This window comes from Actinomadura litoris, from assembly GCF_009733595.1.
Lineage (GTDB): Bacteria > Actinomycetota > Actinomycetes > Streptosporangiales > Streptosporangiaceae > Spirillospora > Spirillospora litoris.
In genome coordinates, this window is sequence record NZ_WOFH01000009.1 from 57,672 (window position 1) to 168,483 (window position 110,812).

Annotated in this window: 116 protein-coding genes and 1 pseudogene (2 of these 117 only partly in view); 50 read left to right on the top strand and 67 right to left on the bottom strand. The window is 73.7% G+C overall.

Annotation, left to right across the window (positions count from 1 at the left end; translation table 11 throughout):
• On the top strand, window positions 1-352 hold the 3' portion of the coding sequence (locus tag GNZ18_RS24410; RefSeq protein ID WP_312874700.1) for an ABC1 kinase family protein. Its footprint begins 1,040 nt before the window's first position; 352 of the gene's 1,392 nt are visible here — the last part of the coding sequence; its start codon lies beyond the left edge, outside the window; it ends in the stop codon at window positions 350-352.
• Between the two features lie 249 nt (window positions 353-601).
• On the opposite strand, the gene GNZ18_RS24415 is transcribed toward GNZ18_RS24410, so the two are convergent.
• The 3 genes from GNZ18_RS24415 to GNZ18_RS24425 all read right to left on the bottom strand — a co-directional run bounded on the left by GNZ18_RS24415 (window position 602) and on the right by GNZ18_RS24425 (window position 1,455).
• Window positions 602-799: a hypothetical protein gene (locus tag GNZ18_RS24415; RefSeq protein ID WP_156218893.1), complete on the bottom strand. Its 198-nt coding sequence runs from the start codon at window positions 797-799 to the stop codon at window positions 602-604.
• A 97-nt stretch (window positions 800-896) separates the two neighbouring features.
• Window positions 897-1,175: a WhiB family transcriptional regulator gene (locus GNZ18_RS24420; protein ID WP_156218894.1), complete on the bottom strand. Its 279-nt coding sequence runs from the start codon at window positions 1,173-1,175 to the stop codon at window positions 897-899.
• A 121-nt stretch (window positions 1,176-1,296) separates the two neighbouring features.
• Window positions 1,297-1,455 carry a hypothetical protein gene (locus GNZ18_RS24425; RefSeq protein WP_156218895.1) on the bottom strand — a complete coding sequence of 53 codons (159 nt, stop codon included), beginning with the start codon at window positions 1,453-1,455 and terminating at the stop codon, window positions 1,297-1,299.
• A gap of 28 nt (window positions 1,456-1,483) precedes the next feature.
• Here GNZ18_RS24425 and GNZ18_RS24430 point away from each other — a divergent pair, with 28 nt between their 5' ends.
• A complete protein-coding gene (locus GNZ18_RS24430; protein WP_156218896.1) occupies window positions 1,484-1,834 on the top strand; it encodes a hypothetical protein in 351 nt (116 codons plus the stop codon).
• Window positions 1,835-1,898: 64 nt separating this feature from the next.
• Here the strand turns inward: GNZ18_RS24430 and GNZ18_RS24435 are convergent, their stop codons facing one another.
• Both GNZ18_RS24435 and GNZ18_RS24440 read right to left on the bottom strand, forming a co-directional pair.
• Window positions 1,899-2,762 carry an acyl-CoA thioesterase gene (locus GNZ18_RS24435; protein WP_214616784.1) on the bottom strand — a complete coding sequence of 288 codons (864 nt, stop codon included), beginning with the start codon at window positions 2,760-2,762 and terminating at the stop codon, window positions 1,899-1,901.
• Between the two features lie 55 nt (window positions 2,763-2,817).
• The gene (locus GNZ18_RS24440) at window positions 2,818-4,887 is read right to left on the bottom strand and encodes an ATP-dependent DNA helicase UvrD2 (RefSeq protein ID WP_156218898.1); all 2,070 of its coding nucleotides are present in this window, start codon (window positions 4,885-4,887) and stop codon (window positions 2,818-2,820) included.
• A 147-nt stretch (window positions 4,888-5,034) separates the two neighbouring features.
• Here GNZ18_RS24440 and GNZ18_RS24445 point away from each other — a divergent pair, with 147 nt between their 5' ends.
• Window positions 5,035-5,325, top strand: a complete 291-nt coding sequence (locus GNZ18_RS24445; protein WP_156218899.1) for a mycoredoxin — start codon at window positions 5,035-5,037, stop codon at window positions 5,323-5,325.
• A gap of 53 nt (window positions 5,326-5,378) precedes the next feature.
• On the opposite strand, the gene nudC is transcribed toward GNZ18_RS24445, so the two are convergent.
• The 3 genes from nudC to GNZ18_RS24460 form a co-directional block, all read right to left on the bottom strand.
• A complete protein-coding gene (nudC, locus tag GNZ18_RS24450) occupies window positions 5,379-6,287 on the bottom strand; it encodes an NAD(+) diphosphatase (protein ID WP_214617384.1) in 909 nt (302 codons plus the stop codon).
• Window positions 6,288-6,339: 52 nt separating this feature from the next.
• The gene (locus GNZ18_RS24455; protein ID WP_308165935.1) at window positions 6,340-7,725 is read right to left on the bottom strand and encodes a dipeptidase; all 1,386 of its coding nucleotides are present in this window, start codon (window positions 7,723-7,725) and stop codon (window positions 6,340-6,342) included.
• A 292-nt stretch (window positions 7,726-8,017) separates the two neighbouring features.
• Window positions 8,018-8,626: an HD domain-containing protein gene (locus GNZ18_RS24460; RefSeq protein WP_156218901.1), complete on the bottom strand. Its 609-nt coding sequence runs from the start codon at window positions 8,624-8,626 to the stop codon at window positions 8,018-8,020.
• A gap of 160 nt (window positions 8,627-8,786) precedes the next feature.
• On the opposite strand from GNZ18_RS24460, the gene GNZ18_RS24465 reads away from it, so the two are divergent.
• Genes GNZ18_RS24465 through GNZ18_RS24475 form a run of 4 tightly spaced genes read left to right on the top strand, consistent with a single transcriptional unit; the run spans window position 8,787 to window position 14,159 of the window.
• Window positions 8,787-9,935 carry an ATP-grasp domain-containing protein gene (locus GNZ18_RS24465; RefSeq protein WP_156218902.1) on the top strand — a complete coding sequence of 383 codons (1,149 nt, stop codon included), beginning with the start codon at window positions 8,787-8,789 and terminating at the stop codon, window positions 9,933-9,935.
• The gene (locus GNZ18_RS41480) at window positions 9,932-11,503 is read left to right on the top strand and encodes an IucA/IucC family protein (protein ID WP_312874701.1); all 1,572 of its coding nucleotides are present in this window, start codon (window positions 9,932-9,934) and stop codon (window positions 11,501-11,503) included. The genes GNZ18_RS24465 and GNZ18_RS41480 overlap by 4 nt, the downstream gene beginning before the upstream one ends.
• Window positions 11,494-13,077 carry an IucA/IucC family protein gene (locus GNZ18_RS41485; RefSeq protein ID WP_214616788.1) on the top strand — a complete coding sequence of 528 codons (1,584 nt, stop codon included), beginning with the start codon at window positions 11,494-11,496 and terminating at the stop codon, window positions 13,075-13,077. Before GNZ18_RS41480 ends, GNZ18_RS41485 begins: the two co-directional genes overlap by 10 nt.
• An 11-nt stretch (window positions 13,078-13,088) precedes the next feature.
• Window positions 13,089-14,159 (top strand): type III PLP-dependent enzyme, encoded by a 1,071-nt coding sequence (locus tag GNZ18_RS24475; protein ID WP_312874702.1) that lies wholly within the window; start codon window positions 13,089-13,091, stop codon window positions 14,157-14,159.
• Here GNZ18_RS24475 and GNZ18_RS24480 read toward each other — a convergent pair.
• The gene (locus tag GNZ18_RS24480; RefSeq protein WP_156218903.1) at window positions 14,147-14,773 is read right to left on the bottom strand and encodes a maleylpyruvate isomerase N-terminal domain-containing protein; all 627 of its coding nucleotides are present in this window, start codon (window positions 14,771-14,773) and stop codon (window positions 14,147-14,149) included. The two genes, GNZ18_RS24475 and GNZ18_RS24480, sit on opposite strands and share 13 nt — an antisense overlap.
• 57 nt (window positions 14,774-14,830) lie before the next feature.
• Between GNZ18_RS24480 and GNZ18_RS24485 the strand changes: the two genes are divergently transcribed.
• Entirely contained in the window at window positions 14,831-16,414 is a 1,584-nt protein-coding gene (locus GNZ18_RS24485; protein ID WP_156218904.1) for an AMP-binding protein, read from the top strand.
• Between the two features lie 127 nt (window positions 16,415-16,541).
• Here the strand turns inward: GNZ18_RS24485 and GNZ18_RS24490 are convergent, their stop codons facing one another.
• The 8 genes from GNZ18_RS24490 to GNZ18_RS24525 form a co-directional block, all read right to left on the bottom strand.
• The gene (locus GNZ18_RS24490) at window positions 16,542-16,850 is read right to left on the bottom strand and encodes a hypothetical protein (protein WP_156218905.1); all 309 of its coding nucleotides are present in this window, start codon (window positions 16,848-16,850) and stop codon (window positions 16,542-16,544) included.
• A gap of 158 nt (window positions 16,851-17,008) precedes the next feature.
• The gene (locus tag GNZ18_RS24495; RefSeq protein ID WP_173390880.1) at window positions 17,009-17,443 is read right to left on the bottom strand and encodes an enediyne antibiotic chromoprotein; all 435 of its coding nucleotides are present in this window, start codon (window positions 17,441-17,443) and stop codon (window positions 17,009-17,011) included.
• 149 nt (window positions 17,444-17,592) lie between these two features.
• The gene (locus GNZ18_RS24500; RefSeq protein WP_214616792.1) at window positions 17,593-18,372 is read right to left on the bottom strand and encodes a methyltransferase domain-containing protein; all 780 of its coding nucleotides are present in this window, start codon (window positions 18,370-18,372) and stop codon (window positions 17,593-17,595) included.
• 157 nt (window positions 18,373-18,529) lie between these two features.
• On the bottom strand, window positions 18,530-21,916 hold the full coding sequence (locus tag GNZ18_RS24505; RefSeq protein WP_312874703.1) for an ATP-dependent helicase: 3,387 nt from the start codon (window positions 21,914-21,916) through the stop codon (window positions 18,530-18,532).
• A gap of 66 nt (window positions 21,917-21,982) precedes the next feature.
• The gene (locus GNZ18_RS24510; protein ID WP_312874704.1) at window positions 21,983-25,222 is read right to left on the bottom strand and encodes an ATP-dependent helicase; all 3,240 of its coding nucleotides are present in this window, start codon (window positions 25,220-25,222) and stop codon (window positions 21,983-21,985) included.
• A 152-nt stretch (window positions 25,223-25,374) separates the two neighbouring features.
• The gene (locus tag GNZ18_RS24515; protein ID WP_312874705.1) at window positions 25,375-25,698 is read right to left on the bottom strand and encodes an MGMT family protein; all 324 of its coding nucleotides are present in this window, start codon (window positions 25,696-25,698) and stop codon (window positions 25,375-25,377) included.
• Complete coding sequence (locus tag GNZ18_RS24520; RefSeq protein WP_312874706.1) at window positions 25,682-27,256, bottom strand: S8 family serine peptidase; 1,575 nt, start codon at window positions 27,254-27,256, stop codon at window positions 25,682-25,684. The genes GNZ18_RS24515 and GNZ18_RS24520 overlap by 17 nt, the downstream gene beginning before the upstream one ends.
• Window positions 27,250-28,140: a hypothetical protein gene (locus tag GNZ18_RS24525; protein WP_156218909.1), complete on the bottom strand. Its 891-nt coding sequence runs from the start codon at window positions 28,138-28,140 to the stop codon at window positions 27,250-27,252. The genes GNZ18_RS24520 and GNZ18_RS24525 overlap by 7 nt, the downstream gene beginning before the upstream one ends.
• Window positions 28,141-28,351: 211 nt before the next feature.
• Between GNZ18_RS24525 and moeZ the strand changes: the two genes are divergently transcribed.
• Window positions 28,352-29,533 (top strand): adenylyltransferase/sulfurtransferase MoeZ, encoded by a 1,182-nt coding sequence (gene moeZ / locus GNZ18_RS24530; RefSeq protein WP_312874707.1) that lies wholly within the window; start codon window positions 28,352-28,354, stop codon window positions 29,531-29,533.
• A gap of 130 nt (window positions 29,534-29,663) precedes the next feature.
• On the opposite strand, the gene GNZ18_RS24535 is transcribed toward moeZ, so the two are convergent.
• From GNZ18_RS24535 to GNZ18_RS24545, 3 genes are all read right to left on the bottom strand, one after another.
• A complete protein-coding gene (locus GNZ18_RS24535) occupies window positions 29,664-30,320 on the bottom strand; it encodes a response regulator transcription factor (protein WP_214616796.1) in 657 nt (218 codons plus the stop codon).
• Window positions 30,317-31,537 (bottom strand): sensor histidine kinase, encoded by a 1,221-nt coding sequence (locus GNZ18_RS24540; protein ID WP_156219134.1) that lies wholly within the window; start codon window positions 31,535-31,537, stop codon window positions 30,317-30,319. Before GNZ18_RS24540 ends, GNZ18_RS24535 begins: the two co-directional genes overlap by 4 nt.
• A 185-nt stretch (window positions 31,538-31,722) precedes the next feature.
• The gene (locus tag GNZ18_RS24545) at window positions 31,723-32,448 is read right to left on the bottom strand and encodes a TetR/AcrR family transcriptional regulator (RefSeq protein WP_214616798.1); all 726 of its coding nucleotides are present in this window, start codon (window positions 32,446-32,448) and stop codon (window positions 31,723-31,725) included.
• Window positions 32,449-32,600: 152 nt separating this feature from the next.
• On the opposite strand from GNZ18_RS24545, the gene GNZ18_RS24550 reads away from it, so the two are divergent.
• From GNZ18_RS24550 to GNZ18_RS24560, 3 genes are all read left to right on the top strand, one after another.
• A complete protein-coding gene (locus tag GNZ18_RS24550; RefSeq protein WP_156218912.1) occupies window positions 32,601-34,796 on the top strand; it encodes an MMPL family transporter in 2,196 nt (731 codons plus the stop codon).
• Between the two features lie 155 nt (window positions 34,797-34,951).
• A complete protein-coding gene (locus tag GNZ18_RS24555) occupies window positions 34,952-35,254 on the top strand; it encodes a hypothetical protein (protein WP_156218913.1) in 303 nt (100 codons plus the stop codon).
• Window positions 35,255-35,430: 176 nt separating this feature from the next.
• Window positions 35,431-35,976 (top strand): superoxide dismutase family protein, encoded by a 546-nt coding sequence (locus GNZ18_RS24560; RefSeq protein ID WP_156218914.1) that lies wholly within the window; start codon window positions 35,431-35,433, stop codon window positions 35,974-35,976.
• Between the two features lie 54 nt (window positions 35,977-36,030).
• Here the strand turns inward: GNZ18_RS24560 and ku are convergent, their stop codons facing one another.
• Window positions 36,031-36,918: a non-homologous end joining protein Ku gene (gene ku, locus GNZ18_RS24565; RefSeq protein WP_156218915.1), complete on the bottom strand. Its 888-nt coding sequence runs from the start codon at window positions 36,916-36,918 to the stop codon at window positions 36,031-36,033.
• Between the two features lie 113 nt (window positions 36,919-37,031).
• Between ku and ligD (GNZ18_RS24570) the strand changes: the two genes are divergently transcribed.
• From ligD (GNZ18_RS24570) to GNZ18_RS24605, 8 genes are all read left to right on the top strand, one after another.
• Complete coding sequence (gene ligD, locus GNZ18_RS24570; protein WP_156218916.1) at window positions 37,032-38,006, top strand: non-homologous end-joining DNA ligase; 975 nt, start codon at window positions 37,032-37,034, stop codon at window positions 38,004-38,006.
• Entirely contained in the window at window positions 37,996-38,889 is an 894-nt protein-coding gene (gene ligD / locus GNZ18_RS24575) for a non-homologous end-joining DNA ligase (protein ID WP_156218917.1), read from the top strand. Before ligD (GNZ18_RS24570) ends, ligD (GNZ18_RS24575) begins: the two co-directional genes overlap by 11 nt.
• 48 nt (window positions 38,890-38,937) lie before the next feature.
• Window positions 38,938-40,305, top strand: a complete 1,368-nt coding sequence (locus tag GNZ18_RS24580; protein WP_156218918.1) for a dihydrolipoyl dehydrogenase family protein — start codon at window positions 38,938-38,940, stop codon at window positions 40,303-40,305.
• Between the two features lie 56 nt (window positions 40,306-40,361).
• The gene (locus GNZ18_RS24585) at window positions 40,362-40,562 is read left to right on the top strand and encodes an Rv3202a family protein (protein ID WP_156218919.1); all 201 of its coding nucleotides are present in this window, start codon (window positions 40,362-40,364) and stop codon (window positions 40,560-40,562) included.
• 281 nt (window positions 40,563-40,843) lie between these two features.
• Window positions 40,844-41,464, top strand: a complete 621-nt coding sequence (locus GNZ18_RS24590) for a TetR/AcrR family transcriptional regulator (protein ID WP_214616804.1) — start codon at window positions 40,844-40,846, stop codon at window positions 41,462-41,464.
• Window positions 41,465-41,652: 188 nt separating this feature from the next.
• Window positions 41,653-41,886 (top strand): DUF3107 domain-containing protein, encoded by a 234-nt coding sequence (locus GNZ18_RS43750; protein ID WP_214616805.1) that lies wholly within the window; start codon window positions 41,653-41,655, stop codon window positions 41,884-41,886.
• Window positions 41,887-42,020: 134 nt separating this feature from the next.
• Window positions 42,021-42,326 carry a GlsB/YeaQ/YmgE family stress response membrane protein gene (locus GNZ18_RS24600; protein WP_156218920.1) on the top strand — a complete coding sequence of 102 codons (306 nt, stop codon included), beginning with the start codon at window positions 42,021-42,023 and terminating at the stop codon, window positions 42,324-42,326.
• A gap of 484 nt (window positions 42,327-42,810) precedes the next feature.
• Window positions 42,811-44,355, top strand: coding sequence for a DEAD/DEAH box helicase (locus GNZ18_RS24605; protein WP_308166007.1), 1,545 nt, complete (start codon window positions 42,811-42,813; stop codon window positions 44,353-44,355).
• A gap of 24 nt (window positions 44,356-44,379) precedes the next feature.
• Here GNZ18_RS24605 and GNZ18_RS24610 read toward each other — a convergent pair whose 3' ends face one another.
• The gene (locus GNZ18_RS24610; protein ID WP_214616806.1) at window positions 44,380-45,072 is read right to left on the bottom strand and encodes a glycerophosphodiester phosphodiesterase; all 693 of its coding nucleotides are present in this window, start codon (window positions 45,070-45,072) and stop codon (window positions 44,380-44,382) included.
• A 69-nt stretch (window positions 45,073-45,141) separates the two neighbouring features.
• Between GNZ18_RS24610 and GNZ18_RS24615 the strand changes: the two genes are divergently transcribed.
• The 3 genes from GNZ18_RS24615 (at window position 45,142) to GNZ18_RS24625 (ending at window position 48,286) form a co-directional block, all read left to right on the top strand.
• On the top strand, window positions 45,142-46,026 hold the full coding sequence (locus GNZ18_RS24615) for an alpha/beta fold hydrolase (protein ID WP_214616807.1): 885 nt from the start codon (window positions 45,142-45,144) through the stop codon (window positions 46,024-46,026).
• A gap of 90 nt (window positions 46,027-46,116) precedes the next feature.
• Complete coding sequence (locus tag GNZ18_RS24620; RefSeq protein WP_156218922.1) at window positions 46,117-47,349, top strand: serine hydrolase domain-containing protein; 1,233 nt, start codon at window positions 46,117-46,119, stop codon at window positions 47,347-47,349.
• Window positions 47,350-47,458: 109 nt separating this feature from the next.
• Window positions 47,459-48,286, top strand: a complete 828-nt coding sequence (locus GNZ18_RS24625) for an alpha/beta fold hydrolase (RefSeq protein WP_156218923.1) — start codon at window positions 47,459-47,461, stop codon at window positions 48,284-48,286.
• Between the two features lie 30 nt (window positions 48,287-48,316).
• Here the strand turns inward: GNZ18_RS24625 and GNZ18_RS24630 are convergent, their stop codons facing one another.
• The 6 genes from GNZ18_RS24630 to GNZ18_RS24655 form a co-directional block, all read right to left on the bottom strand.
• Window positions 48,317-49,210: a RecB family exonuclease gene (locus GNZ18_RS24630; protein ID WP_308165941.1), complete on the bottom strand. Its 894-nt coding sequence runs from the start codon at window positions 49,208-49,210 to the stop codon at window positions 48,317-48,319.
• Between the two features lie 71 nt (window positions 49,211-49,281).
• Window positions 49,282-49,989 carry an MBL fold metallo-hydrolase gene (locus GNZ18_RS24635; protein WP_214616809.1) on the bottom strand — a complete coding sequence of 236 codons (708 nt, stop codon included), beginning with the start codon at window positions 49,987-49,989 and terminating at the stop codon, window positions 49,282-49,284.
• Between the two features lie 9 nt (window positions 49,990-49,998).
• Window positions 49,999-50,844, bottom strand: coding sequence for a PHP domain-containing protein (locus tag GNZ18_RS24640; RefSeq protein ID WP_156218924.1), 846 nt, complete (start codon window positions 50,842-50,844; stop codon window positions 49,999-50,001).
• A 37-nt stretch (window positions 50,845-50,881) separates the two neighbouring features.
• On the bottom strand, window positions 50,882-51,529 hold the full coding sequence (locus tag GNZ18_RS24645) for a DUF6758 family protein (protein WP_214616811.1): 648 nt from the start codon (window positions 51,527-51,529) through the stop codon (window positions 50,882-50,884).
• A gap of 119 nt (window positions 51,530-51,648) precedes the next feature.
• The gene (locus GNZ18_RS43755; RefSeq protein WP_156218925.1) at window positions 51,649-52,947 is read right to left on the bottom strand and encodes a CPBP family intramembrane glutamic endopeptidase; all 1,299 of its coding nucleotides are present in this window, start codon (window positions 52,945-52,947) and stop codon (window positions 51,649-51,651) included.
• Between the two features lie 108 nt (window positions 52,948-53,055).
• Window positions 53,056-53,997 (bottom strand): HpcH/HpaI aldolase/citrate lyase family protein, encoded by a 942-nt coding sequence (locus GNZ18_RS24655; RefSeq protein WP_156218926.1) that lies wholly within the window; start codon window positions 53,995-53,997, stop codon window positions 53,056-53,058.
• A gap of 54 nt (window positions 53,998-54,051) precedes the next feature.
• Here GNZ18_RS24655 and GNZ18_RS24660 point away from each other — a divergent pair, with 54 nt between their 5' ends.
• Entirely contained in the window at window positions 54,052-54,543 is a 492-nt protein-coding gene (locus GNZ18_RS24660; protein ID WP_312874708.1) for a hypothetical protein, read from the top strand.
• Between the two features lie 28 nt (window positions 54,544-54,571).
• On the opposite strand, the gene GNZ18_RS24665 is transcribed toward GNZ18_RS24660, so the two are convergent.
• The gene (locus GNZ18_RS24665; protein ID WP_156218928.1) at window positions 54,572-55,525 is read right to left on the bottom strand and encodes an RNA polymerase sigma-70 factor; all 954 of its coding nucleotides are present in this window, start codon (window positions 55,523-55,525) and stop codon (window positions 54,572-54,574) included.
• 209 nt (window positions 55,526-55,734) lie between these two features.
• On the opposite strand from GNZ18_RS24665, the gene GNZ18_RS24670 reads away from it, so the two are divergent.
• Window positions 55,735-57,054 (top strand): magnesium transporter MgtE N-terminal domain-containing protein, encoded by a 1,320-nt coding sequence (locus GNZ18_RS24670; RefSeq protein WP_246250315.1) that lies wholly within the window; start codon window positions 55,735-55,737, stop codon window positions 57,052-57,054.
• 11 nt (window positions 57,055-57,065) lie between these two features.
• Complete coding sequence (locus tag GNZ18_RS24675; RefSeq protein WP_214617392.1) at window positions 57,066-57,533, top strand: DUF1003 domain-containing protein; 468 nt, start codon at window positions 57,066-57,068, stop codon at window positions 57,531-57,533.
• On the opposite strand, the gene GNZ18_RS24680 is transcribed toward GNZ18_RS24675, so the two are convergent.
• A complete protein-coding gene (locus tag GNZ18_RS24680; protein ID WP_312874709.1) occupies window positions 57,511-58,152 on the bottom strand; it encodes a MarR family winged helix-turn-helix transcriptional regulator in 642 nt (213 codons plus the stop codon). The genes GNZ18_RS24675 and GNZ18_RS24680 overlap by 23 nt on opposite strands.
• An 87-nt stretch (window positions 58,153-58,239) precedes the next feature.
• On the opposite strand from GNZ18_RS24680, the gene GNZ18_RS24685 reads away from it, so the two are divergent.
• Complete coding sequence (locus GNZ18_RS24685) at window positions 58,240-59,379, top strand: Mrp/NBP35 family ATP-binding protein (RefSeq protein ID WP_156218931.1); 1,140 nt, start codon at window positions 58,240-58,242, stop codon at window positions 59,377-59,379.
• A 49-nt stretch (window positions 59,380-59,428) separates the two neighbouring features.
• On the opposite strand, the gene GNZ18_RS24690 is transcribed toward GNZ18_RS24685, so the two are convergent.
• The 5 genes and pseudogenes from GNZ18_RS24690 to sigE form a co-directional block, all read right to left on the bottom strand.
• Window positions 59,429-59,785 (bottom strand): sec-independent translocase, encoded by a 357-nt coding sequence (locus GNZ18_RS24690; protein ID WP_156218932.1) that lies wholly within the window; start codon window positions 59,783-59,785, stop codon window positions 59,429-59,431.
• A 144-nt stretch (window positions 59,786-59,929) separates the two neighbouring features.
• Window positions 59,930-61,837 (bottom strand): S1C family serine protease, encoded by a 1,908-nt coding sequence (locus GNZ18_RS24695; RefSeq protein ID WP_156218933.1) that lies wholly within the window; start codon window positions 61,835-61,837, stop codon window positions 59,930-59,932.
• Between the two features lie 110 nt (window positions 61,838-61,947).
• On the bottom strand, window positions 61,948-63,051 hold the full coding sequence (locus GNZ18_RS43760) for a MucB/RseB C-terminal domain-containing protein (protein ID WP_156218934.1): 1,104 nt from the start codon (window positions 63,049-63,051) through the stop codon (window positions 61,948-61,950).
• Window positions 63,048-63,674, bottom strand: coding sequence for an anti-sigma factor family protein (locus GNZ18_RS41490; protein WP_312874710.1), 627 nt, complete (start codon window positions 63,672-63,674; stop codon window positions 63,048-63,050). The genes GNZ18_RS43760 and GNZ18_RS41490 overlap by 4 nt, the downstream gene beginning before the upstream one ends.
• 341 nt (window positions 63,675-64,015) lie before the next feature.
• Window positions 64,016-64,627 (bottom strand): annotated as a pseudogene (gene sigE, locus GNZ18_RS24710) (RNA polymerase sigma factor SigE); the annotation flags it as partial.
• A 251-nt stretch (window positions 64,628-64,878) separates the two neighbouring features.
• Here sigE and GNZ18_RS24715 point away from each other — a divergent pair.
• Both GNZ18_RS24715 and GNZ18_RS24720 read left to right on the top strand, forming a co-directional pair.
• Window positions 64,879-65,481 carry an O-methyltransferase gene (locus tag GNZ18_RS24715; RefSeq protein WP_214616816.1) on the top strand — a complete coding sequence of 201 codons (603 nt, stop codon included), beginning with the start codon at window positions 64,879-64,881 and terminating at the stop codon, window positions 65,479-65,481.
• A 20-nt stretch (window positions 65,482-65,501) separates the two neighbouring features.
• Window positions 65,502-66,068 carry a hypothetical protein gene (locus GNZ18_RS24720; RefSeq protein ID WP_156218936.1) on the top strand — a complete coding sequence of 189 codons (567 nt, stop codon included), beginning with the start codon at window positions 65,502-65,504 and terminating at the stop codon, window positions 66,066-66,068.
• A 4-nt stretch (window positions 66,069-66,072) separates the two neighbouring features.
• Here the strand turns inward: GNZ18_RS24720 and GNZ18_RS24725 are convergent, their stop codons facing one another.
• Both GNZ18_RS24725 and GNZ18_RS24730 read right to left on the bottom strand, forming a co-directional pair.
• Window positions 66,073-67,593, bottom strand: coding sequence for a leucyl aminopeptidase (locus GNZ18_RS24725; protein ID WP_156218937.1), 1,521 nt, complete (start codon window positions 67,591-67,593; stop codon window positions 66,073-66,075).
• 120 nt (window positions 67,594-67,713) lie between these two features.
• A complete protein-coding gene (locus tag GNZ18_RS24730; RefSeq protein ID WP_075022250.1) occupies window positions 67,714-67,881 on the bottom strand; it encodes a DUF3117 domain-containing protein in 168 nt (55 codons plus the stop codon).
• A gap of 207 nt (window positions 67,882-68,088) precedes the next feature.
• Here GNZ18_RS24730 and GNZ18_RS24735 point away from each other — a divergent pair, with 207 nt between their 5' ends.
• The 3 genes from GNZ18_RS24735 (at window position 68,089) to GNZ18_RS24745 (ending at window position 72,376) form a co-directional block, all read left to right on the top strand.
• Window positions 68,089-68,874, top strand: coding sequence for an enoyl-CoA hydratase-related protein (locus GNZ18_RS24735; protein WP_156218938.1), 786 nt, complete (start codon window positions 68,089-68,091; stop codon window positions 68,872-68,874).
• An 86-nt stretch (window positions 68,875-68,960) separates the two neighbouring features.
• The gene (locus GNZ18_RS24740) at window positions 68,961-69,725 is read left to right on the top strand and encodes an ABC transporter ATP-binding protein (RefSeq protein WP_156218939.1); all 765 of its coding nucleotides are present in this window, start codon (window positions 68,961-68,963) and stop codon (window positions 69,723-69,725) included.
• Window positions 69,726-69,730: 5 nt separating this feature from the next.
• Window positions 69,731-72,376, top strand: coding sequence for an FtsX-like permease family protein (locus tag GNZ18_RS24745; RefSeq protein WP_156218940.1), 2,646 nt, complete (start codon window positions 69,731-69,733; stop codon window positions 72,374-72,376).
• 15 nt (window positions 72,377-72,391) lie between these two features.
• On the opposite strand, the gene GNZ18_RS24750 is transcribed toward GNZ18_RS24745, so the two are convergent.
• Genes GNZ18_RS24750 through GNZ18_RS43770 form a run of 3 tightly spaced genes read right to left on the bottom strand, consistent with a single transcriptional unit; the run spans window position 72,392 to window position 73,890 of the window.
• Window positions 72,392-72,967 (bottom strand): DNA-3-methyladenine glycosylase I, encoded by a 576-nt coding sequence (locus GNZ18_RS24750; protein WP_156218941.1) that lies wholly within the window; start codon window positions 72,965-72,967, stop codon window positions 72,392-72,394.
• A 48-nt stretch (window positions 72,968-73,015) separates the two neighbouring features.
• Window positions 73,016-73,444, bottom strand: a complete 429-nt coding sequence (locus GNZ18_RS43765; RefSeq protein WP_312874711.1) for an SRPBCC family protein — start codon at window positions 73,442-73,444, stop codon at window positions 73,016-73,018.
• Window positions 73,441-73,890: a DUF294 nucleotidyltransferase-like/CBS domain-containing protein gene (locus tag GNZ18_RS43770; protein WP_312874712.1), complete on the bottom strand. Its 450-nt coding sequence runs from the start codon at window positions 73,888-73,890 to the stop codon at window positions 73,441-73,443. Before GNZ18_RS43770 ends, GNZ18_RS43765 begins: the two co-directional genes overlap by 4 nt.
• A 46-nt stretch (window positions 73,891-73,936) precedes the next feature.
• Here GNZ18_RS43770 and GNZ18_RS24760 point away from each other — a divergent pair, with 46 nt between their 5' ends.
• Entirely contained in the window at window positions 73,937-74,254 is a 318-nt protein-coding gene (locus GNZ18_RS24760) for a hypothetical protein (protein ID WP_156218942.1), read from the top strand.
• A gap of 54 nt (window positions 74,255-74,308) precedes the next feature.
• Here the strand turns inward: GNZ18_RS24760 and GNZ18_RS24765 are convergent, their stop codons facing one another.
• The 4 genes from GNZ18_RS24765 to GNZ18_RS24780 form a co-directional block, all read right to left on the bottom strand.
• Window positions 74,309-75,625: an alkaline phosphatase PhoX gene (locus GNZ18_RS24765; protein ID WP_156218943.1), complete on the bottom strand. Its 1,317-nt coding sequence runs from the start codon at window positions 75,623-75,625 to the stop codon at window positions 74,309-74,311.
• A gap of 235 nt (window positions 75,626-75,860) precedes the next feature.
• Window positions 75,861-76,451, bottom strand: coding sequence for an LOG family protein (locus GNZ18_RS24770; protein ID WP_156218944.1), 591 nt, complete (start codon window positions 76,449-76,451; stop codon window positions 75,861-75,863).
• The gene (locus tag GNZ18_RS24775) at window positions 76,451-77,257 is read right to left on the bottom strand and encodes an LOG family protein (protein WP_173390881.1); all 807 of its coding nucleotides are present in this window, start codon (window positions 77,255-77,257) and stop codon (window positions 76,451-76,453) included. The genes GNZ18_RS24770 and GNZ18_RS24775 overlap by 1 nt, the downstream gene beginning before the upstream one ends.
• 42 nt (window positions 77,258-77,299) lie before the next feature.
• Complete coding sequence (locus GNZ18_RS24780) at window positions 77,300-78,751, bottom strand: MFS transporter (RefSeq protein ID WP_156218945.1); 1,452 nt, start codon at window positions 78,749-78,751, stop codon at window positions 77,300-77,302.
• Window positions 78,752-78,853: 102 nt separating this feature from the next.
• Here GNZ18_RS24780 and GNZ18_RS24785 point away from each other — a divergent pair, with 102 nt between their 5' ends.
• A complete protein-coding gene (locus GNZ18_RS24785; RefSeq protein ID WP_156218946.1) occupies window positions 78,854-79,414 on the top strand; it encodes a TetR/AcrR family transcriptional regulator in 561 nt (186 codons plus the stop codon).
• A gap of 1 nt (window position 79,415) precedes the next feature.
• Here the strand turns inward: GNZ18_RS24785 and GNZ18_RS24790 are convergent, their stop codons facing one another.
• Window positions 79,416-80,093 carry a 4'-phosphopantetheinyl transferase family protein gene (locus GNZ18_RS24790; protein ID WP_156219145.1) on the bottom strand — a complete coding sequence of 226 codons (678 nt, stop codon included), beginning with the start codon at window positions 80,091-80,093 and terminating at the stop codon, window positions 79,416-79,418.
• Window positions 80,094-80,122: 29 nt separating this feature from the next.
• On the opposite strand from GNZ18_RS24790, the gene dapE reads away from it, so the two are divergent.
• Window positions 80,123-81,181 (top strand): succinyl-diaminopimelate desuccinylase, encoded by a 1,059-nt coding sequence (dapE, locus tag GNZ18_RS24795; protein ID WP_156218947.1) that lies wholly within the window; start codon window positions 80,123-80,125, stop codon window positions 81,179-81,181.
• 8 nt (window positions 81,182-81,189) lie between these two features.
• Here dapE and GNZ18_RS24800 read toward each other — a convergent pair whose 3' ends face one another.
• Window positions 81,190-82,026 carry a 2,3,4,5-tetrahydropyridine-2,6-dicarboxylate N-succinyltransferase gene (locus GNZ18_RS24800; RefSeq protein WP_156218948.1) on the bottom strand — a complete coding sequence of 279 codons (837 nt, stop codon included), beginning with the start codon at window positions 82,024-82,026 and terminating at the stop codon, window positions 81,190-81,192.
• A 44-nt stretch (window positions 82,027-82,070) separates the two neighbouring features.
• Here GNZ18_RS24800 and GNZ18_RS24805 point away from each other — a divergent pair, with 44 nt between their 5' ends.
• A complete protein-coding gene (locus GNZ18_RS24805) occupies window positions 82,071-82,964 on the top strand; it encodes a hypothetical protein (RefSeq protein ID WP_312874713.1) in 894 nt (297 codons plus the stop codon).
• Window positions 82,965-82,988: 24 nt separating this feature from the next.
• Here GNZ18_RS24805 and GNZ18_RS24810 read toward each other — a convergent pair whose 3' ends face one another.
• Entirely contained in the window at window positions 82,989-84,452 is a 1,464-nt protein-coding gene (locus GNZ18_RS24810; RefSeq protein ID WP_156218949.1) for an MFS transporter, read from the bottom strand.
• Window positions 84,453-84,465: 13 nt separating this feature from the next.
• Window positions 84,466-85,074 (bottom strand): hemerythrin domain-containing protein, encoded by a 609-nt coding sequence (locus GNZ18_RS24815; RefSeq protein ID WP_156218950.1) that lies wholly within the window; start codon window positions 85,072-85,074, stop codon window positions 84,466-84,468.
• 164 nt (window positions 85,075-85,238) lie between these two features.
• Between GNZ18_RS24815 and sigJ the strand changes: the two genes are divergently transcribed.
• The gene (sigJ, locus tag GNZ18_RS24820; RefSeq protein ID WP_214616826.1) at window positions 85,239-86,111 is read left to right on the top strand and encodes an RNA polymerase sigma factor SigJ; all 873 of its coding nucleotides are present in this window, start codon (window positions 85,239-85,241) and stop codon (window positions 86,109-86,111) included.
• Here sigJ and GNZ18_RS24825 read toward each other — a convergent pair.
• The 6 genes from GNZ18_RS24825 to GNZ18_RS24850 all read right to left on the bottom strand — a co-directional run bounded on the left by GNZ18_RS24825 (window position 86,091) and on the right by GNZ18_RS24850 (window position 90,257).
• The gene (locus tag GNZ18_RS24825) at window positions 86,091-87,077 is read right to left on the bottom strand and encodes an epimerase (RefSeq protein ID WP_312874714.1); all 987 of its coding nucleotides are present in this window, start codon (window positions 87,075-87,077) and stop codon (window positions 86,091-86,093) included. The genes sigJ and GNZ18_RS24825 overlap by 21 nt on opposite strands.
• A gap of 229 nt (window positions 87,078-87,306) precedes the next feature.
• Window positions 87,307-88,137, bottom strand: coding sequence for a phytanoyl-CoA dioxygenase family protein (locus GNZ18_RS24830; protein ID WP_156218953.1), 831 nt, complete (start codon window positions 88,135-88,137; stop codon window positions 87,307-87,309).
• Between the two features lie 28 nt (window positions 88,138-88,165).
• On the bottom strand, window positions 88,166-88,750 hold the full coding sequence (locus tag GNZ18_RS24835) for a DUF6879 family protein (RefSeq protein WP_156218954.1): 585 nt from the start codon (window positions 88,748-88,750) through the stop codon (window positions 88,166-88,168).
• Between the two features lie 9 nt (window positions 88,751-88,759).
• A complete protein-coding gene (locus GNZ18_RS24840) occupies window positions 88,760-88,954 on the bottom strand; it encodes a hypothetical protein (RefSeq protein WP_156218955.1) in 195 nt (64 codons plus the stop codon).
• Between the two features lie 287 nt (window positions 88,955-89,241).
• Window positions 89,242-89,448, bottom strand: coding sequence for a DUF397 domain-containing protein (locus tag GNZ18_RS24845; protein ID WP_156218956.1), 207 nt, complete (start codon window positions 89,446-89,448; stop codon window positions 89,242-89,244).
• Window positions 89,445-90,257, bottom strand: a complete 813-nt coding sequence (locus GNZ18_RS24850; RefSeq protein WP_156218957.1) for a helix-turn-helix domain-containing protein — start codon at window positions 90,255-90,257, stop codon at window positions 89,445-89,447. Before GNZ18_RS24850 ends, GNZ18_RS24845 begins: the two co-directional genes overlap by 4 nt.
• Before the next feature lie 134 nt (window positions 90,258-90,391).
• Here GNZ18_RS24850 and GNZ18_RS24855 point away from each other — a divergent pair, with 134 nt between their 5' ends.
• From GNZ18_RS24855 to GNZ18_RS24875, 5 genes are all read left to right on the top strand, one after another.
• The gene (locus tag GNZ18_RS24855; protein ID WP_156218958.1) at window positions 90,392-90,607 is read left to right on the top strand and encodes a hypothetical protein; all 216 of its coding nucleotides are present in this window, start codon (window positions 90,392-90,394) and stop codon (window positions 90,605-90,607) included.
• The gene (locus GNZ18_RS24860) at window positions 90,604-90,855 is read left to right on the top strand and encodes a hypothetical protein (protein WP_156218959.1); all 252 of its coding nucleotides are present in this window, start codon (window positions 90,604-90,606) and stop codon (window positions 90,853-90,855) included. The genes GNZ18_RS24855 and GNZ18_RS24860 overlap by 4 nt, the downstream gene beginning before the upstream one ends.
• A 168-nt stretch (window positions 90,856-91,023) precedes the next feature.
• The gene (locus GNZ18_RS24865) at window positions 91,024-91,527 is read left to right on the top strand and encodes a DUF6232 family protein (protein ID WP_173390882.1); all 504 of its coding nucleotides are present in this window, start codon (window positions 91,024-91,026) and stop codon (window positions 91,525-91,527) included.
• Window positions 91,520-91,852, top strand: a complete 333-nt coding sequence (locus GNZ18_RS24870) for a hypothetical protein (RefSeq protein WP_156218961.1) — start codon at window positions 91,520-91,522, stop codon at window positions 91,850-91,852. Before GNZ18_RS24865 ends, GNZ18_RS24870 begins: the two co-directional genes overlap by 8 nt.
• Window positions 91,853-91,932: 80 nt before the next feature.
• Window positions 91,933-92,307, top strand: a complete 375-nt coding sequence (locus GNZ18_RS24875; protein ID WP_312874715.1) for a glyoxalase superfamily protein — start codon at window positions 91,933-91,935, stop codon at window positions 92,305-92,307.
• Between the two features lie 23 nt (window positions 92,308-92,330).
• Here the strand turns inward: GNZ18_RS24875 and GNZ18_RS24880 are convergent, their stop codons facing one another.
• Window positions 92,331-93,473, bottom strand: a complete 1,143-nt coding sequence (locus GNZ18_RS24880; RefSeq protein WP_156218963.1) for an acyl-CoA dehydrogenase family protein — start codon at window positions 93,471-93,473, stop codon at window positions 92,331-92,333.
• A gap of 78 nt (window positions 93,474-93,551) precedes the next feature.
• On the opposite strand from GNZ18_RS24880, the gene GNZ18_RS24885 reads away from it, so the two are divergent.
• Entirely contained in the window at window positions 93,552-94,256 is a 705-nt protein-coding gene (locus tag GNZ18_RS24885) for a MerR family transcriptional regulator (RefSeq protein ID WP_156218964.1), read from the top strand.
• Window position 94,257: 1 nt separating this feature from the next.
• Here the strand turns inward: GNZ18_RS24885 and GNZ18_RS24890 are convergent, their stop codons facing one another.
• The 7 genes from GNZ18_RS24890 to fdxA all read right to left on the bottom strand — a co-directional run bounded on the left by GNZ18_RS24890 (window position 94,258) and on the right by fdxA (window position 99,582).
• A complete protein-coding gene (locus GNZ18_RS24890) occupies window positions 94,258-95,829 on the bottom strand; it encodes a polyamine aminopropyltransferase (protein ID WP_156218965.1) in 1,572 nt (523 codons plus the stop codon).
• The gene (locus GNZ18_RS24895) at window positions 95,826-96,251 is read right to left on the bottom strand and encodes a DUF350 domain-containing protein (protein WP_156218966.1); all 426 of its coding nucleotides are present in this window, start codon (window positions 96,249-96,251) and stop codon (window positions 95,826-95,828) included. The genes GNZ18_RS24890 and GNZ18_RS24895 overlap by 4 nt, the downstream gene beginning before the upstream one ends.
• 28 nt (window positions 96,252-96,279) lie before the next feature.
• Window positions 96,280-96,726, bottom strand: a complete 447-nt coding sequence (locus GNZ18_RS24900; RefSeq protein ID WP_312874717.1) for a DUF4247 domain-containing protein — start codon at window positions 96,724-96,726, stop codon at window positions 96,280-96,282.
• On the bottom strand, window positions 96,723-97,241 hold the full coding sequence (locus GNZ18_RS24905) for a DUF2617 family protein (RefSeq protein ID WP_156218967.1): 519 nt from the start codon (window positions 97,239-97,241) through the stop codon (window positions 96,723-96,725). Before GNZ18_RS24905 ends, GNZ18_RS24900 begins: the two co-directional genes overlap by 4 nt.
• Window positions 97,241-97,852 carry a DUF4178 domain-containing protein gene (locus GNZ18_RS24910; protein WP_242885411.1) on the bottom strand — a complete coding sequence of 204 codons (612 nt, stop codon included), beginning with the start codon at window positions 97,850-97,852 and terminating at the stop codon, window positions 97,241-97,243. The genes GNZ18_RS24905 and GNZ18_RS24910 overlap by 1 nt, the downstream gene beginning before the upstream one ends.
• Window positions 97,853-98,025: 173 nt before the next feature.
• The gene (dapC, locus tag GNZ18_RS24915) at window positions 98,026-99,111 is read right to left on the bottom strand and encodes a succinyldiaminopimelate transaminase (RefSeq protein ID WP_312874718.1); all 1,086 of its coding nucleotides are present in this window, start codon (window positions 99,109-99,111) and stop codon (window positions 98,026-98,028) included.
• 144 nt (window positions 99,112-99,255) lie between these two features.
• The gene (fdxA, locus tag GNZ18_RS24920; protein WP_214616840.1) at window positions 99,256-99,582 is read right to left on the bottom strand and encodes a ferredoxin; all 327 of its coding nucleotides are present in this window, start codon (window positions 99,580-99,582) and stop codon (window positions 99,256-99,258) included.
• A gap of 113 nt (window positions 99,583-99,695) precedes the next feature.
• Between fdxA and GNZ18_RS24925 the strand changes: the two genes are divergently transcribed.
• Window positions 99,696-99,959, top strand: coding sequence for a putative acetyltransferase (locus tag GNZ18_RS24925; RefSeq protein WP_156218969.1), 264 nt, complete (start codon window positions 99,696-99,698; stop codon window positions 99,957-99,959).
• A gap of 228 nt (window positions 99,960-100,187) precedes the next feature.
• On the opposite strand, the gene GNZ18_RS24930 is transcribed toward GNZ18_RS24925, so the two are convergent.
• Both GNZ18_RS24930 and GNZ18_RS24935 read right to left on the bottom strand, forming a co-directional pair.
• Window positions 100,188-101,183 (bottom strand): polysaccharide deacetylase family protein, encoded by a 996-nt coding sequence (locus GNZ18_RS24930; RefSeq protein ID WP_308165953.1) that lies wholly within the window; start codon window positions 101,181-101,183, stop codon window positions 100,188-100,190.
• A 268-nt stretch (window positions 101,184-101,451) separates the two neighbouring features.
• Entirely contained in the window at window positions 101,452-101,793 is a 342-nt protein-coding gene (locus GNZ18_RS24935; RefSeq protein WP_156218970.1) for a hypothetical protein, read from the bottom strand.
• A gap of 46 nt (window positions 101,794-101,839) precedes the next feature.
• Between GNZ18_RS24935 and GNZ18_RS24940 the strand changes: the two genes are divergently transcribed.
• Window positions 101,840-102,691 (top strand): class I SAM-dependent methyltransferase, encoded by an 852-nt coding sequence (locus tag GNZ18_RS24940; RefSeq protein WP_312874719.1) that lies wholly within the window; start codon window positions 101,840-101,842, stop codon window positions 102,689-102,691.
• A 15-nt stretch (window positions 102,692-102,706) separates the two neighbouring features.
• On the top strand, window positions 102,707-103,363 hold the full coding sequence (locus GNZ18_RS24945) for a hypothetical protein (protein WP_156218972.1): 657 nt from the start codon (window positions 102,707-102,709) through the stop codon (window positions 103,361-103,363).
• Window positions 103,364-103,388: 25 nt separating this feature from the next.
• On the opposite strand, the gene GNZ18_RS24950 is transcribed toward GNZ18_RS24945, so the two are convergent.
• A complete protein-coding gene (locus GNZ18_RS24950) occupies window positions 103,389-105,338 on the bottom strand; it encodes a TNT domain-containing protein (protein ID WP_246250319.1) in 1,950 nt (649 codons plus the stop codon).
• A gap of 104 nt (window positions 105,339-105,442) precedes the next feature.
• Here GNZ18_RS24950 and GNZ18_RS43775 point away from each other — a divergent pair, with 104 nt between their 5' ends.
• Window positions 105,443-106,618, top strand: a complete 1,176-nt coding sequence (locus GNZ18_RS43775; protein ID WP_156218973.1) for an alpha/beta hydrolase family protein — start codon at window positions 105,443-105,445, stop codon at window positions 106,616-106,618.
• Here the strand turns inward: GNZ18_RS43775 and GNZ18_RS24960 are convergent.
• Both GNZ18_RS24960 and GNZ18_RS24965 read right to left on the bottom strand, forming a co-directional pair.
• Window positions 106,615-107,493: an LLM class flavin-dependent oxidoreductase gene (locus tag GNZ18_RS24960; RefSeq protein WP_156218974.1), complete on the bottom strand. Its 879-nt coding sequence runs from the start codon at window positions 107,491-107,493 to the stop codon at window positions 106,615-106,617. The genes GNZ18_RS43775 and GNZ18_RS24960 overlap by 4 nt on opposite strands.
• Window positions 107,490-108,437: a zinc-binding dehydrogenase gene (locus GNZ18_RS24965; RefSeq protein WP_156218975.1), complete on the bottom strand. Its 948-nt coding sequence runs from the start codon at window positions 108,435-108,437 to the stop codon at window positions 107,490-107,492. The genes GNZ18_RS24960 and GNZ18_RS24965 overlap by 4 nt, the downstream gene beginning before the upstream one ends.
• A gap of 147 nt (window positions 108,438-108,584) precedes the next feature.
• On the opposite strand from GNZ18_RS24965, the gene GNZ18_RS24970 reads away from it, so the two are divergent.
• The 3 genes in view from GNZ18_RS24970 to GNZ18_RS24980 are tightly spaced (at most 23 nt apart) and all read left to right on the top strand, a layout consistent with a single transcriptional unit that may run on beyond the window.
• Window positions 108,585-109,181, top strand: coding sequence for a hypothetical protein (locus GNZ18_RS24970; protein ID WP_156218976.1), 597 nt, complete (start codon window positions 108,585-108,587; stop codon window positions 109,179-109,181).
• 23 nt (window positions 109,182-109,204) lie between these two features.
• The gene (locus GNZ18_RS24975) at window positions 109,205-109,966 is read left to right on the top strand and encodes a hypothetical protein (RefSeq protein ID WP_156218977.1); all 762 of its coding nucleotides are present in this window, start codon (window positions 109,205-109,207) and stop codon (window positions 109,964-109,966) included.
• Window positions 109,967-110,812, top strand: partial view of a serine/threonine-protein kinase gene (locus GNZ18_RS24980; RefSeq protein WP_156218978.1) — the 5' end (the start) only. It continues 855 nt past the right edge of the window; the window shows 846 of its 1,701 coding nt (coding positions 1-846); its start codon is at window positions 109,967-109,969; its stop codon lies beyond the right edge, outside the window. It begins immediately after the preceding gene.

Sequence of the window (110,812 nt, forward strand, 5' to 3'; positions counted from 1 at the left end):
CGAGTCCCTCCAGGGGTTCCTCGCCCCGATCACCGAGCCGTTCGTCACCGAGACCTTCGCGTTCAACCGCGAGTGGCTGCGCGACATGGCCGCCCGCGTCACCGACCTGCGGCCGACCAACGTCGTCCGGCAGCTGAACCTGCCGCCCGAGTACGTGATCATCCACCGCGTCCTGTCGGCGGGCACCGGCGTGCTGTGCCAGCTCGAATGCGAGATCCCCGCCCGCGCGGAGTCGCTGAGGTGGGTGCCGGGCTTCGCCGAGGCGGAGCCCGCCGCGGACACCGAGGACACCGAGGACACCGAGGACACCGAGGACACCGAGGACGAGGGCACCGAACTCGTCACCGGCTGACCGCGGCGGGCCGCGTTCCGGCGGAAGGCCGACGGGCCCCGCGCGTCCTGATGAGGGACGCGCGGGGCCCGTGAAGGCGCGGCCGGTGAAGTGGGCCACCGGCGCGCCGGGGCGCCCGTCGCGGGAGGCGGTGCCGGGCCCGCCAAACCATCCAAGAAGGACGGGCGGCGGCCTCGACCGGACAGGCCGGGATGGTCTTCAGTTCGGGATGGTCTTCAGTTCGGGGCGGTCTTCAGTTCGGGGTGGTCCTCAGTTTCTGTGGTCGTCGGGCAGGCGCGGGTGGAGGTCACCGCTCGCGGTCGGGGCGAGCAGGACGCGGCGCACGCGGGACGCCCTGGTCCTCGCGTCCCGGCGGGCGCGCCGCAGCGCGACCACCCGGGCGGCGAGCCCGTCCGGGACCGTGCCGGGTATTCGCTCCCGGGACAGGTCCTGGCTGAGCAAGGTCATCTCGTTCTCCCTGGCCGCCCGGAGGCGCGGTCCCCTCGCGGGGGCCGCGCCTCCGGGGTCGACTCGGCCGGATGCGGACATCGTCGGCATCAGGCGCTCACACGGTCACTTCGTCCGGGAGCGGGTGCTTCCGGGGACGGCCGCGCGGCCGCTTGCGCGGAACGATCACGCCGCGGACGAACAGCTCGCCGCCCCAGACGCCCCAGGGCTCCTTGCGCTCAAGCGCTCCGGCGAGGCACTCCTTGCGAAGCGGGCACTCCAGGCACAGGGCCTTGGCGAGCTCGACGTCGGCGGGAGCCTCGGCGAAGAACAGCTCCGGGTCGGTCCGGCACGGAAGCGTGAGGTCCTCTTCGCTCACTGCGAGAGCCCCCTGCATCACAGTCACCCTTGTTCCTCTCGTTGGATCTCAACGGGCGTGTCGGTGGGTTGTCTGGGCAAACAAGAAGGCCGCGGATCCGGTGTCTGGATCCGCGGCCTGGGGGCTTGCCGGTGTGGTGCTAGACCGGTCGCCTCCAGGGGTACGGACCCGACACGCCACCCTTGGTGGTGGCGGCCATGTGGGCCGGAGCCTGGGACTCGTCGTCGAGCAGTTCGAAGACGTCGCGCCCCTGCTCTTCCTGGACTCGCTGCTCGATGCGCAGATCACGCAGTCGCATGCCGAGCACACTGGTGCCGAGGACACCGGTGCCCGAGACGTCGACCCGCGCGCTCGCCGGGGTCGGCTCGCCGAACCGCGCATTCAGTCCGTCAGAGGCCGGCGGGCCACCGGGCTTGGCACCCGGCTCGGACCACACGGGCATGGCGGAATACGCGACGGCGCCACCAGGGCAGGTGGGAGTCCAGTTCGGCGTCGATTTGATCAACATTCTCATCACCGGACGTCACACCACCTTCCTGGCTGATCGGGCCGCGCCCGGCGGATTCAAGATCCACCCGGACCGGCCGGCTGATTGCTCGCAACGAGCGTACGGGGACTTCGGTAAATCAATCAAGGTATTTTTGACCTGCGAGTTTGTGGGTCACTTCACTCGCTGATCAAGGAACCGGGCCCACCCCGGACGCGTCTCGCGCCCCCGGCGGCCCGGCCGGAACGATCATCTCACGCGTCCGAGACGCGGATGAGCCCTTCCTGCATCACCGACACGACGAGTTCGCCCGCCCGGGTGAACACCTGGCCGCGCGCGAGGCCCCGCGCGCCGCCCGCGAACGGCGTGTCCTGCGCGTACAGCAGCCAGTCGTCGGCGCGGAACGGCCGGTGGAACCACATGGCGTGGTCGAGGCTGGCGCCCATCGTCCGCTTGTCGCCCCAGGCGAGGCCGTGGTTGAGCAGGACGGTGTCGAGCAGCGTCATGTCGGACGCGTAGGTCATCAGGCAGACGTGCAGCAGCGGGTCGTCGGGCAGTTCGCCGTCCACTTTCAGCCAGACCCTTGACTCGGGGGTGGCGAGCGAGGTGTCCTTCGCGGCCTCCCACGTGAGAGGCGTCGCGTGCCGCAGATCGAACGGGCGGCCCTCGGTGAACTCGCGGGCGCGGTCCTCCCCGAACAGGGGGGTGAGGCGCTCGCGGCCGGTCGGCAGCGTCTCGGGGTCGGGGGCGTCCGGCATCGGCGCGTGGTGCTCGGGGCCGCCCTCGACGATCTGGAACGACGCCGACAGCGTGAAGATGGCCTTGCCGTGCTGGATCGCGGTGACCCTGCGGGTGGTGAAGGACCGGCCGTCGCGGACGCGGTCGACCGTGTAGACGAGCGGGACCAGCGGGTCGCCCGGCCGGATGAAGTAGGCGTGCAGCGAGTGGACGGGGCGGTTCACCGGGACGGTGCGCCCGGCGGCGACCAGCGCCTGCCCGGCGACCTGGCCGCCGAAGACCCGCTGCTGGCGGTCCTCGGGGCTGCGCCCCCGGAAGATGTCGTTCTCGATCTGTTCGAGGTCGAGCAGGTCCAGCAGTGCCTTCAGTGACTCCTTCACACGGGCCAGTGTTCCGCATCGCCGCATGTGATCGGGGTCTCACCCCCCGGAAGGGTCACGCGCCGCACAGGGACAGGACGGTCTCCCCGTAGCGGTCGAGCTTGACCCTGCCGACGCCGGGGATGCGGGCCAGCTCCTCCATCGACTCGGGCGCGTGCTCGGCGATCGCCTGGAGCGTCGCGTCGGTGAACACGACGTAGGCGGGGATCTTCTGGTCGGCGGCGACCCCGGCGCGCCACTCCCGGAGCGCGAGCAGCAGCTCCTCGTTGATCTCCGACGGGCAGTCCTCGCAGCGGCCGAGCTTGCGCTCGACGGCGGCGGTCAGCGGGCGCCCGCAGACCCGGCACGGCTGCGGGCCCTTGGCGGCGCGGCGCCTGGCACGGTCGAGGGGGGCGGGGGTGTGGGTGGCGGTCTTGCCGGTGAGGCCGTCCAGGAACCGGGACGGGCGGCGGCGCCGCGCCCCGCCGGGCGAGCGCGACAGCGCCCACGACAGCGTCAGGTGGACGCGCGCCCGCGTGACGCCCACGTACAGCAGCCGGCGCTCCTCCTCGACCTGCTCGGGCGTCTCGGCGTAGACGATCGGCAGCGTGCCCTCGGCGAGCCCGACGAGGAACACCGCGTCCCACTCCAGGCCCTTGGCGGCGTGCAGCGAGGCCAGCGTGACGCCCTCCAGCGGCGGCGCGTGCTGGGCGGCGGCGCGCTCCTCCAGCTCCGCGACGAACTCGGCCAGGCCGGCCTTCGGATCGTCGGCCGCCATGTCCTCGGCGAGCTGGGCGAGCGCGGCGAGCGACTCCCAGCGGGCGCGCGCCGCGCCCGCGCCCTCGGGCGGCCGGTCGGAGAAGCCGGCCCCGGACAGGACGTGCCGGACGGTCAGTATCAACCCCGTGCCGTCGGTCTCCGCGTCGGCGCCCGCGCGCGCCGCGCCGCGCAGCCGCACCACCGCCTCGCGCACCTCGGGCCGCTCGAAGAACCGCTCCGCGCCGCGCAGGACGTAGGGGACGCCCGCCGCCGCGAGCGCCGCCTCGTAGGTCTGCGACTGGGCGTTGATCCGGAACAGGATCGCGATCTCCCGCGCGGGGACGCCCTCGTCGACGAGCTTGCGGGCCCGGCGCGCGGCGTCGTCGGCCTCGGCGACCTCGTCGTCGTACTCGTTGAACACCGGGTCGGGGCCGTCGGGCCGCTGCGCCACCAGCTCCAGCTTGTGCCGGGTACTTCCGCGCGCCGCGCCGATGACGCCGTTGGCGAGCCGCACGACCTGCGGCGTCGAGCGGTAGTCGCGGACGAGCCGCACCACCGTCGCGTCCGGGTGCTCGCGGGTGAAGTCGAGCAGGTGGGACGGGCTGGCGCCGGTGAAGGAGTAGATCGTCTGGTTGGGGTCGCCGACGACGCACAGGTCGTCGCGGTCGCCGAGCCAGGTGTCCAGAAGCATCTTCTGCAGCGGGTTGACGTCCTGGAACTCGTCCACGACGAAGTACCGGTACTGCTCGCGGACCTGGTTCGCGACCTCCCGGTGCTCGGTGAGCACGGCCGCCGTCAGCTCCAGCATGCCCTCGAAGTCGAGCAGGTTGCGCTCGCGCCTGAGCTGCTCGTACATCGCGTAGACGCGGGCGATGTCGACGACGTCGGCGGGCGCCCTGCGCCCGGCCCGCGCGAGCGCGGCGGCGTAGTCCTCGGGCCGGTGCTGGGTGACCTTCGCCCACTCGATCTCGCCCGCGACGTCGCGCAGCTCGGTGCGGCCGAACGACAGCCGGCAGGCGCGCGCCGCGTCCGCGACCAGGCCGATCTTCGAGTCGATGATCTTCGGTGGCTCGCCGCCGACGACGCGCGGCCAGAAGTAGGTGAGCTGGCGCAGCGCCGCCGCGTGGAACGTGCGCGCCTGGACGCCGGGCGCGCCGAGCGCGCGCAGGCGGCCGCGCAGCTCCCCCGCCGCGCGCGTGGTGAACGTCACCGCGAGCACGCGCTGCGGCGTCACGACCCCGGTGAGCGTGGCGTAGGCGATGCGGTGCGTGATGGCGCGCGTCTTGCCCGTGCCCGCGCCCGCGAGCACGCAGACCGGGCCCTGCACCGCCTCGGCGACCGCCCGCTGCTCGGGGTCGAGCCCCGCCAGCACCGACTCAGCAGACATCCCCCCATCCTTGCAGCCCCGGCGCCGGCCGGGGCACCTCCCGGCACGCGGGCAGGAACGGGCAGGAATGGGAAGCGGTTCTCCGCTGTTCTCTGATAGGCGTGATCGAAACGGAACGTCCTGACGAGTGAGGGAGAAGACGCGCCGATGGCGACGCCCACCACCGAGCGGGCCAAGGGCCCGACCGGGCAGCTCACCATGTACACCACGTCCTGGTGCGGCTTCTGCCGCAGGCTCAAGAGCCAGCTCGCCCGCGAGGGCATCGAGATGGTCGAGGTCGACATCGAGCGCGACCCCGCCGCGGCCGACTTCGTGATGAGCGTCAACGGCGGGAACCAGACGGTCCCGACCGTCACGATCGGCGACAGGGTCGTCCTGACCAACCCCAGCGCCAAAGAGGTCAAGCGCCACCTCGCGGAACTCGCCGCCGAGGCGTAGCCGCCACCGAGCCGGCGCCGGCCCCCGGAGGGATCTCCGGGGGCCGGCGCACGTCAGAAGTGCGGCATCGAGGGCAGTTCGCCGCCGTACCAGCGCATGATGAGCTGCGCGGCGATGGACAGCGGGCCCGGCGCGACGATGTCGCCCGCGTCGATCGCGGCGCGCAGCTCCTCGCGGGTGTACCAGGCGGCGTCCAGGATCTCCTCCGGGTCGGGACGCAGCGGAACGGTCCCGTCGGCGGTGGCGGTGAAGCCCAGCATCAGGCTGCGCGGCAGCGGCCACGGCTGGCTTCCGGCGTACCGGACGTCGCGGACGGCGAGCCCGACCTCCTCCTCCACCTCGCGCGCGACGGCCTGCTCCAGCGACTCGCCGGGCTCGACGAACCCGGCGAGGATGGAGCGCCGGTCGGCGGCCCAGCGGGTGCCGCGCGCCAGCAGGATCCGGTCGGACGCGTCGGTCACCAGCATGATCACGGCGGGGTCGACGCGGGGGAAGTGCTGCGAGCCGTCCGCCGGGCAGACCCGGACGTGCCCGGCCGAGGCGACCCTCGTCCCGGTGCCGCAGCGCGGGCAGAACCGGTGCGTGGCGTGCCAGTGCTCCAGCGCGACGGCGTGCGTGAGCAGCCCGGAGTCGCGGTCGGCGAGGAGCGCGCCGACCTGGCGCAGGCCGGCGGGCTCGGCGCCCTCGACGGCGGGCAGCGGCGCGGTCACGCCGAAGTAGACGGTGCCCTCGGCGTCCTCCCCGAGGAGCCAGCGGTCGCCGTCCGGCGCCTGCGCCGGCGGGAGCAGGACGAGGGCCGGGTCGGGGTCGCCGGTGACCAGCGACCGCCCGTCCCGCACGACGAGCACGCGGGTGCGCGGGTCGGCCCACGCGGCCGCGAGCCAGTCGTCGTCGCGGCGCCTGAGCGCGGCCCTGTCCAGGGTGCCGCGCGCGAGCGCCAGCCATTCGAGCCCGCCCGTCACCGTCACGTCATGCCTCCCCGCGGAACCCGCCGAAGCGTCGGTCGTGTGGGGTTCAGCGTAGGGCCGTGGCGAGTTCTTCCCACAGGTAGGCCGCGGCCTCGGCGCCCTTGAGCAGCAGCGGGATCTCCACCTTCTCGTTCGGGGCGTGGATGTGGTCGTCGTTCAGGCCGACCGCGACGAAGATCAGCGGCGCGTCCAGGACGTCGGCGAGGTCGGCCTCGGGCCCGCTGCCGCCCTCGCGGGTGAACAGCACCTCGCCGCCGAACGCCCGCTCCATGGCGCGGCGCGCGGCGCGGACGCCCGCCGAGTCGATCGGCGAGAAGCACGGCCGGACGCCGCCGCCCGGGATCGCGACCTCCGCGACGACGCCGGGCGGGGTGTTCGCGGCGACCCAGGCGCGGAAGGCGTCCTGCACGGCGGCCGGGTCCTGCCCGGCGACGAGCCGGAAGGAGATCTTGGCGTGCGCCTCGCGCGGGACGATCGTCTTGCCGCCGGGCCCGGTGTGCCCGCCCCACATGCCGTTGATCTCGGCGGTCGGGCGGGCCCAGATCCGTTCGAGCGTGCTGTAGCCGGCCTCGCCGTGGGCGGCGCGGCTCTCGCCCGCCGTCCGCAGCCACGCCTCCTCGTCGAAGGGCAGCCGCGCGAACGCGTCCCGCTCCTCGGCGGTCAGCGGCACGACGCCGTCGTAGAAGCCGGGGATGTCCACCCTGCCCTCGGCGTCGTGCAGGCCCGCCAGCAGCGCGGCCATGGCGTGCAGCGGGTTCGGGACGGCGCCGCCGAACGACCCCGAGTGCAGGTCGGACGCGGGCCCGCGCAGCGTCACCTCGGCCTCGGTGAGGCCGCGCATGCCGGTGCACATCGACGGGACGTCCGCCGCCCACATGGTCGTGTCGCTGATGACGACGGCGTCGCAGCCGAGCCGGTCGCGGCGCTCGCGCAGCAGCCCGGCGAAGTGCACCGAGCCGGACTCCTCCTCGCCCTCGACCAGGAACTTGATCGTGACGGGCGGGGCGGCGGCGCCGGACGCGGCGAGCAGCGCGCGGATCCCGAGCGTGTGGAAGAAGACCTGGCCCTTGTCGTCGGACGAGCCGCGCCCGATGAGCCGGTCGCCCTTCTCCACGGGCTTGAACGGATCGGTCGCCCACTCCGACAGCGGCTCCACCGGTTGGACGTCGTGGTGGCCGTAGATGAGCACGGTGGGCGCGTCCGGGTCGGCGGCGGGCCACTCCGCGAACACGGCGGGCAGCCCCGGGGTCTCCCAGATCTCCACCGTCGGGAAGCCCTCACCGGTCAGGTGCGCGGCCAGCCACTCGGCGGAGCGTCGTACGTCACCGGCGTGCGCGGGGTCCCCGGAGATGGAGGGGATCGCGAGCCAGTCCTTGAGATCGGTGATGAACCGCTCTCTGTTCGCCTGGATGTAGGCGACTACGTCGTTCACGTGCATGCCCCTTTGCATGTCGTACTGGAAGGCACTGTATGGGATTCTCAGTGAGATTCTCGCCGCACGTTTCCCGGCAGGTTCCTTGATCCACTTCCGTCCACCCCTCTGGCCTGCGCGGGAACGGGTTCGCCCGCGCGTGTGAACGGTGTGTCGGATGGGGAACAAGACGCGTTCGAGCCGGAATTGGGTAGGCCCTCGCGTGCATTTGAGCGCGACCGTATGACCGTACGCCCGAACGGCGACTGCCCGGTTCACCGGGAAATCCGGCGAGCGCCCCGGTTTGCACCTCTCAGGCGTTCAGGAGCATCAGTTCGGTCCGGACGTTGAGGCGGGCGCGGTCCTCGAAGCGCTCGCGCGCGGGCGGGGTGTGGAACAGCGCGGGCAGCGCGAGGAGCCCGGTGAGGATCTGGGCGCGCCCGGCGCGGTAGAGGTCCTCGGGGACGAACGCGTACTCCTCCCGGACGGACGCGGCGTAGGCGGCGTATCGTTCCGGGTCGGCGCCGAGGATCGCGAGGTCCGCGTCGCACAGCACCTGCCCGTCGCGGTCGCCGCCGTCGGGGGCGTGGGTGGCGGTCAGCTCGACCAGCCGGACGACCCGGTCGAGCGTCCCGGGGGCGAGGTCGGTGTCGGCGAGCATGCGGGCGGCGAGGCGGGCGCTGCGGTCCTCGTTGTCGGCGCGCTCGGGGTCGTAGACCGCGTCGTGGAACCAGGCCGCGAGCCGGACCGCGTCGGGGTCGGCGGCGTGCCCGGCCAGCTCGTCCACGAGGTCGAGGACGGCGGCGAGGTGCGCGCGGGTGTGGTAGCGGCGGTGCGGCTCGCCGTAGCGGGCGTCCAGCTCGGCGCCGATGTGCCGGGTGTGCGGCCCGGCCAGCGCGACCCACCGCTCGACGAGATCCATGCCCTCATCCTGGCGGATCATGGGGCGGGAGGGAACGGCGCGCGGGGACACGCGATGCCGCCGTTCTTGCCCCCGGCGCGCACCCCGGCCAGTATGGTGAGGGCCTCCAGTTAGGCAAGGCTAACCTCACTCCTGACCTCACGCACTGGAAAGGCCGACGTTGGCCTCCACTCTCTACCTGGTCGCCGGGAAGGCGACCACCTCGGTGACGCACGGCTTCCTGCCCGCCGCCGCCCGGCTGGGCCTGGACGTGGTCCTGCTCACCGACCGGCCGTCCGCCCACGGGCACCACGGCGCGGTCGCCGAGTGCGACGTCTCGGACTTCCGCGAGATCATCGCCCATGTCGGCGCGGCCGCACCGCCCGCCGCGATCTTCTCCAACAGCGACTTCCTCCAGGCGCAGACGGCGCTGGCCGCCGCCTACTTCGGGCTCCCGGGCAAGGACTGGCGGGCGGCGACGCGGGCGAAGAACAAGGCCCTGATGCGCCGCCACCTCGCCGCGCTCGACCCGGTGTTCTCGGCCGCGGCGGACGCGGTGCCGCCGGACGCGCCGTTCCCGCTCGTCCTCAAGCCGCGGGACGGCGTGGCCAGCGAGGACGTGTTCCTCGTCCGGGACGCGCGGGAGCTGGCGCTGCGCCGCGCCGAGATCGCGGCGCGGCGGCCGGACCCGCTGGTGGCCGAGGAGTACCTGCCGGGCGAGGTGCACACGCTGGAGACGCTGGGCGACGGGCACGGGCTGCGGGTGCTCGGCTCGTTCCGGACGCGGATGTCGCCGCCGCCGTTCTTCGTCGAGGAGCGCCTCGAATGGGCGCCGCCTCCCCCGCAGACCCCGGAGATCCTGGGGCGGCTCGCGGCGCTCGGCGTCGGCTTCGGCGCCTGCCACACCGAGTTCGTCGTCCACGAGGGCCGCGCGCGGATCATCGAGGTGAACTACCGGCTGATCGGCGACCACTGCGACCTGCTGCTCGCCGACCTGCTGGGCGTCCCGCTGCACGAGCGGATCCTGCGCGTCCACCTGGGCGAGCGCCTGCCCGCCGACGCGGGCGCGGCGACCGGCGGGCACGCGGTCGCCGAGCCGGTCATCGCCGACCGCGCCGGGATGCTGACCGCCGCGCCCGAGCCCTGCGACATCGACGACGGCGCGGTGCGGCTCACCTACCGGCCGCAGCGGAAGATCGGCGACACCATCGCCCTCACCCGGACCAACCGGGACTACCTCGGCACCGTGCGCGCGATCGGCCCGGCGCCGGACGCGGTGGAGGCCGCGCTCGCCCGCTTCCGCGCGTCCCGCAGGTGGGTCATCACGTGACGGACATCGAGGGCCCGCTGGCGGCCCGGGTCCTGGACGCCCTGCTGCGCGAGGACTACGCGGGGCTGCGCCGCCGCGTCGACCCGGAGTCCCGCACGCTGCGGCTGCCGGGCCGCGCGGTCGGGCTGGTGCCGGCGGACCCGCCGTTCCTGTCCGCGCTCGTCGTGGACGCCGCGCAGGACCTCCGCCTGCGGGACGTGTTCGCGGCCGTCCGCGCGCTGGCCGATCCGGAGGACGACGTCACGGCCTTCGAGCGCGAATGCAGGGACGCCCTCACCGCGATCCGCCTGCACGAGGAGGCGCGCCCGGCCGTCCACCGGCGCCTGGCGCGCCTACCGGACGAGCTGAGGACCGGCCCCGGCACGTTCTACGAGACGCTCGCCGCCTACAACGACCATCCCGTATACCCGACCGGCAAAGGGCGGACGGGACTCCGCACAGCCGATCTCAGCCGCTACGCCCCCGAGTTCGGCCCGTCGTTCGCGCTGCACTGGGCCGCCGTGCCCGGCGCGACGCTCGCGGGCGAGCGGCCGGCCTGGTGGCCCACCGCCGCGGACGTGGGGTTGCGGACGTCGGCCGAGCTCTTCCCCGTCCATCCCCTGGCGGTGCCCCGCGTGCGGCGCGAGCCCGGGGTGACGGTCGCTCCCGACCGCTACCTCCAGGTCGCCCCGACGCTGTCCATGCGGACGGTGGCGGCCGCCCCGCTCGACCACCTGAAGATGCCGCTGCCGACGAGCACGCTGGGGCTGCGCAACCGCCGCACCATCGTCCCCGGCACGCTGCCGGACGGCGCGCTCGTGGAGCGGATCCTGCGCCGCGTCCTGGAGCGGGAGGAGCTGCCCGTCCTGCTGGCCGACGAGCAGACCTACGGCCATGCGGTCTCGCCGCATCTCGGCTACCTCGTCCGGCGCTTCCCGGTGGAGACGGCACGCGCGCACGTCGTCCCCGTCGCGGCCTTACTCGCGGACGCCCCGGACGGCGGCCAGGTCATCGAACGCTGGGACGTCGCGTCCCTGTTCGGCGCCTACCTGTCGGCGCTGTTCTCCTGGAACGTCACCCTGTTCCGCTACGGGATCGCCCTGGAGGCGCACCAGCAGAACGTGGCGCTCGTCCTGGACGACGGCCCGCCCCGCCTCCTGGTCAAGGACAACGACGGCGCGCTCGTCGACCCGGACGTGCTGCGCGGCCGCCTCGGCGTCGACCCGTCCGCCGACCCGCGCGACCTCGTGGACCGGCGGATGCGGACCCGCGACCCCGAGGCGCTCGCGCGCGTCTTCACCACGATCACCCTGCACCTGTGCGCCGCCGCGCCCGCCCTGGGCCTCGCCGCGCGGGGGCTGCTCCCCTGGCGCGCGGGCCGCGCGCTGATCCGCGACCGGCTCGACGCCGCGCTCGGGCCGGACGCGGCGTTCCTGCGCTCCCGCACGCTGGACGCGGCGTCGCTGCCGGGCAAGGCCATGGTCACCGCCGGGACCCTCGTCGACAAGGCCAGGACCGGCGCCGCCGACATCAACAAGCACTACGGCCCGCCGGGGCCGAACTACCTACGGGACGACACGTGCTGCTGACAGAACCGGTCCTGACGGCCGACGACGCGACCGCCACCGCGCTGCTGAACTGCCTCGTCCGCGAGGTGTGCGGGCCCGAGCAGCAGGTGTGGCCGGACGGGGGGCGGCTCGTCCTGCGGCTGCCCCGGGCGGGCGTCGTCCTGCGCACGGGCCTCGCCCGCCCCCCGGCCGGCCCCACCTACCGCCTCGCGGCGCCCTACGAGGAGCAGCGCGAGGACGCGTGGATCCCCGCCTCCTGGGACCGCCTGGCCGACCTGGTGGCGGGAGAGCTGGAGCTGGCGACGGGACGCCCCAACCCCGAGTTCCTCACCCAGGTCGGCGACAGCCACGGCGCGCTGACCGCCATCCTCGGCGCGCGCGGGGAGCCCGCCGAGGACCCCTACATCGCCTCGGAGCAGTCTTTGGTGGCGGGCCACCGTTTTCATCCCTCGCCCAAATCCCGGCAGGGCGCACCTGATGAGTGGCTCAGGTACGCACCGGAGACGCGCTCCCGGTTTCGTCCGCATTGGCTGGCGGTTCCGGACGAGCTGGTGGCCGAGGAGGGCGACCCGAACGCGTTCACCGCCCTTCAGGGCTACGGTCCGCCGCCTCCTGCGGGGCACAAGACGCTGCCCGTCCATCCTTGGCAGCTCTCGTTGCTCTCGCACCGCCCCGTCCTGCGGCGCGCCCTGGCCGAGGGCGTCGTCAGGGATCTCGGGCCGTCCGGAGCGGAGGCCGTGCCCACGTCATCGGTGCGCACGGTGTACCTCCCCGAGGCGGATGTGTTCTGCAAGTTCAGCCTGGACGTCCGCATCACCAACTGCGTCCGGAAGAACGCCTGGTACGAGCTTTCGGGGGCGATGGCGCTCAACCGCCTGCTTCCGCGTCCGTTCCTGGACGCCACGTTCCTCTCCGAACCCGCCTACCGGACCCTCGCCCTCGCCGACCTCCACCTCTACGAGGGCCTGGGCGTGATCCTCCGCGAGGGCGTGAGATCCCTTCCCGGCACTCCGCTTCTGGCCGGGGCCCTGGCGGACCCCTACAGCACCCTCCTGGCGGGCCTGCCCGCGATGGCCACCCCGGAAGGGGCCCACGCGTGGTGGAACGCCTATGTCGCCCACGTCGCGCCGCCCGTCCTGCACGCCTTCCTCGACCACGGCATCGTGCTGGAGCCGCATCTCCAGAACGTCCTGATCTGCGTCGACGCCGACGGGATGCCCGTCCACGCCGCGTTCCGCGACCTCGAAGGCACCAAGCTGACCGCCGGGCGCTGGGACCTCGCCCACCTCCCGCCCCGCGTCGCCGAGGCGCTCACCTACGCCCCCGACCAGGGCTGGAACCGCGTCGTCTACTGCCTGCTCGTCAACCACCTCACCGAGACGGCGGCGGCGGTCGCCGACCTGCACCCGTCCCTGGAGCTGTGGCGGACGGCCCGCGACCACTTCGCCGCCCACGACGCGCACCCGCAGGTCAGGGCGCTGCTGGCCGGGGTCCCGCTGCCCGCGAAGGCCAACCTCCGCACCCGCTGGGCCCGCACCGCCGACCGCGCCGCCTCCTACGTGCCCGTCCCGAACCCGCTGGCGACGCCCCGGTGAAGAACGGCGCCGTGAACCTCGTCGACCTGCCCTTCCCGGCCTACGTGTACGACCTGGCCGGGCTGGCCGACCACGCCCGGGCGATCCGCTCCGCGCTGCGCGGCGCCGAACTCCTCTACGCCGCCAAGGCGAACCCCGATCCGGAGGTCCTGCGCACGCTCGCCCCCCACCTCGACGGGGTCGAGGTCTCCTCGGGCGGCGAGCTGGCCCACGTCCGCAAAGCGCTCCCGGACATTCCGATCGCGTTCGGCGGTCCCGGAAAGACCGACGAGGAACTGGCGCGGGCCGTGGCCTTCAACGTCGAGCGCATCCATATCGAAAGCCCGCGCGAGCTGATCCGGCTTCAGCGACTGGGCCGGGCCGAGGTTCTCCTCAGGGCCAATCTCCCATTCGCGGTGCCCGGCGCCGTCCTGACGATGAACGGGCCTTTCGGCATGGACGTGGACGCCCTGAACGAATGCGCCCGCCGCATAGCCGATTCCCCCGGCATCACGCTGAAAGGGATTCACGCGCACCTCGCGTCCGGCCTGGACGCCCCGGCGCTCCTCGACCTCGCGAAGCGGATGACCGCGTGGGCGGTCCCCTGGCTGCGCGGGCACGGGGTCACCGAACCCGAGATCAATCTGGGCGGCGGAATGGCCGTCGACTACACCGACCCGGAGTCGCGGTTCGACTGGGACGCCTACGGCGCCGGGCTCCCCCAGGGGAGGCTCCGCGTCGAGCCGGGCCGCGCCGTGACCGCCTATCACGGCCGCTACGTCACCGACGTCCTGGACGTGAAGACGACCCGGGGCGAGACCTACGTGGTCCTGCGCGGCGGAACCCACCATCTGCGGACCCCGGCGGCCAAGGGCCACGACCAGCCCTTTGAGGTCCTCACCCAGAGGTCCGCGCCGACCGGGAGGGCGACGCTCGTGGGCCAGCTCTGCACCCCGAAGGACGTCTTCGCCCGCGACGTCGCCGTGCCGCCCCTCGCCCCGGGCGACGTCATCGCCTTCGCCATGGCGGGCGCCTACGCGTGGAACATCTCCCACCACGACTTCCTGATGCACCCGCACCCGGGCTTCCACTACATCCGCTGATCCCGCACGCTGCTGTCCCAGCGCCACGTGGTGACACGCGCGCGGCCCGGCAGGTCGCCGCGTCCCGTGGACCACAGCAGCACCTGCCAGGGGTCGCCCTCCGGCGCGCCTGGGAAGAGGCGCGTGAGGACGCCCGCGCACAGGTCGCCGGGCGGTTCCCAGGTCAGGCCGAGGCCCGCCGCCAGGTCATGGGTGTGGACGAGGACCTCCACGGCCCCCATGGCGGCGAACCCCGCCGGGTCCGACAGGCCGAAGCCGTGGTGCGACCGGACCTCCGGCGGCGTGCACCGGGCCATGGCGACCAGCAGCGCGCCGCACGACTCCAGCACGTCGAGCAGCCCCTCCGGACCGGCGGAACGGTCGGCGTAGATGACGTTGGCGGGCCCGCCCGGACGGCGGCGCTCCCACAGGAACGGCACCTCGCGGTCCTGGGGCGGCCGGCGCGGGCCGAGCTGCGCGGCGTAGGCGAACAGGTCGTCGGCCAGGTGCTCGACGGTCTCCCAGCAGGTCCACTCCAGCGTGCCCGCCTTGCTGTCCCAGCCGTCCGGGGGTGCCGCGTCGAGCACCTCCAGCGACAGCCGGAGGGCCCGGTCGAGGTCGTCCGCAGTGATCATGGGAAGACGGTATCCGGAAGTGGGTACGTCCAGGAGCCCCCGAGAGAGGTGCACGTGATGGTGTTGGACAGGGTCCGCTCGTTCGCGAGCCTCGGAGCGCGGGCGGCGCACGCCGTCCGCGACACCGGGATGCTGGCGCCGGTGCGTCCGGACCGCGCGGCGCGGCTGCCGCTCCCCTACCTGCGGTTCGGCGCCGTCCCCGCCACGATCGGCGCGATGGCGGCGCTGCGGTTCCCCGGCCGGACGGCGCTGATCGACGAGTACGGCGCGCTCACCCACGAGGAGCTGGAGCACGCGGCCGCCGCGCTGGCGCGGGCCTTCCACGACCGCCTCGCCGACCCGGACGGCAGGGTCGGGATCCTGTGCCGCAACCACCGGGGCTTCGTCGCGGCCCTGCTGGCGGCGTCCCGGCTCGGCAACGACGTCGTGCTCCTCAACACCGACTTCTCCGCCGCCCAGCTCGGACGGGTCGCCGAACGCGAGGGCATCGGGCTGCTCGTCCATGACGAGGAGTTCGGCGCGCTGGTGGCGGAGTCCGCGTACGCCGGTGGGCGGGCGGCGGCCTGGACCGGCGGGCGCGTCGAGGCGGGCGGGTCCCGGCCGCACCGGGCGGGCCGGACCAGCCGCGTGATCGTCATGACCTCCGGCACCACCGGCACGCCGAAGGGCGCCCGGCACGAGGTGTCGCTGACCGCGCTGCTGCCGGTGGCGCTGAGCCATCTGATGCGCGTCCCGGTCCGCTCCGGGGCGCCGATCGTGATCGGGCCGCCGCTGTTCCACATCCTGGGGCTCGCCTACATGTCGGTGGGGCTGGGGATGGGGATGCCGCTCGTGCTGTCGCGGCGGTTCGACGCGTCCGAAACGCTGCGGGCGATCCGCGACCACCGCGCGGAGACTCTGGTCGCGGTGCCCGTCATGCTCCAGCGGCTCCTGGACGCCGGGCCCGACCCGGCCCCGCGCCTGCGGGCGGTCGTCTGCGGCGGGTCGGCGCTGCACCCGCACCTGTCGGAGGCGTTCATGGACGCGTTCGGCGACGTGCTCGTCAACGTCTACGGGGCGACCGAGACGGGCTGGGCCACGATCGCCACGCCCGCCGACCTGCGCGAGGCCCCGGGCACCGTCGGGCGGCCCTCGTTCCGCCTCACCATCAAGATCCTCGGCGAGGACGGTCGGGAGCTGCCCCCGGGCGAGACCGGCGAGATCCACGTCGGCGGCGGGCTGCGGTTCGCGGGCTACACCGGGGGCGGCGGCAGGCGGGTGCGGGACGGGCTGACCGCCTCGGGAGACCTCGGGCACTTCGACGGCGCCGGACGCCTGTTCGTCGACGGCCGCACCGACGACATGATCGTCTCGGGGGGCGAGAACGTCTTCCCCGGCGAGGTCGAGCGGCTCCTGGACGGCCACCCGGGCGTCGCCGAGGTCGTGGTGACCGGCGTGGACGACGAGCGGTTCGGGCAGCGGCTCGCCGCCCACGTCGTCCGCGCCCCCGGGTCGGATCTCGGCGAGGACGACCTCAGGGCGTATGTGAGGAAGCACCTGGCCCGGTACAAGGTGCCCAGGGACGTGCGCTTCGTCGACCGGCTCCCGCGCACCAGCACGGGCAAGGTCAAGCCGAAGGAACTGCGCGAACAGGGCGGATAGCCGGACGGGACAGGGCTGGGCGGTGCAGGGCTGGGCGGTGCAGGGCCGCGCGAGGAACGGCGCCCGGACCCGGGCCGCGGGGAGCTCGGGCGCCGTCCCGGCGGGGGCGGTCCGTCAGCACGGACGCTCAGGCGGCGCCGGCGCGCTCCTTGGCCGCCATGCAGATGCGGGCCAGGTCGTTGAGGGCGTCGGCGCGGCGCTCGTCCACCGACCGGCCATCGCCCGGGGCGGCCTCCGCGAGGGTGTCGATGACCAGGGAGAACACGGGCCATTCGGCAGGCCCGATGGCACCCTGGAAGTCGACGCCGTCCGCGAGGTCGTCCAGGTCGAGGTTGCGGGCGAAGGTGGCGAGGGCGGCCTCGGCCGCCACGACGCCGATGCGCATCGCCAGCGCGGCCGGCTCGCGGTCGAGGGAGCGCACGTTGCTGGAACCCATGGCGGACAACCTAGAACATACGAGCGAGCCACGTCGAACGTTTGCTCGAAAAACAGCCGTCCGAAAAAGCGGCCTCGGCGGAGTGCCCGCGCCGGAGCCGCCGATGAGGGCGGCCCGGCGCGGGCGGAGGGCGCGGAGGCGACGGGCGGTGCGCGGCGTCAGCGGAACGAGACGGGGACGCTTCCGGCGTCCTCGCCGTCCTCGTCGCCGACCCCGACCGTGCACCCGACCTGCGCGCAGTCGACCGCGACGCGCGGCCGGTCGCCGCTCGCCGCCTCGAACCTCCGGTGGACGGTCAGCGCCACCCTGAACGCGCCGTTCCCGTCCGGGGTGATCCGGACGCGGTTCCCCTGGTCGCAGGACGGCTCGCCCTCCTCGACGGCGCCGCACTGCTGGGCGTAGTAGGTGTCCTCGGGGTCCAGGCCGTCGCCCGACACCTCGACCCTCGCGGTCTCCGCCAGGGAGGTGGAGGGACGCACCGTGACGGCGACCTCCCGGCCGCGCGCGGCGGCGAGCGACGGGTACGGGGCGGCGAGGGCCACCGCGAGGCCGGCGGCGGTCGCCGCGCCCGTCCTGACCAGCAGAGAGTTCACGATATTGGGCTCCATTCCGGCCGACTTCAGATAATCACCAACCGTAATGAAGTAAATACGTGAAGCGACATAACCGGACAGTGAGCGCACCATGCCCACCAGGGACACCTTCCGTCCCGGTGGCCACGTTCGCGCCGCGCCGGCGGGCGTCAGCCCACGACGGCGTGCAGGTGGAGGTAGGAGTGCGTGAAGTGCAGCTCCCCGTCGACCAGGCTGGGGCGCATGCCGGTCGCGGGGCCGCCGGCCAGCTCGTCCTCCAGCTCCTGGCGGATCTGGGCGGCCACGTCGTCCGGCGTCCGGGACAGCTCCAGCCACGGGCGCAGCGGGCGGGTGAAGGTGAACTCCTCGCGCCGCTTCACCTCGGCGCCCGCCGCCGTGACGAGGTCGGTGATCTGGGCGGTGGTCAGCGCGGTGCCGTGGGACGGGTCGCGCAGCCGCTCGATGCGGTCCGGGTCGCCGGCGGCGCCCTCGGGCCGGACGAGGTCGGCGATGATCAGCGCGGCGCCGGGCCGGCTGACCCGGACCATCTCCCGCACGAGCGCCTCCGGCCCCGCGACCTGGTGGAGGGAGAACCGCGTCACCACGAGCGTGAACGACCGGTCGACGTAGGGGAGGTCGGTGGCGTCGCCGTGGGTGAAGGTGAGGTTGGTGAGGCCGTCGCGGTCGGCCTCGCGCTTGCCCTCGGCGAGCATCGCGGGCGTGAGGTCGAGCGCGGTGGCGTGCCGGACGCGGCGGGCGACGGCGCGGGAGACGAGCGCGGTTCCGGCGGCGACCTCCAGCACCACGTCCTCCGGGTCGAGTTCGGGCTCCATGAACCGGACGAGCCGGTCCAGGTGGCGGGTGAACGCGACGTTCAGCCGGGGATCGGCGAACCCCGCCGCCTGCTTTGAGAACTCCCGTACGACTTTGTCGTCATGCGTCACCGTCACGTCGCCTCCCTGAGGTAGTGCCCGGATCATCCCCGAAACCACGCACGGTGAACAGGGGGAAGTGAGAGTCATCACCCGGCGGCGTGACACGTCCCACGTCACGGCGAAAGGCAAGCTCACAACGCCGGAACCGGCCGGATCCAAACCCGAGCGGGGGTCAGGCCGACGGGACGGACTCCAGCAGCGCCGCCAGCCCGTCCGCGTCGAGGAGGTCGGCGGGCCGGACGGTGCGGTTCGCGCTGACGTAGTGGAAGGCCGCGCTGACCCGTCCGACCTCGACGCCCGCGAGCTCCGCCCAGGCCAGCCGGTACGCGGCGAGCTGCACGGAGGCGAACCCCGCCTCGTCGCCGGACGGCGGCGACCCGGTCTTCCAGTCGACGACCTCGTAGCCGCCGCCGCGCGAGCGGAACACGGCGTCCATGCGGCCCCTGACCAGCCGGTCGCCGATGATGGTCTCGAACGGGACCTCGATGTCGAGCGGCTCCCGCGCCGCCCACTCCGACTCCTCGAACCGCTCCCGCAGCCGTGCGAGGTGCGCGTCGTCGACGGCGCCCTCGTCGGCGGCGCCGGGCAGCTCGTCGGGGTCCAGGAGGCGCTGCTGTCCCCAGCGGCTCTCCAGCCAGGCGTGGAACGCGGTGCCGCGCCGCGCGTAGGGGGCGGGCGGCCGGGGCATCGGTCGCCGGATCTGCCGGGCCAGCGCCGCCGGGTCGCGCGCGAGCGACACCAGCGACGACACCGACAGGTTCTGGGGCAGCTCGACGAGCGTGCCGTCGCCGCCGCGCCCGCGGTCGCGCTCGGCGAGCAGCAGCTCGACGTCGCGCGCCCACGCGGTCATGCGGCCCCGGTCGGCCTCCGACAGGCCGTCGTCGCCGGCCCAGTGGCGGGTGCGGCCCGAGATCGCGTCCTCGACCATGCGGGCGGCCTGCACGACGGCCTCGTACCGCTCGCGGGCGCCCGCGTCGGCGCGGCCCCGCTCGCCGGGCGCGAGCGGCCACTGCGCCTCGTCGGGATCGGCGAGCAGCGGGTTGGCGGCGCCCTCCTCCGGCGGGTCGGCCCACAGCGCGACCGTCCCGGCGCCCGCCAGGCACACCGCGCGCACCTCCTCCAGGAACGGCGAGGGGCCGAGCGGGCGCCCGGAGGACCCCCACCAGTACCCGGTCGTGATGAGCAGGCTGGACGCGCGGGTCACCGCGACGTAGGCGAGCCGCCGCTCCTCCCGCAGGTCGCGCTCGGAGCACGCCTGGTCGAAGGCGGCGAGGTCGTCCTTGTCGAGGCCGCGCAGCGCGGGCAGGTCGGCGCGGTCGCCGCGCAGCATGAACGGCAGCACGCGCGGGTTCGCCGTCCAGCGGGTGGCGTTCTGCGGCGGCGAGGGGAAGATCGACCCCTTGGCGGGCCCGCCGTTCTTCTGCGGCACGTACGACAGCCCCGGGACGACGACGACCGGCCACTCCAGCCCCTTGGACGCGTGGACGGTGAGCAGCTTCACGCTGTCGGTCTCGCCGACCCGCCCGGCCTCCAGCCCGAACTCCTCGGTCTCGGCGGCCTTGAGGTAGGCGAGGAACGCGCCGAGCGTCGGGTCCTCGGCGTCGCCGGCGAAGGTGGCGGCGGCGTCGACGAAGGCGTCCAGGTCGGCGCGGGCGGTCACCGGATCCAGGCCCGACCGCGCGGCGACCTCGATGTCGAGCCCGAGCGTCCGCTCCACCTCGGTCACGAGGTCGGGCAGCGGGAGCCCGACCTGGCCGCGCAGCGCGCGCATCTCGTCGCGGAGCCGCCGCAGCCGCCCGTAGCCCTCCGGGGAGTAGGCGGCGGGGTCGCCGAGGTCGTCGAGCGCGTCCACGAGGCTGCCGGTCTCCTGGTTCAGCTCGCTGACGAGCTGCCGCAGCGGGTCCTCCGGCTCCCCCGCGGCCGCCTCCCCGGGCCCCGCCTCCCCGGGCCCTGCCTCCTCGGCGGCCGGGCCCTCGGCGGAGGCCGGCGGGGTGACGTCGCGGGCGGAGTCCTGGGCGAGCGCGCGGGCGCGGCGGCCGAGCGCGACGAGGTCGCGCGGGCCGAGCCGCCAGCGGGGCCCGGTGAGCAGCCGGGCGAGCGACGCGCCGGCGGTCGGGTCGTGCACGGCGCGCAGGGTGGCGACGACGTCCTGCACCTCGGGGACGGTCAGCAGCCCGCCGAGCCCGACGACCTCGACGGGGACGCCGCGCGCCTCCAGCGCCCGCCGGATCAGCGGGAACTGCGACCGCTTCCGCGCGAGGACGGCGATGCCCGAGTAGCGGAGCGGCTCGCCGAGCGCGCCGCCGTCGGGCGCGGTCTCGACACCCTCGGCCATCAGCCGGACGACCCGCGCGGCGATCCTGTCGGCCTCGTCCTCGACGGTCGCGAACAGCGCGCACTCGACGCGGCCGCGGTCCTCGCGCCCGGCGCCGGGGACGAGCCGGGGCACGGCGGCGGTCTCGGCGCGCAGCTCCTCCTGGATCGTGGCGGCGGCCTCCAGGACGCGCTCGCCGTTGCGGAAGGACCGGCTGAGCTGGACGACCGGCGCGGGCACCGGACGCCGCCCGGCGACGGCGGGCTGGGCGGGGAAGTCGTGGGCGAACCGCAGCAGGTTCCCGGCGCTGGCGCCGCGCCACCCGTAGATCGACTGGCACGGGTCTCCGACGGCCGTCACCGGGTGCCCGCCGGAGAACAGCGAGGTCAGCAGCACGAGCTGCGCCTGGCTCGTGTCCTGGTACTCGTCCAGCAGGACGACCGAGAACCGGGACCGCTCGATCATCCCGACCTCGGGGTGCCGGTAGGCGATCCGCGCCGACAGCGCCATCTGGTCGCCGTGGTCGATGACCTCCCGGTCGGCCTTGGCCCGCCCGTACGCCTCGACCAGCGGCATGAGCTGCTCGCGGACGGCGTGCTTGGCGAGGATGTCGCGCTGCGGCTTGAGCGGCTTGCGCAGCGCCGCGAACCGCTCGTCCAGCCAGGAGCCGACCTTGCGGACGTCCTCGGGGGTGCGCAGGTGCTCCGACAGGTCGCCCGCCAGCTCCATCACGGCCTTGGTGACGGTGTCGGGCTGCCACTCGACGCGGTCCATCGGGCCGTTGTAGGTGTCGACGACGCGGGAGCAGATCTGCCACGCGACGGCGGGCGAGATCAGCCGCATCGTCGGCTCCAGCGCCTCGCGCAGGGCGTGGTCGCCGAACAGCCGCGCGGCGTAGGAGTGGTAGGTCGAGACCATCGGCTCGCCGTCGAACAGCGCCTCGCCGCCGAGCCGCTCCAGCTCGTCGGCGGGCAGCGCCTCGCGCAGCGTGTCGAGCCGCTTGCGGACGCGGACGCCCAGCTCGGCGGCGGCCTTGCGGGTGAAGGTCAGCCCGAGCACGCGCTCGGGCCGCACGAACCCGTTGGCGACCAGCCACACCACCCGCGCGGCCATCGTCTCGCTCTTGCCCGACCCGGCGCCCGCGATCACCGCCATCGGCGCGAGCGGCGCCTCGATCACCCGCGCCTGCTCGTCGGTCGGCGGCGGGATCTCCAGCAGCCGGGCCAGCTCCCCCGGCGTGATCACCTCGCCGCCCCCTCCACCGCCCCGACGACCGCACCGGCCACCGCGCCGACCAGCGGGCGGGCCGGGTCAGTCGCCAACCTGACCGCCCTCGTCGTGCACCGGACAGCAGGACCGTACGGGACACGTCCGACACTTGTCGTTGGCCCGTGCCTGGAACACCTCGCCCGCCATCCCGGTCGCGACGATCTCGACGAGCTTCTTCGGCCACTCGGGGTCCTCGTCCTGCGAGGGCGGCGGCTGCTCCTGCTCGCGGGCCCGCGCGGCGAAGGCGGCCTTGCCGACCTGGACGAGCTTGGCGCCGCCGGGCTCGATCAGGCCGTGCCGCTCGAACGCGCCGAGCATCACCGCGTACTGGTAGACGCCGAGCTGCGGGTGCCGCGCGAGGTCCTCCTTCGGGACGGCGCCGCTGGAGGTCTTGATGTCGATGATGACGGCGCGGCCCTGCTCGTCGCGTTCGGCGCGGTCGATGCGCCCCTTGATGACGACGCGGCCGAGGTCGACCTTGAACGACTCCTCCAGCGCGACGACCTCGTTGGGGTTGTCGCGGTGCCAGGCGAGGAACCTGTCGACCATCGTCGCCGCCTGGTCGCGCTGCTTCTCCGAGTACCAGCCGCTGCGGAAGTCGAGGTCCTTCCAGATCTCGTCGAGCCGCTCCGCGACGTGGACCTCGCTGATCCCGTCGTCGGCGCCCGCCATCTCCGCGACCGCGTGGATGACCTTGCCCATCGTGCTGAACTCGTTGGGCCCGCCCTCCTGCGCGCCGACGGCGGAGGCGAGCAGCCAGCGCAGCCCGCAGGTGGTGAACGCCTCGACCTGGGACGGGGAGATCGTGATCCCCTCGTCCTCGGCGAACGCGGGCCCGGCGTCCGACAGCGCGGTGATCGCGTACCAGTTCTCCGGCCTGGCGCCGCGCACCCCGGCGCGGGCGAGCCGCGCGAGGTGCCCGGCGGCGGCGCGGCGCAGCGGCTCGGGACGGGACGGGTCGGCGACCGCCGAGCGCAGGTCGGCGACCAGCGCCGACAGCGACAGCCAGCGGGTCTTCTCATCGAGCTGCGACTGCTCGATGGCGCCGGGCAGCAGCTCGTTCAGGAACCGGGACGGGCGCTCCTCGGTGTCGTCGCCGCCGACCGCCGTCACCACCAGCCGTCGGCGGGCGCGGGTGACGGCGACGTAGAACAGGCGGCGCTCCTCGTCCAGCATCTTGGCGGCCATCGACGCGCCCGCCGCGTCCTTCCCGTCGGGCTCGGCCCCGGCGGCGTGCTCGACCAGCTCCTCGACGCCGAGCAGCGACCCGCGCAGCCGGACGTCGGGCCACACGCCCTCCTGCACGCCCGCGACCACGACGACGTCCCACTCCAGGCCCTTGGCGCGGTGCGCGGTGAGGATCCGGACGGCCTCGCCCTCGGGCGCGTGCTCGGCGAGGGTGTCCCCGGCGATCTCCTGCGCGGCGATCGTGTCGACGAAGAGCTCGGGGCCCGCCTGCGGGAGCCGGTCGACGAACCGCGCCGCGTGGTCGAACAGCGCGACGACGGCGTCGAGGTCGCGGTCGGCGGCGGCGCCGCGCGTCCCGCCCTTGGCGCTCTGCTCCAGCAGCACGTCGGCCCGGCCGCTCTCCCGCCACACCTCCCACAGCACGTCCTCGGCGGTGCCGCCGTCGTGGACGGTGCGCCGCGCCACCTCCACCAGGTGCGCGACGCGCTCGGCGGGCGCCCGCACCCTCTCGTGCACGGCGACCAGCTCGCGCGGATCGTTCACGGCGGCGATCAGCAGGTCGCCCAGCGGCCGCTGCCCGCCCGACAGCTCCTCCAGGTCGCGCAGCGCGCGCTTGAGGCGCCGCATGGCGAGGGCGTCGGCGCCGCCCAGCGGGCCGGTGAGCAGGTCCTCGGCGACCACCTCGTCCAGGAAGCCCTTCTGCAGCGCCGCACGCAGCAGCAGCAGGAACGGGCGGACGGCGGGCTCGGCGACCAGCGGCACCTCGTCGCCCGCGACCACCACCGGCACCCCGGCCTGGGCGAGCGCGCGGCGCAGCACCGGGACCTGCCGGATCGCGCTGCGGACCAGCACCGCCATCCGCGACCACGGCACGCCGTCGAGCAGGTGCGCGCGGCGCAGCTCGTCGGCGACGAGCGCGGACTCCTGGCTCTCGGAGTCGGCGATCACCGCGCGCACTTCATCGGAGGGTCCAGGGGGGGCGCCCCCCCTGACAGACGCAGCACGCTTTTCATCGGGGGGTCCAGCGGGGGCAGACGCTGGGCGGACCTCGCCGTCTTCGAGGCCGTCCGGAAGGCGGAGCGCGCGGTGCTCGGCGGCGCCCGCCGACCCGGCGGGGAGCCGCCGCGCGATCCGGCGGGACGCCTCCAGGATCTCCGGGCCCATCCGGCGGCACGTCCGCAGCGCGACCACCGGCGCGGGCCGCCCGTCCAGCGTCGGGAAGCGGGTCGGGAACTCCTGGATGCCGCGCACGTCGGCGCCCCGGAACCCGTAGATCGACTGGTCGGGGTCGCCGACGACGACGAGGTCGCGGCCCTCCCCCGCCAGGTGCCGCAGCAGCGCCTCCTGCGCGGGGTCGGTGTCCTGGTACTCGTCGACGAACACCGCGTCGTAGGCGTCCTGCTCGCGGATCCGCGCGTCCTCGTCGACGAGCGTCCCGGCGGCGCGCTGGATCAGCTCGCCGTAGTCGTAGGTCTGGACGGGGTCGAGCGCGAAGCGCTGCTCGTACCGGTCCATGAACGAGCCGATGGCGGGCCAGTCGTCGCGCCCCCGGATCCGTCCGAGCGCGGCGAGGCCGTCGGAATAGTACTGGCGCTCTACCGCCCGCAGCGTGAAGTCGCGCAGCTCCTCGGCGAAGCCGCGGGTGGCCAGCGCGGCGCGCAGCCGCTCCGGCCAGTCGCGGGCGCCGTCGGCCAGCTCGCCCTCCAGCAGCCGCCGCACCTCCAGGAGCTGCTCGGGCCCCGACAGCAGCCTCGGCGCGTCCTCCCCGTTCAGGACGGCGTCGCGGCGCAGCAGCGCGAACGCGTAGCCGTGGAAGGTCAGCGCGAGCGGCGTCCGCGTCGTGCGGTGCAGCCGCCCGGTGATCCGCTGCCGCAGCTCGCCCGCCGCCTTGCGGCTGAACGTCAGGACGAGGACGCGCTCGGGGTCGGTGCCGCGGTTCTCGATCCGGTCGACGACCGCCTCGACGATCGTCGTCGTCTTGCCGGTGCCGGGCCCGGCGAGCACCAGCATCGGCCCGCCGGCGTGCTCGACCACCCGCCGCTGCTGCTCGTCGAGCAGGGGCGGGACGGCGCGCGCGGGACCCGCGCGACGCACGAGGCGATAGGAAGCTTGCGGCACAACATTTCATTGGAGCAGATCACCGGGGCCGTTCGGACCACATCGCACGCATGTCGCGCATGTGGCGAGGTCGCACGGCGGTGATGAAGGGGGGCGAGGCGGTCAGGGCGTGAGAAGCGTCACGGGGGTCAGGGCGCCTCGTCGACTTCGACGTCCATCCAGCGGGCGCGGGACATGTCGACGCGGCTCCCGTCCGGGCGCAGCGGCGTGCCCTCGGCGCGGTAGTGCTCGTGGGCGACGATCTCGTGGCCGCTCGGGGGTCTGCCGTCCGACCGGGTCACCCGCCACCACGGGACGGCGCCCCCGTACAGCGACATCACGCGCCCGACCTGCCGGGGCCCGCCCTTCCCGACGAGTTCGGCGAGGTCCCCGTAGGACATGACGCGACCGGGCGGGATCCGCTCGACCGCGTCCAGGACGGCCTCGGCGTACTCGTCAGGTTCCGACCACACCGTCCGATCCTCCCGCATCACCGGAGTCGTCGGGCTCGCCGGGCGGGCGCGCCCCGTTCGGCGGGGGCCCCGGCGGCGCGAACGACGGCGCGCCCGGCGGCGTGTTCGATGGTGTGTTCGGTGGCGTGTTCGGTGGCGGCGGATACGCGGGGCCGGGCTGCCGCATGTACGAGGGCGGACGGTGCGGAGGGGCGCCGGGCGAGCGGCCCCCGAAGGAGGGGGGCTGCCCGGGGCGTCCGCCGAACGGAGGCCCGGTCGGCCCGCCGAAGAAGCCGGCCGGGGCGGGCGCCAGGGCGGGGCGGGGGTGGCGGCGGTGGAAGGCCACCGAGATCGCCACGGCGGCCAGCGTCCCGCCTGCGCCCACGACGATGATCGCCAGGATCAGCGGGTTGACCCACCCGGGCCGGTCGATGATCGCCACCGGGCCCGGCTCGGCGTCGCCGAACCGGTCGCGGGCGGGCTTGCCCGCGGCGGCGCCGGGGCGGGCGGAGGTCAGCGTGTCCGCCGCCGCGAGCGCGCGCTGGGCGTTGACCTGGCCGAACCCGATCTCCGGGCCGTACTTGCCGCTCGGCCCGTAGCGGGTGCCGGCGATGAGCGCCTGGGAGACCAGCGCGGGCGGCAGCTTCGGATGCCGGGCGCGGATCAGCGCGGCGATGCCCGACACGAGCGCGCAGGCGTCGCTCGTGCCGCCGCTGCGGTAGTAGGCGCCGTCGGATCCGGCCACGGGGATGTCGATGCCGGGCGCCCCTAGCAGCACCGAGTAGTTGCGGTTGGAGAAGGGGACGCGGGCGTGCGCGCTGTCGGTCGCGGCGACCGCGATCACGCCCGGGTAGGACGCGGGGTAGGAGTAGGGCGCGAAGCCGTCCCCGTCGAGGAGGCCCCGCTTGTCGCCCTCGTTCCCGGCCGCCGCGACGACCACGATGCCCTTGCCGATGGCGTAGCCGACGGCCTCCCGCTCCTCCGCCGACTCCCGGCTCTCGCCGAGCGAGAGGTTGATCACGTCGGCGCCGTGGTCGGCGGCGTGGCGGATGCCGCGCGCGACCGCGCTCTCGGACCGCTCGTCGGTGCGGAACCGCCGGTAGCTGGGGTCGCCCTTCTGGCCGATGACGCGGATCGACAGCACCCTCGACTCGGGCGCGACCCCGATGACGCCGTCCTTCCCGCCGGGCCCGTGGCCGTGCCCGGCGATCAGCGAGGCCATGTTGGTGCCGTGCATCTGGAGCGGCTTGGTCCCCGCGTCGATCGGGGCGAGCATGTTCGGGCCGGTGGTGACCGACCCGGCGAGGTCGGGATGGCTCCCCACGACGCCGGTGTCGACCACGGCGACGGTCACGCCCCGGCCCCGCGTGATCTTCCACGCGGCGGGGACGTCGAGGTCGTCCAGGATCGGCTGCTGCGCCGCGCGGATCTCGTCGGCGCGCGCGGCCGCGGCGGGCGCGACCGGGACCCACGCCCCGCAGACCGGCGCGGCGACGGCCGCCGCCGCGAGCACCGCCGCGGCCCCGCGCACGCGGGCGCGGGTCCGGGCGCGCACCGGGGCGCGCATCCGGGTCAGCACCGCCACTCGCTGCGGTCGCAGTCCGGCAGGGACCGGACCGACAGCGACCGCGCCACCGCGCGGCCGAGCTGCGGCGCGACGATGAACGGCTCGCCGGGGCGCGGCTTCTTGACGGCGGCGGCGGGGCGCCCGTCGGTCTGGCCGGACGTGGTCAGCACGACATAGGGGCCGCCGCGGTCGAACGTCCGGTCCTGCCGGGCGGCGTCGGTGAAGCGGGCGGCGGCCGTCCCGGGGAACGCGGCGGCCTTCAGCGCGGGGGCGACGGTGCCGGTCCCGTCCGGGCCGTGCGAGTCGGGAAGCTCCTTGAACGCCCTGTCGGCCTGCCAGGGGTCGGGGAAGACCGCGACGCCGACGGTGACGACGACCCCTTCGAGCTGGTCGGTGTAGGTGGCGCGCAGCACCGCCTTGCAGCCGTGCTTGCGCAGCGTCGTCATCAGGCCGGGGTCCACTCCCTGCTCGCAGCCGGTGTCGGGGACGATGCCCATCCGCGTCGCGTACTCGCTGCGGCCCTCGTCGGGTGCGTAGCTGAGCCGCGCGGGGAAGACCCGGTCGGCGGGCCACGCCTCCCAGCGCCGCGCGACCTCGGCGTTGGCGGCGCGCTGCAGCTCGGCGTTGGTGGGGTCGCGGTGCAGGGTCGTCCAGGCCCCGGCGGCGCCGATGACGGTCATCGCGAGGTAGCAGCAGCCGACGACGGCGGCCACGAGCATCCACTGCCGGGCGCGCAGGCCGAGCACGGTCGGCGGACGGATCGCCGGCGGGCCCGCGAGGGGGACGGGCGGCGGGCCGGCGAGGCGGCCGGGGGGCGCGGCGCCGTGGTGGTGACCGGCGTCGGGCGGCCCGGGCGGTCTGGGCGGCTGCTGGGGGGAGGGGGGCAGGAATGCCACAACAGCCAAGATTAACTGGGCTTCACGACATTCCGCCCTGACATCGCGGTAAGGGCGCTTCACCCAGGCACGACATCACCACCTGACAGCCGGGTCAGGGCGCGCCGGAGGCGGACACCGCGCTCGGGGAATTCCGCTGGACATGGCAAGGTTGTGCCGTAAGGACATGACGTCCCCCGTACCAGCCGAGCGTCAGCACAGGAGCATCACCGTGTCGTTGCCACCTCTGGTCGAGCCCGCAGCCGAGCTCACCCGCGACGAGGTCAACCGCTACTCGCGGCACCTCATCATTCCCGACGTGGGGATGGCCGGGCAGAAGCGCCTCAAGAACGCCAAGGTCCTGGTCGTCGGCGCGGGCGGCCTCGGCTCCCCGGCCCTGATGTACCTGGCCGCCGCCGGCGTCGGGACGCTCGGCGTCGTCGACTTCGACATCGTGGACGAGTCGAACCTCCAGCGCCAGGTCATCCACCGGCAGTCCTCGCTCGGCAAGCCGAAGGTCGAGTCCGCCGCCGCGACCGTCCGTGAGATCAACCCGCTGATCGAGGTCGTGGTGCACAACACCGCGCTCGACCGCGACAACATCATGGACATCTTCGCCGAGTACGACCTGATCCTGGACGGCACCGACAACTTCGCCACCCGGTACATGGTCAACGACGCGGCCGTGCTGCTCGGCAAGCCGTACGTGTGGGGCTCGATCTACCGCTTCGACGGCCAGGCGTCGGTGTTCTGGGCCGAGCACGGCCCCTGCTACCGCTGCCTCTACCCCGAGCCGCCGCCGCCCGGCATGGTCCCCTCCTGCGCGGAGGGCGGGGTGCTCGGCGTGCTGTGCGCCTCGATCGGCTCGATCCAGGTGAACGAGGCCATCAAGCTCCTCGCGGGCATCGGCGAGCCGCTGGTCGGCCGCCTCATGATCTACGACGCCCTGGAGATGACCTACCGCTCGGTCAAGGTCCGCAAGGACCCGGAGTGCCCGCTGTGCGGGAAGAACCCGACGCAGACCGAGCTGATGGAGGACTACGAGGCGTTCTGCGGCGCGGTCTCCGAGGAGGCCGCCGAGGCCGCCGCGCAGTCCACGATCTCCGTCCACGACCTCAAGGGCATGCAGGACCGCGGCGAGGACATCTTCCTCGTGGACGTCCGCGAGCAGAACGAGTACGAGATCGTCTCGATCCCGGGCGCGACGCTGATCCCGAAGGGCGAGTTCCTGAACGGCTCGGCGCTGGAGCGCCTCCCGCAGGACCGCAAGATCGTCCTGCACTGCAAGTCGGGCGCGCGGTCGGCCGAGGCGCTGGCCGTGGTCAAGAACGCGGGCTTCGCGGACGCCGTGCACGTCGGCGGCGGCGTGCTGGCCTGGGTGAAGCAGATCGACCCGAGCCAGCCGTCCTACTGATCCGGCACTGAGCCGATACCGAGCCGGCACTGAGCCAACCCGCTGCCAGGCGGGTGTGCGGGACCCCCGGAACCGGTCACGGTTCCGGGGGTCTCTTGTTTCCGGTGCGGCTGTCCGGTGCGGCTCGGTCTCAGTGCGGCGTGACGCCGGTCCGGACGGCGAGGACGGCGAGCCTGATCCGGTTGGGGCAGCCCGTCTTGCGCATCAGGTTCGCGACGTGGGTCTTCACGGTGGTGACGCCGAGGTGGAGCCGGTCGCCGATCTCCCGGTTCGACAGGCCCGCGCCGACCAGCGCCAGCACCTCCGCCTCGCGCGCGGTCAGCCCCGCCGGGGGCCGCGGCTCGTCCTCCTCCCGCGGCTCCGAACGGGCCCGCACCGCCCGGTCGACGAGCCGCCGCAGCACATCGCCGCTGTAGGGGGACTCGCCGCCCGCCGCCATCCGCACGGCGCGCAGCAGCTCGGGCGGCGGCGCGTCCTTCACCATGAACCCGAACGCCCCGGCGGCGAGCGCGGGGTAGAGGTGGTCGTCGTCGTCGAAGGTGGTGAGCACCACGACCCGCACCGACGGCCAGGCCGCCGTGATCCGGCGGGTCGCGGCGATCCCGTCCACGCCGGGCATGCGCAGGTCCATCAGCACGACGTCCGGGCTCAGCTCCCCGACCAGGCGCGGCGCGTCGCGGCCGTCCCCGGCCTCGCCGACGACCTCCATGTCGGGCGCGGAGTCGCAGAGCATCCGCAGCCCCATCCGGACGAGGTGCTGGTCGTCCACCAGCAGGACGCGGATCACGCCGCCCTCCCCGACGGCTCGGCCCCCACGGGCGGGCCCTCGCCCGGGGGGAGGTCCGGGGCGGGGAACTCGGCGAGCAGCCGCCAGCCGCCGTGCTCGCGCGGCCCGGCGGCGAGCGTGCCGCCGAGCAGCTCGACGCGCTCGGTCATCCCGACGAGCCCGTGCCCCGAGGCCCCCGGCTCGCCCGCCGCGCGCGGCGCCCTGGCGGCGCGGGCGCCGTCGTCGGTGATCTCCAGCCGGACGGCCTGCCCGCCGACCCGCACCGACAGCGCGGCCGACGCGCCGGGGCCCGCGTGCCGGGCGACGTTCGCGAGCCCCTCCTGGACGATCCGCAGCACGGTCAGCCGCCGGACGGCGTCCAGCCCCGCGACACCGGGGTCGATGTCGGCGGCGATCTCCAGCCCGTCGCCCCGGCCGCGCTCCAGCGCCGCCTCCAGCGCGGCGGGCAGCCCGGCGCGCTCGACCAGCGGCACGCCCGGCTCGGCGAGGCCCGGGTCGCGCAGCACGGCCACGAGGTGGCGCAGGTCGGCGAGCGCCGCCGCGCCGGAGGCGTGCAGGTCGTCCAGCACCTCGGTGACGCGCGGGTCGGCGGAGGGCAGGACGTGCCGGGCCACCCCCACCCGCAGCACCATCGAGGACACGTGGTGCGCGACGAGGTCGTGCAGCTCGCGGGCGATGGCGGCGCGCTCGCCCGCCCGCGCGGCGACCGTCTGCGAGCGGCGCGAGCGCTCCTGCTCCTCCAACCGCTCGCGGGTGAGCCGGATGTAGGCGCCGAGCAGCATCGGCAGCCCGACCAGGACCGCGACCCGGAACAGCGTCGGCGGGACGTCCTCGGCGGTGCCGACCGCGTGCACGCACACCAGCGCGGCGACCAGGCCCGCGACGGCGGCGAGCGCCCGGCCCCGGCACGGCCGCAGCGCCAGCTCGAACAGCGTGATCGCGATCATTCCCTTGAGCGTGACCGCGGCGTGCGCGTGCAGCATGTCGCCGAGCACCAGCAGCGCCGCGGCGGTGACCGGCGCCACCTGGGCGGCCCGGCTGGCGGAGGGCAGCAGGACGCCCGCGAAGGCGGCGGCGAACCCGGCGGACACGATCGCGCCGTCGGTGACGTCCTGCGGACGGTGCAGCAGCAGCAGGTCGCCGAGGCCGAGCACGGCCAGCACGACGAGCCGGGCGGGGCCCGAGCCTCCGTCGAACGCCCGCTCCATCCATCGCATCAGCACGTCCCGATCGTACGAGCCGGGCCCGCCGGCGCGGCTCCTGCGACCGGAGGAGGCGCCTCCTCCGGGAGGCCGCGGCGCCGTCCTCGCGGCGGACGCGCCGTCCCGCCCGCGGCGCCGAGAGTGGGGCGCATCCCCTCCCGGAAGGACGCACCGTGGACCACCTGGCAGCCGCGCCGCCGCTACCCCTCGCCCTTCGGCGGGGTGTAGGTGAGGCCGAGGACGCCGGCGATCTCCGAGAGCATCAGCTCGAACATGGGCGCGGCGTCGTCCAGGGCGAAGTCCAGATGCCCGAAGACCTCCAGGCTGACGCTCCCCTGGAGCCGGATCCAGCAGGCGAGGAACTGCTGGATCACCCCGATCGGCAGCTCGACCCGGAGGTCCTCCTCGCGGTACCGGACGAGCTGCGCGTACAGGGCCGGGTCGATCTCGTCGTCGGAGGGGACGGGGAAGGGCCGCTTGCGCCACAGCTCCATGAACAGCGCCATGAACGTCCAGCCGAACTTGCGGGCGCACTCCTCGGCGAAGTCGGAGTCCTCCTCCTCGTAGAGGGTGCCGCGCACGGGGGTGCCGAACAGCAGCGCGTACTCGCGCGGATGGGCGAAGGCCCACAGCCGGAACCGCCGGGACACCGCGAGGAACTTGCCGCTCAGGTCGCCGCCCTCGACGCCGTGCATCGCCTCGCGCAGGTCCTCGGTCAGCTCGGTGAAGATGTCGCCGACCAGGTGCCGGAGCAGCTCGCCGTGGCTGCCGAAGTACCGGTACAGCGCGGGCGCGGTCATCCCCATCGCGCGGGCGATCGCGCGCAGCGTGACCGCGTCGGCGCCCTCCTCGACGAGGATCCGCCGCGCGGTCTCGGAGATCTCCTTGACCGTCGCCGCGCGCAGCCGGTCCCGCCGTGTCGTCACCTTCCGCCGCCCCTCTGCTCCTCCGTGTCCCGGTCGCATGATCCCTCAAGAAACACCCTTGACGATAGTGAAGCTCGTATGCAAAGTTAACACCATTCACTCTAAACAGCGTTAACTCTCGTGATGGTTGATTACCCGCAGGAAGGACGACCATGTTCGATCAATGGGGCCGGTGGGTCCACCGGCGCCGCCGCGCGGTCCTCGCGGTCGCGGGTGCGCTGCTCGTCGTCGCCGCCGTCTGGGGCACGGGCGTCTTCGGCGCGCTGTCCTCGGGGGGCGGCTTCAACACCCCCGACAGCGAGAGCGCCCGCGCGGCGGCGACCGCCGAGCGCGACCTCGGCCGCGACCAGGCCGACGTCGTGATCCTCTACCGGGGCCGCCCCGGGATGACGGTCGACGACCCGGCCTACCGCGCCTCGGTCGAGCGGGCGCTCGCCGCGCTGCCGCGCGCCGAGGTCACCGCCGCCGTCACGTACTGGACGGCGAGATCGCCGCAGTTCGTCAGCAAGGACAGGACGGCCACCTACGCCGTGCTGCGCCTGGCCGGGTCCGACGACGGCGCCCGCGACGACTCCTACGACGCGGTCAAGGACCGGCTCACCGAGGTCGACGGCGGCCTCACCGCCAAGGTCGGCGGGCTCGTCGGCACCGGCACCGCGATCAACTCGCGGGTGGCCTCCGACATCGGCCGGGCCGAGGGCATGGCGATGCCGATCCTGCTGGTGCTGCTCGTGCTGATCTTCGGCGGGCTGGTGGCGGCGAGCCTGCCGCTGGCCGTCGGCGGCGTCGCGATCCTCGGCTCGTTCACCGCGCTGCACCTGCTCACCTACGTCACGGACGTGTCGATCTTCGCGGTGAACATCACCACGTTCCTCGGGCTCGGCCTCGCCATCGACTACGGGCTGTTCATGGTGAGCCGGTTCCGCGAGGAGATCGCCCGCGACCCGGACCGCGTCTCGATCGAGGACGCGCTCGCCACCACCATGGCCACCGCCGGGCGCACCGTCGCGGTGTCGGGCGTCACGGTCGCGGTGTCGCTGTCGGGGCTGCTGCTGTTCGACCAGAACTTCCTGCGCTCGATGGGCTACGGCGGCATCGCGACCGTGTTCGTCTGCATGGTCGGCGCGCTGACCGTCCTGCCCGCGCTGCTGGCCGTGCTCGGAACCCGGGTGAACGCGCTGTCGATCCGGCGGCGCAGGAAGGCGGCCGCCGCGCACGGCGCCGAGGGCCGGGCGAACGGCTGGTGGGGACGCCTCGCGCACAGCGTGATGCGCCGTCCCGTCGTCTACGTCGCGGCCACGGTCGTGCTGCTCGGCGTCCTCGGCGCGCCCGCCCTGCGGATCAACTGGGGCGGCGTCGACGCCAAGGCCCTGCCCGAGGGCGCCGACGCCCGCGTCGTCGCCGAGACGATGGAGACGCAGTTCCCGCGCAACGTGACCGACCCCATCGAGGCGGTCGTGACCGGCACGTCCGACCGGGCGGCGATCCAGGCGTACGGGGACCGCCTGGACGCGCTGGACGGCGTGACCGGCGCGGCCGTCACCGGCACCAACACCGCGAACGGCGGGACGACCACCCGTATCGCGCTGCGCTATGACGCCGACCCGAACTCCAGCGAGGCGCGGGCGCTGGTGGACAGGGTCCGGGACGTCCCTGCCCCGCCCGGCGCGAAGGTCGAGGTCGGCGGCTCGACCGCCGAGATCGTCGACCAGCTCTCCAGCATCGGCGCGACGCTGCCCTGGCTCGCGCTGCTCGTCGGCGGCGCCACGTTCGTGCTGCTGTTCCTCGCGTTCGGCTCGGTGATCCTGCCGCTGAAGGCGATCGTGATGAACGTGCTGACGCTCGGGGCGACGTTCGGCGCGCTCGTGCTGGTCTTCCAGGAGGGCCACCTGTCCGGCCCGCTGGACTTCACCGCGACCGGCTCGGTGTCCCCCGCGATGCCGATCCTGATGCTGGCGATCCTGTTCGGGATCTCGATGGACTACGAGGTGTTCCTGCTGTCGCGGGTGCGCGAGCAGTACGACCTGACCGGCTCCACCACCGCCGCCGTCGGCGCCGGCGTGCAGCGCACCGGCGGGATCATCACGAGCGCGGCGCTGCTGTTCATCGTCGTGATCGGCGCGTTCGCGACGTCCGGGGTCACGTTCATCAAGATGGTCGGGGTCGGGATGGCGCTGGCGATCGTGCTGGACGCGACCGTCGTGCGGGCGCTGCTCGTGCCCGCCACGATGCGGCTGCTCGGGCGCGCGAACTGGTGGGCCCCCGGCCCGCTGGGCCGCCTGTACGCGCGGTACGGGATCCGGGAGGACGACCACCCGTCCCCGGCCGCGCTGGAGCCCGTGTCCTGACCGGTACCGGCCGGACGTGATACGACGAGGTGGGGCGAAGGTGATCCTTCGCCCCACCTCGCCGTTTCCCGCCCCGGCCACATCGCCCGAACCGCTTGTGATCTCCCTCTCGGCGGCGCCAGACTGAACGGGATTCTTGTTGGGGGGAGAGCACGATGTCCGTGCAAGCCATCAGCGAGGCCGAGGCGGCGCTCGCGCACCTGGAACGGCTCACCGAGGTCCTGCGGTCCGGCGGCTGGATCGTCGAGGTCGCCGCGCACGCCGACCGGTGGCCGTCCGCCCTGGTCGCCAACCCCGAGATGCGGGGGCTGAACGAGAACGTCATCGCCGTCCTGGAGCAGCCCGGCGGCACATGGTCCTACTTCTACGGCTGGGGCGAGCGGATCTGCCCGTGCGCCGAGCCGGAGGCCGCCGCGTCCGCGCTCGCCCGCGTGCTGTCGGCGCGCCGCGACGGCTGACCCCGCGCCCGCCCCCGCCCGCGTTTCCGTCCCCGCCCCCCGGCCAGGCGGACTTCCTCCCCGCCCGGCCTTCTTCTTGACCCGACACGGGAACTCCGCGCGCCCGTCCGACGACGGCGCGTAGGCATGATCGTGAGCCACCGGTCGCCGGCACCGGTCCCACGGAGAGGAAGATCATGCCATTGACCGTCCGCGCCGCCCTCACGCTGGCCACCGCCGGCGTCGCGCTGGCCTCGCTCCCGGTCCCCGCGATGGCCCGCGACGCGTCCGCGCGCGGCGAGCCGCCCCGGGAGGACCCGCACATCATCTCGGTGGGCCCGACCTACGTCCACGACCCCGCCTACTCGGGCGTCCGGACGGAGATCCTCGTCGCCGAGCAGGGGCGCCGCACGATCGTGAACCTCAAGGCCACCGGGTTCCCCGCCAAGACCGCGGGCCGCACGTTCGGCGCCCACGTCCACCGGAAGGCGTGCGGCAAGAACCCCGCCGACGCCGGCGAGCACTACCGCGACCCGAGGATCTCGTCGAAGGCCCCGCTCCGCGACAAGGAGATCTGGCTCGACCTCAAGGTCAGGAGGGACGGCACCGCCAAGGCGCGGACCGTCCACCGCGGGCTCGTCGCCCACCGGGCCGCGGGCTCGATCGTCATCCACGCCGAGCCGACCGACCCCAGGAGCGGGGGCGCCGGGACGCGGCTCCTGTGCACCAACGTGCCGTTCTGAATCCGCCGGTCTGAACACCACGGGCCGCCCGCCGCCGTCCCGTCGGCGGCGGGCTCAGGCCGACTTGCGGCTCCGGCTCCGCCCCTTGGCCGGCTCCTTCTTCGCCGGCTCCTTCTTCCCGCCCGACTTGGCCGAGGACCCCTTGCCCCCGGCGGGCTTCCGCTCGCCGCGCCCCTTCTTCGCCGCCTCGACGCTCGCGCGCAGCGCGCTGAGCAGGTCCGCGGCGGGCTCCGCCGCCTCCTCCTCCGCCGGGCGGGTGACCTCCCGCCCCTCCACCTTCGCGTCGATCACCTGCTGGAGCGCCTCCCGGTAGGCGTCCTTGTACTCCCCGGGGTCGAACTCCCCCTCCATCGACTCGATCAGCGACGTCGCCATCGTCAACTCCTGCTTGCGGACCTCGACGTCCTCCTCCAGGAAGGGGAAGTCGGCCGCGCGGACCTCGTCGGGCCACAGCATGGTCTCCAGCACGAACACCCCGCCGCGCACCCGCAGCGTCGCCAGCGACTCGCGCTGCCGCAGCGCCACCTTGACGATCGCGACCTGCCCCGACTCCTCCAGCGCGTCGCGCAGCAGGACGTAGGGCTTGGCGCCCTGCGCGTCCGGCTCCAGGTAGTAGGACTTCGCGAAGTAGATCGGGTCGACCTCGTCGCGCTCCACGAACTGGAGGACGTCGATCCTGCGGCTGGAGGACAGCGGCAGGTCGGCGAAGTCCTCGTCGGTCAGGATCACCATCTCGCCGCTCGGCAGCTCGTACCCCTTGGCGATGTCGGAGTAGGACACCTCCTCGCCGTCGACCGTGCAGACCCGCTTGTACTTGATCCGGCCCCCGTCCTCGCGGTGTACCTGGTGGAAGGCGACGTCCCGCTGCTCGGTCGCCGAATAGAGCTTCACCGGTATCGTCACCAGCCCGAACGAGATCGCGCCCTTCCAGATACTGCGCATGATCTCTCCTTACCCAGCGCGTTCCTCCCCCTAGCGTCGCAACCTCGTTCGATTTGCTCCACAACGAGCCGTTGATCCTTTTCTCCGGCGCGGGCAACGGGTAGGACGCGGGTATGACCACGCCTTGGCCCGTCGAACCGATGATGGCCGTCACCGGGGACCTCCCGGGCGACGGCGACCGCTGGGGCCTGGAGCTCAAATGGGACGGCGTCCGCGTGCTGGCCCACGTCTCCGCCGCCGGAGTCCGCGCCTGCGGGCGGCGCGGCGGCGACGTGGCCGGACGCTACCCCGAGCTGTCCGGCCTGGCCGACCTCCTCCCCGACCGGGACGTGGTCCTGGACGGCGAGGTCGTCGCCTTCGAGGAGGGGCGCCCGAGCTTCGAGCGCCTCCAGCGCCGCATGCACGTGGGGCGCCCCGACCCGCGGCTGATCCGCGAGGTCCCCGTCCGGTACGTGGCGTTCGACCTGCTGCGCGTGGACGGCCGCGGGCTGTACGACGTCCCCTACGCCGAGCGCCGCGCGCTGCTCGCCGAGCTGGACCTCGCCGGCACCGGCCCCGTGGAGGTCCCCCCGTACCTGCACGGCGGCGACACCGGCCAGGTCAAGGAGCTGCTCGACTTCACCGTGGAGCAGCGCCTGGAGGGGGTGCTCGCCAAGCGGCTCGACTCCCCCTACCGGCCCGGCCGCCGCGTCGACTTCTGGCGCAAGGTCAAGAACTTCATGACCCGCGAGGTCGTCGTCTGCGGCTGGAAGCCCGGCAAGGGGCGGCGCGAGGGCGGGGTCGGCTCGCTGCTGCTCGGCGAGTACGACGGGAAGGGCCGGCTGTGCTTCGTCGGGCATGTCGGCACCGGCTTCACCGATCGGGCGCTGGACGAGCTGTACGGCACGCTGTGGCCGCTGCGCCGCGCCGGGAGCCCCTACGACGAGGCCGTGCCGCGCGAGTTCACCCGCGACGCCCAGTGGGTTGAGCCCCGCCTCGTCGGGGAGGTCGCCTACGGCTCGCGCACCAGGGACGGGCGGCTGCGGCACCCGTCCTGGCGCGGGCTGCGCGACGACAAGGACCCCCTGGAGGTCAGCCTTGAGCAGTGAGCACGTGGAGGTCGAGGGGCGGCGGCTGAAGCTGTCCAACCTGGACAAGGAGCTCTACCCCGAGTTCACCAAGGGCGAGGTGATCGACTACTACGCGCGCGTCGCACCGGTCATGCTGCCGCACCTGAAGGACCGCGCCGCGACCCGCATCCGCTGGCCGGACGGGGTGCGCGCGGACAGGTTCTTCGAGAAGAACGCCCCGTCCCACACGCCCGACTGGGTGCGGACGGCGACGATCCCGACCCCCGGCAGCTCCACGGGCCGCGACACCCTCGACTTCGTCGTCGTCGACGACCTGCCCACGCTCGTGTGGTGCGCCAACCTCGCCGCGCTGGAGCTGCACGTGCCGCAGTGGAAGGTGGGGCCGCGCGGCGCCGTCCACGACGCGGACCTGGTCGTGTTCGACCTCGACCCGGGGCCGCCCGCGACAGTCGTGGAGGCGTGCGAGGTGGCCCACCTGCTGCGCGACCTGCTCGCCGAGGACGGCCTGGACTCCTACCCCAAGACCAGCGGCAAGAAGGGCCTGCACCTCTACGTCCCGATCAAGGAGTCGGCGCGGACGTCCGACTACGCCAGGGCGGCGGCGCGGCGACTCGCGGAGGAGCATCCCGGGCTCGTGGTGGCGAAGATGGACAAGCGGCTCCGCAAGGGGAAGATCTTCGTCGACTGGAGCCAGAACAACCCCGCCAAGACCACCGTCGCGCCCTACTCGCTGCGCGCCGCCGACGAGCCCGCGGTGTCCACGCCCGTGACCTGGGACGAGCTCGGCGCCTGCGACGACGCCGCCGACCTGCGCTTCTCCCCCGCCGACGCGCTGGCGCGCGTCGACGAGCACGGCGACCTCCTCCAGCCGCTGCTGAGCGACCGGCAGCCGCTGCCCTGACGCCGTTTGTGTCCGAACCGGCACGCTCCGGCACCGGGATCCGCCACCATGGGGAACCACGGGGACATCCTGCGGGTGCTGGAGGATGAACAGTTGTCGAAGAACGAACACGGGGCCGTCGTGCTCGGCGGGGGGACGGCCGGGGAGCTGGTCGCGGCGGGTCTCGCCCGCGCCGGCCGCGACGTCGCACTCGTCGAGGACCACCTGGTCGGGGGGCTGTCGCCGTATCTGGCGTGCGTGCCGTCCACCTCGCTGCTGCTGTCGGCGCGGCGCGGCGAGACCTGGGAGCTGGCCGTCGCCCGCCGCGACGAGCTGGCCGCCCACCGCCACGACGACCGCGCGGTCGCCCGCCTCGCGCGGGACGGCGTCACGGTCCTGCGCGGCCGCGGGCGCGTCGTGCGCCCCGGCGCCGTCGAGGTCGGCGGCGTCGAGCACGCCTACGGCGACCTCGTCGTCTGCACCGGCAGCGAACCCGTCCTGCCCCCGGTGGACGGCCTCGCCGACGTGCCCGTCTGGACCAGCGACGAGGCGCTGTCGGTGCCCGACCTGCCGCGCCGGCTCGTCGTCCTCGGCGGCGGGCCCGTCGGCTGCGAGATGGCGCAGGTGTACGCCGCGTTCGGCTCGCAGGTGAGCGTGGTCGAGGCGGCCGGGCGGCTGCTGGACGCCGAGGCGCCCTTCGCCGGGGAGGCGCTGGCCGACGCGCTGCGCCGGATGGGCGTCGACCTGCGGCTCGGCGTCGCGCTCGGGCAGGTCGAGCGCAAGGAGTCGGGCGTGCGGCTGTGGCTGTCGGACGGCGGGACGCTGGACGCCGACCGCGTCCTCGTCGCCGCCGGGCGCCGCCCGCGCGTGGCGGGCCTCGGGCTGGAGTCCCTCGGCGTTGAGATCGTTCCGGGGCGGGGCGTCCCGGTGGAGGCGACGTGCGCCGTCCCGTCCGAGGCGGGGCGGGTCTGGGCCGCCGGGGACGTCACCGGCGTCGCCCGCACCACCCACGCCGCCCGCTACCAGGCCCGCGTGGTGCTCTCCAACCTGCTCGGGCGGCGCCGGGAGGCCGACTACCGGGCGATCCCCCGGGTCGTGCACACCACGCCGACCGTCTACGCCGTGGGGCTCTCCCCGGCGCGGGCGGGCGAACTCGGCATAGACCTGGTCGCCTCCGGGTACGACCTCGCGGCGACGGCGCGGGCGGCGGTGGACACCGACGACCGCGGCCGTGTCGAACTGTACGCCGACCGCTCACGGGGACTGCTGATCGGCGCCGCCGCGGCCGGGCTCTACGCTGAGGAGTGGATGAGCGAGATCGCGCTGGCCATCCGCGCGGAGACACCGCTGAGCCTGCTCACCGACGTCGTGCACGCGTTCCCGACGTACGGCGAGTCGCTGGAGCCGCCGCTGCGCGACCTGGCCGGACGCCTGTGACGCATGCGTCGAGGAGGAACGCCGCCACCCACCCGCGTACGAAGGCAGGACGTGTGATGAGCCAGACCGACGACCGTGAACAGCCCGTGCCCGACGAGGCGCCCGAGGCCGACACCGCCGAGCAGCGCGCCGACCTCGCCCCCGGCGAGGAGGAGCAGCCCCGCGAGTGGACGGCGCAGCTGCCCTTCGACGCCGACGAGGCCGACGCCGCCGACCAGCGCCGCGAGATCAGCCTGGACGAGGACGACTACCGCTGACCCGGCGCCCGACCCGACACCCAACCCGACACCGACCCGGCACGGACCCGGCACTGACCCGGCGACGGCGCCGGACCCGGGCCGGGAGGGCCGCCGGGGGCGCCCGGCCGCGTTCCCGCGTTCGTCCCTGCGGGCGCTCCGTCGGAAATACACTGACCTGCGTGAAGGAGCCTCTCCCGGGACCGTTGGTGTCGCATGAGGTTACCCGCACGTAGGATGAAGAGATCGTATATAACGCGCCGGGCGATCGTCCCGCCGCGAATCGGTGATCGGAGACTGTGGTGACCGCGACCCCGGATGCCCGCCCCCGCGGCACGCGGCTGCCGCGGCTGGCGCGCCGCAGGCAACTGCTCGGCGCCGCGCAGGAGGTGTTCGTCGCGCAGGGCTACCACGCCGCCGCGATGGACGAGATCGCCGAGCGCGCGGGCGTCAGCAAGCCCGTGCTCTACCAGCACTTCCCGGGCAAGCTTGAGCTGTACCTGGCGCTGCTCGACGAGCACGCCGAGGCGCTGGTGAAGATCGTCCGCGAGGCGCTGGAGTCCACCACCGACAACAAGCTGCGCGTCCAGGCGTGCATGCAGGCGTTCTACGACTTCGTGGCCGGCGACGGCGAGGCGTACCGGCTCGTCTTCGAGTCCGACCTGCGCAACGTGGCGCCCGTCCGCGCCCGCGTCGACCGCGCCAACCAGCAGTGCGCCGAGATGATCGCCCAGGTCATCGCCGAGGACACCGACGCCCCGAGCGACGAGGCGCACCTGCTCGGCATGGGCCTGGTCGGCATGGCCGAGGTCAGCGCCCGCTACTGGCTGTCCCAGCACCGGGCGATCCCCAAGGACACCGCCGAGAAGATCATCGCCCGGCTGGCCTGGCGCGGGATCTCCGGCTTCCCCCGCACCGGCTGACCCCGCCGCCCGCAGACCGCCGCCCGCGGACCGCCGACCTGCCGGTCGCGACTCGTTCGCGGCGGGGTGTGTTCCCGTCCGGTTTCACTCGGGGCGAAGCGGCGCGGCGGCGCGTCCGGCGGTCCGCGTGCCACCATCGAAGGCGTGTCCGCCGGTGGTCGGCGGGACGGGACGGACGGGAGCATCGAGTGCAGGTACGCATCGGCGTGCGGAACGTGCCCAGGGAACTCGTGGTCGACACCGCGCAGTCGGCCGACGACGTCCAGCATGCGCTGGCCGACGCGCTGGCCGCCGAGCGCGGGGTCTTCGTCCTGCAGGACCGCCGGGCCGGACGGATCGTCATCCCCGCCGCCCAGGTCGGCTACCTGGAGATCACCGAGGACGAGCAGCGCAACGTCGGCTTCGGCACACAGTACACCTGACCTGCCAAAACGCCGCGCCAGAGGCTCCGGCTTGACGGTCACCTGACCATCGCTTTGTTTGAACCGGACAGGACGGGCATATCGATCTCCGACCACGGGCCACCGGCCCCACGGAAACGGAATGGATGATCGACATGCTCACGACGATCCTCTGGTTCATCGTCGTCGGTGCCGTCATCGGAGCCCTGGCACGGCTGCTGGTCCCGGGGCGCAACCCGATCGGCATCCTGGCGACCGTCCTCGTCGGCGTCGTCGGCGCCATCCTCGGCGGGGTGATCGCGAACGCGCTCGGCGCCGGCACGCTCATCGCGATCGTCTTCGCCGTCGTGATCGCCGCGCTCGGCGTGGCGGCGCTCACCTCGACGAACGGGCGGCGCGGGAGCGGCCGCGGGCGCGGCCGCGGCTGGCACGGCGGCCGGGCGAAGCGCGGCATCTTCTGACCCACCCCCGGGCGGGCCGTCCAGGCCCGCCCATCGAGACCTCCGGCCTCTCCGCCGGCGGCCCCGGCGGAAGCCCCGCTCCTCGCGAGCGGGGCTTCCCCATGTCCGGAAGTGGCCGTCCGGGACCGGTCCCGCCCACGCTCTCCACGGGACGAATCCGCCCTGATGGAATACAAGAAACCGGGCGAACGTTGGGACCTGTGATCGGCTATTGGTGTATGCAACTGACGGTCGGTACACTGCGTGGCGGAGTGTGACCGCACGCAGCCACAGTGAGTGACTGCTTTCAACCCCTGACTGCGGTCGCCGAGACATTTGATTGACGGCTGGTCCCTTCCGCGCGAGCGCGCGGCCACGAGGACGGCGGGCACGCCAGGACGGCGAGACCCCCGCCGACGGCCGCGCCGCACCCGGGAGCGAGGATCCCGCATATTGGAGGCTGAAAGCCCTGACTACCTTTCGTGAACTCGGGGTCGTCCCCGAGATAGCCGACGCCCTGCAAGCCGAGGGCATCGTCGAAGCGTTCCCCATCCAGGAGCTCGCCCTGCCGATCGCGCTGGGCGGCCACGACATCATCGGCCAGGCCCGCACGGGCACCGGCAAGACACTCGCGTTCGGCGCCGCGCTGCTGCAGCGCATCGAGCACGGCGGCCGCAAGCCGCAGGCGCTCGTCGTCGCGCCGACCCGCGAGCTGGCCCTCCAGGTCACCGACGACCTCCTGGTCGCCGGCGGCAAGCTCGGCACCCGCGTCCTTTCGGTGTACGGGGGCCGGGCCTACGAGCCGCAGATCAGCGCGCTGCGCGAGGGCGTCGACGTCGTCGTCGGCACCCCGGGCCGCCTGCTCGACCTGGTCAAGCAGAAGCACCTGGACCTCTCGCAGGTCGGCGTGCTGGTGCTGGACGAGGCCGACCGCATGCTCGACCTCGGGTTCCTGCCCGACATCGAGCGGATCATCGACCGGATCCCGGCGCAGCGGCAGACGATGCTGTTCTCGGCGACGATGCCGGGCGAGATCGTCTCGCTGTCGCGCCGCTACCTGACCCGGCCCACCAACGTCCGCGCCGAGTCGCACGCCGAGTCCGACGCGACGCCGCAGGTCGTCCAGCACGTCTTCCAGGCCCACCAGATGGACAAGCCGGAGATGGTGGCCCGGCTGCTACAGGCGGAGGGCCGCGGCCTTACCATGGTCTTCTGCCAGACCAAGCGGGCCTGCGACCGGGTGGCCGCCGACCTCGCGCAGCGGGGCTTCGACGCCGCCGCCGTGCACGGCGACCTCGGCCAGAGCCAGCGCGAGCGCGCGCTCCGCGCGTTCCGCAACGGCAAGATCGACGTCCTGGTGGCCACCGACGTGGCGGCCCGCGGGCTCGACGTCGACGACGTCACCCACGTCGTCAACTTCGAGTGCCCCGACAGCGCCGAGACCTACGTGCACCGCATCGGCCGGACCGGCCGCGCGGGCAAGGAGGGCGTCGCCGTCACGCTGGTCGACTGGGCCGACCTCACCCGCTGGAAGCTGATCAACGGCACGCTCGACCTGCCGTTCGCGGCGCCGGAGGAGACCTACTCCACCTCGCCGCACTTCTTCGAGTCCCTCTCGATCCCCGCCGGCACCAAGGGCAAGCTCCCCAAGGAGCACCGCCACGAGCGCGCCGGCCTGGACGCCGAGGAGCTGGAGGACATCGGCGAGACCGGCAAGACCCGCAGCCAGTCCGGCGGACGGGACCGCGACCGCGACCGTGACCGGGAACGTCCCCGTCCGCGCCGCCGCAAGCGCGCCCGCACCCGTGCGGGCCAGCCGGTGGAGGGCCAGCAGGCCAAGGCCCGGTCCGTGCAGGGCCGGTCCGCGACGTCCCAGCCGGTCGCCGCCGAGCCGGGCACGGCCGAGCCGGGCGACAACGTCGTCGACGCTGTGGCCACCGAGCGCAAGCGCAGCCGGAGCCGCCGCCGCACCCGCGCCGGCAAGCCCGCCTCCGGGGTCGGCAACGGCGCCGGCAAGGCGAGCACGGACGAGGCGTCCCAGAGCGCCTGATCATCGCGGCCGCGAGACTTCCGCTCAGTCTCGCGGTTGCGCGTCCCTCAGCGTCAGAGCGGTCCCGGGGTGGTCGGTGATCAGCACGGCCACCCGCGGGTCGCGCAGGAAGCGGCGCATCAGCGGCACGGCGTTCACCGTCCAGATCATGGCGGGGACGCCCGCCCGCGCGCACTGCGCGAGCACCCCGACACGCGCGAACCGGTGGTTGAGCGCCACCATGTCGGCGCCCGCCCGGCGGACGAGCCGCAGCGGCGCGAAGTCGCGCGCGGCGCCCCGCTCCAGCAGCCCCCGCCCCACCGACAGCGCGGTCGGGACGCCGGGGAAGCGCGACTTGATCTCCGCGAGCGAGGCGACCTCCCGCGTCGTGACGACGAATCCCCCCGGCCCGAACGCCTCCAGCGCCAGCTCGACCACCTCGTGCTCGCAGCCGCGTTCCTTGAGGTCGAGATGCCCCCGGGCGCGTCCGGCGATGATCTGCATGGCGTCGGCGACGAGCGGCACGGGACGCGCCGCGAGCTCCTCGATCCGCGCGTAGGGGAGCCGGTTCAGCGGCAGCCCCGCCAGGCGCGCGTCGTGGTGGACGACGAGCCTGCCGTCGCCCGTCCTGCGGATGTCGATCTCGACGTACTCGGCGCCGGACTCCACCGCGTCCTTGAGCCCGGTCAGGCCCGCCTCGTCGCGCCGGTGGGCCGAAACGGCCGGCTTGCGCTCCACCGTCGCGACGTTACCACCGCGTTTTCGCGGGCCCGGCCGGCGCACGCCCATTTAGTATGGTGGCCCTCTGTGAGCACGCCCCGGTTCCTGACCCTGCCCCCCGGTGTTAACCGGACGACCGTCGAGACCTCCCGCGGCGCCTTCGCCGCCCTGGAGGCCCTCCCGGGGTCGGGTGTGACCGAGCGGTACCCCGCCCTCCTGGTGCCCGGCTACACCGGCAGCAAGGAGGACTTCCTCGCCGTCCTGCAGACGCTCGCCGCGTCCGGCCGCCGCGTGCTGGCGATCGACCTGCGCGGCCAGTACGAGTCGGACGGGCCGGAGGACCCCTCCGCCTACGCCCGCGCCGCGCTCGGCGGCGACGTCGCCGCCATCGCCGCGACCCTCGGGCCCGACCCCGTCCACCTGGTCGGGCACTCCTTCGGCGGCCTGGTGGTGCGCGAGGCGATCCTGTCGGAGGAGGTCAGGCCCGCCTCGTCCACGCTGATGAGCTCCGGGCCCGCCGGGGTCACCGGGCAGGCCGCCGCCAAGGCCCGCGCGCTGCGCGACGCGCTCCCCGACCTCGGCATGCCGGCCATCTGGACGATCAGCCTGGAGCCGGAGTACCTGCGCCGCGGCGTCGCCCCCGAGGTCCTCGCGTTCCTCAAGGCCCGCACGCTCGGCAACTCCGAGACGGGCCTGGTCAGGATGGCCCACGAGATCCTCACCGCGCCCGACCGGGTCGACGAGCTCGCCAAGCACGCCGAGGACTCCGGCCTGCGCACGCTCGTCCTGTACGGGGAGGACGACGACGTCTGGGACCCCCGCGCCCAGGCCGCCATGGCCGAGCGGCTGGGCGCCGCGCGGGTCGTGATCCCGAGCGCCGCCCACTCCCCCGCCGTCGAGGCGCCCGAGACGACCGCCGGCGCGCTCCTGGCCTTCTGGGCCGAGGCCGAGCGCAACCACCGCGGCTCCTGACCCCGCGCGGCGGGCCGCCGGAGGGGCGCGAAGGGGTGCGAAGGGGCGCGAAACGGTGGGGAAACGGCGGGTGCCGTTGCATGCCGTCCCATGGATCACGACATCTCAGCAACACGGCCGGACGGGCCGTCCCGGCGGGGCGCGCTCCGGGTTCTGGGCGGTGCCGTCGCCGCCGGGAGCGCGGCCCTGCCGTTCACCGGTGCGGCGGCCCCGGCGAGCGCGGCGGGCGAGCCGGCGGAACAGGTCCCGAAGGGCCTGCGCCCCGGAGGCGAGCTGGACCGGTTCGTCGCCGGCATGGCGGCGAAGGACCAGTTCTCGGGATCGCTGCTGCTGACCCACCGCAGGCGGACGGTGCTGAGCCGCTCCCACGGGATGGCCGACAGGCGGGCCGGGGTCCGCAACGGGCCGGGCACGCGCTTCGCGCTCGCCTCGGTGAGCAAGCTGTTCACCGCGACCGCGATCCACCGGCTCGCGCAGCGGGGCGCGCTGAACTACCACGACACGGTCGGCGCGCACCTCGACGGCTTCCCGGCCGAGATCGCCGACGCGGTGACCGTGCACCACCTGCTCACGCACTCCTCCGGTCTCGGCGACGTCTTCCAGATCCCCGGATTCCCCGAGGAGTCCAGGAAGTGGAACAGCACCGAGGAGGTGCTGGAGGGCGCCGTCGAATTCGTCCGGCGGACCAGGCCCGCCTTCCCGCCCGGGGCCGGGGACCGGTACAGCAACGCCGCCTTCTGCCTGCTCGGGGCGATCGTCGCGGCGGCGTCGGGCCGGCCGTTCTACGACTACATGGCCGAGCACGTCTTCCGGGCGGCGGGCATGCGCGACAGCGCGTTCTTCACCAAGCCCGAATGGCGCGCCGACTCGCGCATGGCGCATCCCTACGCCAAGAAGCCGGGTGGTTCCGAGCGCACCGACAACCTTGAGGACCAGCTCTTCGTCGGGCTCCCGGCCGGTGACTCCTTCGCGACCTGCGCCGACATGGAGCGCTTCGCGCACGCCCTGCTGGACGGCGTCCTCCTGGACGCCGCCCACACCGAGCTGATGCTGGGCCCGAAGCTCCCCCGGCCGCCCCAGCCGAACCCGCCGCGCGGCGCGGCGCCGTCCTCCTCCAGCGTGTTCGCGGGATACGGGCCGGTCACGGCGCTGACGCAGGGGCAGTGGGTGCACGGGCACGGCGGCGGCAGCATGCTCGGCGCGTCCACGTCCCTTGAGTTCTTCCCCGGCAGCGGGTGGGTGGTCGTCGTCCTCAGCAACTACGACGCCGGGACGGTCGAGCCCATCGCCAGGCTCGCCCGGCGGCTCGTCCTCGCCGGGTAGCCGCCCTCGGGCGCGCGGCACCGGGGAACCCGGGCCGGCCCCGCCGATGATTTTCGGCGGGGCCGCTGGTCCACCTGGTCGAACACCCATTGACCGGGAGGAACCCGAGATGACGCTCGACTCGTCCGCGACCACCGTCCAGACCCTCCGCGTGGACGGCGCGCGCCTGCACTACGAGGTGCGGGGGCAGGGGCCGCTCGTGGCGCTCGTCGGCGCGCCCATGGCGGCCGCCGGCTTCGCGGCGCTGGCCGACCTGCTCGCCACCGACCACACCGTCCTCACCACGGACCCGCGCGGCATCGGCCGCAGCCCGGTGGACGACCCGGAGCAGGACTCGACGCCGCCGCTGCGGGCCGCCGACCTCTCCCGGCTGATCGCCGAACTGGACGCCGGGCCCGCCATCGTCCTCGGGTCCAGCGGCGGCGCCTGCACCGCGCTGGCGCTCGCGCAGACGCGTCCCGAGCAGGTCCGCCTGACCATCGCGCACGAGCCGCCGCTGGACGGGCTGCTCGACGACCGGGACGAGCTGCACCGGGCGACGGAGGAGATGATCGCCCGCTACCTGGCGGGGGACGTGATCGGCGCCTGGCGGCTGTTCATGGCCACCGCGGGCATCCGACTGCCCGAGGGGGCGCTGGAGCAGATGTTCGGCGGGGAGCGGGACCCGCAGGCGGTCGCCGACGAGCTGCGCTGGTTCGGGCACGAGCTGCGCGAGACCGTGCACTGGCGGCCCGACGTGGCCGCGCTGCGCGGCACCGAGGTCGTGGTCGGCATCGGCGAGGCCTCGGCGGGGCAGCTGTGCGACCGGACGTCCAGGGCGCTGGCGGAGGCGCTGGACGTCGAGCCCGTGGCGTTCCCCGGCGGCCACACCGGCTTCGCCGAGGATCCCGAGCCGTTCGCGATCCGGCTGCGCGCCGTTCTGGCCGGGATCCGCTGAGGTCCGCCGAGGTCGCCGAGGCCCGGCGGGTCAGTCGCCGCGGGCCGCCGCGTCCACGGCGGCCCAGGGCTCCTTCCGGGGCGCGGCCTCCCGGCCCTCCGGGCAGTGGCGGGCGAAGTCGCACCAGGAGCACAGCGTGCCCGGACGCGGCGGGAACAGCTCGTCGTGCGGCGCGTGGTCGACCGGGAGGGCCTCGCCCCGGCGGGGCTCGGGGACGCGCGCCCGGTACGCCTCGTCGGCGGCCGCGGCCTCCGCGGCGATCTGCTCGGCGCGGCGGATGTGGCGCTGGAGCGACTCGTCGGTGTGCTCCCAGACCGCGACCTCGCCGGAGGGGAGGTGGTGCAGCTCGACCCGGCGGCAGGGGCGGCGCAGCACCCGCGCCGCGGCGACCGCGTAGACGGCGAGGGCGAGCGAGCCGCGCGCGTCGTCGGAGGTGAGGACGTGGCGCCCGGTCTTGTAGTCGACGACGACGAGTTCGGCGCCGCGCGCGTCCAGCCGGTCGATGCGGCCCGACACGGCGATGCGGTCGGTGCGGGTCGCGACCGTGCGCTCGACGCCGAGCGGCTCGTCGGCCGGGTCGAGGGTCGCGGTGTAGCGCTCGGTCATCTCGCGGGCGCGCTCACGCCAGTACGCGGACTGCTCCTCGTCCCGGAACCCCTCGGTCAGCCAGCCGCGCGCGAGCAGGGTGCCGGCGGCCTCGGGGGTCCGCTGGTGCTCGGGGAGCCGCCACCAGGCCGCCAGGGCGTTGTGGACGCTGGAGCCGAGGCTGTTGTGCGCCCACGGCGGGCCCTTCGGCGGCATCGGGCGGTCGAGGTAGGCCATCCGGTAGCGGCGCGGGCAGTCCAGCCAGGTGTTCAGCCGGGACGGCGTGCAGGAGTACAGGCGCCGGGGCATGCCCTCGAAACCCAGCTGCTCGGCCCCCACGCTCGACTTCCCTCAAGATCGGTTCGGAGACGGTCTCGTCGCGGCCCGTCCGCCGCCTCGCGGGCGGACCGTCAGTCGTCGTTCTCCTGCGCCAGCGCGCCCCAGGTCTCCCAGCGGGAGTCCTCCTCGCCGACCGTGGTCTCCTCGCCCTGGCCGGGCAGGACGCGCAGGTCCTTGGGGAGCGGGGTCAGCAGGGCGCCGATGGAGTTGAGCTGCTTGCGCAGGTCGTCGTACACGCCGCCGACCGAGCCCGGACGGCCGCGGTGCAGGGTGTCGCCCGCGAACAGCACGCCGAGCTGCTCGCTCATCACGCTGACGCTGCCCGGCGTGTGGCCGGGGGTGTGCACGATCTCCAGCTGGGCGTCGCCGATCTCGAAGACGCCGCCGTCCTCCAGCCAGATGTCGGGTTCGAGGGCCCGCAGCGCCTTGGCGTCGTCCTCGTCCTCCTCGGCCTTGGCAAGGCGGCCGAAGTAGTCGCGCCACAGCAGCCGGTCGGCGCGGTGCAGGGCGATCGGGGCCCAGTTCTCCTCGTCCTCCTCGCCCGCGGCGGCGACCTCCAGCACCACTTCGAGGCGGTGCTCGTTGCCGTCGGTCAGCAGGACCGCCATGACCTCGCGCTCGCCGACCTCCTTGAGGATGGCCTCGGCGTCGAAGGCGGGGTCGATGACGATGACCTCGTCATCGTCGCCGACGAGGTAGGTGTTGCTTTCGACGTCGTACTCGGTGTCGTCCAGGGTCAGTTTGCCCGACGTCACCACCTGTTCGATGCGTGCGTCCACGCACGCACCCTACCGCGACTGGCGGACCCGGTCGGGCCCCACGGAGATCAGCTTTTCGTACTCCCCCGGCGCGGTCGTCTCGGCGCCGAGCCGGTCGCCGGTCGGCGCGCCGTGGTCGTCGCTGGAGCCGGTGGCGGCGAGCCCGAGGGACGCCGCGACCTCCCGCAGGTGGGCGCGGTCCTCGGGGGCCTGGTCGGGGTGGTCGACCTCGACGCCGCGCAGCCCGGCGGCGGCCAGCCGCTCGATCACCGCGTCGGCGAAGACGTAGCCGCCGCGTCCCGCGCGGGGGTGGGCGAGGACGCAGGCGCCGCCCGCCGCGCCGACGAGCCGGATCGCGCGCTCGGGGTCGAGCGCGTACCGCTCGGCGTAGGCGCGGCCGCCCTGGGCGATCCAGCGGGGGCCGAACGCCTCGTCGGCGGTCTTGATCGCGCCCGCGTCGAGCATGGCGCGGGCGATGTGGGGGCGCCCGACCGCCTCGCCGCGGGCGAGGGCGCGGACCTGCTCCCAGGTGACGTCCACGCCGAGCTCCTGGAGGCGGGCGACCATCGCCTTGGCCCTGACCACTCGGTCATCACGGATGCGGGCGAGTTCGGCGGCCAGTTCCGGCTCGGCCGGGTCGAACAGGTAGCCGAGCATGTGCAGGCTGCGCCCGCCCTCCTGGCAGGACAGCTCCACGCCGGGAACGAGGGCGAGACCGTCCGGCAGGGCGGCGGCGGCCTCGTCCCAGCCGCCGGTGGTGTCGTGGTCGGTCAGCGCGAGGACGTCCAGCCCCTTCACGCGCGCCCGCCGGACGACCTCGGCGGGCGGGCGGGTGCCGTCGGACACGTCGCTGTGGCTGTGGAGATCGATGCGCATGCGCCCCTTTGTACTCGCCCGGGACGGGCGAGGGGGGCTATTCGTCCAGGCGGGGGGTGTGGGCCCCGTAGGGGAGGTCGATCTCCATGCCCGGCTCGCGGAGGTCGAGGAGGTGCTGGCGCTCCACCAGCAGGACGCCCGCCTCGGCCGGCCACAGGACGACCCACAGCCAGTCGCCCATCGCCTCGCCGACGAAGACGGCGCGGTCGGGCAGGTCGCCGACCGCCCACATGGGGACCACCCGCCCCGAGGTGGCCGTCGGGCCGCTGACGTCGAGTTTCACATGCGGGGGGTCGGCGTCGAACCCCTCGCCGGGGTCGCCGCCCTCCAGCCCCGCGTAGTGGGCGCCGAGCCCGATGCCCGGCTCCTCGGCGATCACGACCATGTCGGCCGGGCCGCTGAGCAGCCCGGGACCCGACACGGCGAGGGCGACGGCCCGCGCGCCGCTGCGCTCGTCCCCCACGGTGGTGAACCCGGTGACGAGCCATCCCAGCGGAAGAGGCCAGGGCGTCCAGACGGGGACCCGCGCGTCGCGGACGACGGCGGCGAGCCCGTCGGGGCCCGGACGTTTGGACGGCTGCCTGGGCAGCACCGCGCCGTCCGCGCCGCAGCTCCAGTCGCTCGACCAGAGGCCCGGCGCGTGCAGTGGGCCCGCGCAGCGCGGACATGTGGGCTCCGCCCTCACGGTTACCCACCCTGCGCGGCTCTCCCCCGTTCCGTCAAGTTCCGCCGGGTACCCGTCCGGGAAAGGGGCGACAAAGCGGGCCGCACGAACCGGCAACGCGCCGCTTCGGCGCGGACGGGCTAGGCGGCGAACTCCGGGCCCGGCGAGCCGCCGACCCGCGCGGGCGCGGGCGGCGCGTCCGGGCCGGGCTCCTCCCGGGTCTCGGCGGTGAGTGTCTGGATCCGCATGCGCCGCGCCAGCAACACCACGGCCAGCGCGTACAGGACCATCGGGACGATGTCGGCCAGGACGTACTCCCAGCGCACGCCCCCCTGCTCGATGTCGAGCTTCCCGACCGCCGCCGGGAAGAGGAACGCCATCAGGTTGTTGAAGACGTGCAGCGCGATGCCCGACTCCAGCCCGCCCGTGCGCACCGCGAGCCAGGCCGCGAGCGCGCCGAAGAAGAAGATGTCGAGGACGCCCCAGCCGGTGTAGCCGTGCCCGGCGGTGAACAGGGCCGCCCCGACGACGATCCCCGGCCAGGGGGTGCGCAGGACGGCGCTGCACGCCCGCCCGACGCGTCCGCGCAGGGTCTCCAGCGTGCAGGCGCCGACGGCCTGGAGCAGCCAGCCCCGGAAGACGTACTCCTCGGCCGCCGACTGGAACGGCACCAGCAGGATGATCACGATCGCGGGCGCGAGGAAGTCCCCCCAGCCGACCCAGTGCTCGTCGGAGCCCGAGTCGTCGCCCACCAGCGTGCTCGCGATCATCGACGACCCGTAGGACACCACGCAGAACAGCGCGGCCAGGCCGCAGCAGGCGAGCAGCCAGCGCCAGCGCAGCCGGCCGGCGACCGAGGACAGCGTGCCCGGCCGCCGCCGCTGCACCACCCACGCCGCGAGGAAACCCACCGGCAGGAACACCGCGAGCATGCCCAGGTCGAACGCGAGGTCCGCGGTCGCGTCCCCGAAGATCGAGTCGGAGGCGGAGTCGTCCATGGCGTCGCCGGTCGCCGCCAGCCGGACGATCAAGCCGATGATCATCAGGCCGATGGCCAGGCCGAAGCCGAGCCCGAGGATGCCGAGCGTGCCGGCCAGCGGCCGCCACCAGCGGTGCGCCGCCGTCCGCGCCATCCGGTGGAAGGGGGTGCCGGGCGGCGGGTCCACCGCCCAGGGCGGCTTCGGCGCCGGAGCCGCCCCGTAGCCGGGATAGGCGTATCCGGGCTGCGGATACCCAGGCTGCGGATACCCAGGCTGCGGATACCCAGGCTGCGGGTATCCGGGGTGGCCGTACTGGCCCTGGTACTGGCCGGGCTGCGGCCAACCCGGGTGCGCCTGGGGCGGAGGCGGCGCGGGGGACGTGGCGGGTGGCAGGGGCCGCTCGCCCGTCGGTTCCGGGTCGAGCGGGGCCCAGCCGTGCGCGTCCCCGGATTCCGCCACGTGTAGTCCCCCTCCACGGTGTGTGGGACGAATCGTACGTGCCCGCGCGCCGTCCCCGTCCGTGACCGAGCCCGTGCTCAGGCCCGTGTCAGCAGGTGGCGGCCCGCGTCAGTCGGCGGGCGGCTCGAAGCGCTTGGTGCGGGGCAGCCCGGCCGCGCGCCCCTTCGCCGCGATGACCAGCGCCATCTTCCGGGACGCCTCGTCGATCATCTCGTCGCCGAGGGTGGCGGCGCCGCGTCCCTCGACCTTGGTGGCGTGCTCGTAGGCGTCCAGGATCAGCTCGGCGTGGTCGTAGTCGTCCTGGGACGGGGAGAACACCGCGTTCCCGGCCTCGATCTGGGACGGGTGCAGCACCCACTTCCCGTCGAAGCCGAGGGCGGCGGCGCGCTCGGCGACGCGGGTGAAGGCGTCCACGTCCCGGATGTTGAAGTACGGCCCGTCGATGGCCTGGAGGTCGTGCGCGCGGGCCGCCATCAGGATCCGCATGAAGATGTAGTGGTAGGCGTCGCCCTCGGTGTAGCCGGGGGGCTGCTCCCCGACCACCAGCGTCTTCATGTTGATCGAGGCCATCAGGTCGCCGGGGCCGAGCACCAGCGACTCCAGCCGGGGCGAGGCCGCGGCGATCGCGTCGATCCCGACCATGGCGCGCGCGTCCTCGATCTGCGCCTCGATGCCGATCCGGCCGACCTCGTAGCCCATCGCCCGCTCGATCTGGGTGAGCAGCCGGTCGAGCCACTGGACGTGGGACGCGTCGCTCGCCTTCGGCAGCATGATGGCGTCCAGCTCGGCGCCCGCGCCCTCGACGACCTCGATCACGTCCCGGTACGCCCAGGGCGTCTCCAGGTCGTTGATCCGCACCACGCGGACCTTGCCGCCCCAGCCGCCCTCGTTGAGCGCCGCGACGACCTGGGCGCGGGCCCCCTCCTTGGCGGACGCCGCCACCGCGTCCTCCAGATCGAGGAGGACCTCGTCCGCCGGGAGGTCGCGTGCCTTCTCGATGAATCGGGGGTTGCTGCTGGGTACGGCCAGGGTGGTTCGTCGCGAGCGCATGCGCCGGATGGTATCGACCGGGTGTGAGACGCTTTTCGCATGGGTGACCTCAACGTGGCTCTGGTAGAGGAGGCGGCCAAGAAATCGGGGCTGCTGTGGCTGGACCTTCCCGGCCTGCCGCAGCCCCGGGCCGCCTGGCACGTGTGGCACGAGGGCTCGGCCTACGTGCTGACGGGCGGGGACGGCGAGCAGCCCCTCCCCGGCCTCCCGGACGCGGCCCGGGTGACCGTGATCGTGCGCAGCAAGGACAAGGGCGGCCGGCTGGTCTCCTTCTTCGCCGCGTGCGCGCCGGTCGAGCCCGGGACGCCGCTGTGGGACGCCGTCGCCCCGCTGCTGGCCAAGGACCGGCTCAACGCGCCGAGCCACGAGGGCCAGGTGGAGCGCTGGGCGACCGAGTCGTGGATCGTCCGGCTGACCCCGGTCGAGGACGCGGCGGCCGAGGCGCCGGAGGCGTACGCGAGCGTCCGCCCGGTGCCGACGCCGGCGACGACGGCGGGCGCGCCGCCGCGCATGGTCGGCGGCAAGCGCCGCCGCGTCGACCGCTGAACCCCGCCTGGATCGGCCCTGGATCGCCCTAGATCGGCAGTTCGCGGCCCGCCGCGACCGCCTGGAGCTTGTCGGGGTTGGAGACGATGTGGATCGCCTCCACCCGGCCGTCCGCGCCGAGCGCGACGACGAACGCGGTGATCGGGCCGTCCGGGCCGTCGACGACGAGGCCGGGCTCGCCGTTGAGCCGGACGCGCCGCGGCCGCATGTCGTCCCACTCGACGCCCGCGTAGGGCACGCCCGAGACCGCCGTGAGCCAGCGCCCGACCTTGTCGGCGCCGTGGATGACGCGCCGCGCGGCCTGGACCTTGCCACCGCCGTCCGTCCACAGCGCCACGTCGGGCGCGAGGACCTCCATCAGCCGGTTGATGTCGCCGCCGAGCACCGCGTCGAAGAACCGGTCGGTCGCGGCGCGCCGCTCGGCGCCGCCCGCCTCGAAGCGGGGGCGGCGCGCCTCGACGTGCTTGCGGGCGCGGGTGCCGAGTTGGCGCACCGAGGACTCCGACCGGTCGATCGCCTTCCCGATCTCGGCGTAGGGGTAGCCGAAGACCTCCTTGAGCACGAACACCGCCCGCTCCAGCGGGCTCAGCGTCTCCAGGACGACGAGCATCGCCATCGACACCGACTCCGACATCTCGGTGGCCTCGGCGATGTCCGGGGAGGTCAGGATCGGCTCGGGCAGCCACGGCCCGACGTAGGTCTCGCGCTGCGCCCGCGCCGAGCGCAGCCGGTCCAGCGCGATGTTGGTGGTGATCCGGACGAGGTAGGCCTTGGGGTCGGCGACGTCCCCGCGGTCCCCGGCCGACCAGCGCAGCCACGCGTCCTGGACGGCGTCCTCGGCGTCGGCCGCGGTGCCGAGCATCCGGTAGGCCACGGCGAACAGCAGGTTCCGGTGCTCCTCGAAAGGGTCCTGCGCCGACTCGCTCACAAAGCACGAGTCTGCCCGAGCGTCCGCGCCGTGCTCGAAGGGGGTGCGCGCCATGGGTGCCTCCGTCCGCACGGGGTCGCCCGCCCCGCGGCCCGTCCCGCCGCCGGCCCCGGGGCGCCCCCGCCCTGTCTCCGCCCGTCACCATGAGGACGAGGCGCGCCGCCGCAATGTGACACCAATGTGACACCGGCCCCGGCGAGGGGCCGCGCGCGGCGCGTCCGCCGCCTCGGATGAGCTGCAAGATCACGGGTAGTGTCCTGCCCATGAGCGGATCTCCGGGCCGGGTGTTCATCGCCCGCCTCGCCGGGATAGCGGTGTTCGACCCCGCCGGCGACCAGGTCGGCCGGGTCCGCGACGTGGTGGTCGCGCTGCGCCTCGCGCCCCGCCCGCCCCGCGTGCTCGGGCTGGTCGTGGAGGTGGGGCCGCGCCGCCCGGTGTTCCTGCCGATCACCCGGGTCACGGTGGTCGAGGCCGACGCGATCGTCTTCGACGGCAGGCTGAACATGCGCCGCTTCCACAAGCGCGAGTCCGAGACGCTCGTGATCGCCGAGATGCTGGACCGCACGGTCCGCTTCCGCGCCTCCGGCGAGCCCGTCTCCGTCGTGGACGTGGCGATGGAGCCGACCCGCACCCGGGACTGGCTGATCGGCAAGGTCGCCGTCAACCGGGGCCGCAGGGGCGGGCGCGGGCGCGGCCTGCGGCGCCGGGGCGAGAGCCTGGTCGTGGACTTCGACGCCGTCGAGGGCTTCTCCGCCGTCGAGCACGGCCAGGGCGCGGCCGGGCTGATCGCCGCGTTCGAGCGGATGAAGCCCGCCGACCTCGCGGGCATCGTCCACGAGCTGCCGGAGAAGCGCCGCACCGAGGTCGCGGTCGCGCTGGACGACGAGCGCCTCGCCGACGTCCTTGAGGAGCTGCCCGAGGACGACCAGGTCGAGATCCTCGGCAAGCTGGAGGACGACCGGGCCGCCGACGTCCTGGAGGCGATGGGCCCCGACGACGCCGCCGACCTGCTCGGCGAGCTGCCGACCGAGCAGCGCGAGCGGCTGCTGACGCTGATGGAGCCGCGCGACGCGGCGCCCGTCCGGCGGCTGCTGACCTACGCCGACGACTCGGCGGGCGGGCTGATGACCACCGACCCGGTGATCGTCGCGCCGGACGCGACCGTCGCCGAGGCGCTCGCGCAGATCCGCAACCCCGACCTGAACCCGGCGCTGGCCGCGCAGGTGTATGTGTGCCGGCCGCCGACCGCGACGCCGACCGGCCGCTACCTCGGCACCGTGCACTTCCAGCGGCTGCTGCGCGAGCCGCCGCCGACGCTGGTCAGCGGCATCGTCGACGCCGAGCTGGACCCGCTGCGCCCGACGATGTCGCTGGCGGCGGTCGCGATGTTCCTGGCCACCTACAACCTGGTCGCGGGCGCGGTCGTGGACGAGGACGGGCACCTGCTCGGCTCGGTGACGATCGACGACGTCCTCGACCACCTCCTGCCCGAGGACTGGCGGGAGACCGTGATGGACGCGAGCGCCGAGGCGCCCTCCGATCCGGAGGAGGAGGCCCTGCGGGGCGGCGAGGGGACGAGATGACCACACGCGAGATGAGCACCCGGCTGGACCAGCCCCGCGAGATCCGGCGGACGCTGCTGCCGCGGCCCCACTACGACCCGGAGTCGTTCGGGCGGCTGTCGGAGCGGATCGCCCGGTTCCTCGGCACCGCCCGGTTCCTGGTCTACATGACGGTGTTCGTGGCCGTGTGGATCGTCTGGAACCTGGTGGTGCCGCCCGCGCTGCGGTTCGACCCGTACCCGTTCATCTTCCTGACGCTGATGCTGTCGCTCCAGGCGTCCTACGCGGCGCCGCTGATCCTGCTGGCCCAGAACCGGCAGGACGACCGCGACCGCGTCCAGTACGAGCAGGACCGCGCCCGCAACGAGCGGACGATCGCCGACACCGAGTACCTCACCCGGGAGATCGCCGGGCTGCGGGTGGCGCTGAACGAGGTCGTGACCCGCGACTTCCTCCGGTCGGAGTTGCAGCAGATGCTCAAGGAGCGGGACGCGCGCTGACCCCCTCCCGGGGGAAGGAGGCCGCCGCGTCAACGGACTCGTCAACGGCCTCGTCAACGGACTCGGCGGCGGACCCGTCGACGGGCTCGTCGGCGAGCTTGCCGAGCAGGTGGCCGAACAGGCGCAGGTCGTCGTCGTCCAGGCGGCTGAGGACGTGGTCGCGGACGCCGCGCCGGTAGGTGGGGGCGGCCTCCTCCAGCCGCGCCCGGCCCGTCGGGGTCAGGGCCGCGTACAGGCCGCGCGCGTCGCTCGGGCACGTCTGCCGGGCGACCAGGCCCTCCCGCTCCAGCCGGTCGACCAGCCGGGTCAGCCCGCTGCGCGACAGCAGCACCCGGTCGGCGAGGTCGTTCATGCGCAGCCGCCCGCACGGCGCCTCACCGAGGTGGGTGAGCACGTCGTAGAAGGCCAGCGGCAGGTCGTGCTCGGCCAGCAGGTCGGCCTGGAGGCGGCGGGAGATCCGCACCTGGGCGCGCAGCATCGTCCGCCAGACCGCCGGCTCGGCGGCCGGGGCCGGACCGGCGGCGTCGCCGGCCGCGTGCCCGGACGGACGGCCGGGCGCGGGCGCCCGTTCCTCGGCCTGGACGGGGATGTCCGCGACGGGGCTGTGCTGGGTGGTCACCCGTCGATCGTACGGCGGGCGGGCGCGGGGTGAGAGACCCGGCACCCGGATTGGCGGGCACGGCCACCGAGTTCATACCATGGGGACATGGCCTCCCAGTTGACGACCGAGCGGGTGACCGAGGCTCTCGCCACGGTGAACGACCCCGAGATCCGCAAGCCGATCACCGAGCTCGACATGGTCAGGAACATCGACATCGACGCGGGCGGCGGCGTCCGCGTCGGGATCTACCTGACCGTGGCCGGATGTCCCATGCGGGACACCATCACCAAGAACGTCACCGAGGCCGTCTCCCGGCTGGAGGGCGTCGCCTCCGTCCAGGTGGAGCTGGACGTGATGAGCGAGGAGCAGCGCAAGGACCTCCAGACCAAGCTGCGCGGCGGGCAGCCCGCCAAGGAGATCCCCTTCGCCAAGCCGAACTCGCTGACCAAGGTGTACGCGGTCGCGAGCGGCAAGGGCGGCGTGGGCAAGTCGTCGGTCACCGTGAACCTGGCCGCGGCCCTCGCCGCGCAGGGCCGCAAGGTCGGCGTCGTGGACGCCGACATCTACGGCCACTCGGTGCCGCGCATGCTCGGCGTCGAGCACCCGCCGACCAAGGTCGAGGACATGATCATGCCGCCGACCGCGCATGACGTGAAGGTGATCTCGGTGGGCATGTTCACCGCCGGGAACCAGCCGGTGGTGTGGCGGGGCCCGATGCTGCACCGCGCGCTCCAGCAGTTCCTCACCGACGTCTACTGGGGCGACCTCGACATCCTGCTGATGGACCTGCCGCCCGGCACCGGCGACATCGCGATCTCGGTGGCGCAGCTGCTGCCCTCGGCCGAGATCCTGGTCGTCACCACCCCGCAGCAGGCCGCCGCCGAGGTCGCCGAGCGGGCCGGGGCGATCGCCGCGCAGACGCACCAGCAGGTCGTCGGTGTGATCGAGAACATGTCCTACCTGGCGTGCCCGCACTGCGGCGAGCGGCAGGACATCTTCGGCGTCGGCGGCGGCCAGACCGTCGCGGACGCGCTGACGGCGACGCTCGGCACCCGCGTCCCGCTGCTCGGCCAGGTCCAGATCGACCCGAGGCTGCGCGAGGGCGGCGACAGCGGTGTGCCGCTGGTGCTCGCCGACCCCGACGCGGGCGCCGCCAAGGAGCTGCGCACGATCGCCGAGCAGCTCTCCGGGCGCAGCCGGGGGCTGGCCGGCATGTCGCTGGGCATCTCCCCGAAGGGCCGCTGACCCCGGGCCCTCTACCCGGGCCGTCCACCCGGGGCCACCGGGGCCGCGGTCAGGTGGCCTCGGGGTCGAAGGGCGGCCGTTCGTCGTAGGCGAGGCCGCCCGCGGTCGCGTAGGACGGGTCCTCGCCGTTGACCAGGCCGCCGTTCGCGCTGGCGTAGGCGTCGTCGTCCTCGTCCTCCAGCAGGTGCTTGCGGACGAACGTCTTCGGGTTCAGGTCGTTGAGGTCGAAGTCCTTGAACTCCGGCCCGAGGCCCTCCTGGAGGTCCGCCTTCGCGGAGTTGGCCATCTGGCGGAACTGCCGCAGCATCCGTCCCGCCTGCCCGGCGGCCTGGGGCAGCTTGTCGCCGAAGATGACCAGCGCGAGCACGACGAGCACCGCCATCTCGCCGATACCGACGTCGAACAACCCGTCCTCCAGCAGCCAAAGGGACCGGCCCTGCGCGGACCGGTCCCCCCAGCGTATCCCGTATCGGATGAACCGGATCTGAACATCCGTGCCGCCTTCTGGGCGGCGCGTGCCCTGATCGACGCGGCCCGATCGGAGCGTGCCTCAGTCGGAACCGAGGGTGATCTCCACGGTGCTCTCCTTGCCCGTCCGCCGGAAGGTCACCTTCACCCGGTCGCCCGGCGCGCGGCTGCGGATCTGGGCGATCAGGTCGGTGGCGTCCTCGATGGGCTTGCCGTCCAGCGCGGTGATCACGTCGCCGGGCTTCAGGCCCGCCTTGTCGGCCGGGCCGTTCTTGGTGACCGGGGCCTGGCCGTTGACCGGCTGCGGCAGGATCCTGGCGCCGCCCTGCTGGTAGCGCGGGTCGGGCAGCACGCCCAGCTTGGCCTGCTTGACGGTGCCGGTCCGGATGATCTCCTCGGCGACCCGCTTGCCCTGGTTGATCGGGATCGCGAAGCCGAGGCCGATGCTGCCGCCCTGGCCCTCGCCGCCCATCGACTGGCCGCCGACGGTCGCGATCGCGGTGTTGATGCCGATCACGCGTCCCTTGGCGTCCACCAGCGGGCCGCCGGAGTTGCCGGGGTTGATCGCCGCGTCGGTCTGGATGGCGTTGAGGTAGGACGCGTCGGCGCCGCCCTCGCCCTGCGTGGGCACCGCGCGGTTCAGGGAGCTGACGATGCCGGTGGTGACCGAGCCCTGGAGGCCGAGCGGCGAGCCGATCGCGATCACCGGGTCGCCGACCGCGATCGCGGCGGAGTCGCCGACCTGGAGCGCGGGCAGCGAGTGCTGGCCCTCGGGCTTGAGCACCGCGACGTCCGAGCTCGGGTCGGCGCCCTTGACGGTCGCCGACAGCGTCTTCTTGTCGTTGAAGACGATCTGGATCTGGCCGCCGTTGCCGCCGCCCGCGACCACGTGGTTGTTGGTGACGACGTAGCCGCCGTTGACGATGAACCCGGTGCCGCCGACCTCGCCCTGCGAGGACTGCACGCGGATCATGACCACGCTCGGCAGCACGCGCTGCGCGACCCCGGCCACCGAGTCCGGCGGGCGGTTCTGCACCTTGGTGTCGCCGCCGCCGCTGCCGCCGCCGAGGCTCACCGAGCCGCCGTCGTCGCCGTCGTCGGTCGCCATGACCCCGATCCCGGCGCCGACGGCACCGGCCACCAGGGCCACGATCAGCGCGACGACGGCCAGCAGGCCGAGGCCGGGGCCCCGCCCCGACGAGGACGGCATCGCCGGCACCGGCGCCCAGTTCGGGCCGGTGCCGGGCGGGCCGCCGAAGCCGCCCATCGGGCGCGGGCCGCCCGGAGGCGGCGGGCCCATCGGCGCGGGCGGCGGGCCCATCGGCGGGCCGCCCGGGGGCGGGCCGCCGACCGGCGGCGGGGGCCCCTGGTGGGACTGCCATCCCCCGTACGGCGGCGGGCCGCCCTGGGCGCGGGGGTCGTGGGCGCGCGGGTCCTGGTGGTGCGGGACGAACCCGGGCCGCGGACGGGACTCGGGGCCCTCCATCAGCGGCTTGTCGAGCGGGACGGGCGGCGGCTGCGGCATGTCGCGCGGCGGCGCGTCCTGGACCGGGACCTCCTGGAGGCCCAGCTCGCGCGGGGGCGTGTCGTGCAGCTCCCGCATCGGCATGTCCATCGGGGTGTCGCGCGCGGGCGAGGTCTCCCGCCCGCCGCCGAGCGGGGCGTCGGGCGGCACGAAGCCGCCCGCCACCAGCCGGTCGCCGTTGTCGTCCTGCGGACGGTCGTCCTGCGGGAGGTCGTCCTGCGGACGGTCGTCGTGGAGCCGGCCGTCCTCGGGCCGGTCGTCCTCGGGACCGGTGCTCCAGCGGCGGCCCTCGCCCGGCCCGGCGCCCTGCGGTGCGGCCCCGGCCGCCGACTGCCCCAGGGGGAGCTCCTGGTCGGCGACCGTCTCGGGGGGAGCGGGCGCCTCCTGCCGTTCAGGCTCGTCGCCGGGGACGGTGTCCTCGTCCTCCGGCCGCGCCTCGCCCGGCCCGCGGTTGTCTTCCGTCATCCCCATCTCCTACCGAGCATGGTTCTCTTCATCCGCGCTCATCGTGCCCCGCCGCGCATGTGGCGAGCATAAGACCTTCCGTGACCGCCGGGCGAACCGCGGCACCCCCCTCAGCCGAAGGGATTGGCGGCCGAACCGAGGCGCCGGGCGCCGCGCGCGAGCCGCGTCCAGAACGGGACGCCGCCGCGCGGCAGGTCGAGGGCGACGGCCTCGGCGGTGCTCTGCGGCACGTCCGTCAGCACCGTCGAGACGTACCCGTTCCCCGAGGAGATCGCCCAGCGGCGCAGCGCCTCGCGGCGGTACACCGTCCGGCCCCGGCGCACGGTCTTCTGCCAGCCGGGCAGGCGCGCCTCGTCCAGGCTGCCGCGCTGGACGAAGACGGAGACGGCGGCGAGCCCGTCGGAGTAGCTGAGGTGGACGGTCGCGCCGTCGCTGCGCGCGTCGTAGAGCGTGAGCCTGCCCGGCAGGTCCTTCGGGATGGGCCAGCCCTCCGAGCGGAGCCGGGCGAGGCGCGCCCCGTCCAGCCGCTCCCCCCACGGGGCGAGCGCGGCCGCCTGGGCGTCCACCATGTCCGGGTCGGGGCGGTCGGCGCCCCGGGCGGGCGGCGCGGGGCGCAGCGTGATCCTCGGGCCCGCGGCGGGGACGTCCAGATCGATCTCGGTGAACCCGGTCGCGACGACGCGCCGCCCGGTGGCGTCGATCAGCTCCCGGTACAGCATCAGCCCGGTCTCGGAGTCGATCCAGAACCGCCCGGCGGTGCCGCCGCCGGGCCGGCGGGCCTCGACGACGTGGGCGGCGCGTCCGCAGGCGCGCGCGTCCGCCACGCGGGACACCGAGTAGTTGCGGGCCAGCAGCCCGAGCGTCGCGGCGACGATCCCGGCGCTCTCGTCGGCGGCCGAGTCGGGGCGGTAGCCCTCCGCGCCCGAGGAGGCCCGGTACCGGACGCCCTCGCCCGGCCGGTGCGTCACCGCGACCTCCGCCGTCGCGGAGCGGCCGCGGTTCCAGGTGGTGAGGAAGCGCCGCCCCTCGTAGGGGACGCGGCGCGCGGCGTCGGCGGCGGCGCGCAGCAGGCCGACCGCGCCGGGGTCGCTGCGGACGCCGCGGGCGGGCCCGGCGTCACCGGTCACCGTGCCGGCGAACGCGAGCGCCCCCGCCAGCCCACCGGCCACCAGGGCGCGGCGTCGCGCCCGGCCGGTGCCGGTGTAGCGGGTCACGGCCCAGGCGAGGTCTGGATCTGGTTGACCGGGTCGGTGAGCGGGTCGGTCATCGGCGTGTCACCGGAGGTCAGCGCGTGCTCGACGGCGAACCGGTCGAAGGCGGGGGTGACGGCGGGCGCCTCCTGGCGTCCGCCGGCGGCGTAGGACGCGGCGCCGAGCCCGAGGAACAGGGTGGCGGCGCCCACGACCAGGTAGCGGCGCTGATGGCGGCGCAGGGCGCCGGAGCCCGCCGAGGCGACGGCGCGGCCCGCCGGGCGGTTGTCGCGCGGACGGCCCGGCCCGGCCCCGCGCACGGGCTGCCGCATCGGCCGCGTGGACTGGCCGCCGAGCGTCCCGGGGTGAGCGGGGCGCGTGCCGGACGCGTCGTCCGGCGCGGCGGGCGCGGCGGGTTCGGCCAGCGAGCGCAGCCGGGTCAGGAAGTCATCGGTGGGAAGGTCGTCGGCGCCGTCGGAGGCGGGCAGCCGGGACAGTCCCCGCAGGCGGCCCTTGATCTGCCGCAGCTCGTCGGCCTCGGCGCGGCACCGCGCGCAGCCCGCGAGGTGGGCGAGCGCCCTGTCGCGCTCCTCGTGCCCGAGCTCTCCGTCGACCAGAGCGGTCAGTCGCTCCCCCAGGCAGCTCACACGGCCTCCCCGCGTGAGGACGGCCCCCGCCCCCCGGCAAAGGCCGCGCTGATGCCCTCGCTCCGCTCCGTCATGACGCCTCTCGTGGTTTTCCGTGGATGCGCGCGCGGTTCCCCGCCCGCGCGCGGGTCGCCTGCTTACACGCCCTCCGGCCGCGGCAGGGCTTGCGCGCCCTCCGCCGCGAGCACCTGGTAGCCGCCCGCGTGTATCCCCGCGGCAGCGGCCTCCTCAGCCTTTCCCGCCTGGAACTCGTTCCTCGTCCCAGGGCTGTGCACCCCGGCCGCTACCGCGGCCTCCCCGGCCTTACCGGCCTGGAACTCGTTCCTCGTCCCAGGGCGGCGGCGCGTCGGGGCCCTGTGCTCCAGGGCGGCGCGCAGCTGGGCGCGGCCGCGGTGGATCCGGCTGCGGACGGTGCCGAGCTTGACGCCGAGCGTCGCCGAGATCTCCTCATACGAGAGGCCCTCGATGTCGCACAGCACCACGGCCGCCCGGTACTCGGGGGCCAGGGCGTCGAGCGCGGCCTGGACGTCGGCGTCGAAGTTGGTGTCGTCGAACGCCTGCGCCGGGGTGGGCTCGCGGCCCTGGAGGCGCTCGGCGGCGTCGTCGGCGAGTCCCTCGAAGCGGATGCGCTGGCGGCGCCGCGCCATGTCGAGGAAGAGGTTCGTGGTGATCCGGTGCAGCCACCCCTCGAACGTGCCCGGGGTGTAGTTCGACAAAGAGCGGAACACGCGGACGAAGACCTCCTGGGTGAGGTCCTCGGCGTCGTGCTGGTTTCCGGTGAGGCGGTAGGCGAGCCGGTAGACGCGCGCGGAATGCTCGCGCACGACCTCGTCCCAGGACGGCGGCGCCCATTCGGCCTCGGGGGCGTTCTCCCGTGTGCGCGCGGCGCTTCCCAACCCCTGCCTGGGGCCGACCCCCACAGCGCCTCTAAAACTCAGTGCTGCGACTCCCATGGTGCCGGGCTGTTCCTCTCTCGTGAGCCAAGGTCTCGCCTTGGAACGGCACGGTCTCGCCTGGGCTGGGGCGGTTCTGAACCGACTCGGTACTACGACTCGGCTCATCGGGGTGATGTGCTCCGTCGCTGGTTAGAACGCGCTGACACTCCAGATGGTTCCCTGTCAGCGATATGGTCTTTCCAGCATGAGCCAGGCGGGGGTCCCGCGAGGAGGCAGCCATCGACGCCATTCAGGCCACCCTGGCCTACGTGGAGGAATTCCTCCCCGAAGACGAGCCGCTCGTGGCCGCCCGGCGCCGCGGCGAGGAGATCGGCGCGACGCCGATCAGCCCGGCGGGCGGCGCCGCGCTGCGCTTCGTGGCGACCCTCATCGGCGCCCGGACGGTCGTGGAGGTCGGCTCCGGCTGCGGCGTCTCCGGCGTCTGGCTCCTGCGCGGCATGGCCAAGGACGCGGTGCTGACGAGCGTGGACGTCGAGCCCGAGCACCAGCGCCTGGCCAAGCTCGCCTACCGGGAGGCCGGGCTCGGCTCGTCCCGCACCCGGATGATCATCGGACGGGCGCTGGAGGTGCTGCCGAGGCTCACCGACGGCGCCTACGACATGGTGTTCTGCGACGCGGTGAAGCAGGAGTACCCCGAGTACCTGACGGCGGCGCTGCGGCTGCTGCGTCCCGGCGGCGTCGTCGCGTTCGACAACGCGCTGTGGGAGAACCAGGTCGCCGACCCCTCCCGCCGCGACCCCGAGACCGAGGCGATCCGCGAGGTGCACCGCTCGATCCGCGAGGACGAGCGGCTCGTCCCGCTGCTGATCCCGGTGGGCGACGGCCTGCTGTGCGCGGTGAAGACGGACTAGCGCCCCGCGAGGTGTTCGCGGTGCGGAACCGGGTCACCTGGGCGGGGGCGCGGCTGGCCATCGCATTGGTGATCTTGTTCCTGGCCTCGGCGGGGTTCGTGGCGGGCGCGGTGATGCGCGGCCTGACGGTGGGCAGCGCGGTGTTCCTGCTGCTCGGAGTGGCCGGGATCACGCTGTTCGGCGCGGGTCTGGCGGTCTCGGCCGGCGGGATGCTGGCGCGGCGCCCCGTCCTGGAGATGGACGCGGACGGGCTGCGGCGGCCGGCGCGGTGGCCGCTGCCCCGGCGCGGTGAGCGCGTACTGCCCTGGGCGGACGTGGCGGCGATCGCGGCGGTGCGGCGGGTGACCTCGCGGGGCCGCGAGCTGGACTACCTGGTGTTCCTGCCGACGGCGGAGCTGGCCGAACTGGCGCGCACGGCGGAGCGGCCACGGCTGGTCGCGCTGACGCTGCGGGACGTCCCGGCGACGGCGGAGGCCGCCGCGTGGTGCTTCGCGGTCGAGCCGGGCTGGGACGTGCCGCTCCCGGGCGTCGTCGAGGAGGCGGGGCGGCGCCGTCCCGTGCCGCTGATCGACCGCAGGACCCGCTGACCCGTCAGGCCGCGGTCAGCCAGTCCAGCAGGAGGCGGGCGCCGAAGCCGGTGGCGCCCCGGGTGAGCTCGGCGTCCTCGGAGGTGGACCGGCCGGGGCCCGCGATGTCCAGATGCGCCCAGGCTCGGTCGCCGACGAACTCGCGCAGGAACAGCGCCGCGGTGATCGCTCCCGCACCGTAGCCGCCGCGCCCGATGTTGTTGATGTCGGCGACGTCGGAGTCGATCGCGACCCGGTAGTCCTCGACGAGCGGGAGCCGCCACAGCGGCTCGCCCGCCGCGGCGCCGGCCCCGGTGAGGGCGGCGGCCAGGGCGTCGTCGGCGGTGAACAGGGCGCCGGTGCGCAGGCCGAGGGCGACCTTGGCCGCGCCGGTGAGCGTCGCCACGTCGACGATGACGTCGGGGTCGAGTTCGGCGTCGGCGTAGGCGAGCGCGTCGGCGAGGACGAGGCGCCCCTCGGCGTCGGTGTTGAGCACCTCGGAGGTCTTCCCGCCGAAGTGGGTGATGACGTCGCTCGGCCGCATCGACGACCCGGAGGGCATGTTCTCGGCCGCCGCGACCAGCCCGGTGACCCGCGCGCGGACGCCGAGGCCGCGCAGGGCGGCCATGACGGCGATGACCACGCCGCCGCCCGCCATGTCGGTCTTCATCGTCTTCATGTTGTCGTTCGGCTTCAGCGACAGGCCGCCGCTGTCGAACGTGATGCCCTTGCCGACGAGGACGACGTGCCGCTCGGGGGTCCCGGCCGGCTCGTAGGACAGCTCGATCAGCCGGGGCGGCCGGACCGATCCGGAGCCGACGGCCAGCAGCCCGCCGAAGCCGCCCTCGACCAGCTCCTTCTCGCCGCGCACGCGGACGGTGAGCCCGGCGCCGGCGGCGACCCGCTCGGCCTGCGCGGCGAGCCAGGAGGGGTCCTTCTCGCCGGCCGGGGTGTTGGTGAGGTCGCGGGCGAGGGCGGTGGCGCCGGCGCGGGCGGACCCGCGCTCGACGGCGGCCTCGACATCGGCGTCGGCGTCGGCGTCGGCGTCGGCGTCTGCGTCGGTGAGGACGGCCAGCGTGCCGAGGGGCGCCTTGGGCGGCGGCGCGCCGATCTTGAACTGGTAGCCGGCGAGCAGCGCGCCCTCGACGAGGGGGGCGGGGTCCGCGGCGGAGTCCCCGCCGGGGAGGGCGGCGACCAGCGCGCTCCGGCCCCTGCCGCGGCGGGCCAGCGCGGCGCCGGCCCGGCGCAGGTCGGCCGGGGACGCGGCGCCCACCCCGTAGAGCAGCAGCTCACGGACCTGGCCGCCCACCCGCACGGGCGCGGAGACGATCTCGCCGGGCTCGCCCTTGGCGCCGTGCAGCGCGAGCAGCTCCTCCAGCGTGCAGGGCAGCGCGGCGGTGATCTCGGCGGCGGGCGCGGAGGCGGCGGACGGGCCCTCGGAGCCTGGACGGACGGGCAGCGCCACCACCTCGGCCCCGAGCTCGACCGCCGTCTGGACGAGGGTGCCGCCGGCACCCCCGCGGTGGACGCGGGTCTCGATGGGCATGGGTGGGTCCTCCCCCTTCTGAAAACGCTGCCGAAACTCCGTGATCTTCACCCCCGGGAACGGCAAGGGCCCCGGCGGATCCGCCGGGACCGTCACCAAAGGACCGGGAGCGCCGGGCCGTCAGCCCACGACTTCCTTGAGGGCCTCGCCGAGCTCCTTGGCCTCGTCGGCGGAGAGCTCGACCACAAGGCGGCCGCCGCCCTCTAGCGGGACCCGCATGACGATTCCGCGCCCCTCCTTGGTCACTTCGAGCGGACCGTCTCCCGTCCGCGGCTTCATCGCCGCCATGCGTGCATCCCCTTCCTGCCTAGGGCCGCTGGGGGCCTCGGGCACCGTTGGCCGCGGGGCCGCCGGTCGCATTCGCGTCATCAGTAGTGGTCCATTATCTCGTCTTCCGGGCGCGAAGTGGTAACGATCAGCCTCCAGATCGGCAGAGCGACCCCCGGGGCGCCCGCGACGGCTGTGAAAGGATCCGCATCGGATGGGAGGGCGACGATGCCAGAGACCGTGCTGTACGACGTCACCGAGGGTGTGGCGACTATCACACTCAACCGTCCGGACGGGATGAACTCGCTGACGGAGGAGATGAAGGAGGCGCTGCTGGCGACCGCGCGCCGCGCCGCCGCCGACGAGGCCGCCCGCGCGGTGGTCATCACCGGCGCGGGGCGCGCCTTCTGCGCAGGTCAGGACCTGCGCGAGCACGCCGGCAACCTGGCCGCGGGCAAGGGCTTGGACGACACCGTCCGCCGCCACTACAACCCCATCGTGCTGACGCTCACCCGCATGCCCAAGCCGGTCGTCGCGGCGGTGAACGGCGTCGCGGCGGGCGCGGGCGCCTCGCTGGCGTTCGCCTCCGACCTGGTCGTCGCGTCGGAGACCGCCCGGTTCGCGACCGCGTTCACCGGGATCGGGCTGGCGCCCGACAGCGGCATGTCGTGGACGCTGCAGCGCCTCGTCGGCCGCGCCAAGGCGGCCGAGCTGCTGCTGCTCGGCGAGCCCGTGAAGGCCGCCGAGGCGCTGGAGATCGGGCTGGTCAACCGGGTCGTCCCGGCGGACGAGCTGGCCCCGGCGTCGGTGGAGCTGGCGCGGCGCCTGGCGGCCGGGCCGACCGCGTCCTACGCGGCGGTGAAGGAGGCGCTCGACCACGCGGCCTCCGCCGACCTCACGTCCGCGCTGGAGCTGGAGGCCGACCTCCAGGACCGGTGCGAGCGGACCGCCGACCACCACAACGCGACCGAGGCGTTCCTGAACAAGCGGCGGCCGACCTTCGAAGGCCGCTGACCGGCCCCGGGGTGGGGTTGTCCCCACCCCGGACTCTGGAGTGCGCGCCAATGTGGCCGGGGGTGTCCGCGCGGTTGCCTTGAGGCATGACACAGACAACCGCCGCTCCCCACGCGGCGCAGCTCGGCGGTCCCGTGGCCGTCGCGACCGACCTCGTGAAGTCCTACGGGACGGGCGACGGCGCCGTGACCGCGCTGCGCGGCGTCTCGGCGGTGTTCGCCCGCGGCCAGTTCACCGCGATCATGGGCCCGTCCGGGTCGGGCAAGTCGACGTTCCTGCACTGCCTGGCCGGGCTCGACACGGTGACCTCCGGGTCGGTCCGGATCGGCGACGTGGAGATCACCGGGCTGTCCCGGACGCGGCTGACCAAGCTGCGCCGCGACCGGCTCGGGTTCGTGTTCCAGTCGTTCAACCTGCTGCCGATGCTGACGGCGGAGGAGAACATCCGGCTGACCGGGCGGCTCGGCAACCGCCGCGCGGACCGCCGGTGGTTCGACACGATCGTGGACGCGCTCGGGCTGCGGGGGCGGCTGTCGCACCGGCCGAGCGAGCTGTCGGGCGGCCAGCAGCAGCGGGTCGCGGTGGCGCGGGCGCTGCTCACCCGTCCCGAGGTGCTGTTCGCCGACGAGCCGACCGGCAACCTCGACTCCCGCTCGGGCGCGGAGGTGCTGGGCTTCCTGCGCACGGCCGTCGACGACTACCGGCAGACCGTGATCATGGTCACGCACGACCCGGGCGCCGCCGCGCACGCCGACCGGGTGCTGTTCCTCGCGGACGGGATGATCGTCCACGAGCTGGCCGCGCCCACCATCGACGGCGTGCACGCCGTGATGCGCCGGATGGAGGGCTGAGCGGCATGTGGCTCATCGCGCGGCGCTCCTTCGCCGACGGCTGGATGCGCCTGATCGCCACGCTGCTGGCGGCGATGTTCTCGGTCGGGCTGATCGCGGGCTCGCTCCAGTTCACGCTGCGCGCGCAGGAGGCGGTCGCGGGCAGCGACGCCAGCGAGTACGCGCGGGCGGACGTCCTGGTGCAGGGCGGCTCGGCCGACCCCGACGACGCCTATTCGGCCCCGGACGGCCGCGTCGACCTGGCGCGCGTCGCCGGGGTGCCGGGCGTCGCCGCGGTCTCCGGCGACGCGATGGTCGAGGCGCAGGCCGCGGGCCGGAGCGGCAGGCCGGTGGTCGCGCCCGCGGGCGGCCGGACACGGCTGCGGCCCTGGCCGTCCGACGGCCGGCTCAGCGCCTACCACCTGGAGTCGGGCCGGGCGCCCGCCGCGCCGGGTGAGATCGTCGTCACCCGGCACATCGCCCGCGCGGGCAAGGTCGGCGCCGGCGACCCGGTCACGCTGGCGCTGCCGCGCGAGACGCGCCGGATGACGGTCGTCGGGGTGGCGACCGTCCAGGGGCACAGCGCCGTCGCGAGCGGCGACCTGGTGCTGGCCACGCCCGAGACCGTCCGGCAGGCGGCGGGGCTGCCCGCCGGCGCCTGGCAGAGCGTGTGGGTGAAGGCGGCGCCGGGCGTCGCGCCCGCCAAGCTGCGGGACGACCTGAACCGCGCCCTCACCGCCCACGGCCGGAGGGAGGCGCCTCCCTGTGGGGGGACGACCCCCCACACCCCCCGGGACTGCCCTGTCACCGTCCAGACCGCCGCGTCGGTCAGGCACGGGGAGTCGGCGAGCAACAAGTCCAGCGGCGTCTCGATCGGCGGCGCGATCGGCATGCTGTCGTCGGTCGCGGTGTTCGTCGGGCTGTTCGTGGTGGCGAACACCTTCGGCACGCTCGTCCGGCAGCGGACCCGGCGGCTCGCGCTGCTCGGCGCGATCGGCGCGACGCCGCGCCAGATCAAGCGGCTGATCAGGTTCGAGGCACTGGTGCTCGGCGCGGTCGCCTCGGCGTTCGGGGTGCTGCTCGGCTACCCGGTGTCGGGCCTGCTCACCCACCTGTTCGCGCAGGACGGCTTCGACATCAGCGCCGCCGACGCCCAGTTCGGCTGGGTCGCGCTCGCCGTCCCGGCCGCCGCCGGGATCCTCGTCACGCAGCTCGCCGCCTGGCGGGCCGCGCGCCGCGCCGCCGGGATCTCGCCGATGCAGGCGCTGCGCGCCACCGCCGCCGAGACCGGCGGCCGCCGCTGGCCCCGGCTCGTCGGCGCCTCCGTGATCCTCGCGCACGCCGCGATGTTCTACGGGCTGACGTTCGCGGTCAGGGCCGAGGAGCCGCCGGGCCCCGACCGCGCCGTCGGCGTCGCGATGATGATCCTGATGGGCTCGATGACCATGGTGATCGGGCTGGCCGTCCTCGCGCCGTTCTTCGTCGGCCCGCTCGGCGGGCTGGTCGGACGGCTCGGCCAGGCGGTCAGCGGCGAGTCCGGACGGCTCGCCCGCGCCACCATCACCCGCAGCCCGCGCCGCGTCTCCTCGGCCGCCTCCTCGCTCATGCTGGGCGTCGCGCTGGTCACCACGACCGCGCTCATGGTGCTGTCGGCCGACGCCCGCTTCGAGGAGGCGGGCAAGCAGGTCATGGTCGCCGGGCACGCGGTCGCCGCGACCGGCACGACCTCCGACGGCCCCGCCCCGCTCCCCCGGGACGTGGCGGCCCGCGCGGCCCGCGCCCCCGGCGTCACGCACGCCGTGCCGCTGACCGTGACCGACGCCAAGCTCGTCAGCCCGCCGCCCCGGCCGCCCTCCCCCGAGGAGGCGCCGGAGCCGGTCTACCTGACCGTGACCGGCGCGGACCAGGCGGCGCTGCCGTCCGTCCTCGACCTCGGCGGGCACCTGCGGGCGCTCGGCACCGGCGAGATCGGGGTGACCTCGGCCGTGCTGAAGGCGAACCACCTCAGGAAGGGGCAGAGCATCACCGTGCGCGGCGCGCGGGGACGGGTGCGGCTGACGGTCGCGGGCGCCTACCACGACCCGTCCCACCTGTTCGCCGACCAGGCGCTGGTGTCCCCCGCGACCATGGACCGGCTCGACCCGGACGCGGCGACCCAGGCCGTCCTCGTCAGGGGCGGGACGGCCGCCTCCATCGGGCAGGCGGTGGCGGCCGTCCCCGGCGTGCGGGTCATGGACGAGGCCGGATACGTCAGGACCGCGTCGAAGTCCATGACCAAGGGCATGCGGGTGATCTACGGCTTCATCGGGATGGCGCTCGTCCTCGCCCTGTTCGGGATGGCGACGACGGTGTCGATGAGCGTGGCCGAGCGCACCCGCGAGTTCGGGCTGCTCGGCGCGGTCGGCGCGACGATGGCGCAGGTCCGCTCGATCGTCCGGTGGGAGGCCGCGACCGTCGTGCTGCTGGGCGGCCTGCTCGGCATCGGCACCGCGTTCGGGACCGTCGCGCTCATGCACGTGGCGACCCAGAGCTCGTTCCTGACGCCGTCCGCGCCGTGGTGGCTGTACCTGCTGATCATCGGCGCGGCCGCCGCGATCACGCTCGGCACCTCCGCGCTGCCCGCGCGCCGGGCCGCCGGGATCCCCGTCCTGGAGGCGACCAAGGCGGACTAGCGGGGACCGACCTCGCTAGGCGTAGGCCCCGCGCCGGTGGCAGCCGGCGAGGTGGTCGTCGACCAGCCCGCACGCCTCCATCAGGGCGTAGACGGTCGTGGGGCCGAGGAACCGGAAGCCGTGCCGCTTGAGCTCCTTGGCGAGGGCCTTGGAGCCCTCGGTGGAGGCGGGCACGTCGCCCATGTCGGCGTAGGCGGGCGCGCCGGGGTCGGCGTAGCGCCACACGGTCGCGGCGAGGCCGCCGGGCAGGTCGAGGGCGGCGCGGGCGTTGCCGATCGCCGCGTCGATCTTCGCGCGGTTGCGGACGATGCCGGCGTCGCCCATCAGGCGGGCGACGTCGGCGGCGTCGAACGCGGCGACCTTCTCCATGTCGAAACCGTGGAAGGCGGCGCGGAACGCCTCGCGCTTGCGCAGGATCGTCAGCCAGGACAGGCCCGACTGGAACGCCTCCAGGCACAGCCTCTCGTACAGGCCGGCGTCGTCGCGGACGGGGCGGCCCCACTCCTCGTCGTGGTAGGCGATGTAGTCGGGCGCCGACAGCCCCCACGGGCAGCGCGCCAGCCCGTCCTCGCCACGGATCGCTGTGCTCATCCGGACCGTTCTACCTCATTCCACCGACATCCGACCGGCCGGGCGGGGTCAGGAGGCCGCCAGCGCGGCCAGGCGGCGCAGCCCGAGCCCCATGAACGCGCGGACGACGGGCCCGGCCAGCAGCCAGCCCGCGCGCCCGGCGGGCCCGAGCGGCAGGTCGACGCGCTCGGCCCACACGACACGGCTGCCCGACCCGTAGGGGGTGACCTCGAACCACGCCTCGCCGCGCACGACCCGCCCGGTGTGCCGGACGGCCACCCGCCGCCCCGGCCGCCAGTCGGTGACCACCATCGTGTCGAGGAACCCGGCCCGGCCGACTCCCGTGAAGGCGCGCAGGTCGGCGCCGACCTCATGGCCGCCCTCGGCGCTGGTGAACGGCATCCACTCGGCGTGCCTCGGCCAGTCGGTGAGGACCTCGAAGAGGCGCTCGGGCGGGGCGTCCGAGACCGCCTCGGCGTGGACGGCGACGGCGCTCACGCGCCCTCCTCGCCGGCGGGCTCGTCGGCCGCGCCGTCCTCGGGGCCGCGCAGCGCGCCGTTGTTCGCGACGACCTGCTCCTGGATGCCGTGCAGCGCGCCGATCCGCTCCGGCCGCTCCTGCTCGCCGAGGCGGCGGCGCAGGTCGTCGAGCTGCCGCTCCAGGACGGCCAGCCGCAGGTCGCGCTCGGTCAGCGCGCCCCGCAGGCGGCGCAGCGCCTCGTCGGTGACGGTGACCTGGTAGCCCCAGGCGGCGTGCGGAAGCCGCAGGTGGGCCGCCTCCGACGCGGTGAGCTGGCGCCCCTCCGGCAGCGGGAGCGGCGGATGGTCGGCATGGGTCTCGGCCAGCTCGCCGCCCCGGCCCATGGCGAGGACGACGACGGCGCCCAGCACGGCGACGCCGACCAGGACGAAGACCACAACCACGTTCGCGCTCCGATCTGTCACCGTCTCCCAACGTCCACGCATGACCGATCGTGCCACGCTTGGGGGCATGGGGTTGCATGAGCGATGGGTTCTGACGTCCGGAGCGGACGTTCCGGAGGGCGCGGTCGACGCCGGAGCCGCGCCTCCGGCGGCGCGTGTGGCGGAACTGGCGGAGGCGGGCGGTGTGGTCCTGGTCACGCTGGAGTCGGACGAGCCGGAACCCGACCCGGGCCTCCTCGCGGCCGCGTCGGTCTACGCGTGGCTCGGGGCGCGGGCCTTCCTCGTCCCCGGGCCCCAGGCGGACGCCGTGCGCCAGGTCGTCGACATGGTCGCCTCCATCCAGGGCGTCCGCCCCCCGGCCGCCGCCCGCCGCGGCCTGGCCTGAGGGAACCCCGGTTCTCCTGGGGAGCGGGCCCAGGAAACCGGGGTCACGGGCGACTCAGCCGCGCAGCTTGTGCCAGGGGCCCGTGATGGCGAAGGTGGCGCCCGGGTCGGACTGGCGGTTGGCGAACAGGACGCGGCCGTCGGGCGAGAACGTGACGCCGGTGAACTCGCTGCCGTTGAGGGCGTTGCGGGCCATCGCGAACGGCTTGTTCTTCTTGGTGGTGCCGACGAGGTACTGCTCGCCGTCGCCGTCCTCGGCGAGGATCACGCCGCCGCCGTAGGGCGAGACCGTGATGTTGTCCGGGCCGTCGAACCGGCCGCCCGGCTTGAAGATGAGCTGGAGCTCGATCTGGTTGCTCTTCGGGTCGTAGGTCCAGACCTGGCCGGCGTGCTCGGCTGCGGCGCCGTCGGACTTGTGCGAGAAGCTGCACACGAAGTACACCTTCCCGTGGCCCCACCACGCGCCCTCCAGCTTCTGGCTCCGCGTGATCGTGTCGAACTGCTTGCGGACGGAGGTCTCCTTCGCCGACGGGTCGGGGACCTTCACCCAGCGGGCGTGCAGCTTGGTGCCGGGCTCCTGCACGATCGACAGGTCCGGGACGCCCCGGACGTTCAGCGCCTCAAGCCGGCCGCCCTGCGCGTAGGCGTGGTAGTCGCCCCGGTGCGCGCGGGGGCGGAACCGGTAGAACAGGCCGAACGGGCCCGCCGCGTCCTCGGTGAGGTAGGCGGTGAGCGTGTGCGGGTCGACGGCGACGGCCTCGTGGGCGAACCGGCCGAGGCCGGTCAGCGGGACGGGCTTGGTGCGCTTGCCGTGCGGGTCGACCTCGAAGACCCAGCCGTGGGTCTTGGTCTGGGCCGAGAAGCCCTCGGTCTCCTCGCACGTGAGCCAGGTGCCCCAGGGGGTGCGGCCGCCGGCGCAGTTGGTGGAGGTGCCGGCGAGGCTCACGTACTGGGAGAGCAGCGTCCCCTCCCGGTCGACCTCCAGCGTGGTCGTGCCGCCCCAGGCCGCCGGGTCGTAGGTCCACTCGGGACGGGCGACGGCGCGGGTGCCGTTGGTGCTCTGCTCGTGGTTGCGGACGAGGCGGGTGCGGTCCGGCTTGCTGCCCGGGAAGGTCGCCGTCCCGTCGTGGTGGCCGGGGACGACGCCGCCGCCGGAGATGGACTCGCCCTCCACCGACAGCGTCTTGTACGAGAAGCCCTCGGGCAGGTCCAGGACGCCCTTCGGGTCGGGGATCAGCGGGCCGTAGCCGTAGGCCTCGCCGACATCGGCGCCCGCGGAGGTCTGGAAGATCGAGTCGAGGCTTCCGGCCAGGGCGATGGACAGCGCGCCGGCGGCGCCGCCCTTCACCACACCGCGACGGGACACGGACATGGGCACTCCTTCGGAACACGTGGTGGGATCACGCGGGAGCCTGGTCCGCGCCCCTGAACCGAAGGTGAACGAGTGCCCGACGAACGGCAAACCCCCAGGGCAATCTTGCATCGGGCCTGCTTTGGGCCTGCTTTCGGATGTCCCGAAGGCGGCTGCGGCGCCGTCCGGCGCGCACTCGCGCACAGACGGTCGCCGCGGGCGCACGGTCAGGATCCGCCCCGCCGGAGGGCCCCGGTCAGAGCTCGGCCTCGGCGTAGTCCTCGGGGGTGGCCTCGATGCGCGGCTGGGACCGCTCCAGCAGGTCGAACGCCTCGTCCACCGAGGCCGTCCAGCCGACGGCGTCGAAGACCTTCGCGCGCGCGAGGCCCTGGTCGACCAGACCGGTCATCAGCGCGCGCAGCGGCTCGTAGACGCCGGTCGGGTCGAGGATCACCAGGGGCTTGTCGTGCATGCCGAGGGTGCGGGCCGTCCAGATCTCGAACAGCTCCTCCAGCGTGCCGATCCCGCCGGGCAGGACGAGGAAGGCGTCGCTGCGGCGGTCCATCTCGCCCTTGCGGGAGCGCATGTCGGGGGTGACGACCAGCTCGTGGTTGTCCCCGTCGGAGATCTCCACGTCGACCAGGCCCTCGGGGATGACCCCGACGGTCGTGGCGCCGCCGGCCCGCGCGGCGCGGGCGACGGCGCCCATGCACGACACCTGGGCCCCGCCGCTGACCAGGCTGTGCCCGCGCCGGGCCAGCTCGGCGCCGACCCGCTCGGCCAGCTCCACGTGGATCTTGTCGATCTTGCTGCTGGACGCGCAGAACACGCAGACGGCGAGGGCCATCAGGTGCCGCTCACGCCCGTGGCGGCGGCCTCGGCCACCGCCGCCTCCTCCTGGATGCGCCGCTCGGCCTCCAGGTGCGCGTCGACGATGACCCGGACGACCTCGTCGGGGTCGTCGGTGAGGTGGATCAGGTCCATGTCCTCGGGGGAGATCTTCGCCGACGGCAGCATGGTCTGCTTGACCCAGTCGAGCAGGCCGCCCCAGAACTCGGTGCCGACGAGCACGATCGGGAACCGGGTGATCTTCTTGGTCTGGACGAGCGTGATCGCCTCGAACAGCTCGTCCAGCGTCCCGAACCCGCCCGGGAGCACCACGAACGCCTGGCTGTACTTGACGAACATGGTCTTGCGGACGAAGAAGTAGCGGAATTCGAGCCCGATGTCGATGTGGTCGTTCAGCTTCTGCTCGAACGGCAGCTCGATCCCGAGCCCGACCGACAGCCCGCCGTTCTCGTCGCAGCCCTTGTTGGCGGCCTCCATGATCCCCGGCCCGCCGCCAGTGATCACCGCGTAGCCGGCCTCGTGCAGCCTGGCGCCGATGTCCACGGCCAGCTCGTACTCGGGCGTGCCGGGCTTGGTACGGGCGCTGCCGAAGACGCTGACCGCCTTCGGCAGCTCCGCGAGCAGGCCGAACCCCTCGACGAACTCCGCCTGGATGCGCAGCACGCGCCAGGGGTCGGCGTGCACCCAGTCGGACTTGCCGCGGTCGTCGAGCAGCCGCTGGTCGGTGGTCGTCTGCGGGACGGCGCGTCCGCGCAGCATCGCCGGCCCCTGCCGGCGCGCTGGGGGGTTCACTTCGGATGTCATGCGCCTAACGGTAGCCAAGTGCCGGTTCCCCCAACCGCCGAATTACCTCAGCCCGGCCGCGTCCGGCTGCGGCGCGTCCGGCTCCGGCTCCACCGCGGCTCGGACCCGGCGTCCGGGCGGTAGGACCAGCGCGACGAGCACCGCGACCAGGGCGAGCGCGGCGCTGGTGAGCATGCCGTCCTGGAAGCCCTCGTTGAGCGCCGCGGCCTGGACCCGCTCCCCGGCGGCGAACGCGTCCTCGGTGGCGGCGGTGGACACCGCGACGGTGATCGCGAGGCCGAGCGCGCCGCCGACCTGCTGGGTGGTGTTGATGAGCCCGGAGGCGAGGCCCGACTCCCGCGCGGAGGCCCCGGCGGTGGCCGCGATCGTGACGGCGACGAACGCCGTCCCGCCGCCGAGCCCCATCACCAGGGACGGGCCGAGGACGTCCTGCCAGTAGTCGCCGGGCGCCGACAGCCGCGAGAACCACGCGAGGCCCGCCGCGGCGACCGCCAGCCCGGCGGCCGACGCGGGACGCGGGCCGAACCGCGTGACGAGCCCGGACCCCGCGCCCGCGCCCGCGGCCATCGCGACCGCGACCGGGAGCTGCCCGAGCCCCGCCCTGACCGGCCCGTAGTCCATGACCTGCTGGAGGTAGAGGGTCATCACGTAGAACATCGGGAAGACGGCCATCGTCATCAGGACGGCGGCGAGGTTGCCGCCGCTCAGCTCCCGGCTCCGGAAGGTCGACAGCGGCATGAGCGGGTTCCGGACGCGGGCCTCCACCAGCACGAACGCCGCGAGCAGCAGCAGCGCGGCCCCGCCGAGCCCGTAGGTCCGGGCGGAGGTCCAGCCGGCGTCGCCCGCGTCCACGAGCGTGTAGACGAGCAGCGCGAGGCCGCCGGTGACCGTCGCGGCGCCGAGCAGGTCGAAGCCACGGACGGCGGTGTCGCGCGCCTCGGGCAGCAGGAGCGGCGCGAGCGCGAGCGCGGCGGCGCCGATCGGCACGTTGACGAACAGCACCGCCTCCCAGCCGAACCGGTCGGTGAGCAGCCCGCCGAGGATCGACCCGGTCGCGCCGCCCGCGCCCGCGACGGCGCCGAACAGCCCGAGCGCGCGGTTGCGCTCGGGCCCCGGCGCGTACAGCGTCATGATCAGCGACAGCGCGGCCGGGGCGGCCAGCGCGGCGCCGAGCCCCTGGACAGCGCGGGCGGCGACGAGCAGCCCCGCGCCGCCCGCGAGGCCGCCGCCGAGCGAGGCGAGCGTGAACAGGGCGAGCCCGGCGACGAACATCCGGCGGCGCCCGGCGAGGTCGGCGACCCGCCCGCCGAACAGCAGGAAACCGCCGAAGGCGAGCGTGTAGGCGTTGCCGACCCAGGACAGGTCGGCCTGGTCGAAGCGCAGCTCGCGGCCGATGGACGGCAGGGCGACGTTGACGATCGAGGCGTCCAGCACGAGGACGAACTGGACGGTGACGAGCAGGGCGAGGGCGAGCCCCCGGCGCCGTCCCGGCATGGGCGTCAACTCCTGAGTAGAAGAGGAATTCCGGTTCCGCTTGTGCTCGGGCACGATACGGAATCACGATTCCGGTTGTCAATTCATGATTGACTGGAGGTGATGTCCGCCACCGACGAGCGCCCCATGCGCGCCGACGCCCGCCGCAACCGGCGCCGCGTCCTGGACGCCGCGCGCGCGGTCTTCGAGGAGCACGGCGACGCCGCCCAGATGGAGGACATCGCCCGGCGCGCGGGTGTCGGCATCGGAACGATCTACCGGCACTTCCCCACCAAGAAGGCGCTGATCGACGAGCTGACCTACCAGTGGATGGAGGACGGCGCGGTCAACGCGGCCAAGGCGCTCCTGCTGGAGGACCCGTGGGACGCGCTCGCCGCGTTCGTCCGGAGCAGCTCCGAGGTGATGGTCCGCAACCGGGGGCTGCGCAGGGTCTACGGCGACATGGTCAACGTGCTGGACTCGCCCGACAACGTCCACCACGAACTGCGCGCCAACGTCGGCGAGCTGATCGACCGCGCGCACGCGGCGGGCACGCTGCGCCCGGACGTCGGGTTCACCGAGTTCCAGTCGCTCATGTGCGGCCTGGCCATGGCCACCGCCCGCTCCGGCCCCGGCGGGCACCACATCTACGCCGAGGTGATCCTCAAGGGCATGCGCGCCTGAGTCAGGGCCCCTGCTCGGTGATCTTGAGCGGCCGACCGGTCAGCGCGGCCAGCGACGCGGCGTAGCCGGGCCCGGCCGACAGGTCCGCGAGCCGGACGGGCGACACGGCGGCCTCGCCGTCCCAGGCCACCACCTCGGCGGGGGCGTCCGGGGGCGAGAGGCGGATCGCGCTCATCGACGCGGCGAGCCCGTGGCCGGTGGCCTTCAGGATCGCCTCCTTGCGGCTCCAGTAGGCGTGGAAGGCGCTCCGGCGCCGCTCGGGCGGCAGCGCGGCGAGGACCTCGCGCTCGGCGGCGGCCAGCACCATCTCCGCGAGCCGCTCGATGTCGCGGTCGCTCTCCTGCTCCACGTCCACGCCGATGTCGGCGCCCTCGGTGACCGCGAGCACGACGCGGTCGCCGGAGTGGGACAGGGAGAAGTCCACCCGGTGGCCGGGCAGCCGGGGCTTGCCGTGGGACGCGCCGCAGTGCGGGCAGTGGGTGCTGAACCGGATGTCGCCCTCGGCGAGCCCGGTGACCTCGGCGAGGACGGTGCGCGCGAGGAACCGCCCGGTGACGAAGCGGGCCCGGTCGGCCGGGCGGCGGAACCGGTCGTAGCGCTCGCGCTCCGCCGCGTCCAGCAGGTCGCGCATCGCCGGATCGTCGCTGGGCGCCGCCCAGTGCACGGCGCATTCGAGCATCTCCACGACGGCGATGATAGGACTTGGGCATGGGGCTCGATCTGTACTCGGACGTGGCGGACCTGACGGCGGCGATCGTCGACATCGAATCGGTGAGCGGTGCGGAGAAGGCCCTCGCCGACGCCGTCGAGGACGCGCTGCGCGCCCTCCCCCACCTCACGGTGCTGCGCGAGGGCAACAATGTTGTGGCGCGCACGGAACTCGGGCATGGCGAGCGGGTCGTTCTCGCAGGTCACCTCGACACCGTCCCGCTGAACGGCAACCTGCCCTCGCGCGTGGAGGGCGACCGGCTCTACGGCTGCGGGACCAGCGACATGAAGAGCGGCGTCGCGGTCGCGCTGAAGCTGGCCGCCGCGCTCCCCGCGCCGACCCGCGACATCACCTACGTCTTCTACGAGTGCGAGGAGATCGAGGCCGAGCGCAACGGGCTGACGCGGCTGTCGGCGACGCGTCCCGAACTGCTCCGCGGCGACTTCGCGGTGCTGATGGAGCCGACCGGCGGGCTGATCGAGGGCGGCTGCCAGGGGACGCTGCGCGCCGAGGTCACCGCGCGCGGCGAGCGGGCGCACAGCGCGCGGCCCTGGATGGGCTCGAACGCGATCCACACCGCCGGGGGGATCCTCGACGTGCTGCGGGCCTACGAGCCGTCGCGTCCGGTGGTGGACGGGCTGGAGTACCGCGAGGCCATGAACGCGGTGTTCGTGCGCGGCGGCGTCGCCGGGAACGTCGTCCCGGACGAGTGCGTCGTCACCGTCAACTACCGGTTCGCGCCCGACAAGTCGCTCGCGGAGGCCGAGGAGGTCACGCGCGCGCTGTTCACCGGCTTCGACGTGAGGATCATCGACGGCGCGGCGGCGGCGCGGCCGGGGCTGACCCACCCGGCGGCGGAGGCGTTCGTCGCGGCCACCGGGGCGCGGGTCCGCGCCAAGCTCGGCTGGACGGACGTGGCGCGCTTCTCCGAGCTCGGCGTCCCCGCGGTCAACTTCGGGCCGGGAGAGCCCACCCTCGCCCACACCAAGGACGAATACGTGGAGCTCCCCCTGATCACCGACTGCGAGACCCGCATGCGCGCCTGGCTGACCGCCTGAGGCGGGCGTCAGGCGTTGACGCCGTGGTCCCTCAGGATCTGGTTGAGGGCCGACTTGTCGTGCCGCCGGCCCTCTTCGAGCCGCTTGAGGATCAGGACGGCGGGCAGCCCGAACGTCCCGCCGGCGAACTCCTTGGTGCGGGTGCCGCCGACCGCGACGCACCAGTCGGGGATGCGGCCCCGGCTGATCTCCTCGCCCGTCTCCACGTCGATGACCGGCATGGACGCCGACAGGTTCGTGCCGGATCCGACCATCGCGCCGCGCCCGACCCGGGCCCCCTCGACGATCATCGAGCGGCTGCCGATCATCGCCTCGTCCTCGATGATCACGGGCTTGGCGTTCGGCGGCTCCAGCACGCCGCCGATGCCGACGCCGCCGGACAGGTGGACGTTCTTGCCGATCTGCGCGCACGACCCCACGGTCGCCCACGTGTCGACCATCGTGCCCGAGTCGACGTAGGCGCCGATGTTGGTGAACGAGGGCATCAGCACCACGCCGGGCGCCAGGTGGGAGCCCCAGCGGGCGATCGCGCCCGGGACGACGCGGACGCCGTCCAGCCGGCTCTTCAGCGGGATGCGGTCGTGGTAGCGGAAGTCGCCGACCTGGGAACGCACCATGCCGAGGACTTTGAAGCTCAGCAGGATCGCGCGCTTGGCCCGCTCGTCGACGACCACCTCGTCGGAGGCGGGGTCGACGACGGCGACGCGGGCCTCGCCGAGGTCGAGCTGGTCGACGGCGGCCACGATGGCCGCGCGCGCGTCGGCGTCATCGGGCGTCAGGTCGGCGCGCCGCTCCCACAGCTCGTCGATGACGCCGGAGATCGGGCTGGTGAACGTTTCGGTCATGGCCCTTGAGCTTACTGCCGCCCATCTCCCGGTACCGTCGTCGCGTGGCTGTTTGGGCGAGGTTGAAGGCGCGTTCCGCGGAGGGGCGGGGCCGTGGGGGCGGCCCCCCGTGGCGGTGGACGGTCGTCTCCGCGATCGCCGTGGTCGCCGTGGTCGTCGGCGGCTATGCGGCGTTCCAGCGCGCCCGCCCCTACCTGCACGGATCCGGCTGCGAGGTGCGCGCCGCCGCGGGCAAGATGCCGCTGGACCTCGACCAGGCCGCCAACGCCGCCACGATCGCGGCGGTGGCGTTCCGCAAACAGCTCCCCGAGCGCGCCACGGTGATCGCCTACGCGACCGCGATCCAGGAGTCGCACATCCGCAACCTGCCGGGCGGCGACCGCGATTCGGTCGGCATGTTCCAGCAGCGCCCCTCGCAGGGCTGGGGCAAGCCGGCGCAGCTCCGCGACCCCGTCCAGGCCACGAGCAAGTTCTTCGACGCCCTCGTGAAGGTCAAGGACTACCTCGACCGCGACCTGCACGACTCCGCGCAGCGGGTGCAGCGCAGCGCCGACGGCCGCGCCTACGCCCAGCACGAGCCCGACGGCAAGCTGCTCGCCCGCGTGTTCACCGGCCGCGAGCCCGGCTCGGCGCGCTGCTGGTACCCGCCGGACAAGAAGACCGCGCCGCGCCGCGCCGCGGCGATCCGCGAGATGCGCCGCGCGTTCGGCGGGCGCCTCCAGGTGGACGCGCCCAGGAGCGCGGCGCCCGAGTGGGACGGGGTCCGGGTGACCAACACCCGCGCGGGCTGGGCGGTCGCCGCGTGGACCGTGACGCACGCGCAGGTCTACGGGCTGGCCGAGGTCCGCTACGCGGGCAGGCACTGGCAGGCGGACGCGGGCCACGACGGCTGGACCAAGGACGAGGACGCCCCCACCGACCACGTCATCATCCAGTGATCGCCGGGGGCGCCCCGTACGCGCTCACTTGCTCGGAACCGCCTCGGGTACGGCGGCCGCGACCGGCGCGTCGTGCGCCTCGCCGCGCGAGTTGGCGGCGCGCAGGCCGACGAGCGCGGCGGCCACCAGGAAGATGCTGCTGGTCAGCAGCGCCCGGGAGAAGCCGCCGGTCAGCGCCTCCGGTGCCGGGCGGTGGTCGGCGAGCAGGTCGTTCGTCCGGCCCGTGGCGACCGCGGAGAAGATCGCCAGCCCGATCGCCCCGCCGATCTGCTGCGAGGCGTTGAGCAGCGCGGCGGCGAGGCCCGCCCGGTCCGGCGGGACGTTGGCGTTGGCGGCCGTGGTGAGCCCCACGAACACCAGGCCGAGCCCGATCGAGGCGATCAGCAGGCCGGGCAGCAGGTCCTTGACGTAGGACCCGTCCACCGGGATGCGCGACAGCAGGTAGACGCCCGCGCCGGAGACCAGCATCCCGCCGATGATCAGCGGCCGGGACCCGATCCTCGGGATCAGCTGCGACGCCGCCCCGGCGGCGACCGCCACCCCCGCGCACAGCGGCAGGTACGCCGAGCCGGTCTTCAGCGGCGAGTACCCGAGCACGTTCTCCATGTAGAGGCTCAGGTAGAAGAACATCGACGCGATGCCCGCCACCGCGACCAGCATCGCGACGTCGGCGGCGCCGAGCCCCCGGATCCGGAAGATCGACAGCGGCAGCAGCGGGTTGCTTCCCCGGTGCTCGTTGAACAGGAACGCCACCAGCATCACGGCCGTCCCGCCGAGCCCGCCGATGGTGCGCGTCTCGCCCCACCCGACATCGGGGGCCTTGACCAGCGTGAACACCAGCAGCAGCATCGCGCCCGTCACCAGGACGGTGCCCAGGAAGTCGAAGTTCGCGAGCCGCGCCTTCCGCCGGTCGCCCTCCACGAGCAGGAGCAGCCCGACGACCACCACCGCGCAGACGGGCACGTTGACGAGCATCACCCAGCGCCAGCCGGGGCCGTCGGTCAGCAGCCCGCCGAGCAGCACGCCCGCCGCCGACGCGCCGCCCGCGACGCCGCCCCACACGCCGAGCGCCGTGTTGCGGTCCTTGCCCTCCTTGAACATCGTCGTGAGGATCGACAGCGTCCCGGGCAGCATCAGCGCGGCGCCGACGCCCTGCGCGAGCCGCGAGCCGATCAGCATCGCCGGGTCCTGCGCGAACCCGCCGGACACCGACGACAGCGAGAACACCACGGTGCCGGTGAGCACGATCCGGCGGCGTCCGAGCAGGTCGGCGAGCCGCCCGCCGAGCAGCATGAACCCGCCGTAGGTGAGCAGGTACCCCGACGGCACCCATTGCAGGTCCTGGACGCTGAAGTCCAGGTCGCTCCTGATCGCGGGCAGCGCCACGTTGACGATCGAGGCGTCGATGAAGTCGAGGAACGCGACCGCGCACAGCAAGGTCAGCGTGAGCTTGCCGCGGCCGGTCGCGAGGAAGGACGGTTCTGCCATCGTCGTTCTCCGATCAGGCGCTCAGGGGCGCGTGCCAGCGCGGCGCGCGACGGTAACGGGGGCTCCACACGAACCGGTGCAGCACGCGCACGGGCGGCGGCACCGCGTCGAAGACCCTGCGGCGCATGCCCGGGTCCGCGCCGTCCAGCAGCCAGGGGAAGAACATGGCGGGGCTCCCCACCTGGTGACGCTGCTCGGCGCCGAACGCCTTCCACTCCTGCACCGTGAGCAACTCCTTCACCAGCGGCAGCGCGTCCTGCTCCTCGTGCTCGCAGTGGTCGCCGAGCTCGTCGGCCAGCAGCCGCGCCGCATCGGCGAGCTGTTCCGCCGCCCCGGCCGCGACCGCGCCGCCGACGGCGTCCAGCAGCGCCTCAAGCCCGGCGTGCTCGTCCTCCATCCGGTCCAGAACCGCCGGACTCGCCCCCTTCGCCCGCAGGACGGGCCACAGGTGCGTGTCCTCCGCCGTGTGATGGACGTGCAGGAACGCCTTGAAGCGCTCCCACCCCGCCTCGACCGCCGCGCCTGAGGCGTCCCCGCCCTCGGCCATCGCGGCGAGCCGCTCCAGATCGCGTTGGAACGCGTCATGGACGGCGTACATGAACGTGACGTCGATTTCGCTCATTCAGACCCCCTCCTCATGCCGTTTCGCACCTATGAGGGTCCGGACACCGCACATGTGACAGCGCGCCGGAGAATGAGTTTCACGTCACACGGCGCCGCCCCATGTCACACTCCCGGGCTCCCGGCCCCTCAGAAGGGGGAACAACGCACAGGAGGTCAACGCCCATGGAAGCCACCGCGACAGAGGTGTTCGCCGACCACCGCGAACTGCTGTTCTCGGTCGTCTACAACCTGCTCGGCAGCGTCGCCGACACCGAGGACGTCCTCCAGGACGCCTGGCTCGCATGGACGGCCCGCGACCGGCCCGAGGTCGAGAACCCGCGCGCCTACCTCGTCCGGATCGCCGTCAACACCGCCCTCGCCCGCCAGTCGGCCATCAGCCGCCGCCGCGAGACCTACGTCGGCCCCTGGCTCCCCGAACCCCTCGTCGCCGAACCGGGCGCCGAGGAGAGCGCCGAGCGCACCGAGGCCGTCTCAATGGCCCTGCTGGTCGTCCTGGAGACGCTGACGCCCCTCGAACGCGCCGTCTTCGTCCTGCACGAGGTCTTCGGCTACGCGCACACCGAGATCGCGGGCATCCTCGACCGCAGCCCGTCCGCGATCCGCCAGCTCGCCCACCGCGCCCGCGAGCACGTCCACGCCCGCCGCCCCCGCTACCAGGCCGACCCGGACGTCCAGCGCCGCGTCACCGAGCAGTTCCTCCACGCCGCCCTCGGCGGCGACATGGAGGCCCTCCTCAAGCTCCTCGCCCCCGACGTCACCCTCTGGACCGACGGCGGCGGCAAGTCCAGGGCCGCCGCCCTCCGCCCGATGACCGGCCGCGAACGCGTCGCCCGCATCATCACCGGCACCGCCGTCCAGGCCCCCGGCGACCTGGAGATCCGCTACCGCACCGTCAACGGCGACCCGTCCGCCGTCCTCTTCGAGCACGACGCCCCCTTCGCCGTCATGGTCCTGGACCTGAGCCCCGAGGGCGACAAGGTCGCCGGCATCTACGCGGTGGCCAACCCCGAGAAGCTAACCCGCGTAGAGCCGTGACCTGCGGCGGGTGCGCACGCGCCGCACGAGGTCGTCCGCCGCGTCCGGCCACCGGGGGTGCTCGAAGGCGAAACCCGCCTCGACCAGGCGCCCCGGGACGACGCGGCGGCTCTTCAGCAGCAGCTCGGTGTCCGAGCGCAGCGCCAGGGCCCCGATCTCCGCCATGCCCCTCGTCGCGGGAAGGCCCAGCGGGACGCCCCACGCGGCCCGCAGCGCGCGCATGAACGCGCGCTGCGGCAGCGGCCCGGGAGCGGCGAGGTTCACCGGCCCCTCAAAAGCATCTCGACCGACCAGGAACTCCACGGCGCGGACGAAATCACGGTCATGGATCCACGACACGTACTGCGCACCACCCGCGACCGGCCCGCCGAGCCCGAGCCGCGCGAGCCACAGCAGCACGTCGAAGACACCGCCGCGGTCGGGGCTCATCACCATGGCCGAGCGCAGGGCGACCTTGCGGGTGGACGGCGTGTCGGCCAGCTCCTGCTCCCGCTCCCACGCCTTAGCGATCTCGACGCTGTAGGCCCAGTAGCGCGGAACGCCGGGCTCCGCACCCCCGATCACGCCGGTCCCCTCGTCGTTGGGCGCGTCGAACCGGTGGGCGTAGACGGTGGCGGTGCTCATCTGCAACCAGACCCGGGGAGGCCGCGCCGCCGCCGCGATCGCCTCCCCCACCACCCGCGTGGACCGGACACGCGAATCCATCATCTCCCGCAGGGTGACCGGCGAATAACGGCAGCTCACACTCCGCCCGGCCAGGTTCACGACGACATCGGCCCCATCGACCTCCCGGGCCCACCCGCCCAGCGTCTCCCCGTCCCACCGCACCTCACCCTCACGCGCAGGACGCCGCGTAAGCACCACGACCTCATGCCCGACAGCAGCGAGTGCGCTCCTCAAGACCGTGCCCACCTGCCCGGTCCCCCCAGGGATCACAACCTTCAAAGGCCACCTCCCGGCATCCACCAAGAAGCCTAACCGAAGACTTGAACACGTTCAAAAAAAATCGACACCGGGCAACACCGGCCCGAGGGAGTCGTCTCCACTCGGCGCTCCGCCGTGATCTTCCGCTGGGAGGGCGAACCGAGCCACCAGGTCATGGCGACGGAACCGGGCGCGCCCGCGGTGCTCTCGCCTCGCCGAAGCGCTCCGAAGATCCGAAGCGCTGCGCGGCGGCATCAGCGACGGCTGAAGGTCACCATTCGAACTCGCCGAGGAGCTCCCTGGTCTCGGCGTCCGCGTCGCGCGCGAGTTCGGCCTTCAGGGGGCGTTCCGCGACCACCCCGCGGCTGATGTCCGACCGCACCCAGGACGGGACATAGCCGAGAAGCAGCAGGCGTCGATATCCGGCGTCAACGCTGGACGGGACCGTCCGATGCCAGAGATTGGCATGGATGAGCACCGCGTCGCCCGGCTCGAAGAACAATTCGACCTGTCCGGGACGCTCGTTCTGGTCACCGAGCGGAATCCGCAGATCGCGTGCAAGGTGCGAGCCCGGAAGGAGGCAGAGAGCCCCCTCCTTCTCGGTGATCCGGTCCAGGTAGACGAGGCAGTGGATCTGGTGCGGGTAGCTGAAGAGGACGGGAAGGGGATCGGGGACCACAGGCAGGTGGGCGTGCCACGGCACCGCGACGCCCGGACGGCCCGCGTGGTTCAGCCGGGCCTCCAGGTCGACCCAGACCTGCGGGCCGAGCAGCGTCCGCGCGATCGACAGCGGCGGTTCGAGCCGGAGCAGGGGGTGGAACACCTCGTCCTTGTCCAGCAGGGCCCGCAGGTAGATGCTGTCGCCCGGCAGGCTCTCGGCCTCGGGGCGGTCGGCCTCGGCCTCCGCCAGCCGGAGCACGGCCTGCGCGAGGACGTCCGATATCGCGCCGTCCAGCAGGCCCCTCAGGACGAGGTAGCCCGACCGGACGAGGGTGTCGAGATCCTCCTGGCTCGCCGAGGTCTCGACCGTGCGGCGGGGGTAGCCGGCCCCCTGGTCGTTGATCACGAACTCGGTGCTGAGGCGCGTCCCGTCCGCGCGCATTCATCGACCTCCAACTGTGCGGCACCGGTCAGCGGCGCGGCACCTCCAGCCCGCTACCGCGGATCGCGGCGAGGAGCTCGGCGAGCGGGAACGACCGGTCGCAGAACTCCCGCCAGGCGGTTGTCGCCTGCTTCAGCCGCTCCGGGTGGTCGTTCTGGTTGACGTACAGCAACGTTCCCGCGTCGTCATAACTGAAGTCGACGACGATCTCGTCGTCGAACAGCCAAGTGTCCGTGTAGACGACGTCGGGAACGTCCTCGCGGAAGATGAAACGGATGTCCTCACCGGCCGCGCCGTTGACCGCGTAATACCAGTCGATCTCGAACTGGAGATACGGCGTGAGCGTGTGCTCGATGATGTGCACGCGCCCCATGTACTTGCCATGGGCGACGCTGTCACGGATGTTGCGCACCCACTCCCCGTTCCGCTCGGGCGGCAGCGGCGAGCCGGAAAGATACAGGTCGAAGTTTTCGAGCTCATCCTGGAGGGAGTAGGCGGCGAGGGTCTCAATGCAGGTCGCCGACGACTTGAACTCCTGGAAGAACCGCCCGAACTGCTCCGCGTTCAGAATAATGAGAGGTCTCCTGACCTGGACGAACGAGGTGTAGGCCAACCTCTCCGATCACTCGGCCGCCAGAGCCCGCTCCAGTATGTAGCGGGGAATCTCCACCGCGTTCTCACCAGGCGGCAGAGAAAGGCCCACCTTGTCCGGGTCGACCACGAAGCCCTGCACGACAATCGTATTGTTCTCTGTCTCGTACACCGCGGGACATGGGCCGTTGCCGCAACCAGACCCACCGATCAACTTGAGCGCCATGATGCGAGCCTCTCGCCTCGTGGTTGCTTTCCCAGGCTTTATATCCCGCATAATTCAGCGAGTCAATCCCCCAGGAAAATGCCAAGCGAGCTGACCTCAAATCAGATTTCACGCATCCATAATGAGGATCTGCCGGATCATCCCACCTGCCACATGACACCCAAGCGGCACCCCCGCTCCCCGTCATCCGCCATCCTGCCGTGGCACCGGCGACGCGATCGACACGAAGTGAGGCGAGCCCCGCGACCGGACGCGGTCGCGGGGCCCTCACTCGCTCTGAACTTCGCCTACCGGTCGTAGTGCCCGGCGCGGATCTCGCTCACCAGCACCCCGAAGGCCCGCCGCCCGAACTCCAACCTGGGCCCCTCGGGGTCTTTCGAGTCCCGCAACGCGATGAGAGACTCGGCCGTGGCCACCTCGACGCAGGTACCACCCTCCGAGCCGCTCTTTGTGCTCTTGCGCCAACTCACGGACGACGGATCGAGCGTGCTCATGTGTCCTCCATGACGGTTCGGATCAAACTCTCGGACGCTGTCGCCGGTAGTGCGACAGACCTGATCACGTCGAAGACTACGGCAAGTCTTCGGACATCACTCGGTTCCGTGAGAATTTGCCCATAACCACTCGCGCCATCCACGTAGGCCACATCCGACGCCTTTTCGAAGCTGAGGAGCTGGAAGCCGCTCTCCTGAAAAACCGCTGCATCCGCAGGGACGATCTGAACAGACACTCTGGGATGGTTCATGATGTCCAACAATCGCTTGCACTGCTCTACCTGGAACTCCGGCTTGATGTCCCTGATCACCGCTTCCCGAATGAGCAGGAACAACCAAGGGGGATCAGGTTTAGTGAAAATGACCTGCCTCTCCATCCTGATCGCCACCAGCTCCTCCGTTCTGTCCACCCGGGTTCCAGAGCTGAAGACGAAGCGTGCATAATTCTCCGTCTGCATGAGACCGGTGACCAGCAACGGTTCGTAGATGTTGATCTGGTTCGCCCGCTTCTCCGCGTCAACCAGCGGGCGCACAGCGCTGGGGATCAGCCCACGTTTGCGCGCCTCCTGGTGCTTCTCCCACAGGCGGCGGAACAGGCCGCCTGTCTGGAAGTAGGTGTCGAGGTCGTCGGCCAGGCCCTCGGACGGAGGCTTCTCGAAGGTCTCCACCTTGGCGAGCCACTGCGGAGTGCATCCGAGCGCCGCCGCGAGCCTGTTGCGGGAGAGGCCCGCCATGTCACGCCGTGCCCGCAACTCGGTGACGAACACTTCCTGGTAGGCGGAGGGGCTGGTGTCGCGTGGGGGTGGCATCGGGTGTCTCCCGGGTGTCGGGCCGTCTGCTCGGGTGCCCGGTGGGGGGTGAGCGGTTCGTAGCTCAGGGTAACCGTGTGCTGTGAGGCTCGTCCGTGAAATGCCGGACACCGATCTCACAGGGAATCCCGTCCATGGACGATCAAGAACGCCTGCGGCTTCAGCAGGAGTACCCGATGTGGCACATCCGCCGGATCCCGGCGATGGACTGCTTCATGGCGACGCGGCTCGGCCGTCCGCTGACGCGGCGGGAGCTGTTCTGCGGCCTGCACACCACGATCATGAAAGACACCTACGAGGAGTTCGAGGAGGCCCTCGCCGATCAGCGGAGGATCGAGGAGGATTTGTGATCCTCTTTCTCGTCGTCATCGGTGTCACGCTCGTCGGTGCCCTGCTGTTCACCCTGGTCGTCGGCTTGATCGGCCCTGACATCGGCTATGTGGGACGGCACCGGGTGACGCCTTTGCGCCCTGAGCAAGAGCGCGCGATTGGCTCCCCTTGTTCGTACCATCGAACACTTGGCGGCCGAGGTTCCAAAGGGAATGGTGGTCCAAGAAGCAGGTCCGGCGGGGCGCCGCTCGCGGCTTCTTCCAAATGATGACCATTACAGATCTTCGGGGCGGGTTCCGGATCCGGCCATCGGGCCACTTTCCGGGAAAGCACGGGGCCGCCCGACGCCGGAGGTGGCTACGATTTCCACCGGCATCAGTCCTTCAGCGGACGGGGGCGTCCTATGGCGAAGAAGCCGGACCCTAAGGTCATCGAGGTGCACAGGCACACCCTGTCCATAGGCCCCGATTACCAGGTCTACCAACTGAGGAACGTCGCGCGCGTGCAGGTGCTGGACTGGAAACCGGATCTTGGATACGGGTCCATTTCGTCCGTGCTCTGGAAGATGATCCTCGCGGTCATCGCGGTGGTCGTGGCCGGGGTGGCGGCGAACACCGCGACGTCCGATGCGGGGTGGGTGAACTGGGTCGGGCTGGCCGCGGCGGTGCTCGCCGTCCGGTACCTCTACCAGGCGATCCGCATCGCCCTGAGGCGGACCCAGTGGGCGCTGGTGTTGGAGACGACGGGGATTCCGATAGCCGTCATCACCGGCAAGCAGCGCGAGCCGGTCGTGGAACTGCACCGGTTCATCGTGAACTCGATCGAGAATCCGCCCGCGCACGTCCAGACATGGCACATCGGCCACCTGAACATGGTCGGCGGCGATCAGATCAACCAGTCGGGCGAGGGCAACAAGTGGGGAAAGGTGCTCAATGGGTGACTACAACTTCGTCGGGGGCGACCAGATCAACCAGTCGGGGTCGGGTGACAAGCAGGGCAAGATCGTCTATTCCGAGCACGCGCGCAACGACGCCGCGCGGGACCTGGCCGAACTGATCGCGCTTCTGCGGGAGGCGGGGCTCGTGGACGCGGGCGGCGACCCGACCGACATGCCGCGCCTGCGCGCCGAGGTCGAGCGCCAGCGGAGCAGGTTCGCCTGGCTGGCGGAGTTCGTCCGGCGGGGAGGCGAACCGGTGGCGGTCACGGCGACCGGCGGCACGATCGCGGGCGTGGTGGTCGACGTCCTGCGGCAGCTCGGTTCCTGACCCCGGGGGCGATGCGCGTCCAGGTGATCGGCGGTGGGAGACTCGGGCGAGGATCACGACGCGCTGAACAGGGGGGACCTGTGGATTTCAGGCTTGAGTTGGTGACGGTGCCCGTCTCCGACGTCGATCGCGCGAAGGCGTTCTACGTCGAGAAGGTCGGATTCAACGCCGACCACGACCACCGGGTGAACGAGCAGATCCGGTTCGTGCAGCTCACGCCGCCCGGGTCGCCGTGCTCGATCGCGATCGGCACGGGCCTGGAGGACGGCATGGCGCCCGGCTCCGTCCAGGGGCTCCAGCTCGTCGTCGCCGACGCCGACGCCGCGCGGGCGGAGCTGGCGGGACGGGGCGTCGAGGTCAGCGAGGTCAGCGAGTTCCCCTGGGGCCGCTTCGTCTTCTTCAAGGACCCCGACGGCAACGGGTGGAACGTCCAGGAACTCCCGCCCCGCGACTGATCCATCGCCCGGGACCCAAGCCGTCAGAGGCCCAGGCCGCGGCCGATGATCTCTTTCATGATCTCCGTGGTGCCGCCGTAGATGGTCTGGACGCGCACGTCCTGGTACGCCTTGGCCACGGGGTACTCGGTCATGTAGCCGTAGCCGCCGTGGAGTTGCAGGCAGCGGTCGACGACCGTCTTGCAGAGTTCGGTGTTCCAGTACTTGAGCATGGCGGCCTCGTCGGCTTCGAGTTCGCCCTTGCCTTCTTTGGCTATGCACTGGTCGGTGAAGGCTCGGGTGACGGCGAGTTCGGTCTTCATCTCGGCGAGGGTGAAGCGGTTGTGCTGGAACCTGCCGATCGGACGGCCGAACGCCTCGCGGGTCCTGCTGTAGTCGAGGGTCTGCTCGAAGACCTCCTCGGCGGCGGCCTGCGCGCTCACGCCGATGGCCAGGCGTTCGCGGACGAGGTTCTGCATCAGGTAGACGAAGCCCTTGCCCTCTTCGCCTAGGAGATTACGGCTGGGTACGCGGACGTTGTCGAAGAACAGTTCGGCCGTGTCCTGGGCGTGGAGGCCGATCTTGTCGAGGTTGCGGCCGCGCTGGAAGCCGTCCATGCCGCGTTCCACCACGAGGAGGCTCACGCCTTTCGCGCCGGCGGACGGGTCGGTCTTCGCCGCGACGATCACCAGGTCGGCCAGGACGCCGTTGGAGATGAACGTCTTGGAGCCGTTCAGGACGTAGTCGTCGCCGTCCCTGGTCGCGGTCGTCCTGATGCCCTGGAGGTCGGATCCGGCGGCGGGCTCGGTCATCGCGATGCCGGTGATGATCTCGCCGGAGCAGTAGCCGGGCAGCCAGCGCGCCCGCTGCTCGGGGGTGCAGAGGCGGCGCAGGTAGCCGCCGTTGACATCGTTGTGGACGGAGAACCCCGGCCCGTGCGCCCCGGCCCGCGCCAGTTCCTCGTTGAGGACCACGTAGAAGCGGTAGTCGGTGTTGCCGCCGCCCCCGTGCTCCTCGGGCATCTCGATGCCGAGGAGGCCCTGGCGGCCGGCGGCGAGCCACACGTCGCGGGAGACGATGCCCTCCTTCTCCCATTGGGCGTGGTGCGGCGTCACCTCCTTGGCGAGGAAGGCGCGGACCATCGCGCGGAACGCCTCGTGCTCCTCGGTGAAGATCTCCCGTGCCATCCGGTCGGCTCCCTCGGTAAGCGCGTCCTGATACGAATTTAATGTAACACTGGCACTGTCATATGCAGGGGAGGCGGGATGGAGCTGACCGTCGACGAGCTGGCCACGCGCGCCGGGGTCACCGTCCGCACCGTGCGCTTCTACGCGGGGCGCGGCCTGCTGCCCCCGCCCAGGCTGCGCGGGCGGACGGGCCTGTACGGCGCCGACCATCTCGCGCGGCTGGAGCTGGTCCGGGAGCTCCAGTCGCTCGGGCTGACGCTCGCGGCGATCGAGCGCCATCTGGAGAAGATCCCGCCGGACGCGTCGCCCGAGGATCTGGCGTTGCAGCGGGCGCTGCTGTCGCCGTGGGCGCCGGAGCGGCCCGAGGAGCTCGACCGGCACGAGCTGGACCGGCGGGCCGGGCGGCATCTCGGTGAGGAGACGCTCGTCCGGTTGGAGGCGCTCGGCGTTGTGGAGCGGCTTCCGGGTGGGGCGAAGGTGCGGGTGATCAGTCCTGCGTTGCTCGGTGTGGGGGTTGAGATGGCGGCTCTGCCGCTTCCCCTGGACACGCTCGTCGCCTCTCATGAGGCTGTGGAGCGGCACACGACGGCCTTGGCCGCGGAGTTGCAGGAAGTGTTCCAGGAGACCGTCGTCCGGCCCTACAGGGAGAGCGGGCGCGCTCCTGAGGAACGCGAACGGCTGATGGAACTGGCCGGGCGGCTCAAACCGCTGCTGATCCAGTCGCTGGTGACCTCGTTCCAGCGGTCGGTGGACAAGGCGATCCGCCGTTCCGCCGACCGGTGACTCAGGAGTTCTTCCACTCCTGCGACTCGTATTCGACCAGGCGCGGGTGGACGAGCGTGTTGACGTCCACGTCGCGGGCGCGGCGGTCCTTGGGGAAGACGGTCGCGGCGCGCAGGACGTCGGCGTCGAGGAAGCGCAGGTCGGGGACGTCCGGCGGCAGGGCGAGCGTCGGCGCCCGCGGGGTCGGCGACGCGAGGACGAAGCCCCAGTCCCCGAAGCTCGGCACGTCCACGTGATAGGGGGCCGTCGCCAGACCCGCGGCGGCGATCGATTTCTGGATGCTCCAGAACGACTTGGGCGCGAAGTACGGGGAGCCCGATTGGACGACGATGCGGCCGCCCGGCGCCAGCGCCCTTCTCACCAGGCCGTAGAACTCGACCGAGTACAGCTTCGCGGTGGAGACGTCGTCGGGGTCGGGCATGTCCACGACGACCGCGTCGAACCGCTCACCCAGGCGGCGCAGCCAGGAGAAGGCGTCCGCGTTGACGATGCGGGCGCGCGGGTCGTCCAGCGAATGGCGGTTGAGGGACGAGATCGGCCCGTAGGTGCGCGCGAGGCGGATCATCTCCGGGTCCAGCTCGACCAGCGTCGCGGTGCGGACGTCCCGGTAGCGGAGCACCTCGCGCAGCGCGAGGCCGTCGCCGCCGCCGAGGATGAGCACGCGCCCGCGCGGCCCCGACATCAGCGGGTGGACGAGCGACTCGTGGTACCGGTACTCGTCCACCGAGGAGAACTGGAGGTCGCCGTTCAGGAAGAGACGCGTGTCGGACGGACCGGTCGGCTTCCGGGTGATGACGATCTCCTGGTACGGAGTGCGTTCGGAAAGCGCGATCGGGTCGGAGTAGAGCGCCTGGCGGGCCGACACCTCGAATCCGTCCGCCAGCGCATACGTCCCGGACAGGGCGGCCAGGACCGCGGCCATTCCGCCCCACAGGGCGGTGCGGGCGACGCGTCCGAGCTGGGCGCGGAACAGCCACAGCACGACGGCGATCCCGGCGACCGCGTTCACGACGCCGACCAGCAGCGCGCCCTTGATGTGCCCGAACGTCGGCAGGAGGAGGAACGGGAACGCGAGCCCGCCGACGAGCGCGCCCACGTAGTCGGCGGCGAACAGGTCGGCGACCGCGCTGCCCGCGTCCTGCCGCCGGATCCGCTGGAGCAGCGTCATCAGCAGCGGGATCTCCGCGCCGATCAGCGCGCCGACCGCGAACGCGACCACGACCAGGGCGGGGACGTACAGGTCGAGCCACGCGAACGCCGCGTACAGCGCCAGCACCGACAGGCCGCCGACCAGCGCGAGCGCGCCCTCGATGATCGCGAACGCCGCCACCGGGCGGGTCTGGAGCGGCTTGGCCAGCAGCGACCCGACGCCCATCGCGAACACCATCACCGACAGGACGATCGACGCCTGCGTCACCGAGTTGCCGACCAGGTAGCTGCCGAGCGCGACCAGCGCCAGCTCGTACACCAGGCCGCAGGCCGCGCAGGTGAACACGGCGGCCAGCACGAGCGCCCGCGCCGCCCGCGCGGGCACGCTCAGCCCCGCCTCGCCCGCCGCGTCGGAGGCGGTCAGGAGACCGCCCCGGCGACGATCGCGGCGACGGCGAGGTCGGCGGCGGCGACCACCCAGCCCGCCGGGTGCACGGCCGCGCCGTCCACGAGCGTCGCGCCCAGCCTGCCGGGGGTGATGAGGTCGAGGAGGTAGAACGCGACGATCATGAGCACGATGCCGAGCAGCCCGTACACGGCGGTGTCGACCAGGCCCTCGGACAGGTCGGAGTCGCTGGTCACGATCGCCGTCGTCACGATCGCGCCGGTGCCGAGCAGCTTGACCGAGAGCAGCAGCGCGGCGCCGCGGTTGCCCTCGGTCCAGATCTGGTGGCCGAGCCGCCCCGGCGTGGTCACCTCGACGACGAGGTAGCCGAGCGCCATCAGCGCGATGCCGAGCGCGCCGTAGGCGAGCGTGGCGCCGCCCTCGTGCAGGACGTCGTTCATTCGGTGCTCCTCACTTGCCCGACGCTGCTCATTTGCCGGACCCCGGGCCGCCGCCGCGGAAGGACCCGACGCCCCTGCTGTTCCAGCCGTTCGTCCCGGGGCTCGCCCAGTACCCGCCGACGTGGGAGTGGTAGCGGCCGTATCCGCTGGACGGGGTGTCGACGGTGATGCGGCTGCCGGTCCCGTCGGGCAGGACGCCCACCACGAGCTTCGGGTAGCGCATGAAGATCCCGCCCTGCGGGCCCAGCCTCGCGAGGTCGTCCACCCGGTCGATCGCCTTGTGCTTCTTGTTGATCTCCGCGGCGACGGCCGGCGGCGGCTTCGGCGACCGGTAGGTGCCGACCCCCGTCTGCGAGTACTTCTTGGCGATCCACTTCTGCGGTGAGCCGCCGCCGTGGCGGAGCGTGGCCACCAGCACGATCGCGGCGACCACGGCGGCGGAGATCCCGCCGATCACCCAGTACTTCCGGTTCACCGCTGCCTCACCAGCCGGCTCCGCGTCATCACGATCTCCCGCGTCTGGGGGTAGGCGTGCCAGGTCCGCCAGCCGATGCCCGCGCCGGCACCGTCGCCGGCACCGCCGGCGTCGTCGAGCGCCAGGGCGGTGACGGCGTGCCGGGAGCCGGGGAAGGCCCCGGTCAGCGCGTCGTCGCGGCCCAGCAGCCGGGCGCACACCGCCTCGACGGCGCGGCCGAACTCCGGCTCGCCTCCGTGGGCGGACGTCGTGGCGGTGAACTCATAGCCCCAGCCGGGGACCGTCGTGGCGGCGCGTCCGGGCAGCGGCTCGGCGCCGCCGGGCAGGCACGCGACGGTCTCGCTCAGCGGCCCGGCGATGACCTGGTGGGACGCGCCGAGCAGGCGCAGGTGCACGGTCAGGCCCGCGCGCTCCACCGGCAGGACGGCGAGGGCGTCCAGCGGCGGCAGGCCGAGCGCGAACGACAGCGCGTCGGCGCGCGCGTCGGCGAAGGGGGTGTCGAGCGCGGCGAGCATCAGCCGCCGCCCGGGTAGATCGTGAGGGCGCCGGTCGGGACGCGGTCGCCGAGGCCCGCCTCCCACTGCCCGGCGCCGTACTGCTCGAACGACAGGTAGCGGCCGCGCGGGCCCTCGTAGTCGACGTACTCGACGCGGCCCTGGACGCCGACGCCGGTCGTCCCCTCGCTGGTGTAGTCGGCGGTGCCGTGCTCGTCGCGGCGGTACTCGACGCCGTCGACGACGAGCGTCCGCTCGCCCGGGGACAGGCCCGCCGGGTCGTGCTCGGTCCACCAGACGACTTCGAGGTCGGGGTCCTCCTCGACGGAGATCCACACCTTGCCGCCCTCGCGGGTGTCGGCGTCCAGCAGGTGCTCGCTCCAGGTGAAGCCGCCCTCGCGCAGCCGCAGCGAGCCGCGCACGAAGTAGCGGGTGCCGAGGTACTCGACCATGTCGCCGGCCTTCAGCGTGCGCGGGTCGCCGCCGACCTGGTCCTCGGCGGCGAACGGGTCGCGCGGCGCGGGCGCGGGCGGCGGCGCCGGCGCGCGGCGGCGCAGCAACAGCACCACGATGAGCGCGACCAGGGCGGCCAGGATCAGCGCCAGCAGAATCACGATCGCGGTTCCACCCACGGGCACCTCCGGCTTTCGCCTCAGATCGCATCAGATCGCATTGCCTGTTTCACGGCACGGACCTGCGGGATCATACCGATAGTCACCCGTCAAGCCCATACCGCTCTCAGACGTCACGAACGCACCATCCGTTCCGTCCGGGATGGCCCGAAATGTCGTGAGTCGAGACCGGGTCAGAGGCGCTCGACGGCGGCGGCGACGCGCTCGTCGGTGGCGGTGAAGGCGACCCGGACGTGCCGGGCGCCCGCCGGGCCGTAGAACTCGCCCGGGGCGGCGAGGACGCCGAGGGAGGCCAGGTGGGCGACGGTGTCCCAGCACGGCTCGTCCCGGGTCGTCCACAGGTACAGGGACGCCTCGGAGTGGTCGACGCGGAACCCGTGGCCCTCGAACGCGGCGCGCAGCGCGGCGCGGCGGCGCGCGTACCGGGCCCGCTGCTCGTCCACGTGCGCGTCGTCGTCGAAGGCGACCGCCATCGCCGCCTGCACCGGCGCCGGGACGATCATCCCCGCGTGCTTGCGGACCTCCAGCAGCCGCTTGACCAGCGCCGGGTCGCCGGTGAGGAACCCGGCGCGGTAGCCCGCCATGTTGGACCGCTTGGACAGCGAGTTGATCGCCAGCAGGCCCTCGTGGGAGCCCTCGCACACGTCCGGATGCAGGACGGAGACGGGCGGGTTCGCCTCGTCCCAGCCGAACTCCAGGTAGCACTCGTCGCTGACGACGACGGCGCCGCGGCCGCGCGCCCATGCCACGACCTTGCGCAGGTGCTCGGCGGGCAGCACCTTCCCGGTCGGGTTGGACGGCGAGTTCACCCAGACGATCTTGGGGTTGACCGGGCCGAGCGACAGCAGGCCGTCGGTGCGGACCGGCCGCGCCCCGGCGAGCCGGGCGCCCACGTCATAGGTCGGGTAGGCCAGCTCGGGGAACACGACGTGGTCGTCCGGGCCCGCGCCGAGCAGGGTCGGCAGCCACGCCACGAGCTCCTTGGTGCCGATCACGGGGAGGATCGCGGCCGGGTCGGCGCCGGACACGCCCGCGCGGCGGCGCAGCCAGCCCGCCGCCGCCTCGCGCAGCCGGGGCGTCCCGTAGGTGGCCGGGTAGCCGGGCGCGTCGGCGGCCGCGCGCAGGGCCGCGCGGACCGGCTCGGGCGTCGGGTCGACGGGCGTCCCCACCGAGAGGTCGACGATGCCGCCGGGGTGCTCGGTGGCCTGCCGCTTGTAGGGCTCCAGCCGATCCCACGGGAAGTCCGGCAGCGTGAACACGAATCCACTCTCCTCAGGGAAACCGCGGGCCGTGGCGCCACCCTCGTGGACGGCCACGGCCCGACCCTTACACGACCGGCTTACGACACCGGCACAGAACGCTCCCGGGACCGTGACGCTTCATGGTCCCGCGCGCGCGACCCGTCAGTCGTCCTGGCTCTGCGGAGGCAGCGCCGCGACGATCGGGTGGTCCTTGTCGATCTTGCCTATCTTGGACGCGCCGCCCGGCGAGCCGAGGTCGTCGAAGAACTCCACGTTCGCCTTGTAGAAGTCCTTCCACTGCTCAGGAGTGTCGTCCTCGTAGTAGATCGCCTCCACAGGGCAAACCGGCTCGCACGCACCACAGTCGACGCACTCGTCCGGGTGGATGTAGAGCATGCGCTTGCCCTCGTAGATGCAGTCGACCGGGCACTCCTCGATGCATGCCTTGTCGAGCAGGTCCACGCAGGGCTGCGCAATGACGTAGGTCACGTCAGTGACTCCTCTCGGGTTACCGGCCCCGCCGCACGTCACGGCTCACCGCAAGCTCGCTGTGAATAGTATGGCCACCGAAGCGCAGTCGATTCGACACGGGGGTCCCTCACATGCCGGGCCGCTTCGCCGCGCGGCTGGTGGTTTCCATCAGTGGCGCGGACGTGGGTCAGCGGGTCTCGCTGCGCCGCCGCCTGCCAACGGGAGAGTACAGCGACGTGGTGGGCGTCCTCGAATCGTGGGCGGACGGCCTGCTCACCGTGCGCCGCCGCACCGGGGAACTGGTCGAGGTGCCCGAGGCGATCGTGGTCGCGGGCAAGGTCGTCCCGCCCCAGCCGCCGCCCCGGCGCAGGCCGCGCCGCGACGAACCGTCCTGACGCGGGCCGCCGCACGCGAGGTCGCCACGGCCGGTCGCCACGGCGCCGTCCGGCGGCGGAAGACCGTCCTGGGGGCGCTGCCCGGCTCTCACGCCGACATGCTGACCCGGCGATGAAAGCCGTTTTGACCTGCGGTGCGGGCGCCTCCGCCGACGGGCCGTCACGGCGGTGAGAAGTCGTTCTGACGTGCGATGCCGGGCCGCTCGGTGGAGCGGCCCGGCGTGTCGGCTACCTGCCCGGAGGCGTGGGTGTGCCCGGCGGTACGCCCGGCACGCCGGGGACCCCGGGGGTGCCCGGTACGCCCGGCACGGTCGGCGTGCCCGGAACGGTCGGGGTGCCGGGCAGCGGCACGCCCGGCGTGGGGCTCACAGGCCCTGGCGTGGGTGTTCCCGGCGTGGCCGGGGCCGTCGGCGTCCCCGAGGGCGGAGCGCTCGGCGTGGGCGCCTTCACGGGCTTCGGCGGGGCCAGGTCGGTGTAGGTCTTGCCGGGCTTGAGCGTCTGGCCCCTGAACAGCTCCGACACCGTCACGAACGTGAACCCGCGCCGCTTCAGCCCCTCCAGCACCTTGGGGATGGAGTCGACGCTCGGCTTGTGGATGTCGTGGTAGAGGACGATCCCGCCCGCCTTGGGCTCGTTGATGCCGACCCGGGTGTCGCGGGCGACGCTGCGGTAGCGCCAGTCCTCCGTGTCGACGCTCCAGAGGATCTCCGGGAGCGCGGCGGCGCGTCCGACCTGGGCGTTCGTCGCGCCGTAGGGCGGGCGCAGCAGCGTGGGCCGCACGCCGCCGGACGCCTTGGCGATCGCGTCCTGCGTCCGCTGGACCTGCGAGCGCACCCCCGCCGCCGACAGCCCCGTGAGGCTCGGGTGGGACCAGCTGTGGTTCGCGAGCTCGTGTCCCTCCAGCGCCATGCGCCGCACGGTGCCCTCGTGACTGCGCACGTTCTCGCCAAGCATGAAAAAGGTGGCGCGGGCGCCCGCCGCGTGCAGGGTGTTCAGCAGGCGGTCGGTGTAGGGGCCGGGGCCGTCGTCGAACGTGAGCGCGACGCACTTCAGCTTGACGCAGTCGATGGTGCGCGGAGGCGGCGGCTTCGGCGGCTCGGGCTTGCGCGTCGGCGGCGCCGCCGCGGCGGTGCGGCCGACCGTCCCGCCGTGCTTGTCGCCCGCGGTCCGCGCCTTCTTCTCCGGCGTCTGGCCGCAACCCGCGGCGAGCATCAGCCCGGCCACGGTGAGTGCACCGTATTTAATGATCCGCACCACGCACCCCCGAACGCGTTGCCTCGGGCGGTTTTCCTACCCTCCGCCACAGTGGTAACACACGTCACCAAGGTCCGGGAAACGCCATGATCGTTTCCCTGCACGGCGGCGCCGGGGCGGTTCCTTCATAATGCCCTCTCGCGGCCACTGGTTGATCACCGATCCCCGTTTTCGGGGCCCGCGGATCCCTCCGACCGGGGGCGGTTCAGGCGCGGGTCAGCACTGGTTCAGCAACAGTTCAGACACGTGCCTCGGGGAAAAGGCGCAGGACGACGTCGCGGTACCACCCCTGGCGGTCGCGGCCGGGCGGCGGGCCGGGGACCAATGTGCCGTCCGGGGCGGAAGTGAGGTAGATCACGACATCTGCGCCGATGGCCAGTTCGGACGGGGCGTCCCCGGCGGCGGCGAGGCGCTCCGCGACGGCGGCCAGCACGCGCGCCCAGCCCTGGCCGAGATACGGCGGCAGGCCGTCGACGCGCAGTTCGGGCAGGCCGCCGGCCGACAGCCCGGCGGTGCGCAGCGTCAGCCCGTCCGGGCCCCGCGCGCCCATGATCTGGACCTCGCCCGTGCCGCCCGGCATCGGCAACGCCGCCTCCAATCCCGACTTTGTCCGATAAATTATGACAGTGAATTGGGCCGTGACGACGTACGACTCCGCCTTCGGGTACGTCTCCGCGCACGGCGCGCCCCTGGTCGACCTGCTCGACCCGCAGCCCGGCGAACGGGTCATCGACCTCGGGTGCGGCACCGGGACGTTCAGCGCGGAGATCGCCGAGCGGGGCGCCGAGGTGCTCGGCATCGACGGCAACCCCGACATGGTCGCGCAGGCGACCGCGCTGCACCCGGGGCTGTCGTTCATCGTGGGCGACGCGCACGACTTCACCACCAGCGAGTCGTTCGACGCGGTCGCCTCCAACGCCGCGCTGCATTGGATGACCCGCGACCCCGACCAGGTGATCGGCCAGGTGCACGCGGCGCTGCGCCCCGGCGGACGGTTCGTCGGGGAGCTCGGCGGCGCCGGGAACTGCGCCGAGCTGATCGCCGCGATGCAGACGGCCTGGCGCGTGTTCGGGCTCGGCGAGCCCGAGCTGCCCTGGTACTTCCCGAGCCCCGCCGAGTACGCGACGAAGCTTGAGGAGGGCGGGTTCACGCTCCGGCTGCTGGAGCACGCCGACCGCCCCACCCGCATGACCGAGGGCCCCGGCGGCGCCGCCGACTGGGTGCGCGCCTACGCGGGCCGCGCGCTCGCCGACGTCCCGCCCGAACTGGTCGAGCCGCTGCTGGAGCGGGTCAACGACCTGGCCGCGCCCGCGCTGCGCCGCGAGTCGGGGTGGGTCGCCGACTACGTGCGGCTGCGGTTCGCCGCCGTCCGCAAGCCGGACGGCGGCGCGTCGCTGCTCACCGGTCCCACGCCGACGCCCGCTTCCGCGCCCGCTTCCGCGCCCACAGGGCCGCCGCCGCCGGGCGCGCCGCTCTGACCTAGGGTGGGGCCCATGCTGCGGCTGCACGACCGTCGGACGGGGCGCCCCGAGGGGCTGCCCGGCGGACGCGTCCTGCGCCTCCACGTGCTGGACGGCGCCGGGCTCCGCACGCTGGTGGTCGCCGACCTGCTGAGGCGGGTCGCGAGCCGGGCGGGGCGGCACGTCCTGGCCACGGGCGCCGCCAGGGGCGACTGGACGGCCTACAACGTCCAGCCGCTCGAACCGGGCGGCTGGGCGGACGCCGACGTCCGTGTCTCGGGCGACGGCTCCGTGGTCGACGGGTTCTGCGTCTCCGCGCCCGCGGAGACCGGCGACTGGCGCTCGGCCGGGGACCTCGACCCGCTCGCCGTACGGCTCGCGCTGCTCGACGCCCCCTACGGGGAGCCGCTGGAGCTGTCGGCCGCGCGGGCCCGCGCGGCCGGTGCCCGGCTGGACGGGTGGCGGGACGCGGTCGCCGGATGGGCGCGCGGCGCGGGCCGTCCCCTGGACCGCGCGTACGCGGCGAAGGCCGAGGCGGCGCTGGCGGCCGACCTGGACGCGCCGTCCGCGCTCGCGGTGCTGGACGAGATGGCCGGCGCGGACATCGCCCCGGGCGCGAAGCTGGAAACGGTCGTCCACCTCGACCTGCTCCTGGGGCTCGACCTGGTCTCCGCCATCGGACGCGCCTGAGCCCTGCCTCAGCCCTGCCTCAGCCCTACCGCGTGTCGCCGACCTCGGTGAGGGTGCCGTCGGCGAGCAGTTCGGAGATCCGGCGCCGGAACACATACGCCGTGCCGCCGCCGGGCTGGTCGAACCACGGGACCGCCGTCCCCGTCAGCGCGCCCACCGGCCTCTGGAGCCGGTAGGCGTGATAGGGGCGGTCCCTCCAGTCGGGCGGCAGCGACCTCTGCTCGAAGGGCGTGTGCGCGGCGTAGACGACGTTGCCGCCGGGGGCGCCGTAGCGGTCCACCGTCGTGCCCCGCGCGAGCTCCATCATGTGGCGGTCGCGCAGGAGGCTGAGCGGGGGCTCGCCCTCCACCGGCTCGATCGGACCGCCCTTCGTGGGCGCTTGCAGGAGGACGCTGCCGAGGAGGTGGGCGGCGGCCTGTTCGTGGTCGTCGAACGTTACGGCCCGGCGGGGTTCGCCGTCGCGCGTCCGGAACACCGTCCACCGCGCGCCCTCCGGCAGAAGCGACCAAGCGCCTTCGGCGGTTCCGCCGATCCGGTATGCGGACGGGTCGGCGTCCAGGTCGTCCAGGCGGCTGCGGAGCGCGGCGAACCGGTCGGGTTCGCGAGGCGCCGGGGGCCGCTCGACGCGGGTCAGGTCGGGATCGCGGGCCGGGGGCTCCCGGCGGACGCGGTCGGGCGCGTCCCGTCCGGTGACGGCGGCGGTCGCGGCGTCCATCACGTCGTCGCCGACCTCGGGGACCTCGAAGCCCCGGGCGCGCATGTGCGCGACGAGGTCGGCCTCCGGCGGGACCCCGTGCTCGCGCAGGTAGTAGCCGACCGCGCCCGACCACACCCACGTCCCGTCGGTGTGGAAGGTCAGCGGGACGGCCGCGCCGCGCGCCGGGTCGAGCCGGTCGGGGGCGTGCGAGCGCGCCGCCATCACCACGGGCGCCCGCCGCAGGTAGTCGGCCACGCGCTCGGCCTCCTCCGGCGGGACGGGCGGGCGCGACACGGCCGGGCGGGAGCCGTCGGGGCCCGCATGGTCGAAGACGCGGGCCCGGCGCAGGCCGCCGTCCGGGGCGGGCGGAGCCGCCGGGACCGGCGGCGGCGCCGAGGCCAGCCGCTCCGTCATCCATCCGGGGACGCGGTCGCGCGGGAACCGCTCCAGCTCGCGCCGGACGTCCTCGGCGGACGGCTCGCGGTTCCACTTCGGCTCGTCGTCGTGGGTGAAGCCCGCCCGGCAGCGGACGCCGCCGTTCTCGTAGACGACCTCGAAGTCCGTGCGGCACCAGGTGGAGCCCTGGAAGCCGTGCGTCCCGGCGCGGAGGCGGTCCAGGAGGGCGGCGGCCCCGGCGGGCGGCGTCCACACCGTCATCGTCCCGTCGGCCCGGTAGAGCATCATCGGCGGGAACTCCACGTGCCCGCCCACGGCCTGGTAGTACCCGAAGATCTTCAGCCACAGCGGCGGGGCGTGCCCGGCGACCAGGACGGCGAGGTCGTTCGACAGCAGCTCCATCTGCTCGATGGGGTCCATCGCGCCCACGGCCTCGTGGGTCGGCGGCGGCGCGGGCTCGCGGCCCTCCAGCCGGTCGCGCAGCCACCCGGGCTGGTTGGCGCCGTCGCGCGGCAGCACGATCTGGTCGCGCCGCCACGCCTCCACCGGGGCGGGCGGGTCCCAGCCCGGGTCGAAGTCGTAGTTGTAGAGGGGGCGCGCGGAGCCCGGCTCCACGAAGAACGACATCGAGAACCACGTGCCCTGCTCGGACAGGTAGTGGACGCGGCGCAGCTCCATGAGCAGGTCGGTCACCGTGTCGGGGACCCGCTCGCACTCCTCGACCGTCCCGTCGGCGGTGAGGACGGTGAGCGCGGTGTCGGCCGCCGCCACCGTGGCCTTGCAGCGCAGGTCGGCGCGGCGCCACCCGGGCGGCAGCGCCTGCCGGACGGCCTGGACGACCCGTCCCTCGATCTCCGCGATCCGCTCGTTCGGCCCGGCCATACCTGCCCCCCTCGTGCGGCGACTGCCCGGAAGGGTACCGAGCCTCCCACGGCCCGGCGGAACGCTCCGGCCCCGCGGGGCGGGGCGTCCGCTACCGTTCCAACGTGACGACCCACGCGCCCGAGTCCCCGGCGCCCGCGACCCCCGAGCCGGCCCGCCCGGCGCGCCGGCGCCGCGTCCGGAGGCTGGTCGCCGCGCTCACCGGCCTCGTCCTCCTCGTCTGCGCGGCGCTCGGCGGCGTCGGCTGGTACTTCGCGGGCGTGGCGACGCAGGTCGACCACAGCGCGGAGTACCCCTTGAGGATCACCGACGTGGGGAACGGGACGGTGACGCTCCCCCGCGACCCCGACACCGAGCGCCCCGGCACGTGGGCGCTGGCCTGGCCGGACGGGCGGGCGCTGCTCGGCCCGGTCGTCGGGGGCGACCGGGCGACGGTCGTGCGGCGCGTGGCGTCCGTGCTGAAGGGGACGCCGGCGAAGGGCGCCCGCGCCACCATCGACCACTGGCTCTACGAGGGCGACCCGAAGACCGCGCTCGGCCTGGCCTTCGAGGACGTGGCGTATCCGACGCGGGTCGGGCGGATGCCCGCGTGGCTGCTGCCCGGCACGTCCCCCAAGGGCACGTGGGTCATCGCCGTGCACGGGCGGAACGCCGGCATGGCCGAGACGTTCCGCGCGATGAAACCGGTGCACGCGACCGGGATGACGATGCTGTCCATCGCCTACCGCAACGACGTGGACGCGCCCCGGTCCGCCGACCACCGGAACCACATGGGCGCCACCGAATGGCGCGACGTCGCCTCGGCCGTCGCCTACGCGCGGGCGAACGGCGCCACCGGCGTCGTCCTGTACGGGTGGTCGATGGGCGGCGCGATGGCGATGAAGACCCTCCGCGCCGACCCGTCGTTCGTGCGCGGCGTCGTCCTGGACTCGCCCGTCATGGACTGGAGCGCCACCCTCGACAAGCAGGGCGACGCCCGCCATCTGCCGCGCCTTGTGACGGACGTGGCCAAACGCACCATGCGCTACCGGTTCGGCATCGACCTGGACGATCTCGACCAGACCCGGTTCGCGCCCCGGCTCAGAACGCCGGTGCTGATGTTCACGACCGCCGGCGACCGCACCGTCGCCAACCGTCCGGCGTTCGCGTTCGCGAAGGCCGCCCCGCCCGGCATGGTCACCCATGTCACCGCGCAGGGCGACCACACGGAGGCGTGGAACACCGACCCGGCCGCCTACGAGCGGGCCCTCGCGTCCTTCCTGGCGAGGGTCGGCCGCTAACCCGCCGCGGCGAGGCGCGCGGCCTCGGCGAACAGCTCCGCCTGGCGGCGCCGCGCGGACGGGAACGGCATCCCGATCACCCGGTGCGCGCCCGCCTCGGCCAACGCCGCGAGCCGCTCGGCCGCCCGCTCGGGCGGCCCGGTCAGCATGCCCTCCCGCGCCGCCTCCTCGGTCAGGCCGTAGTCGGTGAGCGACTTCACCTGCGCGTCGATCTCCGCCTCGGGCACGTCGCCGAGCCCGAAGCTCAGGCTGACGGTCACCTTCGGCGCCGGACGCCCGTACTCGGCGGCCAGCCCCGCGATGCGCCCGGCCCCCGCGGCGACCTCCTCGGGGGTGGAGAACGCCGGATACCACTCGTCGCCGAACCGGGCCGCGCGCCGCTCGGGCCCGGCGGCGACCAGCACCGGCGGCATCGGCGCGCCCGGGGTCAGCGTGATCTCCGCGCCGTCCACCGAGACGGCCCTCCCCTCGACCAGGGCGGGCAGCAGTTCCAGCGCCGCGTCGGTCCGGGCACCGCGCTCGGCGAACGGCACGCCGACCGCGCGGAACGCCGCGTCGCCGTGGAGGGACCCGCCGCTGCCGACGCCGAGCAGCACCCGGTCTCCCGACAGGTGCTGGAGGCTCGCGATCTGCTTGGCCGCCCACACGGTCTGCCGCAGCGGCAGCACCATCACCCCGAACCCGAGCTTGAGCCGCTCGGTCACCGCGGCGGCCGTGGCGAGCACGAGCGTCGCGTCCAGGAACGGTCGGACGGGGCGGAGGTGGTCGCCCACCCACACCGACTCGTACCCGGCGTCCTCGGCGTGCCGGGCGTGCTCGGCGATCGTCGCCGACGCGTCCACCCCGAACGAGGGGAGATACAGCCCGATCCTCATCGCCCGACCTCCAGCAGCGTCTTGCCGACGCTCGCGCGCGACTCGATCGCCGCGTGCGCCTCGGACGCGCCCTCCAGCGGGAAGCGCTGCCCGATCACCGGACGCAGCCGTCCGGCCGCCGCCTCGGCGAGCGCGCTGAGCGTGAACCCGCGCATCTCCTCCGGCGACGCGACCGGACGGACGAGCGTCACGCCGCGGCCGTCCGCCGCGTCCTGCGGGATGTCGGCCCACTCGCCGCTCGCCAGCCCGAAGCTGACCATCCGGCCACCCCTTCTGACCAACGTGAACGCCTCCCGCGCCACGTCACCGCCGACACCGTCGAACACCACGTCCACCTCGCCGGCGTGCTCGCTCCACCCCGGCTCGCGGTAGTCGACGACCTCGTCGGCACCGACCCGGCGGGCCACGTCCGCCTTGGGGCCGCCGCCCACCGCCGCGACCACCGTCGCGCCCGCGGCCTTCGCCAACTGGACCAGCAGCGTCCCGACACCGCCCGCCGCCGCCTCGACCAGCACCCGCTCCCCCGGGCGCGGCGCCGCCGCCCGCAGCATCATCGTCGCCGTCCGCCCGTCGGCGAGCAGCGCGACCGCCTCGTCGAGGGCGAGGCCGTCCGGCACCTCGAACAGCGCCGCCGCGTCCACCGCCGCGCGCTCGGCGTAGCCGCCGGACCCGCCGGTCGAGCTGACGACCCGCCTCCCCACCAGCGCCGGATCGGCCCCCGCGCCGACCTCCACGACCACGCCGCCCACCCCGTTCCCCGGGATCACCGGCGGCTCCACCGTGAACGGCGCCGGACCGCCCGACCTGAGCTGCGTCTCGACGAACGTGATGTTGACGAACTCCACGTCCACCAGCGCCTGCCCGTCCCCGGCCACCGGGTCGGGCGCCTCCCCCGGCACCAGGACGCCGGGCCCACCGAACTCCCTCAACCACACCGCTCGCATGACGGCCTCCCTTCGTAAGCCGCCAGCGTGCAACCTCAAGCGGGGTCGAGGTCAATCCGGGCGCAACGAATCCCTTTTCCCGCCCGACCTGTCTCTGTAAGCTACGCGCGTACTCGACCCGCTGTCGGCCGACGCCCAGGGAAGACGATGCGCGCCCGGACGGTACGTCCCTCCCCACGGAGGCTCCGCCGCGCCGCCCCGCTGCTGGCGACGCTGCTGCCGGTCACGCTGCCCCTCGCCGGCTGCGGCACGTCCCATCCCTCGTCCGGCGCCCTGCGCCCCGAGGGCTCGGTCAGCACCGGCGCCGACTCCGCCGGGCCCGGCGCCGCCGCGCCGTCCGCGCAGCCGACCGGCCGGCTCTACAAGCAGGTACTGAAGCGCTACCGCGACTACCAGGCCGTCTACAAGCGCGTCTACGAGCGGAACGACGCCGCCGAACTCGCCACCGTCGCCGTGGACCCGCTCCTCGCCCAGGTCACCGCCGACGTCGAGAAGACCAAGGCCAAGGGCGAGATCTGGCGCTTCGCCAACACCCACAACCCGCGCGTGTACGCCCGCTCCACCGACGGCACCAAGGTCTACGTCATCGACTGCGTGCACACCCTCAGCGGCTACCGCTTCTCCGCCAGAACGGGCGAACGCCTGAGCGGCGGACCCGGCGGATCCCGCCTCTACCGGTCCACCGTCCAGTACGACTCCGGCACCTGGAAGGTCGCCGACATCGTCCAGGACCGCCCATGCTGACGGCCCTCAGCAAAGGACACAGGATGTCTCCCCACTCCCCCGCACGCCGCCGTGCCCTCACCACGGCCCTCACCACGGCGGCCGTGACCGTCCCCCTCCTCACCGCCCTCCCCGCCGACGCGGCCCCCTGCACCGCGGGCGGCGGCAAGCCGGGCAAGGTGACCTGCAACTACACCCACTCGGGCGGCGGCTCGTCCGGTGGCGGAGGAGGCGGAGGTTCAGCCGGTGGCGGAGGCGGCGGCCCCGTGGCCCCGCCCGACCCCGACGGCCTCACCCCCGACCAGGGCGTCGGATACGTCCCCGTGGACGACGGCGCCGCGCCCCCGGCCGCCGCGCCGCCCACCACCCAGGAACTTCTGGAGTCGGCTATGGCCTCGGCCAACCTGACCATCCCCAAGGTGCACATCGCACCGACCGGGAAGACCTACGTCCGCCTCCGGACCGCGCTGTGGATCGACGGCGTGCAGGATGTGAGGACCGAGCCGATCGGGGCGCCCCGGCTCCAAGCGACAGCGACCGCCGACCGCGTCGAGTGGAACGTGGGCGAGAAGACGTTCGAGTGCGACGGGACGAAGGGCCAGCGGTGCCACTACACCTACCGGCGGTCCTCGACCGGGCAGCCGGGCGGCTCCTACCAGATCACGGCGACGATCAAGTGGCACGTCACCTGGCGGTGCGAGCTGGCCGGATGCACGCCCCCGAGCGGCGACCTGGGCGAGCGGACGACGACGTCGCTGCCCGTCCCGCTGACCGTGAGCGAGATCCAGACCAACACGGGCCAGTAGATGCCGCGTAGCTGGAGCCTTCCCGGGTTCGTCGAGCTCGGGGAGCTGGGGGCGGGGGCGCAGGGCGAGGTCGTGCTGGCGCGCCACCAGTCCGGCGGCTTACCCGTCGCGATCAAGTATCTGGCCCCCGCTCTGCTGACCGACGCCGCCGCGCGCGCCACCTTTCGCGGCGAGGCCGAGTTGCTGAAGCGGGTGGTCGACCCGCATGTCGCCCGACTCCTGCACTATCAGGAGTCGCCGTGGGGCGCGGCGATCGTCCTGGAGGCCGTACGCGGCCGCTCGCTGCGCCGCGTCCTCGACACCCGTGCGGAGCCGCTCACGCCCGAGGCGGCGCTGACGACGCTCAAAGGGTCGCTGCTCGGCCTGGCCGCCGCGCACGCGGCCGGGGTCGTGCACCGGGACTACAAGCCCGCGAACGTCCTCGTCCAGGACGACGGGCTGAGCAAGCTCATCGACTTCGGCGTCGCGGTGCTCGCCGGACAGGGCGGCGTGGGCGGCACGCCCACGTACATGGCGCCCGAGCAGTGGGCGGGCGCCGCCGCGTCCCCCGCCACCGACCTCTACGCCGCCACCTGCGTGTTCGTGGAGTGCGTCAGCGGCGCCCGGCCGTTTGAGGCCCCGACCCTGGAGGGGCTGCGGGCGGCGCACTCCGGGGCGCCGATCCCGCTGGAGCGGGTGCCCGAGCCGCTGCGTCCGCTCGTCCGGCGCGGCATGGCCAAGAACCCGGCGGACCGGTTCTGGAGCGCGCACGCGTTCCTCGGCGAACTGGAGACCGCCGCCATCGGCGCCTACGGGCCCGACTGGGAGCGGCGCGGCGCCCTCGCCCTCGCCGCTCTGGCCGCGGCG

Coding starts and splice junctions, on each gene's coding strand:
- GNZ18_RS24655 (WP_156218926.1), bottom strand. CDS start 53,997: ATGCGCTCGCGACGAACCACCCTGGCCGTACCCAGCAGCAACCCCCGA.
- GNZ18_RS24845 (WP_156218956.1), bottom strand. CDS start 89,448: ATGAGCACGCTCGATCCGTCGTCCGTGAGTTGGCGCAAGAGCACAAAG.
- GNZ18_RS24420 (WP_156218894.1), bottom strand. CDS start 1,175: ATGCAGGGGGCTCTCGCAGTGAGCGAAGAGGACCTCACGCTTCCGTGC.
- GNZ18_RS24800 (WP_156218948.1), bottom strand. CDS start 82,026: ATGACCGAAACGTTCACCAGCCCGATCTCCGGCGTCATCGACGAGCTG.
- GNZ18_RS24740 (WP_156218939.1), top strand. CDS start 68,961: ATGACACAGACAACCGCCGCTCCCCACGCGGCGCAGCTCGGCGGTCCC.
- GNZ18_RS24760 (WP_156218942.1), top strand. CDS start 73,937: ATGGGGTTGCATGAGCGATGGGTTCTGACGTCCGGAGCGGACGTTCCG.
- GNZ18_RS24600 (WP_156218920.1), top strand. CDS start 42,021: ATGCTCACGACGATCCTCTGGTTCATCGTCGTCGGTGCCGTCATCGGA.
- GNZ18_RS24415 (WP_156218893.1), bottom strand. CDS start 799: ATGACCTTGCTCAGCCAGGACCTGTCCCGGGAGCGAATACCCGGCACG.
- GNZ18_RS24925 (WP_156218969.1), top strand. CDS start 99,696: ATGCCGGGCCGCTTCGCCGCGCGGCTGGTGGTTTCCATCAGTGGCGCG.
- GNZ18_RS24675 (WP_214617392.1), top strand. CDS start 57,066: ATGAGCACCCGGCTGGACCAGCCCCGCGAGATCCGGCGGACGCTGCTG.
- GNZ18_RS24960 (WP_156218974.1), bottom strand. CDS start 107,493: ATGAGGATCGGGCTGTATCTCCCCTCGTTCGGGGTGGACGCGTCGGCG.
- GNZ18_RS24580 (WP_156218918.1), top strand. CDS start 38,938: ATGGGGAACCACGGGGACATCCTGCGGGTGCTGGAGGATGAACAGTTG.
- GNZ18_RS24790 (WP_156219145.1), bottom strand. CDS start 80,093: ATGCTCGAATGCGCCGTGCACTGGGCGGCGCCCAGCGACGATCCGGCG.
- GNZ18_RS24685 (WP_156218931.1), top strand. CDS start 58,240: ATGGCCTCCCAGTTGACGACCGAGCGGGTGACCGAGGCTCTCGCCACG.
- GNZ18_RS24745 (WP_156218940.1), top strand. CDS start 69,731: ATGTGGCTCATCGCGCGGCGCTCCTTCGCCGACGGCTGGATGCGCCTG.
- GNZ18_RS24895 (WP_156218966.1), bottom strand. CDS start 96,251: ATGAACGACGTCCTGCACGAGGGCGGCGCCACGCTCGCCTACGGCGCG.
- GNZ18_RS24665 (WP_156218928.1), bottom strand. CDS start 55,525: ATGGCGCGCACCCCCTTCGAGCACGGCGCGGACGCTCGGGCAGACTCG.
- GNZ18_RS24540 (WP_156219134.1), bottom strand. CDS start 31,537: ATGCGATGGATGGAGCGGGCGTTCGACGGAGGCTCGGGCCCCGCCCGG.
- GNZ18_RS24640 (WP_156218924.1), bottom strand. CDS start 50,844: ATGCGCATCGATCTCCACAGCCACAGCGACGTGTCCGACGGCACCCGC.
- GNZ18_RS24670 (WP_246250315.1), top strand. CDS start 55,735: ATGAGCGGATCTCCGGGCCGGGTGTTCATCGCCCGCCTCGCCGGGATA.
- GNZ18_RS24440 (WP_156218898.1), bottom strand. CDS start 4,887: ATGTCTGCTGAGTCGGTGCTGGCGGGGCTCGACCCCGAGCAGCGGGCG.
- sigJ (WP_214616826.1), top strand. CDS start 85,239: ATGGAAGCCACCGCGACAGAGGTGTTCGCCGACCACCGCGAACTGCTG.
- GNZ18_RS24870 (WP_156218961.1), top strand. CDS start 91,520: ATGGGTGACTACAACTTCGTCGGGGGCGACCAGATCAACCAGTCGGGG.
- GNZ18_RS24855 (WP_156218958.1), top strand. CDS start 90,392: ATGGACGATCAAGAACGCCTGCGGCTTCAGCAGGAGTACCCGATGTGG.
- ligD (WP_156218916.1), top strand. CDS start 37,032: ATGACCACGCCTTGGCCCGTCGAACCGATGATGGCCGTCACCGGGGAC.
- GNZ18_RS24885 (WP_156218964.1), top strand. CDS start 93,552: ATGGAGCTGACCGTCGACGAGCTGGCCACGCGCGCCGGGGTCACCGTC.
- GNZ18_RS24585 (WP_156218919.1), top strand. CDS start 40,362: ATGAGCCAGACCGACGACCGTGAACAGCCCGTGCCCGACGAGGCGCCC.
- GNZ18_RS24725 (WP_156218937.1), bottom strand. CDS start 67,593: ATGCCCATCGAGACCCGCGTCCACCGCGGGGGTGCCGGCGGCACCCTC.
- GNZ18_RS24840 (WP_156218955.1), bottom strand. CDS start 88,954: ATGGCGCTCAAGTTGATCGGTGGGTCTGGTTGCGGCAACGGCCCATGT.
- GNZ18_RS24780 (WP_156218945.1), bottom strand. CDS start 78,751: ATGCCGGGACGGCGCCGGGGGCTCGCCCTCGCCCTGCTCGTCACCGTC.
- GNZ18_RS24555 (WP_156218913.1), top strand. CDS start 34,952: ATGTCCGTGCAAGCCATCAGCGAGGCCGAGGCGGCGCTCGCGCACCTG.
- GNZ18_RS24625 (WP_156218923.1), top strand. CDS start 47,459: ATGACGCTCGACTCGTCCGCGACCACCGTCCAGACCCTCCGCGTGGAC.
- GNZ18_RS24965 (WP_156218975.1), bottom strand. CDS start 108,437: ATGCGAGCGGTGTGGTTGAGGGAGTTCGGTGGGCCCGGCGTCCTGGTG.
- GNZ18_RS24730 (WP_075022250.1), bottom strand. CDS start 67,881: ATGGCGGCGATGAAGCCGCGGACGGGAGACGGTCCGCTCGAAGTGACC.
- GNZ18_RS24830 (WP_156218953.1), bottom strand. CDS start 88,137: ATGCGCGCGGACGGGACGCGCCTCAGCACCGAGTTCGTGATCAACGAC.
- GNZ18_RS24810 (WP_156218949.1), bottom strand. CDS start 84,452: ATGGCAGAACCGTCCTTCCTCGCGACCGGCCGCGGCAAGCTCACGCTG.
- ku (WP_156218915.1), bottom strand. CDS start 36,918: ATGCGCAGTATCTGGAAGGGCGCGATCTCGTTCGGGCTGGTGACGATA.
- GNZ18_RS24975 (WP_156218977.1), top strand. CDS start 109,205: ATGTCTCCCCACTCCCCCGCACGCCGCCGTGCCCTCACCACGGCCCTC.
- GNZ18_RS24815 (WP_156218950.1), bottom strand. CDS start 85,074: ATGAGCGAAATCGACGTCACGTTCATGTACGCCGTCCATGACGCGTTC.
- GNZ18_RS24785 (WP_156218946.1), top strand. CDS start 78,854: ATGTCCGCCACCGACGAGCGCCCCATGCGCGCCGACGCCCGCCGCAAC.
- GNZ18_RS24490 (WP_156218905.1), bottom strand. CDS start 16,850: ATGGGTTCCAGCAACGTGCGCTCCCTCGACCGCGAGCCGGCCGCGCTG.
- GNZ18_RS24735 (WP_156218938.1), top strand. CDS start 68,089: ATGCCAGAGACCGTGCTGTACGACGTCACCGAGGGTGTGGCGACTATC.
- GNZ18_RS24950 (WP_246250319.1), bottom strand. CDS start 105,338: ATGGCCGGGCCGAACGAGCGGATCGCGGAGATCGAGGGACGGGTCGTC.
- GNZ18_RS24850 (WP_156218957.1), bottom strand. CDS start 90,257: ATGCCACCCCCACGCGACACCAGCCCCTCCGCCTACCAGGAAGTGTTC.
- GNZ18_RS24620 (WP_156218922.1), top strand. CDS start 46,117: ATGGATCACGACATCTCAGCAACACGGCCGGACGGGCCGTCCCGGCGG.
- dapE (WP_156218947.1), top strand. CDS start 80,123: ATGGGGCTCGATCTGTACTCGGACGTGGCGGACCTGACGGCGGCGATC.
- GNZ18_RS24970 (WP_156218976.1), top strand. CDS start 108,585: ATGCGCGCCCGGACGGTACGTCCCTCCCCACGGAGGCTCCGCCGCGCC.
- GNZ18_RS24880 (WP_156218963.1), bottom strand. CDS start 93,473: ATGGCACGGGAGATCTTCACCGAGGAGCACGAGGCGTTCCGCGCGATG.
- GNZ18_RS24480 (WP_156218903.1), bottom strand. CDS start 14,773: ATGATCACTGCGGACGACCTCGACCGGGCCCTCCGGCTGTCGCTGGAG.
- GNZ18_RS24945 (WP_156218972.1), top strand. CDS start 102,707: ATGCTGCGGCTGCACGACCGTCGGACGGGGCGCCCCGAGGGGCTGCCC.
- GNZ18_RS24550 (WP_156218912.1), top strand. CDS start 32,601: ATGTTCGATCAATGGGGCCGGTGGGTCCACCGGCGCCGCCGCGCGGTC.
- GNZ18_RS24775 (WP_173390881.1), bottom strand. CDS start 77,257: ATGACATCCGAAGTGAACCCCCCAGCGCGCCGGCAGGGGCCGGCGATG.
- GNZ18_RS24425 (WP_156218895.1), bottom strand. CDS start 1,455: ATGCGACTGCGTGATCTGCGCATCGAGCAGCGAGTCCAGGAAGAGCAG.
- GNZ18_RS24750 (WP_156218941.1), bottom strand. CDS start 72,967: ATGAGCACAGCGATCCGTGGCGAGGACGGGCTGGCGCGCTGCCCGTGG.
- GNZ18_RS24560 (WP_156218914.1), top strand. CDS start 35,431: ATGCCATTGACCGTCCGCGCCGCCCTCACGCTGGCCACCGCCGGCGTC.
- GNZ18_RS24765 (WP_156218943.1), bottom strand. CDS start 75,625: ATGTCCGTGTCCCGTCGCGGTGTGGTGAAGGGCGGCGCCGCCGGCGCG.
- GNZ18_RS24935 (WP_156218970.1), bottom strand. CDS start 101,793: ATGCCGGGCGGCACGGGCGAGGTCCAGATCATGGGCGCGCGGGGCCCG.
- GNZ18_RS24485 (WP_156218904.1), top strand. CDS start 14,831: ATGGTGTTGGACAGGGTCCGCTCGTTCGCGAGCCTCGGAGCGCGGGCG.
- GNZ18_RS24695 (WP_156218933.1), bottom strand. CDS start 61,837: ATGACGGAAGACAACCGCGGGCCGGGCGAGGCGCGGCCGGAGGACGAG.
- GNZ18_RS24770 (WP_156218944.1), bottom strand. CDS start 76,451: ATGGCCCTCGCCGTCTGCGTGTTCTGCGCGTCCAGCAGCAAGATCGAC.
- GNZ18_RS24905 (WP_156218967.1), bottom strand. CDS start 97,241: ATGCTCGCCGCGCTCGACACCCCCTTCGCCGACGCGCGCGCCGACGCG.
- GNZ18_RS24460 (WP_156218901.1), bottom strand. CDS start 8,626: ATGGATCTCGTCGAGCGGTGGGTCGCGCTGGCCGGGCCGCACACCCGG.
- GNZ18_RS24445 (WP_156218899.1), top strand. CDS start 5,035: ATGGCGACGCCCACCACCGAGCGGGCCAAGGGCCCGACCGGGCAGCTC.